104 protein-coding genes, 1 tRNA gene and 1 pseudogene (1 of these 106 cut by a window edge) are annotated in these 112541 nt (G+C 68.3%); 52 read left to right on the forward strand and 54 right to left on the reverse strand.

Translation table 11 applies throughout. The annotated features are described in order from the left end of the window. Positions 1-76: 76 nt before the first annotated feature. Complete coding sequence (locus tag ACIPQB_RS10480) at positions 77-280, reverse strand: hypothetical protein (protein ID WP_446485165.1); 204 nt, start codon at positions 278-280, stop codon at positions 77-79. Between the two features lie 162 nt (positions 281-442). On the opposite strand from ACIPQB_RS10480, the gene agaR reads away from it, so the two are divergent. Beyond that, entirely contained in the window at positions 443-1297 is an 855-nt protein-coding gene (gene agaR, locus ACIPQB_RS10485) for a transcriptional repressor AgaR (protein ID WP_446485166.1), read from the forward strand. Positions 1298-1449: 152 nt separating this feature from the next. On the opposite strand, the gene ACIPQB_RS10490 is transcribed toward agaR, so the two are convergent. The 7 genes from ACIPQB_RS10490 to ACIPQB_RS10520 all read right to left on the reverse strand — a co-directional run bounded on the left by ACIPQB_RS10490 (position 1450) and on the right by ACIPQB_RS10520 (position 12029). Then, positions 1450-1968 (reverse strand): arsenate reductase/protein-tyrosine-phosphatase family protein, encoded by a 519-nt coding sequence (locus ACIPQB_RS10490; RefSeq protein WP_446485167.1) that lies wholly within the window; start codon positions 1966-1968, stop codon positions 1450-1452. Between the two features lie 423 nt (positions 1969-2391). Then, positions 2392-5163 (reverse strand): TonB-dependent receptor, encoded by a 2772-nt coding sequence (locus tag ACIPQB_RS10495; protein WP_446485168.1) that lies wholly within the window; start codon positions 5161-5163, stop codon positions 2392-2394. A 290-nt stretch (positions 5164-5453) separates the two neighbouring features. Continuing rightward, positions 5454-6455, reverse strand: coding sequence for an N-acetylglucosamine kinase (locus ACIPQB_RS10500; RefSeq protein ID WP_446485169.1), 1002 nt, complete (start codon positions 6453-6455; stop codon positions 5454-5456). A gap of 2 nt (positions 6456-6457) precedes the next feature. Beyond that, entirely contained in the window at positions 6458-7621 is a 1164-nt protein-coding gene (locus tag ACIPQB_RS10505; RefSeq protein ID WP_446485170.1) for an SIS domain-containing protein, read from the reverse strand. Continuing rightward, the gene (locus tag ACIPQB_RS10510) at positions 7614-8912 is read right to left on the reverse strand and encodes a D-tagatose-bisphosphate aldolase, class II, non-catalytic subunit (protein ID WP_446485171.1); all 1299 of its coding nucleotides are present in this window, start codon (positions 8910-8912) and stop codon (positions 7614-7616) included. Before ACIPQB_RS10510 ends, ACIPQB_RS10505 begins: the two co-directional genes overlap by 8 nt. A 166-nt stretch (positions 8913-9078) precedes the next feature. After that, positions 9079-9984, reverse strand: coding sequence for an EamA family transporter (locus ACIPQB_RS10515; protein WP_446485172.1), 906 nt, complete (start codon positions 9982-9984; stop codon positions 9079-9081). Further along, complete coding sequence (locus ACIPQB_RS10520; RefSeq protein ID WP_446485173.1) at positions 9981-12029, reverse strand: glycoside hydrolase family 36 protein; 2049 nt, start codon at positions 12027-12029, stop codon at positions 9981-9983. The genes ACIPQB_RS10515 and ACIPQB_RS10520 overlap by 4 nt, the downstream gene beginning before the upstream one ends. Positions 12030-12195: 166 nt before the next feature. On the opposite strand from ACIPQB_RS10520, the gene ACIPQB_RS10525 reads away from it, so the two are divergent. From ACIPQB_RS10525 to ACIPQB_RS10550, 6 genes are all read left to right on the forward strand, one after another. Beyond that, on the forward strand, positions 12196-13305 hold the full coding sequence (locus ACIPQB_RS10525) for an amidohydrolase family protein (RefSeq protein ID WP_446485174.1): 1110 nt from the start codon (positions 12196-12198) through the stop codon (positions 13303-13305). A gap of 273 nt (positions 13306-13578) precedes the next feature. Then, the gene (locus ACIPQB_RS10530; protein ID WP_446485175.1) at positions 13579-14205 is read left to right on the forward strand and encodes a glutathione S-transferase family protein; all 627 of its coding nucleotides are present in this window, start codon (positions 13579-13581) and stop codon (positions 14203-14205) included. A gap of 353 nt (positions 14206-14558) precedes the next feature. After that, positions 14559-16508, forward strand: coding sequence for an ATP-binding protein (locus tag ACIPQB_RS10535; RefSeq protein WP_446485176.1), 1950 nt, complete (start codon positions 14559-14561; stop codon positions 16506-16508). A 1312-nt stretch (positions 16509-17820) separates the two neighbouring features. Continuing rightward, positions 17821-18111 (forward strand): hypothetical protein, encoded by a 291-nt coding sequence (locus ACIPQB_RS10540; protein ID WP_446485177.1) that lies wholly within the window; start codon positions 17821-17823, stop codon positions 18109-18111. A 209-nt stretch (positions 18112-18320) separates the two neighbouring features. Beyond that, on the forward strand, positions 18321-20756 hold the full coding sequence (locus tag ACIPQB_RS10545) for a TOTE conflict system archaeo-eukaryotic primase domain-containing protein (RefSeq protein ID WP_446485178.1): 2436 nt from the start codon (positions 18321-18323) through the stop codon (positions 20754-20756). 182 nt (positions 20757-20938) lie between these two features. Further along, entirely contained in the window at positions 20939-22444 is a 1506-nt protein-coding gene (locus ACIPQB_RS10550; protein WP_446485179.1) for a DUF6538 domain-containing protein, read from the forward strand. Here the strand turns inward: ACIPQB_RS10550 and ACIPQB_RS10555 are convergent. After that, positions 22441-23580 (reverse strand): hypothetical protein, encoded by a 1140-nt coding sequence (locus tag ACIPQB_RS10555; protein ID WP_446485180.1) that lies wholly within the window; start codon positions 23578-23580, stop codon positions 22441-22443. The two genes, ACIPQB_RS10550 and ACIPQB_RS10555, sit on opposite strands and share 4 nt — an antisense overlap. Before the next feature lie 123 nt (positions 23581-23703). Here ACIPQB_RS10555 and ACIPQB_RS10560 point away from each other — a divergent pair, with 123 nt between their 5' ends. Then, a complete protein-coding gene (locus ACIPQB_RS10560; RefSeq protein ID WP_446485181.1) occupies positions 23704-23910 on the forward strand; it encodes a hypothetical protein in 207 nt (68 codons plus the stop codon). A gap of 253 nt (positions 23911-24163) precedes the next feature. Here the strand turns inward: ACIPQB_RS10560 and ACIPQB_RS10565 are convergent. Beyond that, positions 24164-24240 (reverse strand) — tRNA-Arg (locus tag ACIPQB_RS10565). 379 nt (positions 24241-24619) lie between these two features. Between ACIPQB_RS10565 and ACIPQB_RS10570 the strand changes: the two genes are divergently transcribed. Together ACIPQB_RS10570 and ACIPQB_RS10575 are read left to right on the forward strand one after the other, a co-directional pair. Beyond that, on the forward strand, positions 24620-25771 hold the full coding sequence (locus tag ACIPQB_RS10570) for a sensor histidine kinase (RefSeq protein WP_446485182.1): 1152 nt from the start codon (positions 24620-24622) through the stop codon (positions 25769-25771). Further along, complete coding sequence (locus tag ACIPQB_RS10575) at positions 25771-26130, forward strand: response regulator (protein WP_446485183.1); 360 nt, start codon at positions 25771-25773, stop codon at positions 26128-26130. The genes ACIPQB_RS10570 and ACIPQB_RS10575 overlap by 1 nt, the downstream gene beginning before the upstream one ends. A 91-nt stretch (positions 26131-26221) precedes the next feature. Here the strand turns inward: ACIPQB_RS10575 and ACIPQB_RS10580 are convergent, their stop codons facing one another. Then, positions 26222-26728: a CarD family transcriptional regulator gene (locus ACIPQB_RS10580; RefSeq protein ID WP_446485184.1), complete on the reverse strand. Its 507-nt coding sequence runs from the start codon at positions 26726-26728 to the stop codon at positions 26222-26224. 301 nt (positions 26729-27029) lie between these two features. Next, positions 27030-27371, reverse strand: a complete 342-nt coding sequence (gene fdxA / locus ACIPQB_RS10585) for a ferredoxin FdxA (RefSeq protein ID WP_446485185.1) — start codon at positions 27369-27371, stop codon at positions 27030-27032. A gap of 256 nt (positions 27372-27627) precedes the next feature. Between fdxA and ACIPQB_RS10590 the strand changes: the two genes are divergently transcribed. After that, positions 27628-29706, forward strand: coding sequence for a putative bifunctional diguanylate cyclase/phosphodiesterase (locus ACIPQB_RS10590; RefSeq protein WP_446485186.1), 2079 nt, complete (start codon positions 27628-27630; stop codon positions 29704-29706). A gap of 192 nt (positions 29707-29898) precedes the next feature. On the opposite strand, the gene ACIPQB_RS10595 is transcribed toward ACIPQB_RS10590, so the two are convergent. From ACIPQB_RS10595 to ACIPQB_RS10645, 11 genes are all read right to left on the reverse strand, one after another. Continuing rightward, complete coding sequence (locus tag ACIPQB_RS10595; protein WP_446485187.1) at positions 29899-31950, reverse strand: sensor histidine kinase; 2052 nt, start codon at positions 31948-31950, stop codon at positions 29899-29901. Beyond that, a complete protein-coding gene (locus tag ACIPQB_RS10600) occupies positions 31947-32843 on the reverse strand; it encodes a response regulator (protein ID WP_446485188.1) in 897 nt (298 codons plus the stop codon). The genes ACIPQB_RS10595 and ACIPQB_RS10600 overlap by 4 nt, the downstream gene beginning before the upstream one ends. 72 nt (positions 32844-32915) lie before the next feature. Beyond that, positions 32916-33644, reverse strand: a complete 729-nt coding sequence (locus tag ACIPQB_RS10605) for a response regulator (RefSeq protein WP_446485189.1) — start codon at positions 33642-33644, stop codon at positions 32916-32918. A 244-nt stretch (positions 33645-33888) separates the two neighbouring features. Continuing rightward, complete coding sequence (gene galA / locus ACIPQB_RS10610) at positions 33889-36399, reverse strand: beta-galactosidase GalA (RefSeq protein WP_446485190.1); 2511 nt, start codon at positions 36397-36399, stop codon at positions 33889-33891. A gap of 97 nt (positions 36400-36496) precedes the next feature. Further along, positions 36497-39472, reverse strand: coding sequence for a TonB-dependent receptor (locus ACIPQB_RS10615; RefSeq protein WP_446485191.1), 2976 nt, complete (start codon positions 39470-39472; stop codon positions 36497-36499). 119 nt (positions 39473-39591) lie between these two features. Then, positions 39592-40599, reverse strand: a complete 1008-nt coding sequence (locus tag ACIPQB_RS10620) for a FecR family protein (RefSeq protein WP_446485192.1) — start codon at positions 40597-40599, stop codon at positions 39592-39594. 9 nt (positions 40600-40608) lie between these two features. After that, a complete protein-coding gene (locus ACIPQB_RS10625; protein ID WP_446485193.1) occupies positions 40609-41166 on the reverse strand; it encodes an RNA polymerase sigma factor in 558 nt (185 codons plus the stop codon). 124 nt (positions 41167-41290) lie between these two features. Next, entirely contained in the window at positions 41291-42661 is a 1371-nt protein-coding gene (locus ACIPQB_RS10630; RefSeq protein WP_446485194.1) for a glycoside hydrolase family 53 protein, read from the reverse strand. A 102-nt stretch (positions 42662-42763) separates the two neighbouring features. Next, on the reverse strand, positions 42764-44527 hold the full coding sequence (locus ACIPQB_RS10635; RefSeq protein ID WP_446485195.1) for a chloride channel protein: 1764 nt from the start codon (positions 44525-44527) through the stop codon (positions 42764-42766). Positions 44528-44605: 78 nt separating this feature from the next. Beyond that, positions 44606-45115, reverse strand: coding sequence for a methylated-DNA--[protein]-cysteine S-methyltransferase (locus ACIPQB_RS10640; protein ID WP_446485196.1), 510 nt, complete (start codon positions 45113-45115; stop codon positions 44606-44608). Further along, entirely contained in the window at positions 45105-46613 is a 1509-nt protein-coding gene (locus ACIPQB_RS10645; protein WP_446485197.1) for an AlkA N-terminal domain-containing protein, read from the reverse strand. Before ACIPQB_RS10645 ends, ACIPQB_RS10640 begins: the two co-directional genes overlap by 11 nt. Before the next feature lie 310 nt (positions 46614-46923). On the opposite strand from ACIPQB_RS10645, the gene ACIPQB_RS10650 reads away from it, so the two are divergent. Next, positions 46924-47952: a hypothetical protein gene (locus ACIPQB_RS10650; protein WP_446485198.1), complete on the forward strand. Its 1029-nt coding sequence runs from the start codon at positions 46924-46926 to the stop codon at positions 47950-47952. 71 nt (positions 47953-48023) lie between these two features. On the opposite strand, the gene ACIPQB_RS10655 is transcribed toward ACIPQB_RS10650, so the two are convergent. Further along, a complete protein-coding gene (locus ACIPQB_RS10655) occupies positions 48024-48584 on the reverse strand; it encodes a TetR/AcrR family transcriptional regulator (protein WP_446485199.1) in 561 nt (186 codons plus the stop codon). A gap of 112 nt (positions 48585-48696) precedes the next feature. On the opposite strand from ACIPQB_RS10655, the gene ACIPQB_RS10660 reads away from it, so the two are divergent. Beyond that, a complete protein-coding gene (locus ACIPQB_RS10660; protein WP_446485200.1) occupies positions 48697-49344 on the forward strand; it encodes a glutathione S-transferase family protein in 648 nt (215 codons plus the stop codon). A 122-nt stretch (positions 49345-49466) separates the two neighbouring features. On the opposite strand, the gene ACIPQB_RS10665 is transcribed toward ACIPQB_RS10660, so the two are convergent. Together ACIPQB_RS10665 and ACIPQB_RS10670 are read right to left on the reverse strand one after the other, a co-directional pair. Next, positions 49467-49832, reverse strand: a complete 366-nt coding sequence (locus tag ACIPQB_RS10665) for a hypothetical protein (protein WP_446485201.1) — start codon at positions 49830-49832, stop codon at positions 49467-49469. 117 nt (positions 49833-49949) lie between these two features. After that, entirely contained in the window at positions 49950-51257 is a 1308-nt protein-coding gene (locus ACIPQB_RS10670; protein ID WP_446485202.1) for an acyl-CoA dehydrogenase family protein, read from the reverse strand. A gap of 198 nt (positions 51258-51455) precedes the next feature. Between ACIPQB_RS10670 and ACIPQB_RS10675 the strand changes: the two genes are divergently transcribed. From ACIPQB_RS10675 to ACIPQB_RS10685, 3 genes are all read left to right on the forward strand, one after another. Continuing rightward, positions 51456-52046, forward strand: a complete 591-nt coding sequence (locus tag ACIPQB_RS10675; protein WP_446485203.1) for a GNAT family N-acetyltransferase — start codon at positions 51456-51458, stop codon at positions 52044-52046. Positions 52047-52179: 133 nt separating this feature from the next. Continuing rightward, positions 52180-53457: a hypothetical protein gene (locus ACIPQB_RS10680; RefSeq protein ID WP_446485204.1), complete on the forward strand. Its 1278-nt coding sequence runs from the start codon at positions 52180-52182 to the stop codon at positions 53455-53457. A 96-nt stretch (positions 53458-53553) separates the two neighbouring features. Then, positions 53554-54792, forward strand: a complete 1239-nt coding sequence (locus ACIPQB_RS10685) for a hypothetical protein (protein WP_446485205.1) — start codon at positions 53554-53556, stop codon at positions 54790-54792. 3 nt (positions 54793-54795) lie between these two features. On the opposite strand, the gene mutL is transcribed toward ACIPQB_RS10685, so the two are convergent. After that, positions 54796-56703 carry a DNA mismatch repair endonuclease MutL gene (mutL, locus tag ACIPQB_RS10690; RefSeq protein WP_446485206.1) on the reverse strand — a complete coding sequence of 636 codons (1908 nt, stop codon included), beginning with the start codon at positions 56701-56703 and terminating at the stop codon, positions 54796-54798. 144 nt (positions 56704-56847) lie between these two features. On the opposite strand from mutL, the gene ACIPQB_RS10695 reads away from it, so the two are divergent. Next, a complete protein-coding gene (locus tag ACIPQB_RS10695; RefSeq protein ID WP_446485207.1) occupies positions 56848-57837 on the forward strand; it encodes a TraB/GumN family protein in 990 nt (329 codons plus the stop codon). Positions 57838-57865: 28 nt separating this feature from the next. Further along, a complete protein-coding gene (locus ACIPQB_RS10700) occupies positions 57866-58804 on the forward strand; it encodes a TraB/GumN family protein (protein WP_446485208.1) in 939 nt (312 codons plus the stop codon). Between the two features lie 71 nt (positions 58805-58875). Here the strand turns inward: ACIPQB_RS10700 and ACIPQB_RS10705 are convergent, their stop codons facing one another. The 11 genes and pseudogenes from ACIPQB_RS10705 to ACIPQB_RS10755 all read right to left on the reverse strand — a co-directional run bounded on the left by ACIPQB_RS10705 (position 58876) and on the right by ACIPQB_RS10755 (position 68743). Beyond that, positions 58876-59442, reverse strand: coding sequence for a DUF3035 domain-containing protein (locus tag ACIPQB_RS10705; RefSeq protein WP_446485209.1), 567 nt, complete (start codon positions 59440-59442; stop codon positions 58876-58878). 199 nt (positions 59443-59641) lie between these two features. Continuing rightward, the gene (gene lspA, locus ACIPQB_RS10710) at positions 59642-60148 is read right to left on the reverse strand and encodes a signal peptidase II (RefSeq protein WP_446485364.1); all 507 of its coding nucleotides are present in this window, start codon (positions 60146-60148) and stop codon (positions 59642-59644) included. A 15-nt stretch (positions 60149-60163) separates the two neighbouring features. Next, positions 60164-60274: pseudogene (locus ACIPQB_RS10715) on the reverse strand (hypothetical protein); the annotation flags it as partial. Positions 60275-60293: 19 nt separating this feature from the next. Beyond that, the gene (gene ileS / locus ACIPQB_RS10720; RefSeq protein WP_446485210.1) at positions 60294-63206 is read right to left on the reverse strand and encodes an isoleucine--tRNA ligase; all 2913 of its coding nucleotides are present in this window, start codon (positions 63204-63206) and stop codon (positions 60294-60296) included. A 575-nt stretch (positions 63207-63781) separates the two neighbouring features. Then, on the reverse strand, positions 63782-63988 hold the full coding sequence (locus ACIPQB_RS10725) for a hypothetical protein (protein WP_446485211.1): 207 nt from the start codon (positions 63986-63988) through the stop codon (positions 63782-63784). A 190-nt stretch (positions 63989-64178) separates the two neighbouring features. Beyond that, on the reverse strand, positions 64179-65132 hold the full coding sequence (locus ACIPQB_RS10730; RefSeq protein WP_446485212.1) for a bifunctional riboflavin kinase/FAD synthetase: 954 nt from the start codon (positions 65130-65132) through the stop codon (positions 64179-64181). An 11-nt stretch (positions 65133-65143) separates the two neighbouring features. Next, the gene (locus ACIPQB_RS10735) at positions 65144-65566 is read right to left on the reverse strand and encodes a MaoC family dehydratase (RefSeq protein ID WP_446485213.1); all 423 of its coding nucleotides are present in this window, start codon (positions 65564-65566) and stop codon (positions 65144-65146) included. Between the two features lie 55 nt (positions 65567-65621). Then, positions 65622-66482, reverse strand: a complete 861-nt coding sequence (locus ACIPQB_RS10740) for a TIGR01459 family HAD-type hydrolase (RefSeq protein ID WP_446485214.1) — start codon at positions 66480-66482, stop codon at positions 65622-65624. Between the two features lie 129 nt (positions 66483-66611). Beyond that, positions 66612-67298 carry a 2OG-Fe(II) oxygenase gene (locus tag ACIPQB_RS10745; protein WP_446485215.1) on the reverse strand — a complete coding sequence of 229 codons (687 nt, stop codon included), beginning with the start codon at positions 67296-67298 and terminating at the stop codon, positions 66612-66614. Next, complete coding sequence (locus ACIPQB_RS10750) at positions 67295-68038, reverse strand: methylated-DNA--[protein]-cysteine S-methyltransferase (RefSeq protein ID WP_446485216.1); 744 nt, start codon at positions 68036-68038, stop codon at positions 67295-67297. The genes ACIPQB_RS10745 and ACIPQB_RS10750 overlap by 4 nt, the downstream gene beginning before the upstream one ends. Before the next feature lie 51 nt (positions 68039-68089). Beyond that, positions 68090-68743, reverse strand: coding sequence for a TetR/AcrR family transcriptional regulator (locus tag ACIPQB_RS10755; RefSeq protein WP_446485217.1), 654 nt, complete (start codon positions 68741-68743; stop codon positions 68090-68092). A 67-nt stretch (positions 68744-68810) separates the two neighbouring features. Between ACIPQB_RS10755 and ACIPQB_RS10760 the strand changes: the two genes are divergently transcribed. Both ACIPQB_RS10760 and ACIPQB_RS10765 read left to right on the forward strand, forming a co-directional pair. After that, complete coding sequence (locus ACIPQB_RS10760; protein ID WP_446485218.1) at positions 68811-69434, forward strand: glutathione S-transferase C-terminal domain-containing protein; 624 nt, start codon at positions 68811-68813, stop codon at positions 69432-69434. A 50-nt stretch (positions 69435-69484) separates the two neighbouring features. Further along, positions 69485-69829, forward strand: a complete 345-nt coding sequence (locus ACIPQB_RS10765) for a CC_3452 family protein (RefSeq protein WP_446485219.1) — start codon at positions 69485-69487, stop codon at positions 69827-69829. 19 nt (positions 69830-69848) lie between these two features. Here ACIPQB_RS10765 and ACIPQB_RS10770 read toward each other — a convergent pair whose 3' ends face one another. Next, entirely contained in the window at positions 69849-70316 is a 468-nt protein-coding gene (locus ACIPQB_RS10770) for a GNAT family N-acetyltransferase (protein WP_446485220.1), read from the reverse strand. Positions 70317-70649: 333 nt separating this feature from the next. Between ACIPQB_RS10770 and ACIPQB_RS10775 the strand changes: the two genes are divergently transcribed. Next, the gene (locus ACIPQB_RS10775; protein WP_446485221.1) at positions 70650-72185 is read left to right on the forward strand and encodes a TonB family protein; all 1536 of its coding nucleotides are present in this window, start codon (positions 70650-70652) and stop codon (positions 72183-72185) included. A gap of 42 nt (positions 72186-72227) precedes the next feature. Here ACIPQB_RS10775 and tipF read toward each other — a convergent pair whose 3' ends face one another. Continuing rightward, complete coding sequence (tipF, locus tag ACIPQB_RS10780; RefSeq protein ID WP_446485222.1) at positions 72228-73487, reverse strand: flagella assembly cyclic-di-GMP phosphodiesterase TipF; 1260 nt, start codon at positions 73485-73487, stop codon at positions 72228-72230. A gap of 172 nt (positions 73488-73659) precedes the next feature. Beyond that, a complete protein-coding gene (locus tag ACIPQB_RS10785; RefSeq protein WP_446485223.1) occupies positions 73660-74631 on the reverse strand; it encodes a hypothetical protein in 972 nt (323 codons plus the stop codon). Here ACIPQB_RS10785 and ACIPQB_RS10790 point away from each other — a divergent pair. Genes ACIPQB_RS10790 through ACIPQB_RS10805 form a run of 4 tightly spaced genes read left to right on the forward strand, consistent with a single transcriptional unit; the run spans position 74630 to position 77552 of the window. Then, entirely contained in the window at positions 74630-74956 is a 327-nt protein-coding gene (locus ACIPQB_RS10790) for a FeoA family protein (RefSeq protein WP_446485224.1), read from the forward strand. The two genes, ACIPQB_RS10785 and ACIPQB_RS10790, sit on opposite strands and share 2 nt — an antisense overlap. 4 nt (positions 74957-74960) lie before the next feature. After that, positions 74961-76841, forward strand: a complete 1881-nt coding sequence (feoB, locus tag ACIPQB_RS10795; RefSeq protein ID WP_446485225.1) for a ferrous iron transport protein B — start codon at positions 74961-74963, stop codon at positions 76839-76841. 37 nt (positions 76842-76878) lie between these two features. Then, positions 76879-77163 carry a hypothetical protein gene (locus ACIPQB_RS10800; protein WP_446485226.1) on the forward strand — a complete coding sequence of 95 codons (285 nt, stop codon included), beginning with the start codon at positions 76879-76881 and terminating at the stop codon, positions 77161-77163. Beyond that, the gene (locus tag ACIPQB_RS10805; RefSeq protein WP_446485227.1) at positions 77160-77552 is read left to right on the forward strand and encodes a type II toxin-antitoxin system VapC family toxin; all 393 of its coding nucleotides are present in this window, start codon (positions 77160-77162) and stop codon (positions 77550-77552) included. Before ACIPQB_RS10800 ends, ACIPQB_RS10805 begins: the two co-directional genes overlap by 4 nt. A gap of 13 nt (positions 77553-77565) precedes the next feature. On the opposite strand, the gene ACIPQB_RS10810 is transcribed toward ACIPQB_RS10805, so the two are convergent. Continuing rightward, positions 77566-78444, reverse strand: a complete 879-nt coding sequence (locus tag ACIPQB_RS10810; RefSeq protein WP_446485228.1) for a 3-hydroxybutyryl-CoA dehydrogenase — start codon at positions 78442-78444, stop codon at positions 77566-77568. Between the two features lie 928 nt (positions 78445-79372). Further along, positions 79373-80905, reverse strand: coding sequence for an FAD-dependent oxidoreductase (locus tag ACIPQB_RS10815; protein ID WP_446485229.1), 1533 nt, complete (start codon positions 80903-80905; stop codon positions 79373-79375). Between the two features lie 64 nt (positions 80906-80969). Between ACIPQB_RS10815 and ACIPQB_RS10820 the strand changes: the two genes are divergently transcribed. Continuing rightward, on the forward strand, positions 80970-81440 hold the full coding sequence (locus ACIPQB_RS10820) for a MarR family winged helix-turn-helix transcriptional regulator (protein ID WP_446485230.1): 471 nt from the start codon (positions 80970-80972) through the stop codon (positions 81438-81440). Here the strand turns inward: ACIPQB_RS10820 and ACIPQB_RS10825 are convergent. Further along, complete coding sequence (locus tag ACIPQB_RS10825; RefSeq protein ID WP_446485231.1) at positions 81437-82315, reverse strand: LysR substrate-binding domain-containing protein; 879 nt, start codon at positions 82313-82315, stop codon at positions 81437-81439. The two genes, ACIPQB_RS10820 and ACIPQB_RS10825, sit on opposite strands and share 4 nt — an antisense overlap. Before the next feature lie 118 nt (positions 82316-82433). Here ACIPQB_RS10825 and ACIPQB_RS10830 point away from each other — a divergent pair, with 118 nt between their 5' ends. Beyond that, positions 82434-82565: a hypothetical protein gene (locus tag ACIPQB_RS10830; protein ID WP_446485232.1), complete on the forward strand. Its 132-nt coding sequence runs from the start codon at positions 82434-82436 to the stop codon at positions 82563-82565. Between the two features lie 92 nt (positions 82566-82657). On the opposite strand, the gene ACIPQB_RS10835 is transcribed toward ACIPQB_RS10830, so the two are convergent. Together ACIPQB_RS10835 and ACIPQB_RS10840 are read right to left on the reverse strand one after the other, a co-directional pair. Then, positions 82658-83599 (reverse strand): electron transfer flavoprotein subunit alpha/FixB family protein, encoded by a 942-nt coding sequence (locus ACIPQB_RS10835; protein WP_446485233.1) that lies wholly within the window; start codon positions 83597-83599, stop codon positions 82658-82660. Beyond that, a complete protein-coding gene (locus tag ACIPQB_RS10840) occupies positions 83600-84346 on the reverse strand; it encodes an electron transfer flavoprotein subunit beta/FixA family protein (RefSeq protein ID WP_446485234.1) in 747 nt (248 codons plus the stop codon). Between the two features lie 240 nt (positions 84347-84586). Between ACIPQB_RS10840 and ACIPQB_RS10845 the strand changes: the two genes are divergently transcribed. Together ACIPQB_RS10845 and ACIPQB_RS10850 are read left to right on the forward strand one after the other, a co-directional pair. Further along, positions 84587-85096 (forward strand): DUF1993 family protein, encoded by a 510-nt coding sequence (locus tag ACIPQB_RS10845; protein WP_446485235.1) that lies wholly within the window; start codon positions 84587-84589, stop codon positions 85094-85096. A gap of 69 nt (positions 85097-85165) precedes the next feature. After that, complete coding sequence (locus tag ACIPQB_RS10850) at positions 85166-85417, forward strand: hypothetical protein (RefSeq protein WP_446485236.1); 252 nt, start codon at positions 85166-85168, stop codon at positions 85415-85417. Positions 85418-85441: 24 nt separating this feature from the next. Here the strand turns inward: ACIPQB_RS10850 and ACIPQB_RS10855 are convergent, their stop codons facing one another. Together ACIPQB_RS10855 and ACIPQB_RS10860 are read right to left on the reverse strand one after the other, a co-directional pair. Further along, positions 85442-86020, reverse strand: a complete 579-nt coding sequence (locus ACIPQB_RS10855) for a cob(I)yrinic acid a,c-diamide adenosyltransferase (protein WP_446485237.1) — start codon at positions 86018-86020, stop codon at positions 85442-85444. Between the two features lie 327 nt (positions 86021-86347). Continuing rightward, positions 86348-86545 carry a twin transmembrane helix small protein gene (locus ACIPQB_RS10860; RefSeq protein WP_446485238.1) on the reverse strand — a complete coding sequence of 66 codons (198 nt, stop codon included), beginning with the start codon at positions 86543-86545 and terminating at the stop codon, positions 86348-86350. Positions 86546-86879: 334 nt separating this feature from the next. On the opposite strand from ACIPQB_RS10860, the gene ACIPQB_RS10865 reads away from it, so the two are divergent. The 3 genes from ACIPQB_RS10865 to ACIPQB_RS10875 all read left to right on the forward strand — a co-directional run bounded on the left by ACIPQB_RS10865 (position 86880) and on the right by ACIPQB_RS10875 (position 88439). After that, positions 86880-87104, forward strand: a complete 225-nt coding sequence (locus ACIPQB_RS10865; protein ID WP_446485365.1) for a hypothetical protein — start codon at positions 86880-86882, stop codon at positions 87102-87104. After that, on the forward strand, positions 87101-87748 hold the full coding sequence (locus ACIPQB_RS10870; RefSeq protein WP_446485239.1) for a TetR/AcrR family transcriptional regulator: 648 nt from the start codon (positions 87101-87103) through the stop codon (positions 87746-87748). The genes ACIPQB_RS10865 and ACIPQB_RS10870 overlap by 4 nt, the downstream gene beginning before the upstream one ends. Positions 87749-87833: 85 nt before the next feature. Beyond that, positions 87834-88439 (forward strand): TetR/AcrR family transcriptional regulator, encoded by a 606-nt coding sequence (locus ACIPQB_RS10875; protein ID WP_446485240.1) that lies wholly within the window; start codon positions 87834-87836, stop codon positions 88437-88439. Positions 88440-88458: 19 nt separating this feature from the next. Here ACIPQB_RS10875 and ACIPQB_RS10880 read toward each other — a convergent pair whose 3' ends face one another. Beyond that, positions 88459-90066: a serine hydrolase gene (locus ACIPQB_RS10880; RefSeq protein ID WP_446485241.1), complete on the reverse strand. Its 1608-nt coding sequence runs from the start codon at positions 90064-90066 to the stop codon at positions 88459-88461. 260 nt (positions 90067-90326) lie between these two features. Here ACIPQB_RS10880 and ACIPQB_RS10885 point away from each other — a divergent pair, with 260 nt between their 5' ends. Then, positions 90327-90710 (forward strand): hypothetical protein, encoded by a 384-nt coding sequence (locus ACIPQB_RS10885; protein WP_446485242.1) that lies wholly within the window; start codon positions 90327-90329, stop codon positions 90708-90710. A 992-nt stretch (positions 90711-91702) separates the two neighbouring features. On the opposite strand, the gene ACIPQB_RS10890 is transcribed toward ACIPQB_RS10885, so the two are convergent. Beyond that, entirely contained in the window at positions 91703-93397 is a 1695-nt protein-coding gene (locus ACIPQB_RS10890) for an acyl-CoA dehydrogenase family protein (protein ID WP_446485243.1), read from the reverse strand. 247 nt (positions 93398-93644) lie between these two features. Here ACIPQB_RS10890 and ACIPQB_RS10895 point away from each other — a divergent pair, with 247 nt between their 5' ends. Further along, positions 93645-94220, forward strand: coding sequence for an SH3 domain-containing protein (locus ACIPQB_RS10895; RefSeq protein ID WP_446485244.1), 576 nt, complete (start codon positions 93645-93647; stop codon positions 94218-94220). Positions 94221-94311: 91 nt separating this feature from the next. Here ACIPQB_RS10895 and ACIPQB_RS10900 read toward each other — a convergent pair whose 3' ends face one another. Beyond that, on the reverse strand, positions 94312-94812 hold the full coding sequence (locus ACIPQB_RS10900) for a CPBP family glutamic-type intramembrane protease (RefSeq protein WP_446485245.1): 501 nt from the start codon (positions 94810-94812) through the stop codon (positions 94312-94314). Between the two features lie 40 nt (positions 94813-94852). Further along, the gene (locus ACIPQB_RS10905; protein ID WP_446485246.1) at positions 94853-96142 is read right to left on the reverse strand and encodes a lytic murein transglycosylase; all 1290 of its coding nucleotides are present in this window, start codon (positions 96140-96142) and stop codon (positions 94853-94855) included. 230 nt (positions 96143-96372) lie between these two features. Between ACIPQB_RS10905 and ykgO the strand changes: the two genes are divergently transcribed. The 6 genes from ykgO to ACIPQB_RS10935 all read left to right on the forward strand — a co-directional run bounded on the left by ykgO (position 96373) and on the right by ACIPQB_RS10935 (position 99644). Next, complete coding sequence (gene ykgO / locus ACIPQB_RS10910; RefSeq protein ID WP_018061125.1) at positions 96373-96498, forward strand: type B 50S ribosomal protein L36; 126 nt, start codon at positions 96373-96375, stop codon at positions 96496-96498. Then, positions 96498-97115 carry an HAD family hydrolase gene (locus tag ACIPQB_RS10915; protein WP_446485247.1) on the forward strand — a complete coding sequence of 206 codons (618 nt, stop codon included), beginning with the start codon at positions 96498-96500 and terminating at the stop codon, positions 97113-97115. Before ykgO ends, ACIPQB_RS10915 begins: the two co-directional genes overlap by 1 nt. A gap of 71 nt (positions 97116-97186) precedes the next feature. Then, entirely contained in the window at positions 97187-98062 is an 876-nt protein-coding gene (locus ACIPQB_RS10920) for an NAD(P)-dependent oxidoreductase (protein WP_446485248.1), read from the forward strand. A gap of 92 nt (positions 98063-98154) precedes the next feature. Further along, positions 98155-98424 (forward strand): DUF2312 domain-containing protein, encoded by a 270-nt coding sequence (locus tag ACIPQB_RS10925; RefSeq protein ID WP_018112952.1) that lies wholly within the window; start codon positions 98155-98157, stop codon positions 98422-98424. Positions 98425-98531: 107 nt separating this feature from the next. Beyond that, positions 98532-98879 carry a hypothetical protein gene (locus ACIPQB_RS10930; RefSeq protein ID WP_446485249.1) on the forward strand — a complete coding sequence of 116 codons (348 nt, stop codon included), beginning with the start codon at positions 98532-98534 and terminating at the stop codon, positions 98877-98879. Positions 98880-99179: 300 nt separating this feature from the next. Continuing rightward, positions 99180-99644, forward strand: coding sequence for a hypothetical protein (locus ACIPQB_RS10935; protein WP_446485250.1), 465 nt, complete (start codon positions 99180-99182; stop codon positions 99642-99644). Between the two features lie 93 nt (positions 99645-99737). Here ACIPQB_RS10935 and ACIPQB_RS10940 read toward each other — a convergent pair whose 3' ends face one another. Both ACIPQB_RS10940 and ACIPQB_RS10945 read right to left on the reverse strand, forming a co-directional pair. Then, positions 99738-101210, reverse strand: a complete 1473-nt coding sequence (locus ACIPQB_RS10940) for a sigma-54-dependent transcriptional regulator (protein WP_446485251.1) — start codon at positions 101208-101210, stop codon at positions 99738-99740. A gap of 154 nt (positions 101211-101364) precedes the next feature. Next, positions 101365-101748 (reverse strand): hypothetical protein, encoded by a 384-nt coding sequence (locus tag ACIPQB_RS10945; RefSeq protein ID WP_446485252.1) that lies wholly within the window; start codon positions 101746-101748, stop codon positions 101365-101367. Between the two features lie 227 nt (positions 101749-101975). On the opposite strand from ACIPQB_RS10945, the gene ACIPQB_RS10950 reads away from it, so the two are divergent. The 12 genes from ACIPQB_RS10950 to ACIPQB_RS11005 form a co-directional block, all read left to right on the forward strand. Continuing rightward, the gene (locus ACIPQB_RS10950; RefSeq protein WP_446485253.1) at positions 101976-102311 is read left to right on the forward strand and encodes a hypothetical protein; all 336 of its coding nucleotides are present in this window, start codon (positions 101976-101978) and stop codon (positions 102309-102311) included. Between the two features lie 2 nt (positions 102312-102313). Further along, the gene (locus ACIPQB_RS10955; RefSeq protein ID WP_446485254.1) at positions 102314-104104 is read left to right on the forward strand and encodes a M3 family oligoendopeptidase; all 1791 of its coding nucleotides are present in this window, start codon (positions 102314-102316) and stop codon (positions 104102-104104) included. Positions 104105-104119: 15 nt separating this feature from the next. Then, positions 104120-104482, forward strand: coding sequence for a nuclear transport factor 2 family protein (locus ACIPQB_RS10960; protein ID WP_446485255.1), 363 nt, complete (start codon positions 104120-104122; stop codon positions 104480-104482). Positions 104483-104485: 3 nt separating this feature from the next. Then, the gene (locus ACIPQB_RS10965) at positions 104486-105856 is read left to right on the forward strand and encodes an ABC1 kinase family protein (protein ID WP_446485256.1); all 1371 of its coding nucleotides are present in this window, start codon (positions 104486-104488) and stop codon (positions 105854-105856) included. 142 nt (positions 105857-105998) lie between these two features. Continuing rightward, the gene (locus ACIPQB_RS10970; protein WP_446485257.1) at positions 105999-106853 is read left to right on the forward strand and encodes a pirin family protein; all 855 of its coding nucleotides are present in this window, start codon (positions 105999-106001) and stop codon (positions 106851-106853) included. A gap of 55 nt (positions 106854-106908) precedes the next feature. Continuing rightward, a complete protein-coding gene (locus ACIPQB_RS10975; protein ID WP_446485258.1) occupies positions 106909-107379 on the forward strand; it encodes a PaaI family thioesterase in 471 nt (156 codons plus the stop codon). Positions 107380-107586: 207 nt separating this feature from the next. Continuing rightward, positions 107587-108600: a glycosyltransferase family 9 protein gene (locus tag ACIPQB_RS10980; RefSeq protein ID WP_446485259.1), complete on the forward strand. Its 1014-nt coding sequence runs from the start codon at positions 107587-107589 to the stop codon at positions 108598-108600. A 60-nt stretch (positions 108601-108660) separates the two neighbouring features. After that, positions 108661-108891 (forward strand): aa3-type cytochrome c oxidase subunit IV, encoded by a 231-nt coding sequence (locus ACIPQB_RS10985; RefSeq protein ID WP_446485260.1) that lies wholly within the window; start codon positions 108661-108663, stop codon positions 108889-108891. A 120-nt stretch (positions 108892-109011) separates the two neighbouring features. Further along, positions 109012-110151 carry a Re/Si-specific NAD(P)(+) transhydrogenase subunit alpha gene (locus tag ACIPQB_RS10990; protein WP_446485261.1) on the forward strand — a complete coding sequence of 380 codons (1140 nt, stop codon included), beginning with the start codon at positions 109012-109014 and terminating at the stop codon, positions 110149-110151. Between the two features lie 14 nt (positions 110152-110165). Then, on the forward strand, positions 110166-110933 hold the full coding sequence (locus ACIPQB_RS10995) for a hypothetical protein (RefSeq protein ID WP_446485262.1): 768 nt from the start codon (positions 110166-110168) through the stop codon (positions 110931-110933). Between the two features lie 2 nt (positions 110934-110935). Further along, positions 110936-111271, forward strand: a complete 336-nt coding sequence (locus ACIPQB_RS11000; RefSeq protein WP_446485263.1) for a proton-translocating transhydrogenase family protein — start codon at positions 110936-110938, stop codon at positions 111269-111271. 31 nt (positions 111272-111302) lie between these two features. Further along, positions 111303-112541 carry the 5' portion of an NAD(P)(+) transhydrogenase (Re/Si-specific) subunit beta gene (locus ACIPQB_RS11005; protein WP_446485264.1) on the forward strand. Its footprint extends 180 nt past the window's final position, so 1239 of the gene's 1419 nt are visible here — the first part of the coding sequence; it begins with the start codon at positions 111303-111305; its stop codon lies beyond the right edge, outside the window.

The raw sequence follows: 112541 nt of genomic DNA on the forward strand, positions 1-112541 counted from the left end.
CGGCGCCAGGTTTCGACGATCGGGGAAGTCGAGGAAGAACCCGGGAAACAGCGGGCAATAGGTCTGCGGCGCCGGCTTAAGCTCGCCGCGCGCCAGGTAGGGCCTCCCGGCCGAAGGTCAACCCGCCGTCGGCGCAGGCCGTGCGCACCATCACCCTCATGTTGTTGGTGGTCACGGCGGGCTCGACCGCCAGCTCGAATTCTCGCCCCTCGCTCTCGAACTCCCAGCGATAGGGCGCCACGTCGGGCGCCGGGCGCCAGCCGATGCAGCAATGGGCCATCAGGTCCCGCGGATGCCTGGGATCGGAAGCTCGCAGACGCAGCAGATCGATCGGCGTTCGTTTCAGCGAAGACCGAAACACTGAAGCTCAGCGGTTAACTTGTGGAGAGGCTGAAACGGTAGCTTTGTGTTACCGTTGACGATGTAGAACGTCGAGGGCACCTTGGGTCGCGCCATATCGAAAGTCGCGCCGTCGCCGCGACCGATCAAGGAAATGCTGTTTATGCCGGATGGCTCAGTCAAAATTATGCGCGATACGTCTGAACGCCGCCGTGAAATCACGGCCATGCTCCGGTCCCGTGGCAGCGTGCAGGTCACGCCGCTGTCCGAACAGTTCGGCGTGTCGATGCAGACCATCCGCAAGGACCTGCACTATCTCGAAGAACACGGCGTGGCCACGCGCGCCTATGGCGGCGCCATTTCCTCCGAAGTGGTCAATGCCGGCGCCGAGCCGGCGATCGAGACCAAGCGCGTCAGCCACACCGAGGAAAAGGAACGGATCGGCAGGCTGGCCGCCGGCATGGTCAAGGCCGGAGACTCCATCATGCTCGATTCCGGCACGACAACCTTGCAGATCGCGCGGTTCCTGCCGGACGAGGAAGACATTACCGTCGTCACCAACGATTTCGATGTGCTGGGCGTCCTCAACCAGAAGCGAAAGATCAAGATCGTCATGCTGGGCGGCGAGCTGCGCCGCCGGAACATGGCCTTCTACGGCGCGCAGACCGTGGCGGCGCTGGACGACCTGCTGCTGGACAAGCTGTTCCTGGGCGTGGACGGCTTCGACGTCGAGCGCGGCATCACCACGCACCACGAACCGGAGGCGCAACTGAACCGCAAGATGGTCGAGACGGCGCGCGAGGTCATCGCGGTCACCGACGCCTCCAAGTTCGGCAAGGTCTGCCTGCACCGGATCATCGACGTCGGCGACCTCGACGGCCTGATCACCGACGCCGCCGCGCCGGACTATATCGACCAGGCGGCGGAGCGTCTGGGGATCAGCCTCTACAAGGCGTGACGCCGTCACGCAGCTGCGGCGTCCCCGTGGCCTCGAAGATCGGGGTCTGGCGCGGTTCCAGCGTGAAGCGGGTCTCACCGGTGAACGGCGGCGGGTGGTCTTGTCCCACAGGTTCTCTAGCTGGACCGGCCAACTCTGGGATGGGCGGCGGTCTAGGAACAGGGTTGCTTGGCTAACTCCGCCAGAAGGGCATCGAGCCGTCGGTCCAGATCGGCCTTGGCGTTGTCGTAGTCGCTGTTCCAGGACGGTGTCGTCCAAGAGCGCGCCCGCGCCAGCGTCGGCGCCTGGGAGGCCTCGTCAAATGCCACGACGATATCGGCCCAGGCGACGTCCGGCGCTTCAAGTGTCCGCGCGATTTCGGCGCGCGGATCCAGGCCGTCGGCGGCCAGCCGAGCGGCCAGAGCCGCGGAGACGTGATCCTCGACCGCCAGGCCGCGCGAACGGACCAAGATGGCGGCCCCGACTGAGGCGGCGCGCTGCTTGAGCGCCTCTCGCGCGATGGCGCTTTTCACCGTGCCGGCCGGGCAGACGAAGAGGACCTTAGAGGGCGGGCAGCTCGCGAAGGCCAAGCCTGGCGGAAGAAGAAGAAAAGCCAACAAGGTTGAACGTCGGCTGGCGAGAAGCGGCTTTCTATTCTGGTTGGAAGAACCTTGGATTCGACGCACAGCCACTCCCTCTCCACGAACGGAGATAAAGAGCAGGTCTTGGACGGCGAGCCGTCTTGCGCCGGGCGCCCGCTTTGGCCCGATAACGGATGATTAGCCCAAACGCCAAGCAGAACAAGGGTTCAGCGCCGCGGCGGCGCCTGTCCGCGCCTACTATTCAATCGGTCATCTCATCCGATCCGCGGCAGGGCGGCGCCATTACCGGACCTTGGGTCAGCTCCAGAAACACGACATTCAGATACTCAAGCCTGTCCTCTGGAGTCCATTGGCGCGGGCGATATTGGATTCCGCGTCAGATCGAGCCGTGGCCACCGGAGCCGAACTAACTGTTCAGCTGATGTCGGGATCTGCGTAGACGGCGAACAGCGCTCACAGCAGGGCGTCCATCTCCGGAACCGCCGCGAGCGCCGCTTAGCTGGCGGCGGCCAATTAGAAGCGGTAGCTCAGGCCCAGCTTGTAGCTGGCGCCATAGCGATAGTAGCCCTGCGGCAGCAACGGGTTGCCGTTGATGCTGTAGGTGTTGGCCTTGTCGAGAAGGTTCTGGCCTTCCAGCGAAATGTCCATCTTGTCGTTGATCTTGTACGACGCATGGGCGGTGACCCAGGTGATCGGATCGGCCTTTTCGTTATAGCCGGCGCCGAGCACGTTGACGGCCGTCGTGAAGCCCGCGGTGCGGTCGCCCGAAAGGCTCAGCGACACCGGACCGTGGTCGTAGAAGACCCCCAGCGAATAGACCGACGGCGCGATTCCCTCGAGCGGACGCTCCTCGTCGCCGACATAGCTCTTGGCCCAGTTGCGCGTGTATTGGGCGCGCACGCCCAGGCCGTTGTCCAGGAAATGCTGCAGCCCGACCTCGACGCCCTTGACCGTGGCGTGGTCGCCGTTGATCGGACGGCTGATGTTGAACAGGTGGCCCGGGACGCCGATGTCCTGGCCCGGCTCCCAGCTGCTGGTGATCTGGTCCTTGATGCGCTTGCCGAAGACGGCGACGTTGAACACCGAATTGGGCCGGAAGTAGTACTCCAGCGATAGGTCGACCTGTTTGGCCTGGTAGGGCTTCAGCTCGGCGTTACCGCTGTAGACCTGGGTGAAATCGCCCCACGAGACGCTTTCGGTCGTGCTGGTCGGGGCCAGGGTCGCGACCGACGGGCGGGCCATGGTCTTGGCCGCCCCCAGGCGCAAGCGCAGTTCGTCGGTGAAGCGGTAGTTGAGGTTGAGCGACGGCAGCGCGTAGGTGTAGGTGTTGCTCTGCTCGATGGCGGTCGGCGGGGCATAGACGGCCGTATAGTTGAACGCGCCGTTTTCGATCACTTGCAGGATCTTGGCGTCCCAGGCCTGGGCGTTGGTCTTGGTGCGCACGACGCGAAGCCCGACATTGCCGGTCCAGCGCCGCCCCTCGAGATTGGCCTGGACGAAGCCGGCCCAGGTCTCTTCACCCACGCGGTAGCTTTGCAGCGGGTTCCACGCCGGCGCGGCCTTGGAATAGTCGTACGTACCGCCGCCCGGGCGCGGCTTGCCGTCATAGGCCGCCAGCGCGGCCTGGTAGCTGGGAACGTCGAAGGCCAGGAAGGTGCGCGGGAACTTGGAGTCCACCTTGCTCATGAAGTTGGGCAGGGAGAAGCTGTCGGAAATGACGTCGCCGCCCAACGCCCCCACATTGATCGCATAGTTGCCGGAATAGTAGTCGGCCCCGCCGGTGAGGGCATTGTTGACCAGATCGCGCGACTTCTTGCGGTCGGTGTAGTTGACGCCGAACTGCACGTTGTCCAGCCAGCCGAACTTGGTGTCCCAGGCGCCCTTGAACGACGCGCCGGTGATCTTGTCGTCGATATTGTCGCCGGCGAGCGAGAAGTAGTGGGTGTTGAAGTCGGCGTCGCTGAATTGGCCCTTGGCTAGGCCGCTGCTCAGCTCGCGGCCGTCGTCGAAGTTGACGGTGACGTTGGGCACGCGTTCGCCGGTCAGTTCGATATGGGCGCTGTTGGGCTGGTTCATGCGCAGGACGACGTAGCTGTCCTGGCCGCCCGAGTGACGTTTCGAGGTCGAGCGATAGACGTCGCCCGTGAGGGTCAGCCGGTCCGAGACCTTCCATTCGGCGTTGGCGCCGTAGAGCTGCGTCTCGACCACGCGGTAGGATGTCTGGTTCAGCAGCTCCGGATTGAGGCGCATTTCCGGATCGGGATTGGTCATGTCGAAGCTGGTGACGATGCCGTTCTTGATCACCATGTTGGACCAACGGCCCGGCGCGTAGAGCGGATAGAACGACTGCTGGTAGCCGACCTGCGGCGAGTCCAGCTTGGTGGTCAGTCCATCGACGACCAGCTTGAAGCTGTCGGACGGCCGCCATTCGAGCTTGCCGGTGAAGGCGTGGCGCTTCTTCTTCTCCAGGATGGAGCCGACGCGGAACTGGCCCGGACCGATCAGGCCGTATTCCTCGGGGTCCAGCACGCCGTTGTTGTTCGGGTCGATCGCGCCGCCCCAGGCGTTGCCGGACGTCCAGCTTTCGTCGTTGGGATCGGCGTTGCGCGTCCAGCCGCCGTCGTTGCCGGCCACGTCCGTGCGGTCGTCGCGCTTTTCCAGCACCACGCCCAGCAGCAGGCCCAGCGTGTCGTCGGCGAAGGTGTTGCTGTAGACCGCCGACAGCTTGCGGCCGTCCAGTTCGGACATCTGGTTGCGGTCGCCTTCGAGCCGCACGATGCCCTGCTGGCCGCGCCGATCGAAGGGGCTGGCCGAGCGCAGGTTGATCAGGCCGCCGATCGCGCCTTCGGTGTTGGCCGCCTCGGCGCCCTTGATCACGTCGGCGCCGCTGATGACGTCGGAAGGCAGCACGTCATAGGCGAAGTCGCGCCCCGCGCCGTCGGTGGCCAGGATGCGTCCGTTGAACGTGGACAGGGTATATTCCGGGCCAAGGCCGCGGACGCTGACCTTCTGGCCCTCGCCGCCGGCCGTGCGCGAGATCGACACCCCGGTGATGTGGCTAAGGGAGTCGGCGACGTTGTCGTCCGGGAACATGCCCAGTTCCAGGGCGCTGATCGAGTCCTGGACCGTGGTGGCGTCGCGCTTGAGCTTGACGGCTTTGGCCACGCTGGCGCGCACGCCGACGACGACGACCTCCTCGACCGTCCCGTCATCCGGGGCTTGGGCGGGAACCTGCGCGATGGCCGCGCCCGCGGTGAGCAGGGCGGCGATGCCTGCGCCGGCCATGACGGCTCCCCGGCGTGATGGACGACATGACATGGCCAGCCCCTTTTCCTCGCTTGATTGGGTGCAAATCCGAAGTTTCGGTTCGCACCCTATTTATAATGCAAAAGGTAACAAGCCTTTCGGTAGCCTGTCAAATCGCTACTTAACGAAAGATCATATCAAGGGCATGTTCGTTGTCGGAATGTCGAAATTTCCACCACGGAGCCGACTAACTCGTTGGCTAAAAGCCCGTATTCAGCGCTACATCCATCATTTCCGTTCGCCCTTTCGGTTGGATGATGGCGCGAGCATCAGTTGCGATCGGAGGCGCCGTCCGCCGAAATCGGAACCGCCAATGCCGACGCTCGCCCGCTGAGGCGCGCTGCATACAAGGCCGCGCCGATCGCCGGACTGAAGCGCGGGCTGATGAGGCGGTAGTCGGGCGAATAGAGCGACAGCTGCTGGCGGAAGGGCTGGAGGATGAGCTCGCCGCCTTGAAACACCCCGCCCGAATAGGACAGGTTCACCGGCTCGCCGGGCGGGTACCGAAGCCGCTGGCGGATCGCTTCCACGATCGCCGCCAGTTCGCGGCCGGCCTCCGTGAAGATGCGCCGCGCGGCCTCGTCGCCTTGCGCCGCCGCGCGGGCGACCAGACGCGAGAGGGCGGCGATGCGATCGCGCAGGGGCGCCGACCGGGCGTAGACATAGGCGCAGACGTCCAGGTCGTCCTTCAGCTCCAGCTCGCGCGTCAGCAGCTCGTGCAGCGGCCCGCGCGGCAGGCGACCATCGGCCATGCGCGAGAAGGCGTTCAGCCCTTGCACGGCGATCCAGTAGGCCGAGCCTTCGTCCGAGAAGATCTCGCCCCATCCGCCGCCGCGCGCCGAAAGGCCCTGGCGCTCGCCGTAGCCGATGGAGCCGGTGCCGGCGACAATGTTGATGCCGTCTTCGCCGCCGAGCGAGCCGGCCCAGCCGCAGATCATGTCGTTGCCGCAGGCGTAGCGGCGATGGCCGAGCACCGCCTCGGGGATCACGTCGAGAAAGGGCTGGACCTGGGAGTCCTCCCCGTGGGCGGGCAGCCCGAAAAAGGCGAACAGGACCTCGTCGGGCGCGGCGCCGGCCTTGTCGAGCACGGCGTGGACGCCCTCGTGCAGCAAGGCGTGCAGGGCCTCGAAACCGACCTGGATATGATAGCTGGACCCGCCTTCGTGGCGGGCCAGCTCGCGGCCGGCGGCGTCGGTCAGGACAAAGGCTGTCTTGGTGCCGCCGCCGTCCACGCCGAGAAAATAGCCTGCGGGCAGGTTCGCCTGGTCCATCGTCAGCTCAGCTCGTGGATGCGCACGCCCTGGACGACGCGATTGACCGTGCCCGAGGTGTTGGGCTTGTCCGGCGCCAGCCCCAGGCGCAGGGACTGGAAGAAGGCGAAGATCTGCGGCGCCACGATATAGGGAAACAGCAGTTCGGCGTCGTCGGCCGTCTCCAGTCCCTGCACGCTCAGTTCGTCGCTCCTGGCCAGGCCCACGCCGTCCTGCGCCGTGATGGCGATGACGCGCGCGGCGTCGCCGTCGCGTCGCAACTCGCCGAGAAGGTCCAGGTCGTAGCTGCGGGTGTAGGCGTTGTTCGAGAAGAAGACGACGATCAGGGTGCGGCTGTTGACGATGGTTTTCGGGCCATGCCGGAAGCCGAGCGGCGAATCGAACATCGTCACCAGGGCGCCGTTCGTCAGCTCCAGAAGCTTCAGCCCCGCCTCCCGCGCCAGCCCCTGGAAGATGTGGCTGCCGAGATAGACGACCCGCTCGTAGCCTTCGGCGGCCGCAGCTTGCATGACGCCGGCATAGTCGCCGATCATCTTCTCGGTGGCGCGCGCGATGGCGTCGACGCGGGCGTCCATGACCGTGACGCCGCTGAAGACCGCCAGGGCCGCGTAGGTCATGCACGAGAAGCTCGACGTCATTGCGAAGCTGCGGTCGTGCGTGGCTTCGGGCAGCTGGAGGGTCAGGCCGCGGGACCGCTGCGCATAGCCGGCCAGCGCGCCTTCGGCGTTGCAGGTGACGACGAGATGATGCACCTCCTTGACCAGGCGGTCGGCCAGCTCGACGGCCGCCTGGCTTTCGGGGCTGTTGCCCGAACGGCCGAACGAGACCAGCACGGTCGGCGTGTCGGCTTCGAAATAGAGCTGCGGGGCGCAGACCAGGTCCGTCGTCGGGATCGCCTCGACCCGGCGGCCCAGTCGCGCCGCCAGGACCGGCGCCAGGCATTGGCCGATGAAGGCCGAGGTCCCCGCGCCGGTCAGGATGACGCGCAGCGTCGGCAAGGCCAGGAGCGGCTGGAGAAAGGCCTCGATCTCGGCCCGGCGCGCCATCAGCAGCGCCTGGGTCTCGCGCAGCATGGCCGGCTGCTGGGTGATCTCGCGCGCGGTCCACAGGCCGCCTGCCTGGCTTAGGGCGGACTCCGTGAGGCCCAGATAGGTGACGTCAGGCATAGGCGGGCTCCGGCTCGGCGGTGCAGGCGGCGCGATAGGCGTCCAGCGTCGCGCCGATATGGGCGATCACCAGATTGGCCGGGCTGGGCGTCAGGCCGGCGTTGCGGATGGCCGCGTAGGCATCCGGCAGATATTGGCTGATCAGCGCCAGGGGCGGGCGGTTGTCGGTCAGGTTGGCGAACATCACCTCCTGGGCCGCGATGATCCGCGGATCGGGCCAGTAGTAGCGTATCCGGTCGGACAGACTGTACTGCAGGTCGAACTGCAGGTCCGCGCCGGTAGCGTGATAATATTTCGCCCAGTTGCGCGGGTCGGCCTTCATGCGCTCGACGGCGACCTGGCGGAAGCGCGAGGCCCGGTCCTCGCCGATCCATTCGCGCTCGATGGCGTCCAGCGCCCAGAAGGCCTCGCGCAGTGCGAAGGTGACGCCCGGCCCGACCTTGAGGATGGCGAAATGGTCCTCGACCAGGGCCTTGAGCGCCTTGGGCGTCTGGTAGTCGGTCGAATGGGCCTCGAAGACGATATGTGGCTGGCCCTCGATCGCGCGGCTCAGGGCGGCGGCCTTGGCGCGGTCATAATCGATGACCTTGTGGTGATCGAACTCGACACCCGGCTGCACCACCGCGGCGATGACGCGCGGCCAGGCGTGCGAGAGCCCTTCGGCCGCGAAGATGGCGCAGTGGGCGTCGATCGTCCCGAGCGCCGCCTGCGGCGTCGTCACCGCCAGTTCGGGCAGGTCCTCGGCCGCGCCCCCGGGGACGGGCACCTCGGTGCCGATGACATAGACGCATGGCTCGCCGCCGACGCGTCGTTGCGTGGCCTCGGCGACGCCGATCAGGCGCGCGGCGCGGCGGGCGACGGTGTCTTCCGGCAGAGGGGTCGGGTCGTCGGTGCACGACATCGAACAGTCGGCGTGAATCTTGCGGAAACCGGCGGCGACATATTGCTCGATCAGCACCTCCGCCTTGTCCATGGCCTCGTCGGCGCTAAGGCCGGTCCATGGGTTTGGCCCCAGATGGTCGCCGCCGAGCAGGATCCGTTCGCGCGGCAGGCCGACCTTGTCGGCGATGGCGTGGACGAAGTCGCGGAACAGGTCCGGCGTCATGCCGGTATAGCCGCCGTCCTGGTTGACCTGGTTGCAGGTGGCCTCGATCAGCACCACGCCGACGTCGGCCTCCAGCGCATGGACGAAAGTCGCCTCGATGACCAGCGGGTGGGCCGAGCAGACCGAATAGATGCCGCACGCCTGACCGGACTTATGCCGGGCGACCAGATCAAGCATCGCCTTCATGAAAAATCCTTTCGATGAACCCGCCCAACCTAGCGCAACCCAAAACGCAACGCAATGAAAGCAATGAAAACGAAACATTGATATTTCGCTTTAGTCCGCCTCGCGCGCGAAAAAAGGAGCGGCCGCTGCAGGCAGCGACCGCTTGGAGGGGGAGGTGAGGCGCGCCCTAGGAGAGGGCCAGCAGCGCCGAGGCCATGACGGCCAGAGCCAGGCCGATCATCTTGAGCTCGCCGGGCACGACCCCGGCGACGAGCAGCGAAATCACCGCGGTCACCAGAGGGCCGCCGGCGTTGGTGAGGGGGGCGACGACGATCGCCTTGCCATACCGGAAGGCGTAGACCAGGGCCAAGGCGCCGATGGCGTTGAGCACCTGGATGCCCGCCGCCAGCCACGGTCCGTCCCAGCCCCAGTTGATCGGCCTGGAAAAGTCGGTCATGGCCAGGGCCGCCGGCGCCATCAGCAGGCCGCTGAGCATCATGTAGAAGAAGATGCTCTCGGCGCTCATGCGCGTATTGGCCAGCTTCATGAAATAGGCCTGCACGCCCCAGCAGAGCATGATGACCAGGGCCAGCGGGAACCAGGTCGAGCCGTGCGCGAACGAAAAGCCCTGCGGCGAGAAGTCGAACAAGGGCAGGGCGGCCAGCGCCAGCACTACCCCGAGCGCCCCCAGCTTGGTCGTGCGCTCCTTCAACAGGACGAAGGACATCAGGATGGTGACCAGCGGCGACAACGAGATGATCGGGAAGATCAGATAGGCCGGCCCCGTGGAGACGGCGTAGAACAGGATCATCTGGCCGCCGGCCCCGGTCAGGCCGATCAGAAGGCCGTAGAAGATCGACCTCGGATCGCGGTCGAGCTTCCATCCTTCCCGCTGCATGACGATCCCGGCCGGCACGATCATGGTGATGGCCCAGACGCAATAGACCAGGGTTTCTGGAAAGCCGCGCTGGGCCGAAACGCCGGCGAACGCGCCCCACACGCCCCACAGGACGACGGTCAGGAACGCGAAGGACAGCCAGCGCCGGGGCGCGACGGCGGGCTCGGCGGCCACAGCGACGGGAGCGTCGGTCATGCGCGGCCGCCTTTCGCGGGAACGGCCTCGACCAGCAGGAATTTTTCGAACTTCGCTGGGATACGCGCCGTCTTGGCGGTCACGGTCCCCAGGTCCCGACCGTTGTAGTAGTCGGTCAGGCGGTAGGCGCCCTCGCCCAGGCCGCGCAGCTCGACCGGTCCGTCCCACTGCGGGTCGTAGAAGGCGTAATAGAGCCGGCCGTCCTTCTCGATCGCATGGGCCTCGGGCTTGTCGAAGCCGATGTCGTAGAGCTCGCCCCGGTACTGGCCCTTGGGCAGCATCTTGGCGCTGTAGAGGTCGGCCCACCTGCGCCACGCCGCCTCGCGTTCGGGCGTCAGGCGGAAATTGGCGTCCTTGCCTCGGCCCTCGTTGGGCCAGGTGAACTTGGTCGAGATCACCGCGCCGATGCCGACGCTGGAGGCGAAGTCGTCGCCGCCGTCGCTCAGCTCGACATGGTCGCCGGCATAGGCCGCGTCGCGACCCATCAGGGCCTTCAGCGACTTGCCCTTCAGGCGCACCTGCCAGGACGACAGAGGATCCGAAGCCGGAACCTGGTTGACATAGGGCAGGTTGTGGAACGCGTAGGACGTGCCGCAGGGGCAGAACTCGACGACGGCCTCGGGATTGGCCTCGCGCGCGGTGTCGTAGACCAGCTTCCAGAACTCCTGGAGCTTTTCGACCGACTCCTCGGGGCGCGCATGGTTGTGGGCCGGGTTGTGGCACGGGGCCACGCCGTTCATGTGCTGGCCATCCAGCTTGAGGCCTTCATAGCCCCATTCGCCGACGATCTTCCGCACCAGCTTGCGGGTATAGTCCCGGGTCGGCGGGTAGGCCGGGCAGAGATAGAAGGCGTTCCACCAGGTCACGTTCTGCACCGCGCCGTCAGCGTCCAGCAGCAGCATGTCGGTGTGGTCGTGCAGCAGGTCCGAGCCGGGATCGACGGCCAGGGGCGCCAGCCACAGCTTGGGCTTGAGGCCGGCGGCGCGGATCATCCTGACGAAGGCGACCATGTCCGCCTCGGTTCGGAACTTGCGCGGATCCAGCGCCCAATCGCCCTCGTTGGTCTGCCAGCCGTCGTCGAGGACGGCCCACTTGAACCCCATTTCCTTGACCTTGCCGAAGGTCCCTTCGACCTCGGCGACGGTGAAGTCGCGCTCATAGCCCCAGGCGCACCAGATCGGCTCGTAGGCGCCTTCCGGAGCCTTGGGCGCGGCCAGGCCGCGGTCGGCCATCACCCGGCGGTAGGTGTCGAGCGTGGCGTAGTAGTCGCGCTGATGTACGGCGACGAAGGCGTCCAGAGAGACCAGGGCGTCGCCGAGCTTCAGGGTCACAGCCCGCTCCTCCTCCAGCGCCACCGACGCCCCGGCCGGCGACGCGACGATCGGCAGCGAGACCAGCTTCGGCGTCCGCTCGACATGACCGACAGCGAGGCCGGCGTCCGGCCGCCAGACATCGGCGACCGGCGTGCCTGATCCGTAGTCGGAGGCGTTCATGCCCATGAAGTTGGCCTGCTCGAACCCGTCCTTCACCGGCTGCACCCAGTCGCGGCGGTCGGCGTGGGTGGAGCCCGACCAGGACCAGAAGCCCGCGCCCGACGACTTCAGGGTGTGTGCGCCGATCCGGTAGCGCTCGATGACGAGCGGTTCGCCGCCGGTGTGCCGCCAGCTGACCGTCATCAGCGGAAAGCCGGGATAGCGCTTGTAAAAGGTCAGGCTGACGGTCTTCTCCAGCCCCTCGGCCGAAACGCCGCGCACGAGGTGGCGCACGCCGGGGCCGTGGATGTCGCTGACGGGGACCTGGCGGTGTTCGGCGAACAGGAAGCGGTCGATCACCCGGCCGCCCTTGAGCGTCACCGTTTCGGAGGGCGCGAAATCGGTCAGGGGCGCGGCCTGGCCGGCCAGGCTCGAGACCAACCGGCTGTTCAGGGCGGCGTCGAACTCCAGCGTCAGGACCGAGTCGCCTGCCCGCGCCACCGCGGCCGCGGCCCAGGCCCGACGCGCGCCCAGCGCCCCCGTGGCCAGCACCGTCCCGCCGAAAAGGGCCAACAGGCCGCGCCTGTTCACAAGCGGTTTGGTGATCACGCGCAGCCTCTCCGTGCCTACAAAAACGATCTTGCATAGGCCGTTTTTAAAAGGCAAACAAAAAGGAGCATAACCGAAAGATTAAGTTTCGATTTCGTTGCTTGTGCCGCGCTTCAAGAGGGGAATGGCCATGAGACTCCACAGGCGCTTGCTGCTCACCCTGGCCGCGACCTTGGCGCTGCTAGCATGCGCGCCGCTTTCGGCCGAGGCCGCCCCGAACGCCGGGCCCTACAGCGTCGCGGATTTCGCCCGGGTGCGGAAGTTCGACGCCCACGTCCACGTCAACGTCAAGGATCCGGCCTTCCTCGACCAGGCGGCGGCCGACAATTTCGAGGTCCTGTCGATCAATGTCGACTATCCGGCCTTCCCGTCTATCGCCCTCCAGGCCGACGCGGCCCGCTATTTCTCCAAGGTCGATCCGAGGCGCTTCCACTATGCCGCCACCTTCTCGATGAAGGGCTTTGGGAGCGACGGCTGGGCGGACAGGACCAACGCCTATCTCGACTCCGAATTCGAACGAGGGGCCCTGGCGGTCAAGGTCTGGAAGAACGTCGGCATGGTCGAGCGCGACGCGGCCGGCCAGCTCATCTTCATCGACGACAAGGGCTTCGACCCAGTCTTCGATCACCTGGCGGCGAAGGGCGTTCCGCTGATCGCGCACCAGGGCGAGCCGCGCAACTGCTGGCTGCCGATCGAACAGATGACCACCAAGAACGACAGGACCTATTTCAGCGAGCACCCGGAATATCACATGTATCTCCATCCGGAGATGCCGCGCTACGAAACCCTGATGGCCCGGCGCGACGCCATGGTGGCCCGCCATCCGAAGCTTGCCTTCGTCGGCGCGCACATGGCCAGCCTGGAATGGAGCACCGATGAAGCGGCCAATTTCCTGGACGCTCATCCGAACGCGGTGATCGAGCTGGCTGCCCGCATGGCTCAGGTCCAGTACCAGTCGGTGCGCGACTACGCGAAAGTGCGCGCCTTTTTCATCCGGTATCAGAACCGCATCCTCTATGGCACCGACCTGACGCTGAACCCCGGCGACGACGCCCAAGGATTCAAGAAGGTCGCCCACGATTACTGGATGTCGGACTGGACCTATCTGGCGACCGGGGAAACCCAGCGTATCGACGACATCGACGCCGATGCGCGGGGCCTGGCCCTGCCAAGGTCGGTGATCGACAAGATCTACTTCACCAACGCCAGGCGCGAATTCCTCGCCAAGCGCGAACGCTGATCGAGAGGGGCTCCATGACCCTCCGTTTCCCTGCTGGCCTCCGCCCTCGCCGGCCTCGTGGCCCTCTCCACGCCGGCTCTGGCCCAGGTCGCCCCAGGAGCCGACCCGCTGGCGGCGACGGGCCGATGGTCCATCCCCGAGCGCGCGCAGGCCCGCACCCCGCCCATGGGCCGACGTCCGGTCGTGGGGCAAGGACCTCGGTCGCCTGTGGCGCCAGGGTCGTGTAAGGTCCGCTACGGTCATTCCTCAGTCACACCAGGAAAGCGCCGGTTCATGATCACCGTTTGGGGCGGACAGACCTCGCGATCGATCCGGGTCGTCTGGGTGCTGGAGGAGATGGGCCTTCCCTACCGCGTGCGGCAGGTGGACATGCTGGCCGCCGAGCAGGACCCCGAGTTCCTGGCGGTCAACCCCGCCGACTACATCCCGGCGATCCAGGACGGCGACGTCGTCATGGTCGAGTCGATCGCGATCATGGAGTACCTGATGGCCCGCTACGGGCCGACGCCGCTGGCGCCCGCGCCGCACGATCCGACCTTCCCCGCCTACCAGCAGTTTCTGCACCTTGGCGAAGCCGGCCTCGCGACCCTGATGATGCCCGTCGTCGTCAGCCGCTTCATCGCGCCCGAGGCCGAGCGGGAGAACTGGGGCGCGACCTGGTGTCTGCGGTCGTTCCAGAAGCGGCTGAAGCTGGTCGGCCAACGGCTTGCCAGCTCGCCCTATCTCGCGGGCGAGGTTTTCACGGCCGCCGACATCTCTGTGACCTACGCCCTGAACCTGGGCCAACGGAACTGCGGCGTCACCCTCGGCGACGCCGAACAGGCCTATCTCGCCCGCACCACGGGCCGCGACGCCTACAAGCGCGCCATGGAGCGTTCGCACGAAGGCGTGAACGCCTAAACCCGGTCGATGACTGAACATCCAGAATCTGGAGCAGCGAAAGAGCTGTTCACGCGGGGCGAGGAGCGACGAAAGCGTAGTAGTATGGGCGAGGGGAGTGGCCAATTCGCACGAGGCGAACATGGCTCGCCGCTTCAACAGCGCGCGATAGTGGTTGCGCCTAACCCGCGAACGTCGCGTTTCTGGAGTTGGGCCAACGACGGCGTCTGGCGCAGCTCTGAGCGTCATCTGAGGGGCGTGCCGGGCAAGGATCGAGCTTCAAGGGTAAGTCAGGCTGCGACAATCTACCTCACGACCGAACAAGGGTCGGTAAAGCCAGGCAGGGAACACTGCGCGCCCAGAGAGGACAAACCTTGGATCAGGATCAAGCCATCAAAGAGGGCCAGCGGATCGCGATTCTGCAGTCCCTCGGGCTCATCGCCTCCGAGTGCGAACCGGCGTTCGACCTGATCGCCGAAGCGGCGCGCAGCGCGGCCGCGTCCGATGGCGGCTTCGTTATCTTCGCGGACGCCGCGCAGATCTGGTTCAAGGCGGCCGCCGGCCTGGGGCCGCGCCGGACCGCCCGCGCCGGATCCTTCTGCGACCGGATCGTGAGGACGGGGCGCCGACTCGTCGTCGAGGATGTCGCCCAGGATCCCGCCTTCGCCCATATCGGCTCTGTCGGCGCCTATGCCGGCGCCCCGGTGATCGTACAGGACCACGTCGTCGGCGCCGTCTGCGTCACCAGCCGTGATCCCCGCACCTTCACCGAGGCGCAGCTCGCCCAGCTTGAGATCCTGGCGCGGATCATCGGCGAGCGCCTGGAAACGCGGCGTGAGAAGCTCTTCCTTTCGCAACTCTTCGCCGGAACCTCCGACGCGGTGCTGATCGTCGACGAGCAGCAGATCATCATGCACTGGAACGCCGCCGCCGAGGCGATGTTCGGCTACGGCCCTCGCGAGGCTCTAGGCCAGCCGCTGCGCATGATCATCCCACCGCACCTGCGCGCCGGCCATGATCGCGGCTTCGCCAGGCTGTGCAACGGCGGACGGCCGACGATGGCCGGCGCGGTCGAGGTTCCCGCCCTGCGCCGGGACGGATCGGAGTTCCCGGCCAGCCTGTCGTTGTCCACATGGCGCGACAACGAACGGACCATCATCGGGGCGATCATTCGCGACATCACCGATCGGGAAGCCTTGAGCCAGGTTCGCGTGGCCAGCGAGGCCAAGACGCGGTTCCTGGCCAATATGAGCCATGAGATCCGGACGCCGCTCAACGGCATATTGGGTCTCGGCGATGTGCTGTCGCGCACCGCGCTGGCGCCCGACCAGGCCGAACTGCTCAAAGCCATGACCGGAGCGGCGCGAACGCTGGAGGCCTTGCTCAGCGACGTCCTGGACCTGGCGCGCTTGGAGGAGGGCGCGCTGCACATCGCCCAGGAACCCTTCGAGTTGCTGGGCCTGGCGCGTGAAGTCGGCGAACTGCATCGGCCTGTAGCCGAGGCCAAGGGCTTGAGCTACGGGGTCGGCGCACCTGTGGGCGAACACTGGGTCGTCGGCGATCCTGTCCGGCTGCGGCAAGTGCTTGGCAATCTGCTCAGCAACGCGGTGAAGTTCACGCACGCTGGCGCCGTGCAGTTCGATCTGGAATCTTCCGAGCAGGGCTGGAGCTTTTCGATTTCCGACACCGGCATCGGCTTTGACGAGGTCGCCAAGGTGCGCATCTTCGATCGGTTCGCCCAGGCCGACGACTCGATCACGCGCCGCTACGGCGGGTCGGGCCTGGGGTTGTCGATCTGCGTCGACCTGGTCAGGGCCATGGGCGGCGACTTGACCGCCGCGTCCACGCCAGGCGAAGGATCCACGTTCGGCTTTCAACTGCCCCTCGCGGCCGCCTATTCCACCGCCGAAACGTCCGAGCCGCCGGCGCGGCACGACCGCGTCCTGCGGGTGCTGTTGGCGGAGGATCACCCGGTCAACCGCAAGGTCGTCGAACTGATCCTCGGCGAGGTCGGCGCCGAGGTCGTGTCGGTCTGCGACGGCCGACAGGCGGTCGACGCCTTCGCAGCCGAGCGGTTCGATCTTGTCTTGATGGACATGCAGATGCCCGTCATGGACGGCCTGAGCGCCACGCGGGAGATCCGAGCCCGTCAGGGACGCCTGGCCCAGCGCCCCTGTCCGATCATCATGCTCACCGCCAATGTGCTGCCCGAACACCTGCGGGCCAGCTTCGAAGCCGGCGCCGACCGTCACCTCGGAAAGCCCATCGAAGCGGATCGCTTGCTGATGGCGGTCGACGAGGTGCTCGGCGCGGCGGTGGGGTAGCCGCGCTTAATGGCGCCTGTTGGCTCGCCTCGATCCCGCGAAGAAGGAATGAAAGTCGTCATTCCAGAGCGGCCCGAGAGTCCGCTATTGCCGCATTTCGTTCATAAATGATGGTTTTCGAGCCTTCGAATGGAATGAGCGCCACCGGATGATAGGCGCGGCGAAGCTCTGCATGGACCACGGCGACCACACATAATGTCGGTGCGCCATGGGGCTGACCCACTAAGCTAGAATCTTGAGCGTCGCCGTCCGGGAGGCACAGCGACCAACCGCCGCTTCTCCAGCCCGGTGAGCTGCGCAGTACACCCATCTGCGACCGCGTCGCATTATTGACGGTCTTAAGTTGCAATTGGGTACGTCTTAAGTTGCAACGACACAAAATATGGGGCCAACTTAACGCTGGCCGGCTAAGGCGTTGAAATCCCTCAGTTGGGCATTTTTGCCAACTTGGCGGTCCCAACTTAAGACTGACCCTGGAGCGCGCAATCCAACTTAAGGCCGTCCGCGGATCTTGGCGCGGTGACCTCAATGCAGCGAAAATATCAGTGATTACAGGTACTTGTTGCTTACATACGTCTACGTAACGCCGACGTCGTGTAATCGTCTACGCGCCGTCGGCGTTACGTAGACGCCACGTCGTCAAAACGGCGACGCTACATCCGGCCATGGCGGCGAACGGTGCCATCAATGCATCATCAGCGCGACACCGCCGCGTGAGTGGACCGTCGGCGCCCCGGTCCTGGCGATGACAGATGATGCGGCCAAGTGCGGCCGGAAACCCCCGAGCCAAGTTTCGATCAACCCGGCTCTAAATCAGTCTGGCCGACAGCCGCACGAGCCCGCACCAGCATTTGCTCTAGGAACGATCGAGCCGCATCGTCCGCGAGGCCAAGGCCCGCATCACAGTCGCGATCGGCCTGGTCCAGAATAGCAGCGATTTCTCGATCCTCGGCCGAAACCGCACGCTCGTGCGCCCGACCAGACGATTCTAGCTTCATCAGATGAGCGTGGCGTTTGGGCACTAACGATCCTCACACTCAAAGGATAACGCGTTCGGGCACGGTTCAAAACGGGAGAACGGAGGGAGGCCTTGTTGGGCGGCGGCGCCGTCCGCCCTGATCACCCGTCCCCGGCGCTGGTCTATGGCGTTGACTGCGCGCACCAGGGCCGGCCGCAGGCTCATGATGCTGGAGACTGGCACGAGATCATGCCATCTGCGCATCATCAGCGTGACACCGACGCCGCGTGGTGAAAACGTCGGCAGCCCGGTCCTGGCGATAACCGACAACGCAGCGGAGGAGGGCCGGAAGGATTGACCACCATGCGCGTCATCTCAAACCCGTCGTCGCATAAGCTGCTTTCGGAAGAACTGGCGCTGAAGCCCGGGGAGAAGCTGTCGGGGAGCGCGCTCACCAGCACCTTGAGCCACATTGCGGCTCGGTCGGCCGACATTCTTGGATCACAGGAGCATGCGTTGGCCTGGCTCCAGCACCATCCAGTGCCCCTCCTGGGCGGGCAGACGTCCGCGAAGCTACTGGCTGACGGGTGGGGCGCGGCCGTCTTGGGTTATATCGATGAAATGCGGTACGGCAGTCGGGGGTGATCCACACCATGATGCGCCGCCACGGTCAGTCGCTCAGGTCGCCGAGCTCACCACGGCGGTGCGCCAAGGCCTTCGGCGAGATGGCCTCGGGCGCGAACCCGTGAAGGCCGAGCCCGCGCCAAGGCCCCGAGGCGTCCATCACCTGGCGCGCATCCTCGGAGTCAGCAAGGCCACGATCGGGCGAATTCCAGCCTCGGGGACCTGATCGGGTGTCGAGCAGAGAGCAAGAAATTCGGCGCCTTCGGGAACGCCTCTGTCAGCTGGAGCGGGAACGCGCGGCGATCGAAGACGAACTTGCCGAGATTATCGCGGCCGGCCCACCCGCGACATTGGATGTGGGACCAACGCCGCCGCCGACGGCCAAGGAGCAACCCTTCGACAACCGGGCCAAGGTCGAGCTATTTCGCAACCTGTTTCGAGGACGAAGCGATGTATTCCCGCTGCGCTGGGAAAACCTCAAGACCGGAAAGAGCGGCTACGCGCCGGCCTGCGCCAATGAATGGAAGCGGGGCCTGTGCGAGAAACCGCGGATCAAGTGCTCCGCATGTCCCAACCAGGCTTTCATCGCAGCGACCGATCAAGTGGTCGCCCACCATCTGAGGGGGCAAGGCCCCAGCGGCGCCACGTTCGTCGCCGGCGTCTACCCGGTTCTACCGGACGACACCTGTTGGTTCTTGGCGGCCGACTTCGATGAGGCGGAATGGCGACGGGACGTGAAAGCCTTCGCCGAAACCTGCCGCGCCTGGGACGTGCCTGTCGCCATTGAACGATCACGCTCCGGCAACGGCGCCCATGCGTGGATCTTCTTCGGCGAACCGGTTTCGGCCTCGCTGGCCCGACGCTTGGGATCGGCCTTGATCACCGAGACCTTGGACCGGGCGCCCGACATTGGGTTCGCGTCCTATGATCGCTTGTTTCCTAGCCAGGATACCGTCCCGAGCGGCGGCTTCGGTAACCTCATTGCCCTGCCGTTGCAGGGCTTGGCGCGCCAAGCCGGCAACAGCGTGTTCCTGGACGATGACCTTGAGCCCTACGACGACCAATGGACGTACCTGGCTGGTGTCCGGCGTCTCAAACGCGACACCCTGGAGGCCCTGGTTGACGCCGCCAGCGCAACCGGTCGGATTCTTGGGGTCAGGATCCCTGTCGATGACGATGATGAGGAGCCGTGGCTGGCCCCGCCCTCGCGCCGGCGAGCGCCGCCGGCGATTGCCGGGACCCTGCCGAGCAATCTCACGATGGTCGTCGCGGACCAGCTCTATATTCCGCGCGGGGATCTGCCGTCAGGTCTGGTCGCGCGCCTGATACGGCTTGCGGCGTTTCAAAATCCTGAGTTCTACGCCGCCCAGGCGATGCGGCTTGCGACCCATGACAAGCCGCGGATCGTATCTTGCGCCGAGTTGACGGCGAACCACATCGGCCTGCCGCGGGGCTGCTTCGACGTGGCAATGGACCTGTTTGCGTCGCTGGGCGTCACCGTCGAAATCGAGGATCGGCGCCATCGCGGCACGGCGATCGACATTTCATTCAAGGGCGTGTTGCGGCCGGACCAGGAGGTGGCGGTCGATGCGCTGCTGCCGCACGACATCGGCGTGCTCGCCGCGACGACGGCGTTCGGGAAGACCGTGGTGGCGGCACGGATGATCGCGGAGCGCGGGGTCAACGTGCTCGTTCTGGTCCATCGCCGCCAACTGATGGACCAGTGGGTGGAGCGCCTCGGCGCCTTCTTAAACGCAGCGCCGGGCATGATTGGGAAAATCGGCGGCGGCAAACGCAAACCGTCCGGCTTGATCGACATCGCCCTTATCCAGAGCCTGACCAGGAAAGGCGAGGTGGACGATATCGTGGGCGATTATGGGCATCTCATCGTCGATGAATGTCACCATCTTTCGGCCGTGAGCTTCGAGCTGGTCGCCAGACGGACAAAGGCCCGCTACGTCCTTGGCCTATCGGCGACGGTGACCCGGAAAGACGGCCACCACCCGATCATCTTCATGCAATGCGGGCCGGTTCGAAAACGTGTCGATGCGCGCACGGAGGCGGCGCGGAGGCCGTTCGATCACCGTGTCCGCATTCGGCAGACGGCGTTTTGTCTGCCAGACAGCGCGGCGACGGTTCCGATCCAGGACATCTATCGGGAGCTCGCCGGCGATGAAGCGCGTAACGACCTGATCTTCAACGACGTGCTGGCCGCGCTCGAGGCTAGGCGCTCGCCGGTCGTCATCACCGAGCGGACGGATCACCTGGAAGCCTTGGCCAATCGGCTTTCGCGCTTCGCCAAGAATGTCGTTGTCCTGCGTGGGGGCCAGAGCGAGCGAAAACGGCGAGAGGCGATGGAGCGCCTCGCGGCAATTCCAGAGCAGGATGAGCGGGTGATCGTGGCGACCGGTCGCTACCTTGGAGAGGGCTTTGACGACCAGCGCCTGGACACGCTGTTCCTCACCATGCCGATCGCCTGGCGGGGAACGCTGGCGCAGTATGCCGGTCGTCTTCACCGGCTTCATGACCCCAAGCGGGAAGTGGTCATCTATGACTACGTTGATCGCGACGTCCCGGTGCTCGCCCGCATGGCGGCCAAACGGGCGGCAGGCTATTCGGCGATCGGCTATACGGTCGCCCAGGGGGCGGGTTTGTTCGACGGATGAACGCCGAACATCACTGGTATTCATGACAATCGGCCTCAAACCCTTTCTGGGCTTGGGTTTGAGCACTCTGGCCGCGACTTTCGCGGGCGCTTGTCGCCTCCGGCTGTAGCCCCAACGCCAGCCGTCGCGCCGCAAAAACGCCGGCCTGCAAGGCCTTGTCGCGGTTTTGCCGGAGCCCCGCGATGTCGCCCCAGCCTGTCACCGCGATCGCCAAGCAGCCCGCCCGTCGTCGTCCGCCGGGGCTGGTGCTGCGCGGCAACCTCTACAGCCTGCGCCTGAAGGTCCCCAAGGCGCTGCAGGCCCAGGTCGGGCGCACCCATGTCTGCCGGGCCCTGGGCACCGGCCGGCTCAACGAGGCGGTACGGCGAGCCCGCGTGGTGGCCGGGGAGATCGAGGCGTCCTGGTCGGCGGCGGACGCGCCGCTGCCACAACATCTCCCGCAGGTCGCGCCTGTCGCGCCCGCAATACATGTATTAACCGCCGCACCCGCAAGACCTGCGGCGCCCAGCCTCGCGGGCCCCACCCTTCAGCTGGCGCTGGAGGGCTACCTGGCCGATCCGGGGCGACGCCGCCACGCCAAGGCGACCAGCGTCTATCGCCACATCGTCGGCGTGGTTGGATCCTTGCTCACCCCCGACACGCCGGACGCCACGCCGCTGGCCAACCTGACCCGCGCCGATGGGCGGCGGCTGATCGAGAGCTTGCGCGCCCTGCCGGCCAACTATCAGCGCCGGTTCCCGGGGATGAGCCAGAGCGCGGTCCTGACCCTGGCCGCCTCCCGGCCCAACCTGCGGCGGATCTCCGACGTCACCATCAACGGCTACCTGGTGCGGCTGACCGCGGTGCTCAGCTGGGCGGCCCGTGAGGGGTGGCTGGTCAAGAACCCCTGGGACGGCCTGAAGATCGCCCTGGCCACCGCCGGCGCACGGCAACGCGAGCCATTCTCCATCGACCAGCTCAACACCCTGCTGGCCGCGCCGCTCTACACCGGCTGCATCAACGACGGGCAAGGGGTCAGCAAGCCAGGCCCGGCCTATCCGCGACGGGCGCGGTTCTGGGTGGCGCTGATCGGGCTCTATTCCGGCCTGCGGCTCAACGAGATCGGCCAGCTCGACCTGGCCGACGTTGCCCAAGTCGACGGCGTCGAGTGCTTCCACGTTCGCCGGCGCTCGCAACTGGGCCCCGACAAGCGGGTCAAGAGCCCCAGCAGCCAGCGGCTCGTGCCCGTGCATCCGATGCTGATCAAGCTGGGCTTTGACTTCTATCTGGCGGAGCGCCGCGCTTCGGGCGAGGCGGGTAAGCTCTTTCCCGAGCTGCGGCCTTGCGTGGTATCGGGCTATTTCTCAGACCCGATTTCGCGCTGGTTCACGCACCTGCTGGACACCTGCGGGGCCGGCGACGGCCCCGCGCGCGGCTTCCACTCGCTAAGGCACAATTTCCGCGACGCCTTGCGGGCGGGCGGCGTCGACCTGCCGGTCGCCCTGGCGCTGGGCGGCTGGCGGGTCGAGGCCCGGCGGCTGGGCGGGGCCGTCGCCGAGGCCTATGGCTCTGGGTTCAGCGTCGCGACGCTGGCGGCCGCAATCGGCAAGGTGCGCTACCCGGGACTAATCCTCGTGCATCTGCAGCCCAGTCTTGGCCATGACCGACGCACGGGCGGCCAGCGTCCGCCTGACCAGGTCAGGCGCTAGCCCGCATCGGCGCAGTCCGGACTGTCGATAGCCCACCGCAGGACAAGAGCCGCCGATCCTGGCGGTGGCAGATCCAAGGCGGCCTCAATACGGTCTCGCGGCCAAAAGCCGCCCGATCGATAGGGCCGCGCCACGCCCGCCTGCGCGGCCAACCCGGCCACCTGGATCGACTCGACGCCCGCGCGGACGCCGACTTCCTTGGTGCTGACGAACAGACGACTGCAGCGGCGAACGCTTTGGGCGGTCACGCCCACGCCGCCGCGTTGCAACTGCCCATGGGCAATCAGGCAACTGGTGTCCTTGGGCAGCATGTTTAGATATTCCTCTGCGTCGATGAGGGAGATCGACTCCGCCTCGATTTCTCGCCGACACGCCCAGGCATTCTTGCCGCGCACGACCCGCCGCGCCCAGTCTAGGCTGACGTTCAAGGTCGCCTTACTCATCTCGCGCGTTTCGGGGGCGCCCAATTGCCCGGCGTCGGCGGATTCGAGGATAGCTCGGACCCAGGGCTTGGCGCCGACTCCCAGGGCTGGAAAGAGATCGCGCAATCGTATGCGCCCCGGATCTGCCGGGTCGTGGCGCTGCACCTTGCGCTTGAGGGCCCCAAGTTCGTCGATCGCCGAGAGGTGAAACTGCATTTCCTTGTAGAGAAGCCGAGTTGGTTCGTTGTCGACTGTCCGCAAGTGGCCCGCGCGTCCCAGGCCAACGAGGAGCTTCACAGCCACGTTTGTCCTCACGCCCAGGTTCGTAAGCGATATCCGATCCGACAGTTGTGCTTGCAACCGGGCCACTACATCGCTGGCAAGACGGTCGTGTTGACGCTCGCCGCCGCCCAGCGCGTAGCAACTGGGCAAGATGCCAAGATCGACCAGCTGGCGCGCCTGAGCGGTCCCGATGCGAAGCCGGCGGGCTGCAAGGCCGAGGTGGAGCACCTCACCCTCGACGGTCGGCGTAAAGCCGGGCTGCAGCATCGCCAAAAGGGCGCTAGCCGCTTTGCCTGACTCGCCACGCCGGTTGGCCTGAGGCTTCAGCTGCGCGCGCAAATCTGATCGCCTGGCGCGGGCCGCGCTGGAGGGCTCAGCGAGTGCGGCAATCCGTTCATCCAGGTTCAAGAGGACGTCGAGTCCAACCCACATGACGATCGGGTATTGTAGTCGGCGACACGCGCAATATACGAGTCGATCGCGCGAAGCTGGGGGTCGGTTCCGAGGAAGGGCCGCTTGGGCGTGCGCAGCATCTCCTCGTAGAAGAGGTTAAGCATGATTGCCATCCGCCACATCGTGATGCACAACGGCCGAGAGTGCGGAAAAATCATCTACGACTCGAAGAACCACAACGCTTGGCGCAATGAGTTCGTCACTAAGTTGAAGGCGGATCAAGAACTCAAAGGCGATGCCGATATCCTTAAAAAGATCGAAGAGGCAGAAGCGCTTTTACGATCTTTGCGTGGCGCACTATCGAGTTGATCGTCAGGCCGGCCTCAGCCTGCCGAGCATCGCGCCGGGTAAAGGGCACGTCGAGCCGGACCTGGAGACAACCGCATCCGCGCGCCAGGGCGGACTTTTCCAACTTCGGCGCTGAATCAGATTTGACGGAAGCGAGCCAAGGAGGCGACCGCGCTGCTACGACGTCCCATCCTCAGCATTTCTGAGAATCGCTCGCATTTTCGCGCGCCTTAAGTTGGAACGCGGCACGTTCTAAGTTGGCCCGACACAAAAATGGCGGCCCGGAAGGGACTCGAACCCCTGACCTTCGCTTTAGGAAAGCGCTGCTCTATCCTGCTGAGCTACCGGGCCGCTTGGCGCGTGCGTTGGGTCAATAGCGCAAGTTCCAGGGTATGCGAACCCCGGCGGTGAAAAGCGTCGCAAGGCGAGCGCCGTCATGCTTGCCGGCCGTGTTCCGGACCGGATCGAACACCGCCGTTGCTTCGTCCAGACGCCTCGACCGGCGATGGCGCGCCGCGAGCGGGATCCAGGTCCGCGGCGGATCGTCACGGGCGAGGGCGCGCTGTCCCATCCCGCTGTGCGTTGAAGTTGTTAGGATTCTTGCCGGGGATCTGACCATTCCTCGCCAAGACAACCGAGAGTCTGCCTTGGCGCCTGCCGACTCCACCTTGCCGCGACACGAGGTGCTGCTAGGGTTTTGGCCCAAGAGCGCTCACTAGGAACGCCTATCGTGTTGAACGTCGCGAACCTCGACCCTTCGGTCCGTGCGGATCACGCCGCCCTGATCACCCTGGTCGAGACGATCGAGGCGCTGTCGGCCACCCGCACCATCGAGGACGTCGCCGCCGTGGTCCGCACCGCCGCCCGCCGGATCTCCGGCGCCGACGGTGTCTGTTTCGTGCTGCGTGACGGCGAGCAGTGCTGGTATCTCGACGAGGACGCCATCGGTCCGCTGTGGAAGGGCAGGCGCTTTCCGCTGACCGCCTGCATCTCCGGCTGGGCCATGCTCAACGGCCAGACGGCGGTCATTCCCGACATCTATGCCGACCCGCGCATTCCGCACGACGCCTACCGCCCGACCTTCGTCAAGAGCCTGGTGATGACTCCGGTGCGGCCGCGTGACCCGATCGCCGCCATCGGCGCCTATTGGGCGGCGAGGCGGAAACCGACGCCGGACGTGATCATCCGGCTGGAGGTGATCGCCCGGGCCACCGCCGCGGCGATCGAGAACGCCCATCTCTACACCTCGCTCAACGAGGTGCTGGAACGCCGCGACTTCCTGCTGCGCGAGCTGGACCATCGGGTCAAGAACACCCTGGCCTCGGTGCAGTCGATCGCCCGCCAGACCCTGCGCAACGCCGCCTCGCCGGCCGACTTCGCCGAATCGTTCGAATCCCGGCTGATGAGCCTGTCGCGGGCCCACGAGCTGCTGACCCGCCGGGGCTGGGCCCGCACCAGCCTGCGCGAGGTGCTGGAGGCGGCTCTGCAGCCGTTCGGCGGCCTGGCCGATCCGCGCTTCGCCGTCCGCGGGCCGGTGATCACGCTCAGCGCCGAGACCGCCCTGGCCCTGCACATGACCCTGCACGAACTGATGGTCAACGCCGCCAAGCACGGGGCCCTGACCGCCGCCAGCGGCCAGGTCACCGTCGCCTGGCGGATCGAGCCGGTCGACGGCCAGCCGTCCCTGGTGCTGGAATGGGTCGAGCGAGGCGGGCCGCCGGTGTTCGCGCCCACGCGCGAAGGGTTCGGAACGCGGCTGCTGCGGCGCGGCCTGGCCCGCGACCTGGGCGGCGACGCGGCCATGGTCTTCCAGCCCGCCGGCCTCAGCTACACCCTGCGCGCGCCGCTCTCCGAGCGAGTCGACCGGGCGGAGGTGGCGTGATGGCCGGTCCGCGAATCATGATCGTCGAGGACGAGGCCCTGGTGGCGATGATGGTCGAGGACCTGCTCACCGATTTCGGCTGCCGGATCTCCGGATCGTTCGGGGCGGTCGACGACGCCCTGACCTGGCTGACCGAGCTGTCGGCCCCGCTGGACGGGGCGATTCTCGACGTCAATGTCGGCGGCACCATGGTGTTCCCGGTCGCCGAGCGCCTGCGGGCCGCAGGCGTGCCCTTCGTCTTCGCCACCGGCTACGGGGCGCTGCCTCGCGCGGGCTTCGAGGAGGTCACCGTGCTCAGCAAGCCGATCAATCCAGGGCACCTGCGCGATGCGGTGGACGGGTTCGGCAACGCGGCCTGAGGTCCGGCGAGGCGGCCAAGGCGGCGGAAAAATGAAAACGCCCCCGGACGCAGGTCCGAGGGCGCTTCGTCTCAGGATCGGATCAGAAGCCTCAGGCGGCGTTCTTGACCAGCGACTTGGTCAGGATGCCGATGGCGGCTTCGCGGTCGATGCGCTCGATGGCGGCCACTTCACGGGCCATGCGGTCCAGGGCCGATTCGTACAGCTGGCGCTCCGAATAGGACTGTTCCGGCTGGTTCTCGGCGCGGTGCAGGTCGCGGACCACTTCGGCGATCGAGATCAGGTCGCCCGAATTGATCTTGGCTTCGTATTCCTGGGCGCGGCGCGACCACATGGTGCGCTTGACGCGGGCGCGGCCCTTCAGGGTGGTCAGGGCCTGGCTCACCACATTGCCTTCGGCCAGCGGACGCAGGCCCGCGGTCTTGGCCTTCTTGGTCGGGACGCGCAGGGTCATCTTTTCGTGGTCGAAGGTGATGATGTAGACCTCGAGCGACATCCCGGCGACTTCCTGGGTCTCGACGCCCTGGATGTTGCCCACGCCGTGCGCGGGATAAACAACGTGATCGCCGACCGAGAATTCCAGACCGCTCTTGCTCATTCGTTCGTCCTCATTAAGTTCGGGCCAAAGGCCCAAAACACCTTCCACTCAGGGCTTCCAAGGGTGTCCAACGGCGACAGGGACCCGACCGCGAAATATCTGCGGGGCCAAGACCGGCTGGGATTTGGAAATCGTTTAAGTCACCCTTCGCCTTCGATCGGGCGCGCCGGTTTCCCGGCTGACATCGTCCACATGACGGGCAGGCGCGAGTGATCGCGACCGTTACGTCGGAAGCGACAATATCATAAAATTCAGCTTGATGAAAGGGTTGCGACCTGTTTAGCCGTCAGGAACCGCCCGGTCAGGAACCTTTGCCGGGCTTTTCGCTGAAATATTTCTCGAATTTGCCGGTTTCACGCTCGAACGCCTCGCGGTCCGCGGGGGGCTCGCCCTTAACCGTGATGTTCGGCCAGATCTTGGCGTATTCGGAATTGATCCGCAGCCACTTGCCGTCCGGCTCGTCCTCGGTGTCGGGCTTGATGGCGTCGATCGGGCACTCCGGCTCGCAGACGCCGCAGTCGATGCATTCGTCCGGATTGATGGCCAGGAAGTTCTCGCCTTCATAGAAGCAGTCGACCGGGCACACCTCGACGCAGTCCATGAACTTACATTTGATGCAGGCGTCGGTAACGATGTAGGTCATCGAGAGCTCGAAGTTTCAGTCAGAGACGCGGGTGTGGGCGCGCGGAGGCCGCGTTTTCGAAGCCGAAGGCCCGCTTGTCAATGCGGCTTGACCGCCGAAGGGGTCAGGAATTCTCACATCGACCCCAGCCCGCCGCCCAGCCTGCGCCGTGCGGTTGCAGCGGATTCTCGGATATCGGCGTTACGTTACCAATTCTTATCGAAGCTGGGTCACAACCAAGCCGAGGAAAACAAACGAGAAGTCGGGGTCCCGGCAGATGACGAGAACGGCCGTGCGCACCGAGGTTGAGATCCGCGACGAGGCCGTGTCCCGGCTGGAGGCGTTCGAGACCTTCGTCCGCCACGCGCCGTTCGCCGCCGCCCTGGTCGATGCGACCTTCCGGCTCAGCGCGGCCAGCCCGGACTGGATCGCCAACGGCCTGGCGCCGGACATCGAGCTCGGCGACGACTTTCGCCGGGCCCTGCCCAACGCCGAGGACCTGGCCGGCCTGCAGCGCTGCATGGAGGAGGGCGAGGCTTTCTCCCGCTACCGCTCGATCGCCCGTAACGGCCTTCCGCCGCGGATCTGGCGCACAGAATTCGCCGCCGCCCGCATTGCGGGGGAGGGCGGCGAAGGCCGGACCCTGGCGGTGATCGTCACCGCTCGCGACGTCAGCGGCTTCGCCGAGACGGCCCTGAAGGCCGAGCGCGACCAGCAGCGCCTGAAGATGGCGCTGGAACTCGACGACCTGATGGTCCGCGAATACGACCTGCGGACCGGCGAAATGTACTGCTCGGGCACCTCGCCGGAGCTGGAGAAATGGTGCCTGTTCGAGAACGATCCGCTGGAGATCGTCCATCCCGACGATCGCGACAGGATGGCCGAGCTGGTGCGCAACCGTAAGGACGGCGAGGCCCAGGTCTTCGAGTTCCGGCTCAATCGAAGCGACGGGATCGAGACCTGGGTGCGTTCGGTGGGCAAGAAGTTTCTCGGGGCCGACGGCAGGCCCGACCGGCTGGTCAACCTGTTCAAGGACGTCACCGATCGCCGCCGCCAGACCGAGGCGGTCGAGAACCTGGCCTTCCTCGACGCGCTCACCGGCCTGCCCAACCGCGCCTATTTCCAGCGCAAGTTCCAGGAGGCGGTCGACGCCTCCGAGATCATGGGCGAGCTGTTCGGTCTGATCATGATCGACGTCGACCATTTCAAGGACATCAACGACACCCTGGGCCATGACGCTGGCGACGCCCTGCTCAAGCGCCTGGCCGAGATGCTGCAGACGGCCTTCCGGGCCGGCGACACCGTGGCCCGGCTGGGCGGCGACGAGTTTGCGGTGATCCTGCGCGGCCTGCATTCCGAGGCCGACATGATGCGGCCGGTCAACGCCCTGCAGGAGCTGCTGCGCCAGCCCATCGAGCATGGCGGCCGCAGCTTCTCGGTCAGCGCCAGCATCGGGGCGGCCCTGCATGGCGACCCCGACGCCGATCCCAGCCACATGATCAAGAACGCCGACATCGCGCTCTATCGGGCCAAGGACGAGGGCCGCAATCGCAGCGTGGTGTTCGACCCGTCGATGCGCTCGGCCCTGGAGCAGAGGATCGAGCTGCTGCGCGACGTGCGCGCGGCGATCACCGCCAAGGAGTTCGTGCTCTACTACCAGCCGGTGGTCGACCTCGCCACCAACAGCGTCAGCGGCTTCGAGGCGCTGATGCGCTGGGACCATCCCGAGCAGGGCGTGCTGACCCCCGATCGCTTCATGGCCGCCTTCGAGGACCAGGACCTGTCGCTGAAGCTCGGCGACCTGGCCCTCGAGAGCGCGCTCAAGCAGATGCGCGACTGGCTGGACCAGGGCGTCGAGTTCGGCCGGGTGGCGGTCAACATCTCGGCCGCCCAGTTCCGCAGCGGACGTTTGGCTGAAGAGGTCCAGGATCGGCTCAACCGCTGGAACGTGCCGTGCGATCGCCTGACCATCGAGGTCACCGAGAACGTCTATATGGGCTGGGGCTCCGAGATGGTCAGCGAGACGGTCCGCCGCCTGCACCGGGCCGGGGTGATGATCGCCCTGGACGACTTCGGCACCGGTTACGCGTCCCTGGCCAACCTGCGGCAGTTTCCGATCGACCGGCTGAAGATCGACAAGTCCTTCGTCCAGAACGTCGAGGATGCGGCGATCGTCAAGGCGGTGATCACCCTGGGCTCCAGCATGGGCATGAAGGTGGTCGCCGAGGGCGTCGAGGACCGCGCCCAACTCGACGCCCTGGCCGGCTACGGCTGCGACCAGATCCAGGGCTACCACTTCAGCCGCCCGATGCCGGCGGCCGCGGTGCCGACCTATCTGGCGGGATTCGACGCTTAGGGCGTGATGACCCTGGGCTGAAACGCCCATCCCCAGTCCGTCTCCCCGGCGAAGGCCGGGGTCCAGGTTCAGCCGTCGCATTGGACGATTATCGAAGCACGCTCTGCTCTATGATCTGGGCCCCGGCCTTCGCCGGGGAGACGGACGAAAATGATGATTCAGTCCGAGATCATGTCGCTCTAGCCGGCTCGTCTATTCCGCCGCTTGCAGGGCCGGCTGCGACCGGCCGGCCGGCGTGACGCGCGCGAGCGGCAACCGCACCTGGACCAGCAGACCTTCGCCCGGCAGCTGCAGCCGGATGTCGCCGCCATGAGCCCGGACGATGGACCGCGAGGTGGCCAGGCCGAGGCCGACCCCTTGCTTGCTGGAGGTCCGCGCCGCCGGGCCGCGATAGAACGGGGTGAACACCCGCTCCAGGTCGTCGGGCTCCAGACCCGGACCGTGGTCATGCACCTCGACGATTGTCTCGTCGCCCTCGACCCGCAGCCGCACCTGGGCGCTGTCGCCATATTTGACGGCGTTGTCGATCAGGTTGGCGAACACCCGCTGCAGGCCCAGCACGTCGACCTCGACCTCGGCGGCCTCGCCCGGTTCCAGCCGCACGTCGGCGCCGGTGACCTCGGCGTCGTCGACCACGCATTCGAGGATCGAACGCAGGTCGGCCCGATGCCGCGGGCCGGCCTCGGCGTTGTCGCGCATGAAGGCCAGGACCGAACTGATCATCGCCTCCATCTGGTCGATGTCCTGGCCGATCTCGCGCCGCAGGGCGGGCGAGGCGCGTTCCAGGCGAAAGCGCATGCGGGCCAGGGGCGTGCGCAGGTCATGCGAGATGGCGCCGATCATCGCCGTGCGGTCGTTGATGTAGCGGGTGAGGCGGGCCTGCATGGCGTTGAACGCCCGGGCCGCCCGTCCGACCTCGGCCGGACCGTCGCCGACCATTACCGGCGAGGACGGGTCGCGGCCCAGGCGCTCGGCGGCGGCGGCGAAGCCGGCCAGCGGCGCGGCCAGGCGGCGGGCGAACAGACAGCCGAGCGGCGCGACCACGGCCAGGGACAGGGCGAACCACATCAGCACCCGGCGCTGCCAGCTGTTGGGAAAACCCTCCGGCTTGGGCCGCAGGGTCACCCAGCGGTCCGGACCCACCCGCAGGGCCGCCACGAAGTCGCCTTCGATAAACGGGGCCGGCGACAGGCCGAACAGGTTGCGGGCGACGGGCGCGGCCAGGGAGCGGCCACCGGCGTCGGGGTCAATACGGGCGACCGTGCTGCGGGGGCGCGCGACGGCGGGGAGGAGAGCGCTCAGCGGTTCGGTGACGGGCGCCGAGCGGGTCATCGGCGCGGGCGTGGCGACAGCGTCGGTGGTCAGTTCCCGCGGCGCGTCATTGGACGGCGGGGCCGGCGGCGCGGCGGGCTCCGGGCGCTCGATCCGTTCGGACGTCACCACCACGGTCGACCGGAACGGCGCCGTGAACAGCGGGTCGTTCAGGCGCGGCCCTGGCTGTCCGGCGAAAGCCAGGTGCGGAACAGACCGCGCACCGCCGGGAAACGGACCTGGCCGCCCGAAGCCTTGTGGCGGGGATGGCCGACGCTGGTGAACGCCTTCAGGCATTGGGCCGCCGGGCCGCGCACCGCCGGGGAAACCGCCGGCCGGAAAGTTCGGCGCGCCCGGCCTCGGGCCCGGACCGCCGCCGGTCCAGGTTCCGCCGGACGGCATCGGACCGCCCGGCGTCCCCATGCCGCCCCGGCCATCCATGCCGCCCATGGGCGCGCCGACAGGGCCGCCGAAGCCGCCGGGCGGCGGGGTCTGGGCATAGGCGTTGGAGGTGAGCAGCAGCGCCAGGGGCGACGGCCGAGACGGCGTCCGCCGACTTTCGGTGCCGGCGAACGGCGGCGGCGCATAGAACAGCAGGCGGACATCGCGCGGGTCGACGTTCAGCAGTCGCGCCAGGTCGGCGCTGGACCGTTCCGACGCCACCCAGCCGGGGCTCTGGAAACTGGGCGGCTGGGTGTCCATGGTGCGGACCAGGGGGCGGGCCTCGTCGCTGTCGATCTCGGCGCCGCGCAGGCCCGCGGCGATGTCGGCCAGGCTGTGCTGGGCGGCTGGAGCCGGGGGCAGCAGCACGGTGAGCACCAGGGTCGCGGTCTGGGCCGCGACCAGGCCGGCCAGCAGCAGGGCGACGATCTGGACGGCGATCGGCGGGCTCGGCCAGCGCCAAGTAAAGCGGGGCCGGCGGAGGGCGCTCATTCGACCGACACCTTGGCGTCCAGCAGATAGCCCATGCCGCGATAGGTCTTGATCAGCTCCTGGTCGGACTGGGCCTCGATCTTGCGACGCAGGCGGCTGATGTGCAGGTCGACGCCGCGTCCGACGGTCTCGGCCGTCTCGCCGCGCATCAGGGTCAACAGGTCCTCGCGCGACACCACCGAGCGGGCGTTGTCGACCAGGGCCGAGAGCACGGTCAGCTCGCCGGGGGTGAGCAGCAGCAGCATGCCGTTGGGGGCGGTCAGCCGGCGGGCGGCGAGGTCGAGCCGGAAGCCGGCGAACACCTGGACGACGCCCTTGCCGCCGTTGCGGCCGCCCGCGCCGCGCCGCCGCAGCAGGGCCTTGATCCGCGCCAGAAGTTCGCGCGGCAGGATCGGCTTGACCACATAGTCGTCGGCGCCCAGCTCCAGGCCGAGAATCCGGTCGATCGGCTCGCCCATGGCGCTCAGCATCAGGATCGCCGGTCCGTCCGGCCTGGAAAGCTGGCGGCACAGCGACAGGCCGTCCTCGCCCGGCAGGTTGACGTCGAGCACCACCACGTCGGCCGGCTTGGCGCCCAGGGCCTGACGCGCGTCACTGGCGCTGGCGGCCTGGCGTACGGCATAGCCCTGGGCGGACAGATAGCCGGCCATTTCGCTGCGCAGGACATCGTCGTCCTCCACCAGCAGGACGGCGGCGGTTTCGAGGGGCGCGTCGAGGGTCATGGCGCGCGGACTATGGCATAGCCCGAAGCTTCGCGTCAGAGCCCCGCCTGTCGCCGCAGACGAGCTCAGTTCGTTCTGCCGCGACAGGCGGGTTGCGCTGACCTCGCCGAGCGTCGGCCGGGGCGCCAACGGCCGCGGATAAACGCCGTCGAGGTGGATCGGCTCGGCCATGTCAGTGTCCTGAAAAGTCGATGTCGTGGCGGCCTGGCCGCGCCCTGTCGTCTCTGAGTCCGAGCAATCCCTCTAATCGTCGTGAACCCGGTCGACCGGCATGGCGAAGATGTAGCCGACGTGGCGGACGGTGCGGATCATCTGCCCGCCGCCCTCCACCCGGTTGAGCTTGCTGCGCAGGCGGCTGACCGCCACGTTCACCTGCTGCGGCGCCGGCCGGGAATGGACGTCCGGCGGTCCCTGGCGCAGCTCGTCGCGGGTCAGCACCTCGTGCGGTCGGGCCACCAGCGCCCACAGCACCAGGAACTCGGCCGTCGACAGCGGCACGGCCACGCCGCGCGGATCGAACAACTCCTGGGTGACGACATTGAAACGCCAGCCGCCGAAGCGGTAGACCGTCGCGGTAGTCGAGGTCCGGTCGCCGCCGCGAGCGTCGTCGCTCCGCCGCAGCACGGCCTTCACCCGCGCCAGCAGCTCGCGCGGCCGGAACGGCTTGATCACATAGTCGTCGGCGCCGATCTCCAGGCCGACCACCACGTCGCACTCGTCGCCGGACTGGGAGATGACCATGATCGCCGGCGGTGCGGGCAGGTTCAGCAGCCGGGCGCAGACCGACAGGCCCGAGGCGTCGGGCAGCAGCAGGTCGAGCATTATCAGGTTCACCGGCGCCTGGCGCAGCACCTGATCCATTTCGCGGGCGCTGCCGGCTCCGATGACGTTCAAACCATAGCCGGAGAGCAGGCCGGTGATCTCGCTGCGGACGGCCGCGTCACCGTCGACGATGAGGATGCGCTTTTCCACGGCTAGGCCAGCCCTCCGTCGACCCGCGACCACGGGGACGTCAGGACGGTCGTGGCGGTGAGCAGCTTGCGGGACATGAACGGCCTGTAACATTCGCCATCCCCAAGTAGAGCTGAGGAGTGGCCGGCCCATGACCTCGAGGTATCAAGGTCGATACGCAGCGGCGGGCCGGCCGGCATACTGTTTCAGCGTTGCAGCATACGATCTGGCGCGTGGGACTCGATCCGCGTCTCCGGGCCGAGGTCTAGCCGACCTTCACCGTCACCGCGGCGGGCTTCAGGCCGGGAGCCGAGGCGGTGATCCGCAGGTCCCCGGGCTCGCCGCGTCGGGTGCGGACGATGGCCTGACAAAGGCCGTTGAACGCCTTGCGCTGGCTGGCGACGTCGGGCTCGTGGCTGGTCGGGTTTCCGTTGCCGACGCCGATCACCTGGCCCGGACCGCCGAGCGTGAACGACACCAGGTCGTCGGCGCGGGGAACCGGGCGGCCCTTGGCGTCGAGCACCTCGACCTTGAGGATCGCCACGTCCTGGCCGTCCGCCGCCAGGCGCGGGCGATCGGCGGTCAGGCGCAGGGCGGCGGCGGGACCGGCGGTCTCCCGGCGCTCGCGCAGGATGACCTTGCCGCCCTTGTAGCCATGGGCCTCGATGACGCCCGGCGCGTAGGGGACCGACCACTCGACGTGGTGGTTGGGAACGACGTCGCGGACGCCCTGGCTCTTGCCGTTCAGGAACAGCTCGACCCGGTCGCAGTTGCTGTGCGCCCATACGGCGATCGGCTGGCCCTCGCGGCCGTCCCAGTTCCAGTGCGGCAGCAGGTGCAGCAGCGGCTCGGGCCGCCACCAGGCGCGGTAATAGTAATAGTTGTCCTTGGGGAAGCCGCAGGTGTCGAGCGCCCCGAAGTGCGAGCTGATGCTGGGCCAGCGGTTGAAGGGCGTCGGCTCGCCGCGATAGTCGAAGCCGGTCCAGATGAAGCCGCCGGCCATCCACGGGCGGTCGGCCGCGTGGCTCCACCACTTCTCGGCCGTGGTCGCCCACCAGGGGTGCTCGGTGTCGTAGGCCGGCACGTACAGCTTGGCGTCGTCGCGGACGTATTCGCCCCGCGTGGCCACGGTGCTGGCGCTCTCGGTGCCGATGATCGGCACGTGCGGGAACTTGGCGTGGAAGTCGTCCATCTTCTCGTGGCGATAGTTGAAGCCCTGGACGTCGATGACGCCGCTGACGCCCTCGCCGAAGCCGTTGTCCATGGCCGCGGTGACCAGGCGGGTGGGGTCCAGGCGATTGACCAGGCGCTTCATCGTGGTCGCCACCTTGGCCCCGCGGGCCGTGCCCTGCTGCGGTTCCTCGTTGCCGATCGACCACAGGATCACCGACGGGTGGTTGCGGTCGCGGCGGACCAGGCGCCCCAGCTCGGCCATCGAGGTGGGGTCGCTGGACATCCGCCGGGTCTCGTCGATCACGACCATGCCCAGGCGGTCGCAGGCGTCGAGCAGTTCCGGCGTCGGCGGATTGTGTGCGGCGCGATAGGCGTTGCAGCCCATGCTCTTCAGCTGTTCCAGCCGCCAGACCTGCAGGGCGTCGGGAATGGCCGCGCCGACGCCGGCGTGGTCCTGGTGGTTGCAGGTGCCCTTCAGCTTCACGGGCTGACCGTTCAGCAGGAAGCCCCTGTCGGCGTCGAAGGCGATCGCGCGGACGCCGAAGGGCGTGACGTAGCGGTCGACCACGGCGCCGCCGACCTTCACCTCGGTGACCAGGCTGTAGAGGTGCGGGGTCTCCAGCGACCACAGGACGGGATCAGGCAGGGTCACGGTCAGCGACAGCGACTGGCGCTCCCAGGCCGGCAGCAGGCCGGTCACGGGCGCGGGCGCCAACACCGGCTTGCCGGCCGCATCGAGCACCGTGTGGGCGACCTCGTAGGTGGCGCGGGCGTCGCCCTCGTTGACCAGGTCGGTGTCGATCGACAGCGTCCCGTCGAGCTTGGCCCGCACGAACACGCCCCATTGCGGCACGTGGACCGGGGCGGTCTTGACCAGCCACACGTGGCGGTAGAGGCCCGCGCCCTCGTAGAACCAGCCCTCGCCCAGGCTGGCGTCGACCCGTACGACCAGGGTGTTCTCGGCGCCAAGGTTGGCGATGTCGGTAATATCGACACGGAAGGGGCTGTAGCCGCTGTCCTCGCGCTCGAGGATGTAGCCGTTGACGATGACGGTGGCGTCGCGGAACGCGCCGTCGAACTCGATCGACAGCCGCTTGCCGGCGTCGGCGGCGGGCAGGGCGAAGGTCTTGCGGTACCAGCCGACGCTGGTGTCGGGGAATTCGCGGCCCAGGGGCTTGTAGCCATGGGCGGCGCGCAGGTCCTCGTCGTCGGGCTTGCCGGACGGGACGAAGGCGGGGTTGTCGACGAACGGCAGTTCGACGGCCCAGTCGTGGGGCAGGGTGACGGGGGCCCAGGCGCTGGCGTCGAAATCCGGGGCGGAGAGCTGGCTGACCGCCCAGTTGGGGGCCGTGGCGCCGGCCTTGGCGAAGGTGCGCTGGTTGGCCCCGAAGCCGAAGTCGCGGGCCGGGTCCTGGGCGTGGCCCAGCTTGAACCACCAGTCGAAGTCCAGCGACAGGCGCTGGCGGGGGGCGAGATCGATGGCGGACGGGGCAAGGACGGGCGGGACGGTCTTGGGAGCGGCGGCGCTCGCGGACGACGCCGCGGCCAGGGCGGCAGCCCCGGCGGTGGCGGCGAGGGCTTGGCGGCGGCTGAAATCGACCATGGGAGTCCTCACGCGGAAAACAAAAAATGGGGAGGAAGCCGGTGTGCTTCCTCCCCAGTCGCAGGATCATTGGGGAGGATGATGGTTCCCCGGAGGTTTAGAACTTCAGCGTCACGTCCACCAGGTAACGACGGCCATAGCTGTCGTAGCGGCCGATCCGGTTGGGATCGTTGTCGCGGTACATGCGCAGCGCCTCGTTGGTCAGGTTGTTGACCTGGAAGCGGACGGCGAGGTGGTCGTTGAAGCTGTAGGACGAGCTGAAGTCGAGAGTCTTCTCGCTCTCCAGGGTCTGCAGGTCTGCGCCGTTCCAGCCGTAGATCACCGTCATCGGGCTGTGGTACTTCCAGCCCAGGCGCGCCTCGATCGGACCGTTGGCGTACCACAGGTCGACCGTGGCGGTGTGCTTGGCCAGGCCGGTCATGTCGAGCGGGTTGTTGACCGGCGAGAATTCCTTCAGGTCGGAGTCGACATAGGCGTAGTTCGAATAGACGCCGAACTTGCTCAGCGGACCCGGCAGGAAGAAGAACGGCGTCTGGAAGGTCAGCTCCAGGCCCTGGATGTAGCCGCTGCCGCCATTGGTCGGGCTGGCGACCGCATAGGTCTGGCTGCCGAAGGTGACCGGGTTCTGCTTCCAGCCGATATAGGAGCTGACGTCCTTGTAGTAATAGGACGCGGCGATCAGGGCCTCGGGGCGGAAGTAGTACTCGGCCGAGGCGTCGAACTGCCAGGCCTTGAACGGATCCAGCTTCGGATTGCCGGCGCTGCCGGTCCACGGCGCCCAATTGGCCAGGGTGCGGCTGGCTCGCAGTTCGTCCAGCGGCGGACGGGCGATGACCTTGGCCACGCCCAGGCGCAGCACCTTGCCGTCGCCGAAGTCGAACTTGGCGTTCGCCGAGGGCAGGAGGTCGGTGTAGTCGTTGTCCACCGTCACCGCATTATAGGCGTTGGAGGTGTCCTGCTGCAGGCCGTCGCTGCTGGTCTCGGTGTGCACCACGCGCGCGCCGACATTGCCGGTGAGCCAGGCGCCGCCGAGGCTGTCGGCCGCGAAGTTCAGCTTGGCGTAGCCTTCATAGACCTTCTCGTTGACGCTCCAGCGCTCGCCCAGCTTCTCGGTCGCCTTCGCCACGTCAAAGGCGTTGGCCCCATAGGCGACGGCCGCGATGGCGTCGATGTCGCCGGTCAGCAGGGCCGGGACGTTGGCCCCGTCGCTGAGCTTGTAGGCGGTCAGCAGGCTGGCGGGCACGGTCGCGCCGGTCGCAGTCGGCGCGAAGCTGAAGCTGGTATGGTCCTTGGTGCGGTCCGAGGCGCGAATCCCGAACTGGAAGCTCTTGAACGGCGAGCCTTGCAGGTCGCGGGTGAAGTCCAGGGCGGCGGCCTTGAGTTCGTCGTTCAGCCGCTCGGGCCCATCGTGCGAGCCGGCGAGATCGGCGGTCTGGCTGAGGCTCAGGCTGTCCTGGCTGGTGGTGATGGTCGGGGTCTTGCCGGCCCGGGTGTCGAAGCTGGTCCAGGCCGGCCAGGCTTCGAAGCGCACGGCTTTCCAGGTGTTGGTGCGCTTGGCCTTCGAATAGGAGACGTCGCCGGCGACGGTCCACTGATCGCTGGTCCACTTGCCGTTCAGGCCGCCAGCGAACAGGTCCTTGTCCTCGCTGTACTTGGCCAGCACGGTCTGGACCGAGCTGAAGGGCGTGGTGGCGGCCACCACGGTGTTGTTGATCAGGGTGTAGGACGAACCCGCGCCATTATAGGCCGAGTCATTCCAGCCGACGTTCGAACCGTCGCCCTTGTTCCAGTTGCCCCAGTTGTTGGCGCCCCAGACGGTCTGGTCCTGGACCTCGGTGATCTTGATTTTCGAATAGAGGGCGTCGGCCTTCAGTTCGAAGTGGTCGGTCGGCTTCCATTGCAGGCCGCCCGAAACGCCGGTGCGCTTCTGGTCGATGCGGCTGGCCGACATCTGCGCGCCCCACGGCGTGGCGTCGAGCTTGCCGTCGCCGTTCAGGTCGCTGGTGTAGTCGCTGGCGCCGGCCGGCGGGCGGGCGGCGGAGTCGTTGTAGCCCCAGCCGGTGAACGAGCCGTAGCCGTTCTTCTGCCGCTGGCTGGTCACGCCCAGCACGACGGCCAGGTCGTCGTTGATCTTGTGGATCCAAGAGCCCGAGCCGCGATAGCCGGTGGTCTTGTAGTTCGGGATGTCCTTGCCGCCGTCGTAGAAGACCGGGCCGGCGCGGACCACGAATTCGGGGCCCTTGTAGTCCAGCGGGGCGATCGTATCGATGTTGATGGTCGCGGCCACGCCGCCGGCGATCAGGTCGGCCGACTGCGACTTGTAGACCTGGACGCCGGAGACGACTTCCGACGGATAGATCTCCCAGCGGACGTTGCGATCGGGCTCGGAGGAGGCGACTTCGCGGTTGTTGATCGTGCCCAGCACCAGGCGGGCGCCGAGGCCGCGGACGACGGCCTGGCTGTCGTTGCCGCGGTCGCGGGTGGCGTTGACGCCGGGCAGGCGGGCGATGGATTCGGCGATGGTGACGTCGGGCAGCACGCCGATGTCCTTGGCCGAGATCGCCTCGACCACCTTGTCCGAACCCTGCTTGACCGCCAGGGCGTCGCGCAGGCTCTTGCGCACGCCGGTGACGACCACTTCATCGAGGGCGACGCTCTCCTGCGCCGGGGTCGACGGCTGCGCCTCGGCGGCCGACCCGGCCGTGGACGACGCCGGCGGCGCGCCTTTGCGGATCAGGATCACGTTCGAGGCGGTGCGCTGGTAGTTGAGGTCCGAGCCCTTGAGCAGCAGGTTCAGGGCCTCGGCGCTGGTGTAGCGGCCGCGCAGGGCCGAGCTCTTGCGCCCCTGGACCACGGCCTTGGTGAACAGCACCTGGGTGTTGGACCGGTCGCCGAACGCCTTCAGCGCCTGATCGAGATCCTTGGCCGGAATATTGAACTCGTAGGTCGACGCGACGGCGGCCTGGCCCTGGGCCAGGGCCGGCGCGGCGGTCGCGAGGCCGGCCAGCAGAATGGCGCTGGCGGCTCCGGCGCAAAGGCCGTGACGGCGCCCACGTGGACGATGGCTTGTCATCTTTTTCCCTCCCTGTCCGCGGTTCGCTCTGGCGGCCGTCTTGGCTCTTGAACCAGCGGGTATGGGTTACGACGCGGCTCGTCGCGAAGGCCTCAAAGAAAACTTCACGGTGAGACGGATCAGCTTCGCGAGCGGATCTGGACGGTGGAGTCGTCGGTCGAGACGTCGACGGGAAAATAGCTCTGCACCGCCTCGACGAAGGCCGGGGTGTCGCCGGCGTTGAAGATGCCGCTGACCTTCAGGGCCCGGGCCGGCGCGTCCTCGACGACGATCTTGACCCGCGAATAGTTGTTCACCCGGGCGACGGCGTCGGCCAGGGTTTCGTCGTCGAACACCAGCTTGCCCTCGCGCCAGGCCATGGCCCGCTCGACATCGACGGCCTCGTGCATGCGGGGCGCAGCGTCCGCGGCGAACACCAGCTGCTGCTGCGGCGCCAGTTCCTTCGGCGGCGGCGCGACCCCGCGGGGCGAGGCGGTCTCGGTCACCGCCACCCGGCCCTCGACCAGGGTGACGACGACGCGCTCGCCCTCGTGCTCGACCGTGAAGGCCGTGCCCAGGGCGGTCACGGTGCGCCGGCCGGCCCGCACCTTCATCGGGCGGGCCCTGTCCTTGGCCACCTCGAAATGGGCCCGGCCCTCGACCACCTCGGCCAACCGCAGGGCGGGCGAATAGGCGACCTTGACCAGGGTGTTGGCGTCCAGCGAGACCCGGCTGCCGTCCGAAAGGGTGACCGTGCGCTGCTCGCCGATGGCCGTGCGCAGGGTCTGGTCGGCGTCCGGGCGCAGCCGTCGCCAGCCGTAGAACGTCAGCGGGGCCAGGACCAGGGCGGCCAGCCCCGCGGCGAGGCCGCGACGGCGGCTCAGGTCGAATCCGCGCCGCCGCCCGGTCCAGCCGGCCCGGTCCAGGGCGTTGCGGCGCAGGACCAGCAGTTCGGGCGCGGCCGCCTGCTCGCCGAACAGCGCCCAGCTGTCCTGCACGGCGTCGAACGCCTCCCGGTGCTCGGGCGCGGCGTCGCGCCAGTCTTCGAAGGCCTCGAAGGTCGCGACGTCGTTCGGCGCGGCCTGCAGGCGCATCAGCCAGCCCGCGGCCTGTTCGTGAACGATGCTGTCGGACGAGGATCGGGCCACGGACCTGCTCTAGAACGCGCGAGCGCGCCTTGCCAGATGCGCCAGCGCCTTGATCATGTACTTCTCGATCGAGCTCGACGAGACGCCGTACAGGCTGGCGATCTCGGCGTGCTTCAACCCTTCCAGGCGATGCAGGATGAACACGTCGCGCGTGCGAGCGTCCAGTTCCTCCAGGGCCGCCAGCGCGGATCGCAGCGACTGCCTGCCCTGTAAGACGCGCTCGGGCGAAAGCACCTCAACACTTTCGTCGCGATGGACCGCCTCGGCCAGGTGGTCGGCGAAGGTCTTGGCCCGGCGGGCCCGGTCGCGCAACAGGTTCACCGCGGTCCGGAACAGGAAGGCCTCGGGATTGTCGATCCGCTCGCCGACCTCGCCGTCGGGGGAGCGTTGCAGGCTGCGGACCATGCGCAGGAACACTTCCTGGGTCAGGTCCTCGGCCTCGTCGCGACGGCGGACGCGGCGCAGGAAATAGCTGGTCAGCGGCCCGCGATAACGCGCGCTGAGCTGATCCAGCAGAGCGTCGCCCTGCGGCTCCACCTGTCTTTGCGCCGGGTTTTCCCGCGGCATCGCGCCCTCCTCGACCGGCGCGACCGCGCCCGACGTTCCCCTCTTGCCCATAGCCATACCGCCGTTTTGGGCGAAGCTCCATTCATATTATTAAACAGACAATCCCGGCGCGACCGCGAACAGGTCAGGGTTGCGCCGACAGCGGAACCTTGGTCGGGCCCGCGCCGATGATCGCCGCCATCGCCGGAGCGTCTCCCGTCGCTGCGGGCGTCGTCGCCGTGGCGACGGTCACCGACGCGCCGGGCGTCAGCCGGGTGCGATAGACGAAGGCGTCGGCCTCGCGGGTCATCGGCCGGGGCCCGACGCCGCCGAGGAAGTCGCCGTCGATATAGGCCGCGGCCTGGCCGGCGGCTGCCGGGGTCGTGAAGACGACCTCGACCGGATGGACATAGGCCTGGCCCAGCCAGTCGACGCCCTCCAGGGCCTGGCCCTTGAAGTCGAACAGCGCCGCGTTCTCCCAGTTGGAGCCCTTGCCCCAGCGGGTGCCGCAGGTTTTGGTCGAGACCCAGTCCGGCTCCCAATAGACGACGCCGACGCCGCCATTGGCCAGGACCAGCTGGGTCAGGTCGATCAGGTAGTTCTTCTGGCCGGCCGGGGTGGCCGGATAGCCGGCGATCAGCGAGTCCGCGCCCAGCAGGTTGGGCGAGCTGTCGCCGTTGTCGGTGGTGAACGGATAGGCGGTCTCGACCACCAGCACGTCGGCCGCATAGAGGTGGCGCAGGCGGTTGATGGTCGCGCCCAGCTGGGCCATCGAGCGCTTGGACCACTTGCTGTAGTAGCTGATGCCGATCAGGTCGAAGTCGGTGACGCCGGCCTTGGCGGCGGCCGCGAACCAGGGCTCGACGTTCTCCGGCTGGGCGATGTGCAGCATCACCCGCGGCCTGGTCTTGCCCGCGGCGCCCGCGTCGCGCACGGCCTTGATCCCGGCGTTGAACAGCAGGGCGTTGCGGCTCCAGTCGATGGGCTCCTTGGCCTTGGCCAGGCTGGAGACGATCTCGCCATTGGTCTCGTTGCCGACCTGGACGAGGTCGGGCATCAGGCCCTCGCGGTCGAGCGCCGCCAGGGTGTCCCGGGTGAAGGCGTACAGCGCCTTGGCCTGGTCCGGCGTCGACAGCCTGGCCCAGGCCTTGGGCGCGATCTGCTTTTCGCCGTCGGCCCAATCGTCGGAATAGTGGAAGTCGAGCAGCACCTGCAGGCCGGCGGCCTTGGCGCGGCGGATGCTCCTCTTGACGTCGGCGAGGTTGGAATAGCGGGTCCAGTCCGGGTCGTTCCAGATGCGAATCCGCGCCACATTGGCCCCGGCCGCCTTGAAGAACGGGTACGGGTCCACCGTCTTGCCGCCGTCCCGGTAGACCGCGCCGCAGTCGGCCATCTCGTTGGCGTAGGAGATGTCGACGCCGAGATAGGTCGGCGGCTCGGCCGCCTGGGCGAGGCCGAGGCTCAGCAGGCTCGCGGCCATGCTGACCGCGGCGAAAAAGCGGCGTTTGCCCCGCATGACGTTTGCTCCCCGGCGTTGTGTCCCAGCGGGACGGCGGGAAAGTCACGGCATTGGTAATATAAATCAAGCGAGGATTTGAGGCGACGCCGGCGGCTCGGCTCAGCTCGTCTCACCTGTCAGCTCCCGTCGCGCCTTGTCCAGCTCCTCGGCGTAGCGGCGGGTGGCGTAGGCTTCCGACAGGATGCCTATGACCTCGCGGTTGCCGTCGATCACCGCCAGTTCGTCGGCCTGGGTGTTGTCGAAGGCGCGCATGACCTCCTTGATCGACTCGTCGGGCGTCAGGGCGGTGTCGGCATGGTCGGCCAGGGAGCCCACGGCCTGCTCGCTGTCGTCGGGATGGGCGTAGGCCAGGGCGGTGCGGACGATGCCGGCGTAGCGGCCCGTGGCGTCCAGGGCCACCACCCGCTTGGTCGAGCCCAAGGGGTAGCGGCGGCGAAACTCCGCCAGGGTCGCCTCGGCGGGGATGGTCTTGACGTCCTTGCGCATCATCCGTCCGGCGCTCAACGGCCGCATCCAGCTGACATCGTGGGCGCTGCGGATGGTCTCGCCGCGCAGGTGCAGCCGCCAGGTCGAGAACGAATAGCCGAAGGTCTCGCGGACCATGGCGCTGGCGATCAGCGAGGCGACCAGGGCGGCGGCGGCGACGGTGAAGTCGCCGGTCGCCTCCAGCACCAGGAACGACAGGGTGAACGGGCCGCCGACCACGGCCACGCCCAGGGCGGCCATGCCGACCAAGGCCGCCACGGTCGGATCGAGCGAGGGCAGCCAGGGGATGAACACCGTCAGGGCCGCGAAGATCTGGCCGATCAGCGTGCCCAGGAACAGCGAGGCGAAGAACAGCCCGCCGCGGAAGCCGAAGCTCAGCGACACCACCGAGGCCAGGGCCTTCATCGCCAGCAGCATCACCAGCACGGTCAAGGGCAGGGCCGCGGTCAGGTTCAGGTGCAGCGCGCCATGACCGGCCGACAGGGTCTGGGGCGTGACCAGGGCCATGGCGGCCAGGGCCAGGCCGGCTACGGCCGGGCGGAAGGTCCTGGGGATCGGCGAGCGGGCGACCAGCCCCTCGGCCCAGGCCACCAGCCGCATCAGGGCGATGCCGGCGCTGGCCCCGATCAGGCCCAGCAGGGCGTAGAGGCCGTAGTCGAACCACGACTGCACCGCCGGGGTCGCGGTCTTCAGCAGATAGGGCAGGCCGCCCATCCGCTCGGCCACCAGCACCGCGGCCAGGGCGGCGGCGACCACCGGGGCCAGGTTGGCGACGGTATAGGCCCCGATGACGATCTCGAAGGCGTAGAAGGCCCCGGTCAGGGGCGCGCCGAACGCCGCGGCGATGGCGGCCCCGGCCCCGGCCCCGACCAGGGTGCGCATGTCGGCCCGGCGCAGGTTCAACCTCTGGCCGACGAACGAGGCCGCCGCCGCCCCCGCCTGGGCGTAGGCCGCCTCCAGTCCGACCGAGGCGCCGACCCCGTTGGACAGCACCGTCTGGCCGCAGATGAAGGCGCTGTCGGTGATCGACAGCCGGCCGCCGTGCAGGGCGTTGGCCTCGACCGGGTCGACCGCGGGGCGGGGGCGGTATTTCAGCCAGGCCCAGGTGGCCAGGCCCAGGACCAGACCGCCGAGCGGGATGGCCAGGGTCCGCCACGGGGTGATGGCGGCCTGGGCGCTGAGGCGCTGGTCGAGGCCGATATTGAACAGCACCGCCTGCAGGCCGTGGGCGACCCGGGCCTGGATCACCGCCAGGGCGCCGGCCGCGGCGCCGACCAAGGTCGCCACGGCGATCAGCCAAAGTTCGCTGGACCGGATCCGCCGCCGCAGCCAGCTCAACCAGCGCACGGAGGACAAGGTCGGCGGCGAAAGCGGCATGACGCGCGGGGATCCTGTCGCCGAGGCGGGAGCGCGACCATCTTACGGGTCCTGCCGGGCGACACAACGGAGAGCCGCTCAGAGCGCCCCTTCATGCGCCAGCAGCCATCGCTTGCGTTCGATCCCGCCGCCATAGCCGGTCAGCGAACCGTCGGCGCCGATCACCCGGTGGCAGGGCACGACGATCCCGACCGGATTGGCGCCGTTGGCCGCGCCGAGGGCCCGCACGGCGGTCGGCCGGCCGATGCGGGCGGCGAGGCCGGCATAGTTCACCGTCTGGCCGATCGGGATGTCGACCAGGGCGGTCCAGACCTGGCGCTGGAAGGCCGTGCCCGCCGTCGCCCATCGAATGGCGCCCAGCGCCGTCGGCGCGCCGGCGAAATAGGCGTCCAGCGCCGCGCGGATCGCCGCCGGCGCGGGGCCGGTCTCCAACGGCTGGCCGCCATAGTGCAGGCGCAGCAGCCGCAGCATCCGCGGTTCATAGTCGTGGAAGTCCAGGGCCCGCAGGCGACCGGCCTCGTCGGTGACCAGCAGCACCTCGCCGATCGGCGAGGCCAGGCGGTCGAGCCGCAGATGTTCAGGCCGCACGCTTCACCTTCGCGGCCCTGGGGGCGGGGGCGTCGCCCAGCGAGGCCCACAGGTGCAGGGCGGCGTAGGCGCGCCAGGGCCGCCAGGCCTCGGCCCGGGCCAGGAGCTGCTCGGCGGTGGGGCGCAGGCCGTCGGCGTCGGCCAGGGCCCGCATCAGGGCGACGTCGGCGGCGGGAAAGGCGTCGGGCTCGCGCAGCTGGCGCATGGCGATGTACTGGGCCGTCCACTCGCCGATGCCCGGCAGGACCCGCAACCGCCGCACGGTCTCGTCGAGGCCGGCGGTGGGGGCCAGCAGGCCCGGATCATCGGCCAGGGCCTGGGCCATGGCCGACAGGCAGCGGATGCGGGCGCCGGGCATCTTCATGTCGGAAAGATCGGCCGCCGCCAGTCGCTCGGCCGAGGGGAAGGCGTGGGTCAGGCCGGCTTCGACCCAGGCCGGGGCCAGGGGCTCGCCATGGCTTGCAACGAGGTCGCCGGCCAGCTTGCGGGCCGCCACCACGGTGATCTGCTGGCCCAGGATCGCCCGCACCGCCAGCTCCAGCCCGTCCCAGGCCCCCGGCACCCGCAGGCCGGGGCGGGCGGCGACCATCGGCGCCAGGTCGGGATCGCGCGACAGCACCTGCCCGATCTGCACCGGGTCGGCCGACAAGTCGAACACCCCGCGCACCCGGGCCAAGATGCGGGGCAGGGCCGAGGGTCGCGGAAAGCGCACCGCCACCTCCAGCCGATCGTCGCCGATCGGCCGCACCGCCAGGGTCCCGACCGCGCCGTCCAGGGCGATGGTCCGGCGATAGACGCCGTCGCGCACCACCTCGACTCCGGGGATAGCCCGCATCGCCAGGAAGGCCAGCATGCCGTCCCAGTCATAGGGCGGCCGATAGCGCAGGGTCAGGGCGATGGCGTCGGCCGGCGGCGTCTCGCCTGGCGAAGCGGCGATCGCCTTGCGGCGGCGCAGCGCGGCGGGCGGGCGGTCATAGAGCTGCTGGAAGGTCTCGTTGAAGCGCCGCACGCTGCCGAAGCCGGCGGCCAGGGCCACCTGGGCCATCGGCAGGTCGGTCTCGTGGATCAGTTGCTTGGCCAGCAGCACGCGGCGGGTCTGGGCGACGCCCAGCGGCGAGGCCCCCAGGTGCTGCACGAACAGTCGCCGCAGCTGCCGGCCGCCGACCCCGACCCGTTCGGCCAGGGCCTCGACGTCGCCGTCATCCAGGGCGCCGGCCTCGATCAGGCGGAGGGCGCGCGAGACGGTGTTGGACGCGCCGTTCCAGGCCCCCAGCTGCGGAGAGGTCTCGGGCCGGCAGCGCAGGCAGGCGCGATAGCCGGCCGCCTCGGCCGAGGCGGCGTTGGCGTGGAAGGTGACGTTCTCGCGCTTGGGCGTGCGGGCCGGGCAGACCGGCCGGCAGTAGATCCCCGTGGTCCGCACCGCCACGAACAGCCGGCCGTCGAAGCGGGCGTCGCGGGTCTGGATGGCGCGGTAGCAGGCGTCGGGATCGAGGTCCATGCCGCGATCATAGCGCTCGACGGGGCGGCGTCTCGCGGTTTTCGGACGTCGTCATGGCGCTGGCGGGCGGCCGGGATGCTCCAGTAACGGCCAAGTCGGCGCTGACAAAATGTCGCAGATCATTCATCGATACATGAATTTGTGAGCGCTAACGTCGGATGGTATCGATCTTCAAAGTCCGTATGCGACAAAATGCTCGCGCAAAATGAGCCAATACATGGGCGTTAACGGCTGATTCGGCATGAATATTACGGGCCGATCAACCGAGCTGGTCGCGAAATGAGCTCCAAGTTCATTTGGGGCCAAGTCGATGAAATATCCGATGCTCTGGGCGGCCAGCGCCCTGGTCGCCGTCACCGCCCTCGGCGGTTTCGCCGTCGCCCGCCAGGAGCGACAGTCGCCGGGGGTCAGCCTGGCCCGCGACGTGGTCGCCGCCGCCAGCGCCTTCGAGACCTATACCCGCAACGCCGCCGCCGTTTCGGCCGGCTTCGATGACGGTTCGAGCGTCGCCGACGCCCTGGCCAAGGGGGCGGCCTATCAGCCCCAGCAGCTCGACGCCGGCATGATCGCCTATGGGGCCATCGCCGCCCTGCAGGAGCCGGCCTTCCTGGACGGGGTGAAGGCCGCGGCCCTGGAAACCTCGCCGGCGGCGCTGATCGCCCGGCTGACGGAAAATCCCGACAGCGTCCTTGAGATCGACGGCGTCGGGGCCGCGGCCGGCCGGGCCCAGGCGGCCCTGCTCAAGCGCGGCGCGCCGCTGGGCGTGACCGGGCGGGCGGTCAAGCAGGCGGCCTACGACGTCCAGCACCAGGACTGGTCCAAGCGCCCGATCGCCGACGGCGCCGGCCGGTTGGCGCGGGTCAAGGCGGAATCGGCGGCCCTGTTCACCCCGGCCGACGCCGACGCCGGCCGGCTGATCCAGGCGGCGACCGCGCCGCGCGACGCCGATGGCGCCGGGGCCGAGGGCGGGGCGGTGTTCACCCCGGTGACGGTGCGGGCCGCGGCCCTGGCCGCCCTGGCGGTGCTGGGCGCAGCCGGCGACGACGACGCCGCCCGGCTGGACGCCGTCATGCACGAGCCCAAGAGCGGCTTCTGCATGAAGATGGCCAAGCTCAATCTCTACCAGTGCCTGGCCGTGGCCGGTCCGCACTACGAAGACGTCTTCTGCCTGGGCCAGCACGCCCTGATCGACACCGCCCAGTGCGTCACCGACGCGGCCGGCGGGGCAGCGGTTTCGGCGGCTACGCCGGCCCCCGCGCCGCGTCCTGTCCCGGGCTTCATGATCCCGGTGGCGGGCACGAGCGTGGCGGCGATGTCGCCGGTCCCGACGGGGAACTGAACCCGCGGTCAGGCCCGACCGTCGCCCGCGGCTTGGTGCTCTGCGGTCGAGGGTGACGACCCTGGGCGGGGCTAGGGAAACAGCCCCGCCGCCCGGTAGGCCGCGATCGTGCGGTCATAGATCGCCACGTCGCCGCCGCCGCGCGCCAGCAACTGGGCGCCGTTGACGGCCGACAGCACCGCCAGGGCCTTCTGGGCGGCCTCGGGACCGGTCAGGCCCAGCACCTGGGTCAACCAGGCGACGTTGACGGCGATGAACCTTTCGACCTCGACCATCACCTCGGCCGGCATGTCGGTCTTTTCGGCGGCCATGATCCCGACCAGGCACATGCGGTTGTCGTTGACCAGAGCGGCGCGGAACACGCCGGTATAGAGGCTCATCCACCCCGCCGCGTCGGGCGCGACGGTCAGGAAATGCTCGAAGGCCTTGGCGGCCCCGTCGGTATAGCGCTTGGCCAGGGCCGCCCCCAGGTCGCCCTTGGTCGGGAAGTGGTAGTGGATGCTGGCGCTCTTGATCCCGACCGTCTTGGCCAGCTCGCGAAAGCTGAGGGCGTTGTAGCCGCGGGCCTGCACCACGGCCTGGCCGGCGTCCAGGATCGCCTGCCGCGTATCGAGCTTCGTCGTATCAGTCACTGCCGAGTCCTTGTCTACCTACCGATAGATAATGGTTGACGGCGAGGGGCGAAAGGCCTTTACGAGTTTTGTCTATCTATCGATAGGTAGAATCACAACGGAGGCAGCCGCCATGAAAATCCACGACTTCGCCATCGGGCCCAATCCGGCCCGCGTCCGCATCGCCCTGGCCGAGAAGGGGCTGGGGTCCGCCGTCACCTTCGTGCCGGTCGACCTGCCCGGGGCCGAGCACAAGCAACCGGCCTTCCTGGAGAAGAACCCGACCGGCACCGTGCCGGTGCTGGAACTGGACGACGGCCTGTTCATCTCCGAATGCACGGCGATCACCGAGTACCTGGACAACCTCGACGGAAACCCGGTGCTGACCGGCCGCACGCCGCGCGAGAAGGCGGTGATCCACATGATGCAGAAGCGGGCGGAGTCCGAGCTGATCGACGCGGTGGGGATCTATTTCCACCACGCCACCCCGGGTCTCGGCGCGAAGATGCTGCCCTATAAGAGCCCCGACTGGGACGGCCGCCAGGCCTGGGGCGAGCGCTCGCGCGACAAGGCCGTGGCCGGCATGCGCTATTTCGACAAGGTGCTGCGCGACCAGCCCTACGTGGCCGGCGAGGCGTTCTCGATGGCCGACATCACGGTGTGGGGCGGCCTGGCCTTCGCCGACTTCGCCCGGATCGCGATCCCGGAGGACTGCACGGCGCTGACGGCGTGGCGGGCGAAGGTGGCCGAACGGCCGAGCGTGCGATCGCCGGCGGGGTAGGGGGCGTCCGGCCGCGCCAACAAAAAAGCCTCCCGGATCGTTCCGGGAGGCCGTCGACATTTCGGCGATCATGAAACTCAAGAGGATCGGTTTCGCCTGGAGCGCTGCGAGTGCAATGATCGCTAGTCTAGTCGCCAGTCGAGCTTCCCACCCAAGGTGGGCATGAGCAGGAAGCTCGCGGTATTCACGCCATAGGGGCGAAACGGTCCGTGCCGGCGCTCGGCGACGCGCGCGGTGAAAGTGCAGGTCGCGACCGCCCGTATCCGTTGGTCTGGCGTCACTTCGTAGCGACAATCGAAGTCGCGCAGCCGGATCCAGTGGGGCTTGGGCAGGGTGCATACCCCTTGCTCGTCGGTCTCCAGGCAGCTGACCTTGTAGGATAGCTGGCGTGCAGCCTCGGCTTGTCGAAGACGCGGATACGCCTTGGCGAGCGGGGCGGTGGCGCATCCGGAAAGCGCCATCAGCGTGAGCAGGGCGAAGTTTCTCATCCTTGAATTGTAAAGACGAAGCTTGGCCCTGTCATCCGGTGTGGGGCCGTACTCAAAGAAAAAGGCCTCTCGGTTCACACCGGGAGGCCCTTGTCATCACCGCAAGCGACTAAGACCCTACCGGGTCCCCGCCACTTCCCGCGCCCGCTCGCGCTCGGCCTTCTGCTGGTAGGCCAGGTCGCCGTACTTGCCGTATTCCATCCGCGCGATGGTGCGCTGGTGGACCTCGTCGGGGCCGTCGGCCAGGCGCAGGGTGCGGATGCCGGCGTACATCCTGGCCAGGCCGAAGTCGCTGGTGACGCCGCCGCCGCCGTGGGCCTGGATGGCGTCGTCGATGATCTTCAGGGCGAGCTTGGGAGCCGCGACCTTGATCATGGCGATCTCCAGCCGGGCCGATTTGTTGCCGGCCTTGTCCATCATGTCGGCGGCCTTCAGGCACAGCAGGCGGCACATCTCGATATTGATCCGGGCCTCGGCGACGCGCTCCTCCCACACCGAGTGGTCGGAGATGTACTTGCCGAACGCCCGCCGGCTCATCAGCCGCCTGACCATCTGCTCCAGCGCCACCTCGGCCGCGCCGATGGTGCGCATGCAGTGGTGGATGCGGCCGGGGCCAAGCCGGCCCTGGGCGATCTCGAAGCCGCGGCCCTCACCCAGCAGCAGGGCGTCGTCGATCGGCACGCGGACGTCCTTGAGGATCACCTCGGCATGGCCGTGCGGGGCGTCGTCATAGCCGAACACCGGCAGCATGCGGACCACCTCGACGCCGGGCGCGTCGAGCGGCACCAGCACCTGGCTCTGCTGGGCGTGGCGGCTGGCGTTGTCCGGATCGGTCTTGCCCATGACGATGGCGACCTTGCAGCGCGGATCGCCGACGCCAGAGCTCCACCACTTGCGGCCGTTGATCACATAGTGGTCGCCGTCGCGCTCGATGCGGGTCTCGATATTGGTGGCGTCGGAGCTGGCCACCGCCGGCTCGGTCATCAGGAAGGCGCTGCGGATTTCGCCGTTCATCAGCGGGCGCAGCCAGCGCTCCTTCTGGGCCAGCGTGCCGTAGCGCATCAGCACTTCCATGTTGCCGGTGTCGGGGGCCGAGCAGTTGAACACCTCCGAGGCGAAGCCGATCCTGCCCAGCTGCTCGGCGATCAGGCTGTATTCGAGGTTGGTCAGCTGCACGCCCTCGAACTGGAAGCTGTCGTCGACATGGGCCTGGCCGCTGTGCGGCGGCATGAAGAAGTTCCACAGGCCGGCGGCCTTGGCCTTGGCCTTCAGCTCTTCGAGCACCTGGACCACCTTCCAGCGCTCGGCCCCCAGCACGTTCATCTCGGCCTCGTAGGCCGGCACGGCGGGCACGACGTGCTGCTCCATGAAGGCGACGACCCGATCGAGGACCTGCCGCTGGGTGGGCGAGATGTCGAAATCCATGGCGCTTCCCGATCCCGTTCTTGTGACGTCAAACGATTGTTTGAAATTGTTCTAGCACCGAAGTGACGCGGACGGCAAGCGAGGCGTCGAAACCCGCACCTTGCGGCGCGGCGTGTCAGTTTCTGTCAGCTGATGTCGGTAGGCGCCGCGTCCGACCCGCCTTGCGCGGCAGCGGTCGGGCAGGGCATTCTGCCGGCCATGAACATCCAGATTCGCCCCCTCGAAGGCCGCCACGTGCGGCTGGAACCGATCACCCCTGCGCTGCGCGACGAGCTGAAGGGGGCGATCGACTGCGATCCCGAGAGCTGGGAGATCATGTCGACCAACGGCTGCGGCGAGGGCTTTTCCGACTGGTGGGGCGCGCTGCAGGGCGAGACCCAGCGCGGCGAGCGCATCGGCTTCGCGATCCGCCGGCTGCGCGACAATCGGGTGGTGGGCACCTCGAGCTATCTGAACATCCGCACCCTGCACCGGGGCCTGGAGATCGGCTCGACCTTCCTGCATCCGGACGTCCGCTCCGGCCCGGTCAATCCCGAGTCCAAGCGGCTGCTGCTGGGCCACGCCTTCGATTCGGGGGCGATCCGGGTGGAGTTCATGATCGACGTGCGCAATGCCCGCAGCCAGGCCGCGGTCGAGAAGCTGGGCGCCGACAAGGACGGCGTTCTGCGCAACCACAAGATCACCTGGACCGGCCATGTCCGCGACACCGCGGTGTTTTCGATCACCGACGCCGACTGGCCGGGCGTCAAGCAGCGGCTGGAATTCCGCCTGATGGAAAGCTTCGTCTAGACGGCGAAACAACCCAGGCGCTGTTTTTGGCCGGTGCGTAATTTCTGAGCATCGGCGATTTTCAAGGTAAAGATCGCGTTCTCCATCTTCTTGTAAAGACTTCGCCAAGCCTTCGTCCGTAGGGTTCGGCGCCATGACCGCTATCGCTTGCTTGAGAATTCTGGTGGCCGGGAACGCGCCCGAGCCGGGCCGGAGCGTGCCGGCCGCCCAGGTGGAGGCCGCCGCCGACCTGTATCTCAAGCACAAATGGCGCGCGCCGCGCCGCTACGGAGCCGTCGCGCCCCTGGCCTTCGTGCTGGCCGACACCCGCGCCGAGCGGCTGGACCCGGTCGAGATGCAGGCCCTGGCGATCGAACTTGAGGCGGGCCTGTTCCCCGGTCGCGCCGTCGGCCAGGTGTGCCTGATGACCTTCGAGGGCGACGAGAGCGCCGTCCTGCAATTCGCCAGCCTGTCCCAGGCGCAGCTGCTGGGGCTGATCGCCGGCCGCGGCTATGACGGACCGCCCGGTCACGTCCAGGTGATCACCGCCGAAGAAATCCGCGCCGTGCCCAGCGCCCAGGCCGCGCCCAAGACCGCGGCTGAACCCGCATCCGCGCCGGCCAGGGGTGCGACCTCGCCGGCGCCGGCCTCCATCGCCGCGGCGCCGCCCACCGCAGCCAGGCCCGCCCCGCCGCCGGCCCGTCCCGTCGTCAAGGCGCCGCCGCCGCCCGCCACTGGCTGGTGGGGCCTCTATCACCCGCCGTCCGAAGCCTTCGTCGGGGCGGGGATCGGCATCCGCGCCGACCTGGAAACCCCCCGTCCCGAGGACGACGCGGCCCTGCTGACCCGCGACCTGACCTGCCTGAACGACGCCCAGCTGGCCTTCGCGCAGCCTTCCTTCCAGAAGGGGGGCGACGGTGCGGGCATGCTGTTCGTGCCGTTCAGCTTCTGGAACCTGACCAACCCCGCCTCGCAGGAGGCATACAAGCGCCGGCTGTCGCGTTATCCGCTCGACATGCAGGCGCGGCTGGGAGCGAGCGTCTACGACACGCCGCGCGAACCGTCGCTTGGCCTGCTCGGCCAGATCCGCGCCTTCCTGCAGCCGACCTTCGCCTTCATCGACCTGAACATCACCGAGCCGAACTTCCCGGTCGCCACCCTGCCGGGCGACCTGGCCACCAGCATCAGCCTGACCCTGCAGGGCGACGACACCCGCCAGCGGATCGAGGCCATCGCCCGCTTCGCCGCGGTCCAGGGCGCCTGTCGCGCCAAGGGCGTGCGCCAGGCGGTGGTCAATGTCCGCGACGCCAAGGAGCTGGAAGCCTGCCGGGCGGCGGGCCTGCGCTTCGTGGCCGGTCCGGCGATTTCCGGCATGATGGCCGGTCCGATCGGCGCGACGCCGGCGCTCGAGCTTCCGTTAAGAGTGGCGTGAAGCTCAACTTTAAAGTAGAGATGCGTCAGTCGGTCGCGCCAGGATCGATCTTTTTCTAGGCGATTTCGCTAACGTTTTCCGCGCAATATCGAGCCCATGACAGCGATCGCGTGCCTCAAGGTTTTTGTGGGCGACGAACTGAGGTTCGCCGACAACGACACCATGGCCGGTTTGGTCGCCAAGGTGGCCGGCGCCTATCTTGAGACGACCTGGCTGTGGCCGCGCCGCTACGGCCTGGTGGCGCCGTTCTCCTTCGTGCTAGCCGACCCGCGCGCGACCCAGCTCGACGCCCGCGAACTGCAGGCCCTGTCCCGCGACCTGCAGTTCAAGCTGTTCGGCGACAAGGGCGAGGGCGACATCGCCTTGCTGATGTTCGAAGGCGACCAGACCGACGTCATGCGCTTCGCCGGCATTCACGGCGAACAGCTCAAGGCTCTGCTGGACGGACATGACGACGGTTCGCTGGTCGGCAGGGTCTGCCGCATCACCCCCACCGAGATCAGCTCGATCGTGCCCGAGAACGGTCCGGTCCACGGTACGCCGCCGATGGAGGAACTGCTCGACCTGGACGATCCGCCGCCCGCCCCGCCGCGCACAGGCTATCGCGGCGTGTTCCACACCCAGCGCGACATGTTCCTGGGCAGCCTGGCCACCTGGCGGGCCTCGGGCGCGCCGTCGATCTACGGCTTCGATGCGCCGCGCTTCGAATATGACGATCCGGCCCACGACGCCCTCAACCTCACCTGCGTTCGGCGCGCCCTGGCCAAGATGGATGCCGGGGTGCTGTTCCTGCCGATCAGCTTCTCCAACATCGTCAAGCCGAGCGCCCGGGCCGAGCTGCTGCCGCAACTGGAGACCCTGCCGCGCGCCGCCCGCGGGCGCCTGGCGGCGGCGGTCTACGACACGCCGCGCGCGCCGTCCTTCTCGGCCCTGTCGCAGGTCAAGCGCTTCCTGGACCCGTTCTTCGGGCGGCTGGACCTGCGGGTCACAGACCCCGCCTTCCAGATCGACGACCTGCCGCTGGACCTGGCCAGCAGCGTGACCCTGACCCTGCCCGCCGTCTCCGACAAGGCCCGGCTGGCGGCCATCAACCGCTTCATGCGCGACGCCGCCGCCTATCGCCGCAAGCGCGTCTGGCAGGGGATCATCGACGTGCGCACCCGGCGCGAGCTGAACCACTGCCTGGACCAGGGCGTGCCGTTCGTCACCGGGGCCGCCGTCACCGAACTGCTGGAAGAGCCGGTCGGCGTCACCCACCTGCCGTCGCTGAATCTGCCGCTGCACGACTGGTCGACGCAGACGGGCGAGGTCGCCATGGCTTTCGACGTCGCTTAAGGTCTATCGCCGGCCGAACAGTTTCTCGATGTCGGCCAGCTTCAGCTCCACATAGGTCGGCCGGCCGTGGTTGCACTGGCCTGAATGGGGCGTGGCCTCCATCTCGCGCAGCAGGGCGTTCATCTCCGCGCCGTTCAGGCGGCGGCCGGCCCGGACGCTGCCGTGGCAGGCCATGGTTGAGCAGACCTCCTCCAGCCGCTCCTTCAGGGCCAGGGCCGCGCCGTTCTCGGCCAGGTCGTCGGCGATGTCGCGGACCAGGCCTGCGGCGTCGGCCTTGCCCAGCAGGGCCGGGGTTTCGCGCACCAGCACCGCCCCGGGGCCGAAGCTCTCGACGACCAGGCCCAGGGCCGCCAGTTCCTCGGACCGGGCGATGACGCGCTCGGCCTCGGCCGGGTCCAGCTCGACCACCTCGGGCAGCAGCAGGGCCTGGCGGGCGACGCCGCCGGCCGCCATCTCGCCCTTCATCCGCTCGTAGACCAGGCGCTCGTGGGCGGCGTGCTGGTCGACGATGACCACGCCGTCGCGGGTCTGGGCGACGATATAGGTCTCATGCACCTGGGCCCGGGCCGCGCCGAGCGGGAAGTCGACGGGGTCGAACGGCGCGGCGGCCTGGCCGGGTTCGAAGGCGGGCGGCGCATAGTCGAACGCCGCCTCGCGCACCACTTCGGCGACGCCGCCGCCGTAGCTCGGCTCCAGGCCAGGCTCGACCCGGGCCGAGACGTCCGACAGCCCCGGCAGCACCTGCGGCGAGGGCCGCGTCCAGCCGCCGGCCTGCCAGGCCGAGAAGCCGGCGGCCGAAGGACCGGGCGAATAGCCGGAATAGGAGGGCGGGATCATGCTCTGGGCGCGGAAGCCCTCCAGCGCCGAGGCGGCCGTGGTGGTCGAGGCCCGGTGGCCGGCCCCGGCCAGGGCGTGGCGCAGGGCCCCGACGATCAGGCCGCGCACCAGGGCCGGGTCACGGAACCGCACCTCGGCCTTGGCCGGGTGGACGTTGACGTCGACCTCGGCGGTGTCCAGCGAGACGTACAGCGCCGCGGTTGGGTGGCGGTCGCGAGCCAGGAAGTCGGCATAGGCGGCGCGCAGGGCGCCCTGCAGCAGCCGGTCGCGTACCGGGCGGCCGTTGACGAACAGGTACTGGTGGGCGGCGTTGCCGCGGTTGTAGGTCGGCAGGCCGGCGAAGCCGGTCAGGCGGACGCCGTCGCGGGTCTGGTCGATCTCGATGGCGTTGTCCTGGAAGTCGCGGCCCAGCACCGCCGACAGCCGCGCCAGCCGCCCCTGCGGTCCCGGATGCTCGGGCGCCAGGCGGATCACCCGGCGGCCGTCGATGTCCAGGGAAAAGCCGACGCCCTCGTTGGCCATGGCCTGGCGCTTGATCTCCTCGGTGATGGCCAGGGCCTCGGCGCGTTCGGACTTCATGAACTTCAGCCGGGCGGGGGTGGCGTAGAACAGGTCGCGCACCTCGATCCGCGCGCCGTGGTCGCCGGCGAAGGCGGCGGGGGCCACCTCGCCGACGCTGCCGCCCTCGACCAGGATCGACCAGGCGTCGCTCTGGCCCTTGGCCCGCGAGCTGATCGACAGCCGCGCCACCGAGCCTATCGACGGCAGGGCCTCGCCGCGGAAACCCATGGTGTGGATGCGCAGCAGGTCCCACAGGCCGTCGGCGTCCGGCGCCAGCTTGGAGGTGGCGTGGCGCTCGATCGCCACCGGCAGCTCCTCGGCGCTGAGGCCGCAGCCGTCGTCGGCCACCAGGATGCGGGTCAGGCCGCCGCCGTGGGCCTCGACCTCGATCCGCGTGGCCCCGGCGTCGATGGCGTTGTCGACCAGTTCCTTGATGGCGCTGGCCGGCCGCTCGACCACCTCGCCGGCGGCGATGCGGTTGACGGTCTCGGGCGGCAGGCGGCGGATCGGCATCGGCAACTCTCGGGACGCGGGTGAACGCCCGCATTGCGCCTTCGTAATTTGACCGGCCAAGCGCGGCCGTTCCAAGTGCGAGGGACCGATCATTCTAGATCGATTCCGGCCAATTGTTTTTGGCGCCTTTGAGGACCGTACATAGTGACGACCGGACGCTTCGCCGCCCTTTGCGCGGCCCTGACCCTGACAGCCGCCCCCGCCCTGGCCCAGCAGGCGGTCGACGCTTCCGGGCCGATCGACCTGCATCGCACCGATCCCGAGGCCGACCTCGTCGAGGAACTGGTGGTCAACGCCCGGCTGCCGGGACCGGCCTGGTGGAAGGTCAGCGACGCTGACACGACGGTCTATGTGCTGGGCGTGCCGGCCCTGGTCCCGACCAACCTGACGGCCGACGACTCGGTGCTCAGGCGGCGGCTGGACGGGGCCAATGTGCTGATCATGGGCCAGGAAGCCGATGTCAGCGTCATGCGGCTGGTCGGCTTGGCCCTGGGCGGAAAGCGCTATTTCCTGACCACCCAGCCGATGCGCCAGACCCTGCCGCCGGAACTGCGCCAACGGCTGGAAACCCGCTTGGCGGCGATGAAGAAGCCGGCCGGAGACATGGACGACATCAAGCCCGCCTTCGCCGGCTTCATCCTGGCCAATTCCAAGGATGGTAATCTCCAGATCACCCTGGGCGGGGTGACCGATCGGATCCGCGAGATCGCCAAGAGCAAGGATCTGGAAAAGCGCCCCCGGATCCAGAACCTGCCGGGCTACAGCCTGGTCGACGCGGTCAAGACGCTGGGGACCGCGCCGCAGCCCTTGCAGGAGCTGTGCCTGGACGCCGGCCTGCGCCAGGCCGAGAGCGGTGAGGGCGGCATCCGGGAACTGTCCGAGCGATGGGCGCGAGGCGAGGTGCGCGCGGTGGTTTCGGCCGACCGCGGCTTCTCGCGTTGCCTGGCCTCGACCCCGTCCATCGCCCGCGAACTGCGCGACGGCCAGATCGATGCGGTGAAGGCGATCTCCGGGGCCCTTCAGAAGCCAGGCAAGGCCGTGGCGGTGATCGAGCTGCGGTCGCTGCTGGCCGAGGGCGGCGTGCTGGAGCAGCTGAAGGCCAAGGGTTTCACGGTGACGACGCCCGGGGAGTGATAGAGCTGTAGCGCTTGGAGAACAGATCATGCGGCGACTGGCGCTGTTGAGTTTCGCGATGGCCGCCCTGATCGCTGGCCCGGCCTTCGCCCAGGCGATCGACGACCCCGAGGCCAATGTCGTCGAGGAGCTGGTCGTCAGCGCCAAGCTGCCGGGGCCGGCCTGGTGGCGGATTTCCGATGGCGACACCACGATCTATCTGCTCGGCGTGCTGCAGGCCCTGCCCCAGGGCCAGGGCTGGGACACCAGCGTGCTGGAACGGCGGCTGGACGGGGCCTTCGCGGTGATCCTGCCGCCGGAGGGCAAGGCCGGGCTCGGCGACATTCCCGCCGCCCTGGCCCTGCGCGGCCGGCTGAAGTCCGAGGTTCCGCTCGACACCGCCGCCGCCAGCCTGGCGCCCAAGCTGGCCCGGGCTCGCGCCGCCCTGGGCAAGGCGCCCGACGCCTATCGCCAGTGGAGCCCGCTCGGGGCCGGCGTGGCGATGGCCGGCGACTACCGCAAGGCGGTTCGGCTGGAGAGCGCCGAGCCGGAGCGGACGATCGCGCGGCTGGCCCGCCGGCATCGGGTCAAGGTGCGCCCGGCCGCGACCTACAAGGTGATGCCGGTGATCAGGACCGCCGTGCGCGGGCACTCGCCGGAGGCCGGGCTGGTCTGCCTGGAGGGCGTGCTCGACGAGGTCAACGCCGGGGCCGGCGCGGCGCGGGCCGCCGCCCGGGCCTGGGCCATGGGCGACGTGCGCGGCGCGATCAGCGGCCCGCGCAACTTCCAGCGCTGCCTGCTCGGCCTGCCCGGCATGGCCGAGCTGGAGCGGCGCGGGACTGAGGACGAGGTCGAGGCGCTGAGCGCAGCGATGAAGACCCCGGGCCATGCAGTGGCGGTCTACGGCGTCCGCAGCCTGGTGGCCCGGGACGGGGTGCTGGACCAGATGCGGGCGCGTGGGTTTCAGGTGTCGACGCCGGGCGAGTGAGCCGCCGTGACATGAAATCGGCCCGGAAGCTTTCGCCGCCGGGCCGATGAAGACGCGATATGGGTCGGGTCCTACAGCCCCGGAAGCTTGATCTTGCCCTGCTTCTCCCGGGTGATGACGATCGTGCCGTTGCCGGTCAGGGCCTTGAGGCGGGCTTCCTCGGTGGCCGCGTCGACCGGGGCGGCGTCGGTGGCGCCGGTTTCCGAGGCGGTGGGGGCGGCGGTCTTGTCGCCCTTCTTCCAGAACATCACCTTGCTGGCGAAGCTCTCGTCCTTGTGGGCCAGGTCGCCGTTCTCGTCGTCGACGACGAAGCGGATCAGCGGGTCGGCCTTGTCGACGCCGGCCTTGGCCACCAGCAGCTTCTCGCCGTCCGAGCGGTTGGCGGCGTTGCTCTGGCCGATCAGGGCCTGGCGCGCGGCGCTCTCGGGCTGCAGTTCCTGCGGACGCGGCTCGCCGGGGGCCGGCGGGCGCAGGCTGTAGTCAGGCGGCACCACCAGCGGGGCCTTGGTGACGACGCGGAATTCATCCGGCACGACCTTGTTCATGCCCAGGGCCTTGGAAGCCGACTGACAGCCGGCCAGGCCGGTGGCGGCCGCGGCGACCAAGACGCTCAAGGTCGCGACCCGATTGAAACTCATGAAACCCATGCTCCACTGGCCGCCCCGGGCCAAATTTTGGACGCCCTCGATACGACATCCGAGGGCGGGCGCCAATCTTCCTTGAGATCGTGGCTACGTTAGGGCGGCGCGATCGTGCCCGAAGGCGATCACGATCGCGATTCCTTGTTTCGACGCGCTTTCTTCACGCGAACCGGAGACCACTTCGCTCGAAAGCGCTTCAGAGCCCCTTACCGTTCGGATGCGACAGCTTGTTCTCCTCCGACAGGAAGCTGTCGAGCAGCAGCAGCGCCACTCCGACGCTGATCGCCGAGTCGGCGACGTTGAACACCCAGGGGAAGTGCAGGCGCGAGACGTCGATGAAGTCGATGACGTGGCCAAAGCGGATGCGGTCGATCAGGTTGTTGCCGAACGCCCCGCCGATGATCAGGCCCAGGCCCGCCGCCATCAGCCCGCGCGTCGCCTTGCGCGCCCAGACGGTCAGCCCGACCACCACGGCGGCCGAGAACAGGGTCAGCATCCAGCGGCTGAACTCCGAGCCGCGGAACAGGCCGAAACTCATGCCCTGGTTATGGACCAGGGTCAGCTGCAGCGGCCCCAGCAGCGGCATGTTGGCGCCCGGCAGCTCGCCCAGATAGGACAGGATCCAGGCCTTGCTGATCTGGTCCAGCACGATGGTGACGATCGCGATGGCGTAGGAGGTCCAGCCCAGGCGGGTGATTTTCATTCTAGTCCCCGATCTTCCTTCTCCCCTTGCGGGAGAAGGTGGCCTGCGTAGCAGGTCGGATGAGGGGTTTCACCGGCGGCGCCGCGCGACCCCTCATCCGTCGCTGCGCGACACCTTCTCCCGCAAGGGGAGAAGGAAGGAAAGCTCAAGCCTGCCGGCTGTCCCACCACGCCACCGCCTCGGCGTCGCGCAGGCTGAGGTCCGGATAGCGCGGATCGGTCCCGACCTCGGGCAGGATGCGCCACGAGCGGGCGCATTTGCGGCCTTGGGCCTTCGATACGACCACGATCGTGATCGGCGTGCCTGCAGCAGCTTCAAAACCTTCAGGATAGGTGCCGAGATCAAGATGGGCTTGGCTGGTGCGGAACACTTCAGCGGCGTCGAGACCATCGAAGGCGGCCAATAGTTCTGAATCGAGCATGACTCTTACGGAAGCATCGAGCGCAGAGCCTATCACCTTGTCGCGACGCTTTTCTTCCAAGGCTTGGGTGACGTGCCCGGTCACGGTCTCGACCTTGGCCCACCGCGCGGCCTCGTCATCATTGCGCCAGGCCTCCGGCGTCGGCGGCATCACCCGCAGGGTGATCGACCCCGCGTCCGGGAAGCGCGTCGTCCAGGCCTCTTCCATGGTGAAGCTGGTCAGCGGGGCCAGCCAGAGGGTCAGGCGCTCGAACACGTAGTCCAGCACGGTGCGATAGGCCCGGCGGCGCAGGGCCGTGGGCACGTCGCAATAGAGGCAGTCCTTGCGGATGTCGAAGAACAGGGCCGACAGGTCGCCCTGGCAGAAGTCGATCAGCGGCCGGATCACGTCGCTGAACCGGTAGGTCCCGTAGGCGGCGCGGACCTGGGCGTCGAGCTCCCACAGCCGGTGCAGGATGTACTTCTCCAGCGGCGGGAAGTCGGCGTAGTCGGTGACCCGCTCGGCCTCGTCGAAGCCGGCCAGGGCCCCCAGCAGGTAGCGGGTGGTGTTGCGCAGCTTGCGGTAGGCGTCGGTGGTGGTGGCCAGGATGGTCTTGCCGATCCGCTGGTCCTCGGAATAGTCGACCATCGCCGCCCACAGCCGCAGGATCTCGGCGCCGCTTTCCTTGGTTACAGTCTGGGGCTCGACGGTGTTGCCCTTGGACTTGCTCATCTTCTCGCCGTTCTCGTCCTGGGTGAACCCATGGGTGAGAACCGCCTTGTAGGGCGCGCGGCCGCGGGTGCCGCAGCTTTCGAGCAGGGACGACTGGAACCAGCCGCGATGCTGGTCGGAGCCCTCGAGGTAGAGATCGGCGGGCGATGCGCTGTCGTCCCGGCCTTCCAGGGTGAAGGCATGGGTGCTGCCGCTGTCGAACCAGACGTCGAGGATGTCGACGACCTTCTCGAAGCGCGAGGCGTCGTGGTCGCCCAGGAAGTCGGCGTCGGGGCGCTCGAACCAGGCGTCGCTGCCGCCCTGGCGGATGATGTCGAGGATGCGGGCGTTGACCTCCGGGTCGACCAGCGGCTGGCCGGTTTCCTTGTCGACGAACATCGCCAGCGGCGTGCCCCAGGCGCGCTGACGGCTGATCAGCCAGTCGGGCCGGGTCTCGACCATGGCCCCGATGCGGTTGCGGCCGGCCTCGGGGTGGAAGGCGGTGGCGGCCAGGGCCTGGACCGCCGTCTCGCGCAGGGTCTTGCCGTCCAGCGCCTCGACCGCGTGATCCATGCGGATGAACCACTGCGGGGTGTTGCGGAAGATCACCGGGGCCTTGGAGCGCCAGCTGTGCGGATAGCTGTGCTCGACCCGGCCGCGCGCCAGCAGGTTTCCGGCCTCGATCAGCTTGTCCATCACCGCGCTGTTGGCGGGACCGAACTTGCCGACCTTCTTGCCCTCGGTCTCGATGACCTTCAGGCCGCCGAACAGCGGCACGTGGGCGTAGTAGGCGCCGTCAGGGTCGACGGTGTCGGGGATCTCGCGATGGCCGTGGGCCAGCCACACCTGGTAATCGTCGGCCCCGTGGCCGGGAGCGGTGTGGACGAAGCCGGTGCCGGCCTCGTCGGTGACGTGGTCGCCGGCCAGCATCGGCACGGCGAAGCCGTAGTGGGTGTCCAGATCGGCCAGCGGATGGGCCAGGACCATGCCCTCGCAGTCGACCCGCTCGACCTTGCGCCAGGCGGCGACCTTGGCGGCCTTCATGACCTCGTCGACCAGCTTTTCGGCCACGATCAGCCGATCGCCGGGCGCCGACCAGGGCGCGAACTCCAGCCCCTCCTCCAGGGCCGTGACCTCGTAGGCGGCATAGGCGATGTCGGGGTTGTAGGACACCGCGCGGTTGGCCGGGATGGTCCAGGGCGTGGTCGTCCAGATCACCACCTTGGCGCCCAGGGCGGCGTCTGAGCCCTCGACGACCGGGAACTTCACCCACACCGTCGGGCTGACATGGTCGTGGTACTCGATCTCCGCGTCGGCCAGGGCCGTGCGCTCGACCGGGCTCCACATCACCGGCTTGGAGCCGCGATAGAGCTGGCCGCTGGTGGCGAACTTGTGGAACTCGGCGACGATGGTCGCTTCGGACGCATAGTCCATGGTGGCGTAGCGGTTCCACCAGTCGCCCAGCACGCCCAGGCGCTGGAACTCGACTTTCTGGGCCTCGATCCAGCCCGCGGCGTATTCGCGGCAGCGCTTGCGAAACTCGGCGGCCGGCACCTCGTCCTTGCGGCGGCCCTTGCTGCGGAACTCCTCCTCGATCTTCCATTCGATTGGCAGGCCGTGGCAGTCCCAGCCGGGCACGTAGTCGACGTCGTAGCCGAGGGCGAAGCGCGAGCGGACCACGAAGTCCTTCAGCGTCTTGTTGAGGGCGTGGCCGATGTGGATCGCGCCGTTGGCGTAGGGCGGGCCGTCGTGCAGCACGAACAGCTCCGCGCCCGCGGCCTGGCGGGCGGCGCGCACGGCGCCGTACAGGCCCTTGTCCGACAGGGCCGCCCAGCCCTCCAGGATCTCCGGCTCCTTCTTGGGCAGGCCGCCGCGCATCGGGAACGGGGTGTCGGGGAGGAAGACGGTCTCGCGATAGTCGCGAACGGGCGTGGCGTCGTCGGCCATGGGGCTATCCAGCTTAGGCTGTTCGGAAGGGAGTGCGGGGGTGGTCGTCCCGGCGCGCGCTGGAATCGGGTCCGGCGGCGTCACGCCGGGCGGTTAATTCGCGAAGTTTTCCGAACCAAAGGCATGGGCGGGGGATAGCAGAGCCGGGCGAGGGGGGCAAACGCCCAAAGCGCGCCGCCCTGTCGGGAGCGACGCCATGCGTGATGAGGGGATTCGAGTGGCGCGGCCGGCGGGCGCGCAGAGCGCCTAGGAGCCGTGGGCAGTTAAGCGTCTAGCGTGGAGGCGCCGCCCTCGTCCTTCGACAGGCTCAGGATGAGGGCTACGGGTAAGGCGGTTCAGTAGAATTCCTCATCCTGAGCCTGTCGAAGGACTAGGAATTCGGCCCAGATCGTCAACTGTCCACAGCCCTAGCGCACGTTTGCTTCAAGTTGAATCGCGCGTCCCAAATTCCCCGTCTCCCCGGCGAAGGCCGGGGCCCAGGTGAAACCCACGAGCCGCTCAGGATGAATCTGGGTCCCGGCCTTCGCCGGGAAAACGGAAGAAGGGGGAGCACGTCGACCTAAAATCAATACGCCCTAGCGCGGCTTGCCGGCCAGGCCGTTCATCAGCCATAGGACGGTGTAGGTGCCGAAGGTCACCGCGGCGAACGACAGCAGGAACATCTGCAGGCCTTGACCATAGGCGACGCCCAGGGTCGCCAAGGCGGCCGCGGTCCAGACGAGCGCCAGGATGCGGCCTTCCCACGAACGCGGATAGACGCGCATCGACGGAATGCGTTTCACGCCGCGCCAGGCGCGCCGCCACACTGTTCGCCCCCTGAATTGGCTTCGCACGGCACGTCCCCCGACACTGACGTAAAAAGTGTAGGCGCGACAAACAGTCGCGTCCATGCCGAAAAATCGTCGTTATGCGCCTTTTTGCGAGCGTGGCCGAATGGTCACGGTCGTCGCCTGGCGGAGGCGGCCGGCGGACCTAGAACGCCGGGGCGACGATCGCCCGGGCCTGGGCGGCGTCGCGCATCACCTGCTCGATCAGCGCCTCGATGCTGTCGAACTTCAGCTCCGGCCGCAGGAAGGCGATCAGCTCGGTCTCCAGGACCTGGCCATAGAGGTCTTCGTCGAAGTCGAACAGCCAGGTTTCCAGCCGGGTCTCGACCATGCCGGTGGTGGGATTGTTACCGAGATTGGCCACGCCGGGCACCACGCGGCCGTCGGGCAGGCGGGTGCGGGTGGCGTAGACGCCCAACCGCGGCACCACATAGTCCTCGACCTCGACATTGGCGGTGGGGAAGCCCAGCTGGCGGCCCAGCTGCTGGCCGCGGCGGACCACGCCCTCGATGGCGAACGGCCGGCCCAGGATGCGGGCGGCCTGTTCGGGATGGCCGTCGCGCAGGGCGTCGCGCACGCCGGTCGACGAGAACTTCTCGCCGTCGCGATTGGCCACCGGCTCGGCCACCGACACCGAGAAGCCGAATTCCTGGCCATAGGCCTTCATCAGTTCGGCGCTGCCGGTGCGGCCGCGCCCGAACGAGATGTCGAAGCCGACGCCGACATGCCTGACGGCCAGGCCCTCGCGGTCGTTGCCGACCAGCACCCGCTCGACGAACTCGCGGTCGCCGAAGCTGGCCATCTCGAAATCGAACGGCAGCAGGTAGAGGATGTCGACGCCCAGGGCCTCCAGGGCCCGGGCCTGCTGGTCGTGGGTCATCAGCTTGAAGGCCGGCTCGCTGGGCCGAAACAGCCGCCGCGGGTGCGGGTCGAAGGTGACCACGCCCAGCGGCCGCTTCAGGGCCAGGGCCGCCTTGGCCGCCTGGGCGATCACCTGCTGATGGCCGCGGTGCACGCCGTCGAAATTGCCCAGGGCCACGGCCGCGCCCCGCTCGCTCTCGGGCAGGCCCTTCCAGCCATGGACGATCTTCAGACGCATGCGGTTTCCTCTCAGGCGGCCTGGCGCGGGACCAGGACCACGGCCTCGCCGTCCAGGACCGTCTTGTTCCTGACCAGGCAGACGGTGGCCAGGGTGACCTCGGCCTTGGCTTGATCGATGCCGGTGACCGTGGCGCGGGCGGTGACCTCGTCGCCGATCCGGACCGGGCGCTTGAATTTCAGGGTCTGCGACAGGTAGACCGCGCCAGGGCCAGGCAGGGTGGTGCCCAGCACCGCCGAGATGTAGCCGGCCGACAGCATGCCGTGGGCGATGCGCTGGCCAAAGCTGGTGGTCGCGGCGTAGTCGGCGTCGAGATGGACGGGATTGGTGTCGCCGGTCACCGCGGCGAAGGCGACGATATCGGTCTCGCCGACCGTGCGGAGCAGCTGCGCCGATTGGCCGACGCTGAGTTCTTCAAGAAACAGTCCCCGCATCCCGCGTCTTTCTTGTTGTTGTGCGTGGCGCCCAATCTAGCGATCGGGCCCGGGTTCACCAAACCAGATCGCCCATGGCGTGGGTCGCGCCCAGGCTCTCGGCGGCCAGCAGGCGCTCGACGGCGACGGGATCCAGCGTCCCGTCCGGGCTGATGGCCGCCTCGCCGTGGATGCCCTTGGCGATGAACAGGCAGGCCAGGCCCTGGTCGTGGGCGCCCTTGACGTCGGTGATCACCCCGTCGCCGATGCACAGCACGCGCGAGCGATCGACCGGCCCGCCCTTCAGGGCGGAGGCCTCGGCCAGGGCCAGGTCGTAGATCGGGGCGTAGGGCTTGCCGGCCATCAGCACGGTCCCGCCCAGGCCCTCATAGAGGTCGGCCAGGGCGCCGCCGCAATAGATCAGCCGGTCGCCGCGCTGCACCACCCGGTCGGGATTGGCGCAGACCAGGGTCAGGCCCCGCTCGGCCGCCAGCCCCAGGCGGGCCCGATAGTCCTCGGGATCTTCGGCCTCGTCGTCCTGCAGGCCCGAGACCGAGATGAAGGCCGCGTCCTGCGGACCGGAAAAGGCCAAGCCCAGGTCGGCGTAGAGCACCGCGTCCCGCTCGGGACCGACGGTCCAGACCGGGCCCGGCGCGCGCTCGCGCAGCAGGGCGCGGGTGGCGTCGCCGGAGGTGACGAAGGCGCTCCAGGCCTCGCGCGGCACGCCCAGGCCGTCCAGCTGCGCCACCACGTCGGCCGAGGGGCGCGGGGCGTTGGAGATCAGGATCACCGGCCCATGATGGGCCCGCCATTCGACCAGGGCCGCGCAGGCGGCGGGGAAGCTCTCGACCCCGTTGTGGATCACCCCCCAGACGTCGCACAGCAGCACGTCATAGCGGTCAGCGAGGGCGGAAAGGCCGGAGGGCAGGTCGGTCATGGAGAGGGGCGGTACCGGGCGGCGACGGGCGCGTCAACGGTAGCGGATGTAGGGACGGCCGGCCCCGGCGGCCAGAAGACCCTTGCTGCACGACCGATCAGGGTTTCTCGCAGGCTGGCGCGGCCGCCGTCACGTCGCGTCGTGGAAGATCACCCCCAGCACCCGCCGCCGTCCGGACCGCACGGTGCTGACCCCGTGCCGCAGCACCCGGCGATGGACGCCGCGGGTTCCCTCGGCCGGGCGTTCGCGGACGGCGAAGATCACCCCTTCGCCCTGCTTGAGCGGCACGACCTGCGGCCGCGACTGCTGGCGAGGGCGCTGTTCGACCAGCACGAACTCGCCGCCCTCGAAGTCGCGGCCGGGTTCGTCCAGCAGGAAGGCGGCCTGCAGCGGAAAGACGTGCTCGCCATAGAGGTCCTGGTGCAGGCAGTTGTAGTCGCCCGGGCCGTAGGTCAGCAGCAGCGGCGTCGGCCGGGTCTGGCCGGCCGCGTGGCAGCGGGCCAGCATCTGGTCGAGGCTGTCTGGAAAGCGCCGATCCTCGCCCAGCCGCTCGGCCCAGCGATTGGCGACCGCGGCCAGGGGCCCATACAGCCCCTGGCGCAGCCGCTGCACCGGGTCGGGCAGGGGATAGCTGAAGTAGCGGTACTCGCCCTGGCCGAAGCCGTGGCGGGCCATCACCACCCGACTGCGAAAGCCGGCCTCCTGGTCGTAGAGGCCGGCGATCGCCGCGCAGGTCTGCGGCTTCAGCAGCGGGCCGGTCAGGGCCCAGCCCTGGGCGTCGAGCTCGGCGGCGATCCGTGTCCAGTCCAGGCTCACGCGGCCTCGCGGGGCCGGGCGGCTTCGCGGGCCAGCAGCGCGCGCTTGCGCTCGACGCCCCAGCGATAGCCGGACAGGCCGCCGTCGGCCCGCACCACCCGATGGCAGGGGGTGATCACCGCCAGCGGATTGGCCCCGCAGGCCTGGGCCACGGCGCGGGCGGCGGTCGGTCGACCTATGGCCCGCGCCACCTCGGCGTAGCAAAGGGTGGTTCCGGCCGGGATGGTCCGCAACGTCGCCCAGACCTTGCGTTGCAAGGGCGTGCCTTGGTCGTCCAGCGGCAGGTCCAGGGCCGCGCCGCGGCCGTCGACCTCGGTCGCCACCGCCTTCAGGTCGGCGGCCAGGCCCGCCGGGTCGGGCGTCAGCCGGGCCGAGCGGAAGCGGCGTTCCAGGTCCTTGGCCAGGGCCTGGGCGTCGTCGCCCAGGGTCACCAGCCGCAGGCCGGCCTCGGAGCGGGCGACCAGGGCCAGGCCCAGGCTGGTCGGAACCGTGGCCCAGCGCAGGGTCTCGCGCGGCTGGTCGGGCTTGCAGCGCAGGCACGGGCGGAAGCCGGCGGCCCTGGCGCTTTCCTGCGTATCGTGGAACTCCACATTCTTGCGCAGAGGCCGCCCGGCGCAGCTGGCCAGGCAATAGACGCCGGTGGTGCGCACGGCGATGAAGAAGGCGCCTTCAGCGTCGCGGTCGCGGCGGCGCAGGGCCTCCCAGCGTGCGTCGTCGTCGAGATAGGTCGAAGCGGTCATCGGAGGGTCTCCTTTCGTTGGAAGGGAGAATGCGCTCCGGCCGCCGGCCCGTCATTCCGATGCTTGCGGTCCGCAGATCAGGTCCAGGGCCGCCTTGATGGTGGCGTCCAGCTGCTCGCGGGTCTCGCCGGCCCGGGCCCGCACCGACAGGGCGTTGATCATCACGCCGGCCACCTTGGCCAACGCCGCATGGTCCGCATCCGTCGGCAGCTCGCCGGCCGCATGGGCGCGGGCGAACAGCCGCTCGAAGCCGCGGTCCATCTCATGCATGCCGTCGGCGACCATCTGGCGCACGGCCGGATCGACCACGGCCTGACCCAGGCCGGCGCTGACCAGGAAGCAGCCGCGTCCGCCCGTGTCGCCGGAGGTGTAGAAGCCCAGGGCCGCATGATAGACGCGGTCCAGCGCCTCGCGCAGCGTGCCGCCGCCGCGGAAGGCCGGGATCATCCTCGCCCGTGACTGGTCCAGATAGTTTTCCAGGGCGGCGCGGAACAGCGTCTGCTTGTCGCCGAAGGCCCCGTACAGGCTGGGCCGGTTCATGCCGGTGGCGGCGCTCAGGTCGTCCAGCGAGGCCCCGGCATAGCCCTGGTCCCAGAAGGTCTCCGTCGCCTGCCAAAGGGCGACCTCGGGGTCATAGGCGCGCGGCCGTCCGCGACGCTTGCTCTGATCAGCCGCAGCTCCGGCCGGATTCGATTTTTGTACCATTTCGAATAAAAACCTTGCGTCCGCTATTTTTATGCGAGATGGTATGAAAATGCAAACGGAGGGTCGGATGGATCTCTATTTCTCGCCGATGGCCTGCTCGATGGCGACGCGGATCGCCGCCTATGAGGCCGGCGCCCAGATCAACTTCCTGCGGGTCGACACCCGGGCCTCGCCCAAGCGGGTCGAGGACGGGACCGCGTTCCTGAGCCTCAATCCCATGGGCCAGGTGCCGGTGCTGCGCGCCGACGACGGCGAACTGATCTTCGAGAACCCGGTGATCCTGCAATATGTCGCCGACCGCTTCCCGGCCGCCGGCCTGATCCCCGCCGAGGGCGCCGAGCGCCGCCGGGTGCAAAAATGGCTCAGCTTCATCGGCTCGGAGCTGCACACCGGCGTGTTCATCGCCCTGCTGGACCCCAAGGCGCCGGAAGGGGCCAAGGCCTTCGCCCGCGCCGCCGCCGCCCCGCGCCTGGCCGTCCTCGACGCCCATCTGACCGGCCGCGAATTCCTGCAAGGCCGGTTCAGCGTCGCCGACGCCTATCTGTTCGTGATGCTGACCTGGGCCCGGCACGTGGCGCTGGACCTGACGCCCTATCCCGCCCTGGCCGCCTATCGCGACCGCCTGCAGGCCCGGCCCTCGGTGGCCCGGGCGCTAGGCGAGGAGTTCACCCTGTTCAAGGCCGCGGCCTGACACCGTTTCAGTAGGCGTACCCCCCGAAACCTCCTCCCCGGAGCCATACCATGCGCAATCTTATCTTCGCCGTCGCGGCCCTGGCCGCGACGGGCGGCTCGGCCATGGCCGAAATCAAGCCCGAGGGCGGTTGGCTGACCCTCAGCGCGCCCGCCGCCAAGGACCACATCGTCTTCGACGGCGCGATCTGGCGCTGCCAGGGCGAGGTCTGCCGCGCCACCCAGGTCAAGTCGCTGCCGCCCCTGCGCAGCTGCAAGCGCCTGGCCCGCGAACTGGGTCCGGTCACCAGCTTCGGCTATCGCGGCGTGGCGCTGTCGGCCGAACAGCTGGCGGCCTGCAACCCGGTGCAGATCGCCAAGACCCCGGCCCAATCCGAGGTGGCGACGGCGCGCTGAGCGAGCGACCTTCGCGGCTTCAGACCTCGACTCGCCAGCAGAACAGCGGCCCGTCCTCCTCGTCGGTCCGCGAGTCGAAGCGCTCGAAGCCGTTGACCTCCAGCACCCGCTGCGAGGCCAGGTTGTCGACGGCGGTCTCGGCGGTGACGGTCGAGACCCGGTCGTCGCCGCGGGCCCAGTCCAGCAGCGCCGCCACCCCCCGCCGGGCGACGCCGCGCTGGCGCCGCGACTCGGCGACGCCATAGCCGATCATCACCGTGTCGCCGACATAGGGCACCCGGACCAGCGAACACAGACCGACCACCTCGCCGTCCTCGACCATCATCCAGGCGTTGGGGGTGAAGGCCTCGCCGACCGTCGCCGACAGGTCGCGCAGCATCTCCAGCACCTCCGTCCCCTCGACCCCGCCCTCGGCGACGGTCAGCCCCTCGGGCGCGGCGCCGACGATCAGGGCGGCGAAATGGGCGTCGGTGGTCTCGATCAGCATGGTCGGGTTCTAGAGGCGGCCGCGGCCGATCGCAACGCCGGGTTGCTGTCGGCGCGGCTTCGGGTCAGGTTTGTCGCCAGCGCGGAAGGGCCCATGATCAGGGGCGACATCAAGCGCGCCTCCCGGCCGAGAACCTGGCGGCTCCATGGCCTACGACAAGCGTCCGCGGCCGAATCCTTGTCGAGGCTGAACCCGCCCTCTAGGTTGCACGTACACCGGATGGGGCGCGGGCGCGGGATGAAACATTTTAACGTCTTGGCGGCGGCTGTCGCCGCCTGTCTGGCTTCTTGCCTGGCGTGGACAACGGCAGCTCAGGAGGGGACAGGCGCCCCAGTGCTGCGGGTGCGTCCCGACGAGATCGAGACGTTCTATCCGGCGGCGGCCAAGGCCAAGGGGCTGGAGGGCCAAGCGACCGTTGGCTGTCTTGAGCATGACGACGCCGTCTGGGCTTGTCGGCTGACCTTGGAGGCCCCGGAGGGCGAAGGGTTCGGCGCTGCCGCTCTAGCCCTGGTCAAGCGCTACGAGGCCAGCGCCCCTACCGCCGATGATCGGCGTTTTGCCCGCTTTGAGTCCCTCCGGATCGTCTTCAAGCCGCGCGAGGTGAAGGCTGTCCGCGCGGCCGGGACGGACTATGTGCTCCCTGAGCGCATCGAGGAGCCGTCGGCGGACGCCCTATATGACGCCTGGCCGCGCGTGGCGCGGTTCAGCGGGGTCGAGGGCTCCGTCAATCTGTGGTGCACGGTGACCCTGGAGGGGCGTTTGACCTCCTGCACCGTCAGTAAAGAGAACGGCTTGGGTCATGGCTTCGGTGAAGCGGCATTGAAGGTGACGCCCCTGTTCCGGTTCGCGCCGGCCCGCAAGAACGGCGTCCCGGCAGCGATGTCGATCCCGATCCAGGTCTATTTCTTCTGCGACGTCCGTTGCCGCCGTTTCGAGGGCGGCCGCCGGCCCTCGAACGCTTGGGTTTCGGTCCCCACCCCTACTGAGGTCCAGGCGGCTTATCCGCCGGCGGCCAAAGCGCGGGGACGGGAAGGAGTGGCCCGGCTCGACTGCACCGCGACCAAGGCGGGCGAGCTGAAGGATTGCCGCATCGCCGCCGAGTCACCCGCCGGAGAGGGCTTCGGGGCGGCGGCTCTGGCGCTGGCGGACCGGTTCAGCTTGACTCATGCGGACCCAGAGCGGATTTCCTTTTCGGTCGCCTTCGATAATCGAATCGGTCTGGTCGATTGGGCGTGGGATGCGAATCCGTTCGCCGGTCTGATAGCGGTCGCGCCAAAGGGGAAGACCGTTGCAAAGGTCGAAGGGCCGCCGGTCGTCAAGGGTCGGTCCCGTCTGCGCTGCCAAGCGGGCCAGGGCGGTCAGCTGGAGCGCTGCGTAGTGCTCGACAGCGAACCGGCCGATCCCGAGGTGGCGCGTCAGGTGCTGGAGAACCTGAGCAAGGTCAGGGTTCGGAGCTGGACCGATGAGGGACGCTCAACAATCGGATCATGGGTCGAATTGATGCTGTCGACGGGTCCGCTCGCCGATCCCCGGCTGTTTCCCGCTGTCGCCGTCCCTCCGACGGTCGCTTCCGGGGTGCTCGACTACCGACCGCAGACCGTGCTGGCGTCGCCCCCCGATCCGTGGCGCTTCTTTCCCGCTCGGGCCCAGCGCATGGAGGTCAGCGGTCAGGTCGTCTTGACTTGTGCGGGCTTGATCGACGGCCGTCCTGATGGCTGCCAGGTGACGACGGAGGCACCGCTGGATTACGGCTTTGGCGACGCCGCTCAGCGGATGAGCAAGGACTTCCGCTACAGCCCCCAGAGTATTGACGGTGTGCCGACCGACGAGCCGATCTTGATTCCGTTCAACTTTGCGGTACCGCGCTGAGTTCCGCTCGTCTCGACATTCGCCTGACGAGCGCACAGAGCCCTATCGCCCCGCGCGCCGCCGCAGCGCTCCGCGCATGAAGTCCTGCGGCGGGTCGGCCTCGGCCAGCACCGAGTCGCGGATGGCGCGCGGCTCGCCGAACAGGTGGCCCTGGCCGTAACCGATGTCGAGTTCGAGCACGTCGACCACCTGGCGTTCGGCCTCGACCTTTTCGGCGATCACCTCGATGCCGTAGCGGCGGGTCAGGCCGGCGAAGTCGGCGGCGTTGAGGTCGGGCAGCGAGGCGATGACCAGCTTGCCGTCCTGCTCCTCCAGCTGGTCGAGCATCATCTGGGCGCCGATCTTGAGGAACTTGACGTCGGCCCGGGCCAGATCCTGGAAATCGAGGTCCAGGTCGGTGACCTTGTCGAGGCTGAAGCGGAAGCCCAGGCTGGACAGCCGGGCCATGTGGCGGGCCTCGACCGGGCCGCGGTCGTTGAAGGCGGCCTGGCCCAGTTCGAAGATCAGAGCCCCGGCCAGGTCCTTGTTGACCTGCAGGAACTCCAGGAACTGGGCGAAGAACGCCTCGTCGGCCAGGCTGGCCAGGGAGATGTTGCAGAAGATTCCGACCTTGCGGTCCTGCTTGGCCAGGCGGCGGACGATCTGCACGCAGCGGAACAGCAGCAGGTTGTCGATGGCGGCGGTCAGGCCCTCGGGCTCGGCCACGGCCAGGTATTCGGCCGGCATCATGATCCGGCCGGTCTCGTCGCGCAGGCGCGAGAAGCTCTCGTAGAACACGGTGCGGCGCTGGGGCAGGCTGACGACCGGCTGCAGGTAGAGGTCGACCCGGTTTTCGGCCAGGGCGTCCTGCACCACCTCGATCAGGGCGCTGGACTGGGGCGAGCGGCCGCGCGGCTCGGCGCGGGCCACCTCGACCTGGTAGCTCAGCTGGTGTTCGAGGCGGTCGCTCATCCGGACGACCAGGTCTTCCAGCTGGTGGACCTCGCTGGTCAGTTCGGCCGAGCGGCGCTGGGCGTCGTCGGCGACGCTCTCCAGCAGGCCGGTGATGCGGGCGTCGACCTTCTCGATCTGCTCGAGCAGGATGCCGTGGGCCTCGCGGATGGTCTCGATGTCGACGCGCAGGGCCGCGCCCTGCAGGACGCCGGCGATCACGCCATGCACGGCCAGGCACAGGCCCATGGCGCCGATGAAGGCTGCCAGGCCCACGGCCGGCGCGGCTCCCATCCGCCACAGGGCGAGGGAGACGACCAAGGCCAGACAGAGATAGGCGCCGGTCAGCAGCGCCAGCATCAGCCTTCGCATCGAGGGGTCCCTACGAATCGTCAAGATTGATTATGGGAGTCGCCCTGGCCGTGAGTCGAACAGATTAACGCGCGTGGGCCATTACGCCGCGCCTTAACCACAAATCAGGTTCTCGTGAACACGCGGGAACCGTCGGCGGGGCGGATTCCCCTTGATTGAGGCGAGCAAGGTCTCAGATCGGCGCGAAAAGGCGCTGGCCCTCTAAGCCGATGAACGGCCCCATCTTACTGCCCGGCCCGCAAGAGCGGCGCTCGCCCCAGTAAATGTGGTCGGCGTCCGGAAGGCGCCAAGTCAGGGACGCCCTGTTCATACGGCGGACGATCTCCCGACCGGTCGCCCGCTCGACCAAGGCCTCGCCGTAGATTTCAACCTTGAAATCACCGCCGAGCATCCGCTCCTCGACCACGCCGCGCACAAAATAGGGGGCCATGGGCGAGCCGGGACCGAGGTTCAGGGCGGTGTATGGGCCGACGCGCTCGGCGGCAAGGCATTGCCCCGCCGCAGTCTTCCAGGCTTTGCCCTGCCGGCTCCAGTCGCTGACCACCTGGTCCAGTTGGGCGTCGCAGTAGGCCGGATCTCCGCGCCGCCGCACGCGATAGACGCCGGGCTCGGTGATCAGCGGCGCCAGCCAGCCCCCGTCCGTCGCGTCGATGTGAAGGACGGCGTAGGTCGCGCCCGTTCGTTTCAGCGCAAGGGCGATCGTCGCCGGGCCGCCCGAGATGGCGAGGCCGTCCGGGGCAGGGGCTGGCTGGGCGCGTTCCAGCGTAAAGCCGCTCCTGCACAAGGCCTCCCACTCAAGGGGCGGCTTGGCGGCGCTGCGCGACTTGACCACGCCTTGCCCCACCGCCGACGACAAGGTCACCGGATCGATCCATTTGCCCGTGGCGTCGTCGATGCAGCCGCCCAAGACCGTCGTGGCGGCTGCCAGGATCAGGGCGCGGGCGAGATTGGGGACGGTCAAGTTCATGGCCTGATGCGAGCCAGCCGCCGCAACTGTCGTCAAGCGCAATTTCCGCGATAGCGGAGGATCGCAGCGCAGCGCGACCGACCCGTAAGGAGCCGCGCCCGCGGCCTCGCCCCATTCGTGACATGACAGCGCGGCTTTAGACTGATAATCGTTCGCAAGTTTTTCCGGTGCGACCATGTCCGACGTTCTCAACCTAGCTCCCGAAATCGCCGACCTCCCCGCCGCAGCTCGCGGCGCCGAAAGCCCGCTCAGCAAGGCCCGTAAGGGTCAGCGCGGGGTCATCGTGCGGGTCGGCGGCGAGACGGGGCAGGCGGAGTCTATCGATCCTGAGGAGCTGGAGCGTCGTCTGCTGGAGATGGGCTTCGTCGAGGGAGCCCTGTTCGAGGTGCTGCACGAGGGCCTGTTCGGGCGGGACCCGATCGCCGTGCGCATCGACGACATGCGCGTCGCCCTGCGCCGCCGCGAGGCCGCCGCCGTCACCGTCCAGTTCGAAGAGGCCTGACGTCTTGACCGACACCGCCGTCTCGCGGCCCGCGCGCCTGGCGCTGGTCGGCAATCCCAATTCCGGCAAGACCGCCCTGTTCAACGCCCTGACCGGCAGCCGCCAGAAGGTCGCCAACTACGCCGGGGTCACCGTCGAGCGCAAGGAAGGCGTGCTGACCCTGCCCGGCGGCCGCGGGGCCCATGTGCTCGACCTGCCCGGCACCTACTCCCTGCGGGCCCGCAGCCCCGACGAGGCGGTGACCCGCGACGCGGTGCTGGGCCGCCTGGCCGGCGAGACCGCCCCGGACGTGGTGATCTGCGTGGCCGACGCCACCAACCTGCGGCTGGTGCTGCGGCTGGTGCTGGAGCTCAAGCAGGTGGGGCGGCCGTTCGTCCTGGCCCTCAACATGTACGACATCGCCCAGCGCCAGGGCCTGCGGATCGACCTGGAGCGGCTGTCGGCCGAGATCGGCGCGCCGATCGTCACCACCGTGGCCACCCGCAAGCGCGGCCTGGAGGAACTGGTCGCCAAGGCCGACGCCCTGGCGATCGGCCAGCAGGGCGCGCATGAAAACGTCTGGCGCGAGCCGACCGCCGCCGAGATCCGCGCCGCCCACCGCGAGGCCCAGCGCATCGTCAAGGCCTGCGTCCGTCCGCCCGAGCGGCCCGACACCGTGACCGGCAAGGTCGACGCGGTGCTGCTCAACCCGGTCGGCGGCCTGCTGATCCTGCTGGCCCTGCTGTTCGTGATGTTCCAGGCGGTGTTCACCTGGGCCCAGCCGGCCATGGAGGGCATCGAGGCGGTGTTCACCGCCGTCGGCGGACTGGTCGGGAGCACCCTGCCGGAGGGACTGCTGCGCGGCTTCATCACCGACGGCCTGATCGCCGGGGTCGGCAGCGTGCTGGTGTTCCTGCCGCAGATCCTGATCCTGTTCTTCTTCATCCTGGTGCTGGAAGACAGCGGCTACATGACCCGCGCGGCCTTCCTGATGGACAAGATCATGGGCGGGGCGGGCCTGCACGGCCGGGCCTTCATCCCGCTGCTCAGCAGCTTCGCCTGCGCCATTCCCGGGATCATGTCGACGCGGGTGATCGACAACAAGCAGGACCGGCTGACCACCATCCTGGTCGCCCCGCTGATGACCTGCTCGGCGCGGATCCCGGTCTACACCCTGATCATCGGGGCCTTCATCCCCAACACCCGGGTCTGGGGCGCGCTCAGCCTGCCGGGGCTGGTGATGTTCGGCCTCTACGCCAGCGGCATCGTCAGCGCCCTTCTGGTGTCGTTCGTGATCCGCAAGCTGTTCTGGCGCGGCACGGTCGAGCCGTTCATGATGGAGCTGCCGACCTATCGCTGGCCCGAGCCGCGCAACGTGCTGATGAACCTGTGGACCCGGGCCCGCATCTTCCTCAACCGCGCCGGCCGGATCATCCTGCCGCTGATGGTGCTGGTCTGGGTGCTGTCGACCTTCCCCTATCCGCCCGAGGGGGCGAGCGGACCGGCCATCGACTACAGCTTGGCCGGCCGGATCGGCCACCTGATCGCGCCCGTCATGCAGCCCATCGGCTTCAACTGGCAGATGACCGTGGCCCTGATCCCCGGCTTCGCGGCGCGAGAGGTGGCGGTGGCCGCCCTGGGCACCGTCTATGCGGTCGGCGGCGATCCCGACGCCTCGGTCGCCACCCTGGGCTCGGTGCTGTCGCACCAGTGGTCTCTGGCCACCGCCCTGTCGTTCCTGGCCTGGTACGTCTTCGCCCCGCAATGCGCGGCGACCCTGGGCGTGGTCAAGCGCGAGACCAACGGCTGGACCTGGCCGACGGTGATGTTCCTGTACATGACCGGCCTGGCCTATCTGGCGTCGTTCGTGACCTACCACGTCGCGGTGGCGCTGGGGGCGGGGTAGGGCTTGTTCCGGTTGTGTTCCGTGTTATGCTTCGTGCATGACGGTCCGGGTCGACATAGCGGAACAGGCCACGGTGGCCGAACTCGTCGCGCACATCGACGCAGGCGAAGACGTGCTGCTGACGCGAGACGGGGAGACCGTCGCGATCGTTACGAAGGTTGCGGCTCCCGCCAAGCGTATCGAGCGGATTCCTGGTGTCTGGGCCCACCTGGGACCCATGGACGACCCGGACATCTTCTTTCGTCCAGACCCTGAGTTCGCCGAGCTCGCGGAAGCGCACGACGAGGACGATTTCTACCGGCCGCAGACGCCGGAGAAATGAACTTTCTCCTCGATACCCATGCTTTGATCTGGTGGATGGCGGCTCCTGAGCGCTTTTCTCGCCGTGCTTATGACTGCGTCAAGGATGCCGGCGCGCGCCTATTCGTCAGCGCCGCGAGTGTCTACGAGATCGAATACAAACGTGAGCGAGATCGACTTCTCTATCGGCTGCCCAGAAACATACCGCGAATTGTTCCGATGCTCGGGTTCGAATGGTTGAACATTGACCCCGCCGACGCCTTTGACGCCGCCCGGCTGGACAACCGACATCGAGATCCGTGGGACCGCATCATCGCGACGCAGGCGGAGCGCAGAGGCCTTCGCCTGATTACCGCCGATGAAGACCTGATCAGCGCCTGCGTCCATTGGCGGGTCCAGACCGTTTGGTGACTTGCTGCGCCCCCTACCGCGTCGGGACCGGAACCTCGCCGCGGTAGTCGTAGAAGCCGCGCCCGGCCTTCTTGCCCAGCCAGCCGGCCTCGACATATTTCACCAGCAGCGGACAGGGGCGGTACTTGCTGTCGGCTAGGCCTTCGTACAGCACGTTCATGATCGACAGCACGGTGTCCAGGCCGATGAAGTCGCCCAGCTCCAGCGGGCCCATCGGGTGGTTGGCGCCCAGCTTCATGGCGGTGTCGATGGCGTCGACCGTGCCGACGCCCTCGTACAGGGTGTAGATCGCCTCGTTGATCATCGGCACCAGCACGCGGTTGACGATGAAGGCGGGGAAGTCCTCGGCGTTGCTGGTGATCTTGCCCAGCGACTTGGCGAAGGCCACGGCCCGCTCATAGGTCGGCACGTCGGTGGCGATGCCGCGGATGATCTCGACCAGCTTCATCAGCGGCACGGGATTCATGAAGTGCAGGCCGATGAACCGCTCGGGGCGGTCGGTGGCCGAGGCCAGGCGGGTGATCGAGATCGACGAGGTGTTGGACGCCAGCAGGGTGGTGTCCTTCAGGTGCGGCTGCAGGCTGCGGAAGATCGCCTTCTTGGTCTCTTCGTTCTCGGTGGCGGCCTCGATCGCCAGGTCGGTCGCGCCGATGTCGGCCAGCGCCTCGGCGGCGGTGATCCGCGCTAGGCCGGCGGCCATGGCCGCCTCGTCGATGATTCCGCGATGCACCTGGCGGGCCATGTTCTTTTCGATCAGGGCCAGGCCGGCCTCGATGCGTTCGCGCGAAATGTCGTGCAGCCGCACGTCGTAACCGGCCAGCGCGCAGACATGCGCGATCCCCGACCCCATCTGACCGGCGCCGATCACGCCGACCGTCTTGATATCAGCCATTCAGACTAGCCTTCGCTCGAGGCGGACGGGACCTGACGCGTCACACCCGATTTCCTGGGTGGTTTCTAGCACGAGCAACCCCACAGTCGCCAAGGCTTTGCTGCGATGCAGCGGAAACCGCGGCCGCCGAAGTCGCCGAACCGGTGCGCCAGAAGGGATTCCGGGCCTGGCGGTTGTGTTACCGGTTATCCCGCCGCCGTCCTGGGTGAGGCGGCGCACCAGCGCGCTCCCTTCCCCCTCGATGAGGGAAGGGTCAGGGATGGGGTGGCTGCTGAGCCGGCGGCGAGAAGAACGCTTCGCGTTCACCCCCATCCGACCCCTTCGGGGCCACCTTCCCCCATCAAGGGGGAAGGAGAAAGAATTCTTATCCTCCCCTCCTCCGGCGTGTTTCCCCAGCAAAATCAATGCGCCAAAATCGTTTATCCTCACCCTTTCCCGGCGCCCTTATCCTGAACTCACCTCGTCGCAAGGAAAGGGCGCATGGCCAGCGACCGATGCGGCGGCGGGGGGCGATCGAGCGGGACTGGGCTGGAGGGGGTTACTCCAGCGTGTCCGGGGAGCCTGGCGTTGCAGGCCCCGCCCGCCGTCGGCGTCGACGAGGATAAAGCGCGTGTGTCGAAGATCCGCGCCCTCGTCGCCGGGGCCCGTCGGAAACGGCGGGGTTCCGGAGTCCGGCTAGGCCTTAACAGGGCCGCCTACCGGACGCGGACGGAAAACGAGCGCGCGGAGCGATCGGCTTCGTCGAAACGGTATTTATCAAAGAACTCCGGACGTCGTCCGGCGCTCCGCGTCCCTTTCCATTCCCTCAGCGAGAGATCGCGTGAGGCGGAAAAGCCGCGTCCCGGCCTGAAAGGAGTCTCTCCTGGCCCGTCCTGCGCCAAGCGTGTTCATCCGGTCGTCGAGCCTCGCCGCCCGCCGGGCGGAAACGTCAGGCCGCCCATGCGTCGCGCTTCGAGGGCGAAGCCAGGCCGACTCCGGAGAGATAGTCCTCCAGCCGCGCCACATCCCCGGCGGCGATCATGGCGCCGACATGGCCGTCGGGACGGACCAGCAGGAACGCGCCGTCGGCCAGGCCGTAGGTCGCGCCCAGGACGTCGTCGGGGTCCTGGAATTCGCCGTCCGCGCCGATCCGGCGGATGCGCAGCCCGGGGCGGGGCGCCGGCAGGCGGACCGGGTCGACGGCGCGGGCGATCAGGGTCCAGTGCGGTCCGGCGAACAGGTCGAACAGTCGCCTGGATTGCCCGCCCGCGCTGCGCAGGCGGCCGTCCGGCGCGCGGTCGCCGGGCTGGACGCCGTCGCCGGGACGCTCCCCGTCAATCGTCAGGGCCAAGGACGACGCGCGATAGCCGAGGTCCAGCTGGTGCACCTCGCGGCCCCGCTTGATCTCGCCCTGCCTGGCCTTGTCGAGCAGGCCGACCGACAGGCCCAGCATGCCGGCGGCGATTGGACGGCGCTCGGCCTCATAGGTGTCAAGCAGGGCGTCGGGCGCGCCGGCCAGCACGGCCGCGAGCTTCCAGCCGAGATTGTAGGCGTCCTGGACGCTGGTGTTCAGGCCCTGGCCGCCGGTCGGCGGATGGATGTGGGCGGCGTCGCCCATCAGCAGCACGCGGCTGACGCGGTAGCGATCGGCCAGGCGGGCGTTCATGGCGTAGGCCGAGGCCCAGGCGACGCTGCGCACCGTCAGGCCGCCGGTCGGCCAGCGATCGTCGATCAGGGCCTGGAGACCGGACGCGGAAAGATCGACCTCGCCGTCCAGCGGGATAGGGGCCTGGAGCTGGAACAGGTCCGTGCCGGCAAGCGGGCAAAAGCCGACCTGCCGGGCCATGTCGCCCTCGCCCGACCGATGCCAGGCGTCGCGCGACAGGCCCTCCAGCACGATGTCGGCGACGATGGCCCGCACGCCGAGCGTCTGGCCGGGGAAGCCGATCCCCAGCGTGCGGCGCACGAACGAGCGGCCGCCGTCGCCGCCGACCAGATAGCGGCAGCGGATCGTCTCGATCCCGTCCGGCCCGGCGACCGTCGCCGTCACGCCCTCGGCGTCCTGGTCGAAGGCGGCCAGTTCGCGGCCGTATTCCACCGCCTGGCCGAACTCGGCCAGCCGCTCGCGCAGCACCGCTTCGGTCCGGAACTGCGGGATCATCAGGGGCGTGCGGTAGGGCTCCTCGGCGGTCGGCGGCGCGACGGTGATGTCCTGGGCGTCGACCTGGATCCCGTCGGCGCGATGCAGCCGTTGCGGCGGGTAGGGGCCGCCGGCGGCCGCCATCCGGTCGATGACCCCCAGGTCCTCGAACACCTCCAGGGTGCGGGGCTGGACGCCCTTGCCGCGCGAGCCGGCGAACGGGGCCGGCAGCTTGTCGATCAGGCGCAGCGACACGCCCCGCCGGGCCAGGTCGATGGCCAGGGTCAGGCCGGCCGCGCCGGCGCCGCAGATCAGGACCGCGATGGGGACTTGCTGGGTCATGGTCGCCTCGATATGTGTATTTCGCACACATACCGAGGCGGTGAGGCGCGTGTCAACAAAAACCGTGCAAAGTACACATATCCTGCAATCCCTGCCCGAGCTGCACCGGTCGCTGGTCGACCTCGTCAGCGCACTGAACCGACCCGAGAACGACGCGGCCATGCTGGAAAAGGCCGGCCTGGCGCTGGAGCGGGCGCTGTTCCCGCTGCTGGTGCTGGTCGAGCGGCTGGGGCCGATCGGGGTGGTCGACCTGGCCGGGCGGGTCGGGCGCGACCACACCACGGTCAGCCGCCAGGTCGCCCGGCTGGAGGCGCTGGGCCTGGTCGAGCGGCGAGCCAGCCCGGCCGACGGCCGGGTTCGCGAGGCGGTGATCACGCCGCGCGGCAAGGCGGCGACCGACGCGGTCGACGCGGCGCGCGGGCGCATGGCCCTGGAGCTGTTCGCGACCTGGAGCCAGGAGGATTTCGACGACCTGGTGCGGCTGATGCGGCGGTTCGCCGACGGGCTGAACGCGGTGACGGAAGGGCCGAGCTAGGCTCGCCGGTCGGCCGTCTCGGCCAGGAACCAGTCGCGCAGCTTGAGAATCCGGGCCAGCTTGGGACTGTCGGCGCGCCAGACGAAATGGTTGCCGGTCTCGACGCCGACCTCGCCGGCGAACGGACGGACCAGCCGGCCTTCGCGCAGGTCGCGTTCGGCCAGGCCGCTGCGGGCCAGGGCCACGCCCACCCCGTGGGCGGCGGTGTCGAGCATCAGGGCGGTGTCCTCGAAGCCCAGGCCCTGCTGGCGCGGCGCCTCGTCAATGCCCATGGCCGTCAGCCAGATCGACCACGGCAGGCCGACATGGCGCAGCAGCGGCGCGTCCAGAAGGTCGCGCGGCTCGCGGATCGGGTGGCGGACCAGGAAGTCGGGGCTGCAGACCGGGAAGATCCGCTCGATCATCAGGGTGGCGACCTCGACGCCCGGCCACGACCCGCGGCCGAAGCGCAGGGCGATGTCGACGCCGTCGGTCGCCAGGTCGGCGACCCGGTCCTCGGCCCGGACGATCAGGTCGGGCTCGCCGGTCTCCTCGGCCAGGCGCGCCAGGCGGGGGACCAGCCAGCGGCTGGCGAAGGCGGCGCCGCTGCTGATCACCAGCGGCCCGCGGGCGGCCATCCGGGCCTCGTCGACGCCGACGTGCAGGGTCGCCAGGGCGGCGGTCACCTGGCCGGCCAGGCGCTGGCCGGTGGCGGTGGGGATCATGGCGTTACCCTGGCGGACGAACAGCCTGGTCCCCAGCTCGTCCTCCAGCTTGCGGATCTGCTGGCTGACCGCGCCGTGGGTGACGTGCAGCTCGCGGGCCGCGCGGCTGTAGCTCTGGTGGCGGGCGGCGGCTTCCAGGGCGGTGAGGGTCAGGAACGGCGGCAGGCGCATAGATGTTAGCTCAACTCACAAGTCAGCGCAGATACCATCGTTCGCAAAGCGTGTCACGCAGGGGCATCTTGTGTGTGCAAGGCCGCCGTGGCCGACATTCAAACTCACAGGTGCTCCGATGAAACTGCTGCTGATCGCCGGCGTCGCCGTCCTCTCGATGCTGATGGCCTCGGCCGACAACTCCAACTCGCCGGTCAAGGGCGACGCCTTCGCCTGGGCCGCGGGCATCCCGATCGACAGTCCGAAGTGAGGGGGAGATCGAGATTGCTCCGCGAAGGCTCGGGCCAAAGAAAAAGGCCCGGGATCGCTCCCGGGCCCTCTCCGTCCGTCCAATGGGAAGGGCTACTTCCCCGCCGCGGCCAGGGCGTCCATCAGTTCGGGGACGGCGGCCTTGTAATCGGCGACCAGGCCGTAGTCGGCGACCTGGAAGATCGGGGCGTCGGCGTCCTTGTTGATGGCGACGATGATCTTGCTGTCCTTCATGCCAGCCAGGTGCTGGATGGCCCCGGAAATGCCGATGGCGATGTAGAGGGCCGGGGCGACGACCTTGCCGGTCTGGCCGACCTGATAGTCGTTGGGGGCGTAGCCGGCGTCGACCGCGGCGCGGCTGGCCCCGACCGCGGCGCCCAGCTTGTCGGCCAAGGGCTCGATGATCTTGCTGAACTCCTCGGCCGAGCCCATGGCGCGACCGCCGGAGACGACGATCTTGGCGGCCGCCAGTTCGGGACGGTCGGACTTGACCATCTCCTCGCTGACGAAGCGGGTCTTGGCCGCCTCGGCGCCGCCGACCGCTTCGACCGGGGCCGAGCCGCCTTCCGCCGCCGCCGCGAAGGCGGTCGGGCGCACGGTGATCACCTTCTTGGCGTCCGAGCTCTGGACGGTCTCCAGGGCGTTGCCGGCGTAGATCGGCCGGGTGAAGGTGTCGGGGCCGACCACCTCGACGATGTCGCTGATCGGGGCCACGTCCAGCTTGGCCGCCACGCGCGGGGCGAAGTTCTTGCCGCCCGCGGTGGCCGGGACCAGGATGGCGTCATAGCCGCCGGCCAGGGCCAGCACCGCCGCGGCCTGGGCCTCGGCCAGGCCATGGCCCAGGGCCGGGCTGTCGGCCAGCAGCACCTTGCGCACGCCGGCGATCTTGCCGGCGGCCTCGGCCACGGCCTGGGCGCCCTGGCCCATGACCAGCACGTCCACGTCGGACGACAGCTTCAGGGCGGCGGTGACGGTCTTGTGGGTGCCGTCGCGCAGGTGCGCGTTGTCGTTGTCGGCGACGACCAGAACAGCCATTTACAGCACTCCCGCGGTCTTGAGCTTGGAAACCAGGTCGGCGGCGGACTCGAGCTTGACGCCGGCCGAGCGCTTGGCCGGTTCGGCCACCTTCAGCACCGTCAGGCGCGGGGCGATGTCGACCCCGTAGTCGGCGACCGTCTTGCTGGCGATCTCCTTCTTCTTGGCCTTCATGATGTTGGGCAGGGAGGCGTAGCGCGGCTCGTTCAGGCGCAGGTCGGCGGTGACCACCGCCGGCAGGTCGACCTCCAGGGTCTGCAGACCGCCGTCGACCTCGCGGGTGACCTTGGCGGTCGCACCGGCGATCTCCACGGCCGAGGCGTAGGTCGCCTGCGGCCAGTCCAGCAGGGCCGACAGCATCTGGCCCACGGCGTTGTTGTCGCCGTCGATCGCCTGCTTGCCCATCAGCACCAGGCCGGGCTTCTCCTCGGCCACGACCGCCGCCAGCAGCTTGGCCACCGCCAACGGTTCCGGATCGGCGTCGGTGACGATCAGGATCCCGCGGTCGCCGCCCATGGCCAGGGCCGTGCGGATGGTCTCCTGCGCCTGCTGCGGTCCGATCGAGACAATCACCACCTCGTCGGCGGCGCCCTTCTCCTTCAGCCGCACGGCCTCCTCGACCGCGATCTCGCAGAACGGATTCATCGACATCTTGACGTTCGCCAGGTCGACGCCGCTCTGGTCCGCCTTCACGCGAACCTTCACATTGTAGTCAATCACCCGCTTGACCGGGACCAGAACCTTCATCGGTCTACGCCGCCTCCTGGCTAGTATTTCCTGCCTGCTTGGACGCCATTACCGCGTCCGTCCAGGTTTGCAAGCTTCCCCTGACGTAAGCGTAATAGCCATATCGCCCTTGCGTTCAAACGACCGTAGGACAGTTCAGGCCGGGCGTCTGCCGCGTTGCGCGCGCAAATTGCACGAAGCCCCTGGCGGCCGGCGCGCGGCGGTGGGACAAGCGCTGCTCGACGAAACGGGGAGCGCATCGTGACTGTCAATCTCTATAGCTTCATTGATCTGTACGACCGGGCGCTGGCTACGGCCGCGCACCTGCTGGACAAGGGCGTGGCGCACGCGGCCGCCGAGGGCGTGAGCGAGACCGAGATGCTAGCCTGGCGGCTGATCGACGACATGCACCCGCTGAGCTTTCAGCTGATGGTGGCCATCAACTTCTCGCGCCAATGGCCCGCCAGGGTCGCCGGCCTGCTGGAAGCGCCGGCCGTCGGCGTCGACCTCAGCGTGGCGCAGTTCAAGCAGGCCATCGCCGACGCCCGGCACGACCTCGCCGCCCTGACGCCGGCGCAGTTCGAGGGCCGCGACCAGGTCCCGCTGGCGTTCAAGATCGGCGAGCACATGGAGCCGACCCTGCCGGCCGGCCAGTGGCTGGCGGTGTTCGCGACCACCAACATCCATTTCCACCTGTCCACGGCCTACGGGATCCTGCGCGCGCACGGGGTTCCGATCGGCAAGGCGGACCTGTTCGCCCGCGGGCTCTGACCGCGTTCGAACGCGACCGCGGCGCACATGGCTCTGGCCAGCCCGGCGACGGGCGATTATGAGGCGCTCATGAAGAGCAATATCACCCGCCTGCAGATCGCCTTCTTCGGCCTGTTCCTGGCCGGCAGCCTCAGCGTCGTGGCCTATCACTACTTCTGGGTCTGGCCCAAGGCGCGCTGCGAGGCGCGCGGCGGGGTCTGGGCGGGCCGGTGGATGAAGTGCGGCACGATCTATTCGATCGAGACCCTGACCCGCCGGCCGCTGAACGTGCCGCCGATCAACACCGATCCGAAGAAGATGACCGGCGCGGCGAAGAAGTAGCGCCCTTGCGCCGCAGCCGGCGAACTACCGCGTCGCCCCCGGCTTCCACAGCACGTCGGCCGCGCCGTCGGCATTGGCTCGCCGGGCCGCCACGAACAGCAGGTCCGACAGGCGGTTGAGATATTTCAGCGCCGGGCCGCCGACGATCTCGCCCTCGACGCCCGCCAGTTCCACCACCTTGCGCTCGGCGCGGCGGCAGACGGTGCGGGCCACGTGCAGGGCCGCGGCGGCCGGCGAGCCGGCGGGCAGGACGAACGAGGTCAGGGGCGAGAGCCGGGCGTTGATGGCGTCGATCTCGCGCTCCAGCCGCTCGACCTGGCTGTCGACCACCCGCAGCGGCTCCCAGTCGGGCTTTCCGTTCTGCTCAGGGGTGGCCAGGTCGGCGCCCAGGTCGAAGAGGTCGTTCTGGATGCGCTCGAGCAGGGCGTCGAGCTCAGGGTCGCCGCCGGTGTGCTGGCGGGCGACGCCGACGAAGGCGTTGGTCTCGTCGACCCCGCCATAGGCCTCGACCCGCAGCGAGGCCTTGCTGACCGGCTGACCGGTCGACAGTCGCGTCAGGCCCTGGTCGCCGGTGCGAGTATAGATCCGGTTCAGTGTCACCATCGATCGGTCCTCAGTCCACGGCGCCAGGGGCAATATGTCCTAGGGCAACTTGTCCTAGCGCTATTCGTGCGCGGTTCTGCTCAACTCGCCTTACGGAAGCGCCGCATCCCCCCGCGCCGGTTCCGCTGTTTCCTCAGTGGCTTTCAGTATCCAGTGGCTTGGAAGTGTTCGTAGCTTAGGCGCGATGGCCGCTCCCGTCGGAAGCGGAAAGCGGTCATCGCGTTTGCTAGAGCCGAACGTGCGATACGAGACTCACGCGACCGGCTCTAGCTTTTTGTTTGCGCATCGTTTTTGCGGAAAACCGGCGTCCACTTTTCCGCACGATGCTTAGTGACTACGCCACCAGAAGGCGGCCGCCAGCACCAGAATGGCCACGAACTGCAGCACCACCCTCAGGCGCATCAGCTTGTTGGAATAGGAGCGTCCGAAATCTCCGCCCTTGAACAGGGCGAAGACGCCGACGCAGAGGGTGATCAGCACCGCGCCCAACGCGATGGGGATCAGAAGATCGAACAGTCTGTCCATGGCGGCAAACTAGGCGCTCCGCCCAGGCTTGGCCAGAGTGCGTCCGCCCGTCCGTCGTTTGATCCGGCGTCCCAGTGCTGATTCGAACCGATACCGCGTTCGTCGACTGCGTTCGTTGAGCGCATTTGTCGCAGTGACTTCGGTGTACCGGTACCATACATCGATAAAACGCTACCATTTGGCGATTTATGGGCTGCTTTTCGGTTGCAACCCCTTGCGCTGACGCGTAAAGCCGCCGACCTCAATGCCTAGTGTGCGTTCGTTGAACATGATCATCTCCTCACCGCAGATCATTTCGACGCCATGTCCCAGCGGGGAGGCAGGAGAGACCAGAATGGCTCAAAGCGCTTGCGCCCTCGTCGACTTCTCCGCGTCCGAACGCGAAGAAGCCATGGCGGAAGTCCGCCAGCTGATCACCGACCTGCGCGACGCCGCACAGGATGGCCGCGCCCTGGCGCGGCGCTACGCCGACGTCCTTCAGAACGTCGTCGACGAATATTGCATTGAATTCGAGAAGCGCGCCGAGGCTGCGCTTGCTCGCCTGGAGGCCGTTGCATGAGCTTTGTATCCCTGAATATCGAATCCCCGACCGACGCCCCGGCCAAGCTGACCCGCCGGGCCCTGGCCAAGCAGCGCACCCGCGAGCGGGTGCTGTCGGCGGCTCGCCGCCTGTTCACCGAGCGGGGCTATGAGGGCGCGACCATCCGCGACATCGCCCAGGCCGCCGGCATGTCGACGGGCGCGGTGTTCGCCAGCTTCGCCGACAAGTCGGAGCTGTTCGACGAGATCCTGACCACCGACTACGAAATCATCTACGCCCAGATGCGGCAGGCCGGCCAGGACGCCCAGAGCGTCGACGAGGGCGTGATCGGCATGTTCGCCGTCGCCTACGGCTTCCACATCGAGCAACTGCCGCTGCTGCAGGCCAGCATCGCCGTGTCGTGGACCCGTTCGGAAACCGCCGAACGCCGCAACCGCAGCCATCTCAAGCACATCTTCGCCCTGCTGGACGGCGTTCTGGCCCGCGGCGTCGAACGGGGCGAGCTGAAGGCCGATATCGACGCGAAGTTGCTCGCCGAGATCATCTGGGACGTGTATGTCGCCAATTACCGCCGGGCGATCTTCGACGCCTGGTCGGTTGAAGCACTGCTGGCGCGGCTTTCGGAGCAACTGAAAGTCATTCTGGCGGGCGCACGCGCTTAAGTCACGACCGGGGGCCGCCGCTCCTTGTCGGCGCGGCGGCCCCCGGACAAAATATTGCGACGCAGGCGATCCGGGGGGAGAGTGCGTGGGCGTACGGGACGATCAGAAACAGGCGACGCGCGAGAAGGTTCTCGACGCGGCGCGCGACCTCTTCAACGAGACGGGCTACGACGAGACCACCATCCGGGCGATCGCCGAACGGGCGGGGGTTTCGGTCGGCAGCGTCTTCACCACCTTCGCTTCCAAGGCCGAGGTGCTCAGCCATGTGATGGAAAAGCGGTTGGGCGAGCTCTATGCCGAGTTCGACCGCGTCGTGCCCTATCTGCGCGGCTCCACCGCCGACCGGCTGTGCTCGATCTTCGCCATTCACTACGAGTTCGAGACCCGGCGGGTGAAGCTGTTCCTGGCCCACATCGCCGCCTCCTACAATCCCGCCAACGAACCCGGCGTCAAACCGTTCGGTCGCAACGAACGGCTCAGCCGGATGCTGCACGACGTGATCGAGGACGGCATACGGCGCGGCGACGTGCGCCCGGACGTCGATCCAGGGCTGGCGGTAGACGTGCTCAAGGCGACCTACGCCTGGAACTACCGCCTGGCCGCGGCCGGCGGCGCCGTCCAGGCCGTCGAGCTGTCGGCGGCCATGGACCGCCAGATCGCCTTCATCGCCGAGGCCTGGCGGCCGCGGTAGGGGATCGCCCTCGCGGTCGTCACACCCTCGTCAGCTTCAAATCCTGATAATCATAGGAAAAGTCCGCCAGCGGCGAGACCGCGCGCATCGTGGCGCCCGTCACGGCGCCGTCCTTGACCGAGAACGCCACGAAGGCGTCCTCCTGCGAGCGGTCGTCGAAGCGGGTGCGGAAGGTGTCGCCGTCGAAGGTCTCCAGCGCGCCCTTCAGGGCCGGGGTCTTGTCGAAGGCGATCTTCAGGCCCTTCTTCCCCGCCGTCGACACCGTGATCGTCCCGTACCAGGGATCGCGATAGACGCCGGCATAGGCGGCCAGCGGCAGGCTCGGCTTGACGCCGCCGCCCTTGGGGGTGACGGCCTCGGCGGCCTCCTTGACGGTCTTTTCGTCGGTCTGGGCCTGGACCCGCCGGCTGGAGGCGATCCAGTCGAAGTCGCTGCGCCCCTGCAACCGGTCGGGCCCGCCGTAGCGCAGGGACCGCAGGACGGGGTTCTCCTCGGCGTTGGTCATCACCATGATCCCCGACCGCCGGCCGGGCAGCAGGCCGGTATAGGAGATGAAGCCGGCCAGGCCGCCGGTGTGCGACAGCAGCCGCTCGCCGCGATGGTCTTGGATGAACCAGCCCAGGCCATAGGCCTGCAGGGTCGGGCGCACCGGGTTCTCGGCCGTCGGACCGTCGTACCAGGCGGTGAGGGTGTGGGGCTTCCACATCTCGCGGGCCGAGGCCTCGGTCCACAGCGGCTTGCCGCCCGGCGGCGTTCCCAGGCCCAGCTGCGCCCGCATCCACTTGCCGATGTCGCGCGGCGAGGTGTTGAGGCCGCCGGCCGCCCCGGCGGCGTCGAAGCTGCCGTCATAGGGCAGGACGGTCTGGGGGCCCAGGCCGCGCACCGGCGGTCCCATGCGGGCGTGGGGCTCGGCCCGCGAGCGCTGGCCGACCAGGGAAGGCAGGGGGACGCTGTCGGCCATGCCCAGCGGGTCGAGGATCCGCGCCTGGATGAACGCTTCCCAGGGCGCGCCGGTGACGGCGGCGATCACCTCGCCGGCCACCACATAGAGCACGTTGTCATAGGCGTAGCCGCTGCGGAAACCGGTCCCGATCGGCAGGTATTTCAGCCCCGCGACGATCTCGGCCCGGCTGTGGGTGGGATTGGGCCAGATCATCAGGTCGCCGGCCCCCAGGGTCAGGCCGGAGCGGTGGCACAGCAGGTCGCGCACGGTCATCAGCCGGGTGACGACCGGATCGCTCATCTCGAAGGTCGGCAGGTATCGGGTGACCGGCGCGTCCCATTCGACCCTGTTCGCCTCGACCAGCATGGCCAGGGCGGCGGCGGTGAAGGCCTTGGTGTTGGAGGCCACCCCGAACAGGGTGGAGTCGACGACCTTGTCGGTCCCGCCCAGGCGCTTGACGCCATAGCCCTTGGCCAGGGTGATCTCGCCGTCCTCGACGACGCAGATTCCCAGGCCGGGTTGGTCGGGGAAGGCGGCCATCACCTGCTGGGCGTAGAGGTCGACCGCCGCCGCGGCCTTGCCGGTTTCGGCCGCCCCCGCCGAGCGCGGCGTCGCGGCCAGGGCGCCGGTCCCCACGGTGGCGAAGGCCGACAGCAGGGCGGTGCGGCGGGTGGTGGCGATCATGGGGGCGTTCCGGTGAGGGCCTGAGAAGCTAGGCTGACCCGACGCGTTCCGACAAGCGCTTCGGCGGCTTTTCGACCCTTACCGGGCGCTCGCGCTTGGTGTCGGGCCAGCTGTTCAACTCATCGAGCGTATCGCTCCCCCGACAGAATGTTCGACATGGGCTTGCCTTGCCCGTGCCCTTGGTCTCCAAGCTTCCAGCCCGCCGGGCAACCGCCAACTCGCCTGTAGCGGCGGGATTGAACGACCCTTCCCAGGGATGATTGAAGCGGGATCAAGGCAAATCTGACAGTGAAATCACTCTTCCGATCGCCAGTAGTATTCACGCTCAGTCCGTACAAATCACCAAACGCTTCGCACTTGCCAAGGTACTCATTTTCCTTGAGCGTTGTGACTATGGTCTCCTTGCAAACCTGACCATTAATCTCGGCATTCGGGCGAGAAAACAGCTCAACCACGCTGCTATCGGCGAAAAAGAGGACCGAGCCGGCACGTCCGCCGGAGTCATCGACAACGTCTGCGCGCCAAAACGATGGGCCCAGCAACGCTTGCCTCGCCTTCATATCTTCCTGGTGCTGCTGATCGGGGGAACAGCTCAAAAGCATTGGCCAGCTTGTCAAAACAACTGCCAGGAACCGAAGCATTAGTCACCTTTGCGCAGGACTATGTGCATTTGGATTACATGCGTAGTTTTTTGAGTCAACTCGACCTTCGCGCTCGTCCGCAATCCACCCTTTGCCGCCCCCTAGAAGGTCCGGTTCCTTCGAAGTCCGCATCCGCCCGGGGCGGTTGGAAAGGGGGCGGCGGGGCAAGCTCCCTTCCCCCTTGATGGGGGAAGGGCCGGGGATGGGGGTGACTGCTGAGCTGGCGGCGCGAGGAACGCTGCGCGTTCACCCCCATCCGACCGCTTCGCGGCCACCTTCCCCCATCAAGGGAGAAGGAAAAGATAGAGGGGCTCCCGCTACAAGGGCGGGAATGGGGATCCAACGGCCTCCATCCCCGTCCCCCGCGCCCAGAACCCCAGCAACTTCAACGCCCTGAAAAATAACCAGCGTCACCCACCCGCCAGGGCTCAAACCTCCCGCACAATCAAACCTGTCTCCGTCGCGGAGGAGGGCGCTTGGTACCGACCCGAAGCGGCGATGGAGATGGAACCGAGCGGGGCCGCCTGGGCCTGGCGATCGGATCGCGGCGGGCGGCGGGGCTCAGAAGGCTCCAAGGTCTGCCGGGGACGGTCGCGGGACAGGCGGGTCGACGGGGCCGGGAGGTTCAAACCGGCCTGTTCCAGGATCTGTCGGAGTCGCTGACGGCCCCTTCCGGGCGACTTTGATCCTGCCCGTCCGAGGGGGAACGTCGATCGGGATGAAATAGGCCCTCAGTCGCCGTCCCTCGAGAAAAACGGTTTCGCGGAGCGGTCTGTCCACGCCGAAACGCACACACTAAACCCACGGTCTCCGGGCCTGGCCCGGCCGCTCCGCGCCTCCTCACCCCCTCGCCGCGAAAGCCCGAGGTCGAAAAGCCGTGTGTCCGCCTGATGCCCCATCTTAGACATTCCGGAGGTTCGCTTCGGGACCCGCCTTACCTCCCCCGACCTGTGCTCCGCCCAATCGTCGTTTCAGCGCTTCGGCGCAACCGGCCCCTAGTTCCCTTCCTCCAGCAGCCGTCGGGCGATGACCTGGGCCTGGATCTCGCCCGCGCCCTCGAAGATGTTGAGGATCCGGGCGTCGGCCAGCAGCCGGCTGGCGACATATTCCATGGCGAAGCCGTTGCCGCCGTGGATCTGCAGGGCGTTGTCGGCGGCGGCCCAGGCGACGCGGGCGGCGACCAGCTTGGCCATGCCGGCCTCGAGGTCGCAGCGCTTGCCGTCGTCCTTCTGGCGGGCGGCGTAATAGGTCAGCTGGCGCACGCCCATGATCTCGGCGGCCATCATCGCCAGCTTGTTGTGGACGCGGGGGAATTCGAAGATCGCCTGGCCGAACTGCTGGCGGTCCAGCGCGTAGCCGAGGCCGGTCTCCAGCGCCGCCTGGGCCACGCCGACGGCGCGGGCGGCGGTCTGGATACGGGCGCTCTCGAAGGTGGCCATCAACTGCTTGAAACCCTGGCCGGGCACGCCGCCGAGCAAGTTTTCGGCCGGCACGGCGAAACCGTCGAAGCCCAGCTCATATTCCTTCATGCCGCGATAGCCGATCACCCCGATCTCGCCGCCGCTCATGCCCTGGGCCGGGAAGTCGTCGCCGTCGACGCCGCGCGGCTTCTCGGCCAGCAGCATCGACAGGCCGCGATAGTCGGTCGTGGCCGGGTCGGTGCGGACCAGCAGGGTCATGACGTCGGCCCGGGCCGCGTGGGTGATCCAGGTCTTGGCGCCGGTCACCCGGTACTGGTCGCCCTGCAGCTCGGCCCGGGTGCGCAGGGCGCCCAGGTCCGAGCCGGTGTTGGGCTCGGTGAACACCGCCGTCGGCAGGATCTCGGCGCTGGCGATCCTCGGCAGCCAGTATTGCTTCTGCGCCTCCGTGCCGCCGGTCAGGATCAGCTCGCCGGCGATCTCCGAGCGGGTAGCCAGCGACCCGACGCCGATCCAGGCCCGCGACAGCTCCTCGGAGACCACGCACATGGCGGTCTTGCCCATGCCGCTGCCGCCGTATTCTTCGGGGATGGTCAGGCCGAACACCCCCAGCGCCCCCAGTTCCTCGACCAGTTCGATCGGGATCAGCTGGTCCTGCAGGTGCCACTGGTGGGCGAAGGGGGTGACCTTCTCCTCGGCGAAGGCGTGGAACTGGTCGCGGACCATCTCGAAGGTCTCGTCCAGCCCGGTGTGCTCCAGGGTCGGACGGCCGCGGGCCTGCGCCAGGCGGCGGGCGATGCGGGTCTTCACCGCCTGGGTCCCGCCCTCGATCATCAGCTTCATGATGGTGTTGGAGAACAGGCGGTTCATCACCGCGCGATCGGTGACCAGGTGGGCGGGGCGGACGATCTCGCCCTGGTTCATCGGCACGCCGCCGATCAGCTGGGCCAGATATTCGGAGAACAACAGCTGGGCCAGCAGGGCCTCGATCTCGCCGAATCGGCCCTCGGCCTCCAGCCGCTCGGCCCAGCCGGCGACCTGGTTCAGCAGCTCGGCATAGGCGGCGTACCAGCCGTAGCCATGGACCTGGTGCTGATGGTCGTCGGCCAGGCGGCGGTCGATCCGGCCGTCGGGCCCGGCGATCGCCGCCTTCACGGCCGGCCTGGCCTCGGTCACGAACAGCTGGGCGGCGCCGGCGGCCTCGCGCAGCAGGCCGGTCAGGCCCGGCAGGACCAGGGTCTCGGCGGCTTTCCGAACGGCCGTGTCGGTCATGGCTTGCTCCCGTGCGCCAAACAGTTGTTTTCTTTTACTCTGGAGCCTTTCGCACCTGCGAGCAATGCCGCAGCGCAACATAATCGCCGGCCGGGGGCGGCCCGAACCCCTTCTCCCCCAAGAAAAATCGTAGATGAACGAATTCTGTCAGCGTCGCTGTCACAGTCGTTCAGCTTCGCCTTGTCATGTTGCATACCACGGGGCCGGACAGCCTCGGCAGTATTCCAATGGGACGAAGGACTTCGACATGACCATCACCACCACCACCAAGAAGATCGCCCTGGGCCTGGCCATGACCGCCACCGCCCTGACCATGGCGACCGCCCCGGCCGCCCAGGCCCGCGTCGAGCAACGGCTGGGCGGCGTCGTCGGCTGCGACGCGGCGGGCGGCAAGCAGGAAGTCGGCGCCGTGATCGGCGGCGTCCTGGGCGGCGTCATCGGCAACAAGCTGGCCAAGCACAACCGCGGCACGGGCACCGCCGTCGGCGCGGTCGCCGGCGCCGGCGCCGGCTCCTATGTCGGCTGCTCGATGCAGAAGAAGCGTGCGGCCGAGAACGCCGGCGGCGCCTACACCAGCAACGGCATCCGCCTGGCCAACTCGGTCGAAGCCGCCCCGATGACCGAGATCAAGGGCAAGTACGTCGCCCGCTCGACCCTGAACCTGCGCGCCTCGGCCTCGACCCGCGGCGAGCGGCTTGGCTCGGTCCAAGCCGGCGAGACCTTCCAGGCCCTGGGCCGCACCGGCGACGGCAAGTGGATCCTGGTCGGCCAGGACGGCGTCGGCATCGGCTACGTCTCCAGCGCCTACGTCTACCGGGCGTAACGCCTACTAGAGCTTGGCGGACCGCCCCCAACCCCGGTCCGTCCCAGCGGCAAGCCCGCCTGTCCCCACGACAGGCGGGCTTGTTGTCGTTTCAGGCCAGGGCGCTGACGCCGCCGAGCCAAGTCTGCCAGACCACCACGAAGCCGCCGTGCAGCAGCACCGCCGGCCACAGCGATCCCGTCCGCCAGCGCATCAGCGCGCAGCCCAGGCCCAGGAGGGCGGTGCAGGCCAGAAAGTCCGGCCGCAGGAACATCGTCGCCCGCGGCAGGAAGGTCAGGGCCTCCAGCGGATGCCAGGCGACATAGAGCGCCGTCGAGATCGTGATCGCCGGCCAGGGCCGCCGGACCTCCGGCCCCGGGACCAGCCCGCCGCGGAACGGGATCTCCTCGCCGAGGGCCGGGACGAACAGCACGGTCAGCAGCCGCAGCGGCAGGCCGGGCGCGGCCGGGGTCAGGGCGTAAAGGCCGGTGGTGAAGCCGATGGCCGCCATCGCCGCGCCGGTCGCCAGGCCGACCAGGCCGCACAGCGCCCAGCCGCGCGGGGTCGGCAAGGTGGTCAGGGCGCGAATGACGCGGTCCAAGGGCCAGGGCATGGACTCAGAGTCCGACTCACAATGTTTCTGGGTCGGCTCCTTAGCTGATCCCCGCCTCGGCCTTCAGTCGGGTGACCATGTCCATCGACAGATAGCCGTCGGCGGGCAGCCGGCGGTTCTGCTGCCAGGCGCGCAGGGCCTTGCGGGTGCCGGCCCCGACCACGCCGTCGGCCGGGCCGGGGTCGAAGCCCAGGCGCCCCAGGGCGATCTGGGCGGCCATGCGATCGGCCAGGCTCAATGGCGTCTCGACCGGCCAGGCGGCGACCAGCGGCCCGCCGCCGGCGAAGCGGTCGGCCAGCAGACCGATCCCCAGGGCGTAGGAGGTCGAGTTGTTGTAGCTGCGGATCGCAAAGTGGTTGGGCAGGACCAGGAAGGCTGGTCCCGCCCAGCCCGCGGGCAGGATCAGGCCGGCGGGCGAGGCGGCGTCGGCGGGGGTCCAGGGCAGGCCGTCGGCCCGCCGCACGCCCTTGGCCTCCCACCAGGCCGGGATCTCGCGCGGGCCCTCGGCCAGACTGTAGTCGAAGCCGGCCGGCAGGATCACCTCCTTGGCCCAGCCGACGCCCGGCTTCCAGCCGCCCTTGGCGAGCAGGTTGGCGGCCGAGGCCAGGCTGTCGGCGTCGCTGCCCCAGATGTCGCGCCGCCCGTCGCCGTCCCAGTCGACCGCGGTGGCCAGGTAGTTGGACGGCAGGAACTGGGTCTGGCCCATGGCCCCGGCCCACGACCCCTTGAGCTGGGCGCGGGTGGCCTCGCCCGAGGCGATGATCTTCAGGGCGGCGATCAACTCGCCCTCGGCCCAGGCGCGCCGGCGGCCGTCGGCGGCCAGGCTGGCCATCGAGCGCACGACGTCGAAATTGCCCTGGATCTTGCCGAACGCCGATTCCATCGCCCAGACCGCCAGCAGGATGTCGCGCGGCACGCCGTAGCGGGCCTCGATGGCGGGCAGGAAGGTCAGCTCCCGGCGCTCGCCCTGGCCGACGGCCACGCGGTCCTCGCCGATCACGCCCTTGATATAGTCGCCGACCGGCTTGGAGAACTCCGGCTGCCGGCCGTCCAGGGCGATGACCTTGGGGTCCGGGGTGACGCCGTCCAACTCGCGGTCCAGCAACTGCTGGGTCAGGCCGGCGGCCAGGGCCTTCTGCTTGAAGACCGCCAGCCAGGCGTCGAAGCCGACGGCCTGGCCCGAGGCGCCGGGATCCGCGCCCGGCAGGGCCGGCGCCGGCGGCGGCGCGGCGGGCGGCTTGGGCGGGGTCACCGACGGCGCCAAGGGCGCATTGGCCGAGGTGTCGGCGCAACCGGCCAGCAGCAGAACGAGGAAAACGCGTCTATCCATGGGGGCAGGCTACCGGCGTTCGTGATGAGGCTGCAATCACAAGGGCGGCAGGACGGCGAAGGTTCCGTTTGGCTGAGAACCGGAGCCTCGCTGCTTTCGCCGTCGCGAACGCCAAGCCCCGCATTGACTCAACGCCCTGTCCTGCTTATACGCACGCCCTCCGAAACATCCCGGATGTTCCTTTCGCCACAGGGCGGCCGCGAACCTCTCCGCTGAGTATAGAGACGGTCATGAAGGTTCGTAGCTCGCTGAAGTCGCTGAAGTCGCGTCACCGCGACTGCAAGATGGTCCGCCGCAAGGGCGTGATCTATATCATCAACAAGACCGATCCGCGCTTCAAGGCCAAGCAGGGCTGATGACGCCGGTTCGGCCGCCCAGGGCTCTGCTCTGGGACGTCGGCAACGTCATCGTGCGCTGGAATCCGCGCACGCTCTACGCGAAGATCTTCAGGGAACCGGCCGACATCGACCGGTTCCTTTCGCATGTCTGCACTTCGGACTGGCATGCGGCCACCGATCGCGGCGTCAGCTTCGCCGACAACATCGCCGCCCTGAGCGCCGAGCACCCCCACCACGCCGAGCACATCGCCGCCTGGTGGGATCGCTGGCCCGAGATGTTCTCCGGCGCGATCGCCGAGACGGAATCGGTGATCGAGGACCTGGCGGCGCGCGGCGTGCCGCAGTTCGCCCTGACCAACATGTCCAGCCAGACCTGGCCGGACGTGAAGGCCATGAGCCCGGTGTTCCGCCACTTCCGCGCCGCGGTGGTCTCGGCCGAGGAGCGGGTGATCAAGCCCCAGCCGCGGATCTACGAGATCGTCCTGGAGCGCACCGGCCTAGCGCCCGCCGACCTGCTGTTCGTCGACGACAGCGCCGCCAACATCGCCGCGGCCCAGGCGATGGGCTTCCATACCCATCATTTCACCGATCCGGCGGCGCTGCGGCCGGCGATCGAGGGGGCCGGGCTGCTGTAAATCCGCGCGGCTCCTCTTGCGGGAGGCGGCGTCGAGCGCCAGTTCGACGGATCACAGCCTCGGAGATCGCCATGGACATCGGTTTTATCGGCCTGGGGGCCATGGGCCAGGCGATGGCCGCCAACCTGCTGGACAAGGGCCATGCGGTGACGGTGTGGAACCGCTCGCCCGCGGCGGTCGCCGCCCTGGTCGCCGAGGGAGCCAAGGCCGCCGCGGCGATCGACGAGACGCTGCAGGGCGACGTCGTCCTGTCGATCCTGGCCCACGATCAGGCGATCCGGGACGCTCTCCTGGAAGGCGGCGCCCTGTCGCGCGCCAAGCCGGGCCTGGTGCACGTCAATCTGGCCACCATCTCGACCGCCTTCGCGCGCGAACTGGCCGACCGACACGCCGCGCTTGGCCTGGGCTATGTCGCCGCGCCGGTGTTCGGCCGACCGCCGGTGGCGCGGGCCGGAGGGTTGAACGTCCTGGCGGCCGGCGCGCCCGAGGCGGTGGATCGCGCCATGCCGGTGCTGGAGGCCCTGGCCGCCAAGGTCTGGCCGATGGGCGAGGATCCCGTCCGCGCCAACGCCGTCAAGATCGCCGGCAACCTGATGATCGTCGCGGCCGTGGAAGCCATGGGCGAGGCGACGGCTTTGGGCGCCGCGCATGGCGTGCCGGCCGCCGACCTGCTGGACGTGCTGACCAGCACCATCTTCGCCGCGCCGATCTACAAGATCTACGGCGCCATGATCGCCGAGGGCCGCTATCATCCGCCCGGCTTCGCCGCCGACCTGGCGCTCAAGGACGTCCGCCTGGCCCAGGCGGCGGGCGACGAGAAGGGGCTGGCCCTGCCGCTCGCCGACCTGGTCGAGAGCGGGCTCGAGGCGCTGCTGGCGGGCGAGGGCGAAACCCCGGATCTCGCCGCCCTGGCCGAGGTGTCGCGCGGACGTGTGGAAGGGCGTTAAAGCAAAAGAGCGGGGAATCGGCCTTCCACTTCGCGCCCGTTGCCACTAGGTTCCGCGCCTCCCGTTTCCGACCCTTTCGCGAGATACCCGCCATGGCCGATGACGCCGCTCCGCACGCCGACGTGCTCAACTCCACCGCCCAAGGCCAGCTGAAGAGCATCATCGACCGGGTCGAGCGCCTGGAAGTCGAGAAGACCGAGATCGCCGAGCAGATCAAGGAAGTCTATGCCGAGGCCAAGGGCAACGGCTTCGACGTCAAGATCCTGCGCAAGGTGGTCCGCCTGCGCAAGACCGATCGCGCCAAGCGCCAGGAAGAGGACGCGATCCTGGACCTGTACCTGTCGGCCATCGGCGAGATCTAGTTTTTTGTCGATCGGGACGCCCCATGCGGGCGTCCCTGGGTCGCAAGAGGGTTCAACCGCCGTTTTTCCGCGTGCGTCCCGCCGCCGACGCCGACTAATCTGCGCCCATGCGCGCCAAGAAGCCGCCCGATCCCAGAGCCCAGGCCCGAAAGGCCGCCCTGAACGCGCTCAAGCGCGCGCGCCGCACCGCCGACAAGGCCGGGGTTGAGCTGTCGGAATGGGAGGGCGAGTTCCTGGGCTCGGTCGCCCAGCGCATCGAGACCTATGGCCGGGCGTTCGGCGATCCCGAAAAGGGCGGCGCCGGCCAGGCGATGTCGGTCAACCAGACCCTCAAGCTCAAGGAAATCGCCGCCAAGGCCCAGGGCAAGGGCAAAGGGGGCGAGCGCAAGCCGATGCGGCGCGGCACGGGCTTTGGTCGCCCGAGGGCGTCCCGAGCTGAGCCGGAAGAGACCTGATGGGACTTGCGGCCAATGATCGGCCGCCATTATTTTGACGAAGACGTTAAATTCGCCGTTCAAATCTAGCTTGGCTGTAAACGAGGTGCTCGAATGCTTGTATTGCTGCAAGCATCTTTGAATTTATCCAAACTTTCCGCAGTCTGTTAACTTTCCAGTAACCGTTCGCCCGGACACTCGCGACATTCTCTAAAGCGTTGGTTTTGATCATTTTTATGGTGCGGTTCCCGTTCCTGCGGAAGCCGTGCGGCGCGATGGCGTGGCCGCGTGAGAAGAGCCATGCAGAGACGGACGGAGCGAATGTCGACCATCTATCAGTATTTGCTCGAGCGGAAGACCCAGCTGGAGCTTCGCATGACCGAAGCCCAGCTTCGGGCCCAGGCGCCGTTCGAGGATGAGCTGAACGCCCTGAGCCTGGCGCTCGACGCGCTCGAACGCGGCGGACTCAACCCGCCGCGGCGGGTTCGTGCGGAGGAGCCCAGCTTCGCCGCCGTCGCGCCGGTTCGGCGCGGGCGCAAGGCGCGGTCGACGCGGGAGATGATCCTGCTGGTGCTAGGCAAGGACCGAGTCGCGCTGTCGGCGTCGGACATCGCCCTGCAACTGGCCCGGCGCTGGGCGCGGCAGGTGCCGCTGGCCGCCATGCTGGTCGAGCTTCAGGCCCTGGAACAGGAAGGCTTGGCGCGTTGGGAAGGCCGCGGCTGGACCAGCGCGGCCGAGCCGCGGACGGAGTCCGCCGGCGACGAGGCCGCCGCGATCAGCGCGTGACGGGCCGAGGCTTGGCGACGACGCGGACCGGCTGGATCAGGGCCTTGATCCGCTGTTCGCGCGGGATCTGACGAAAGCCGCCCGCCCCGAGGCTCACGAGGCTTCCTTCAGGTCGACCTCGATGCCCTGTTCGCGCACCTTGCGATAGAGGGTCGAGCGGCCGATGCCCAGGCGGCGGGCGACCTCGCTCATGTGGCCGGCATAGACCTCGATGGCGTGCTGGATCAGGTCGCGCTCGATCTCCTCCAGGGTTCGCAGATGACCACGGTCGTCGAGGATGCGCACCGGCGCATCGGCCGGCGTCCGGGCCATGGCGGCGTGGGCGGCGTGCAGCACGGCCGGCAGGTCGGGCTGGGCGGCGACCGGGGCCGGAGTCTCCGCTGGCGGCGTCGCCAGGCCCGAGATGGCCGGGAAGTCGTAGGGCTGGAGATAGGGCGCGTCGGCCAGAATGATGGCGCGGTAGACGGCGTTTTCCAGCTGCCGGACGTTGCCAGGCCAGTCGAAGGCGGTTAGCAGGCGCAGGGTCTCCGGCGCGGCCCCGACCACCCGCTTGCCTTCTTCGACATTGAACCGGCGGATGAAGGCCTCGGTCAGGGCCGGGATGTCCTCGCGCCGCTCGCGCAGGGACGGGGCCTCGATCGGGAAGACGTTGAGGCGGTAATAGAGGTCTTCGCGGAACCGGCCCTGCTCGACGGCGTGGGCCACGTCGCGGTTGGTGGCCGAGACGATGCGCACGTCGACCTTCTGCGAGCGCTTGGAGCCGACCGGATCGATCTCGCCCTCCTGCAGGGCGCGCAGCAACTTGACCTGCATGTCCAGCGGCAGTTCGCCGACCTCGTCGAGGAACAGGGTGCCGCCGTCGGCCTCCTTGAACTTGCCCAGGTGCTTGTCGGTGGCGCCGGTGAAGGAGCCCTTCTCGTGGCCGAACAGGATCGACTCGACCAGGTTCTCCGGAATGGCGCCGCAGTTGACGGCGACGAACGGTTTGCCGGCCCGCTCGGAGCCGCCATGCACGGCGCGGGCGATCAGCTCCTTGCCGACCCCGCTCTCGCCGGTGATCAGGATGGGGATCGAACTCTTGGCCGCCCGCTCGCCCATGCGCTTGACCAGGGTCATGGCCGGCGAGGTTCCGATCAGGTCGGCGAAGGTGGTGCGGTTGCCGGCCCGCTTGGTCAGGCGCTCGACCTCGCCCTTCAGCGAGGTCATCGACAGGGCGTTGCGGATCGAGACGGTGATCCGCTCGGGACTGGCCGGCTTGATGAAGAAGTCGTTGGCCCCGGCCTGCATCGCCTTGACCACTGTGTCGACGCCGCCTGACGCGGTAAGAACGATCACGGGTTGGACAAACCCGCGGGCCCGCATCTCCTTCAGGGTGTCCTGGCCCGACAGGCCGGGCATCACCAGGTCCAGCAGCACCACGTCGACGGGCGCGCCGCTGGCCAGATGGGCCATGGCCGCGTCGCCGCTCTCGGCGTGCGAGACCGCGAAGCCGTCGCGCTCGAGCACGGCCTGGATCAGCCGACGTTGAGTCGGATCGTCGTCGACGACGAGAACCGTCTTGGTCATTTGCAGACACCCACTGAACCGGCCGCATCCGACATGGGACAGGGCTCTTGTTGGTTCAGAGTGATACAGGCGCCGGGTAAAGACCGGGTTTCGGAGACGTGAGTCGGGGGTTAACAGTCGCCCTTAACGAGGTGTGACGATCGGGCGCGTCGACCTATCCCGCGCCGCCCGTCCGGCGGACCACGCCGTCGCCGTCCTGACCGACCAGCCGCGCATCGATCCGGGTCTCGCCCTCGCGGCCGACGTGGCAGACCCCGACGAAGTGCTTTTTGCGCAGCGACTTCTTCTCGGTGGTGACCGCCTCGAACTTGACGTCCATGGCGCCGTCGGGCTTGGCGCCATTGGCGTCCATGTGGGTGACGCTCAGGTCGTTCAGCGGGCCGATGTTGAACTTCTCCTTCAGCCGGTCGGTGCAACTGCTGAAGAGGATGACGCTGCGGATCGCCGTGGCCAGCGGGCCCATCGGCTTTTCGGTCGCCAAGGCTGACGGCGCGGCGACCAGCGTCAGAACGACGGCGATGGCGGCGGCCCTGGTCATCGATGTCCCCTGTGTCGACGCGGGGAATCTAAGCCAAGCGAGGCGAAGGCGCAGTTTAATTCGCGGTAATGGTGCGTCGCGCCTGGGGGGAGCCTGACACTGTGAAGAGAAACCCAGGTGGCGGCGATTGCGTCCGACCCCGCATGGGCCATATCCCTAGGGCTGTGAGCGCGGCACGACGGTAGTCCCGCCATTCCGATCCAGCTCTTGGCTCAAGGTGCAATGAAATGAACGTCGATGATTTCGTGAAGGAGAGCATTCTCCAGATCATGAAGGGCGTTCAGGATGCTCAAGACGCTTGGCGGTCTGGAGAGAACAAAGGGCACATCAACCCCGTTTGGGGAGGACATGATGGTGCTTCGAGGAATATGCGCGATATCTCGTTCGACATTGCTGTGACGGCGACCGAAACCAGCACTAGCTGTATCAAAGGAGGCTTGAAGGTGGTCGCGGTCGGCGAGTTTGGCGGCAGCGGCGATCAAGCTACGAAAAACGAGAGTGTCAGTCGTCTCACCTTCAGCGTGCCTATATTGCCCCCCGTGACCTTCATCTCCGAGACTTGAATTTGAACGCCCCCTTCAAGCCCGACGCTCTGCCCGAGTGGAACCTCGCCGACCTCTATGCCGGTCGCGACGATCCGAAGATCGAAACCGACCTGGCCGCCGCCAAGGCCGCCAATGACGAACTGGCCAGCCTGGAGGGCCTGTTCCTGCAAGCCCGCGGCGAGCCCGAGCGGCTGGGCGTGCTGCTCGACCGGGGCATACGGCTCTACGAGCAGGCTACCAACGGCCTGTGGGGCGTGGGGGCCTATGCGGGCCTGGCCGCCTCGGTCGCTCGCGACGATCCGGCCTGGGCCAAGTTCGAGGGCGACCTGCGGGCTCGCTCGTCACGGATCGCCGCCGAGAGCCTGTTCTTCTCGCTGGAGCTGAACCAGCTGGAGGACGACGAACTGGAGGCGGCGCTGAACGCCCATCCGGCCGCCCAGCGCTGGCGGCCCTGGCTGCGGCGCCTGCGGCTGTCGCGGCCGCACGAGCTGTCGGCCGAGCTGGAGCGCTACATCGTCGATCGCGGCCCGGCGGTGTCCAATTGGGTGCGGCTCTATGACGAGACCCTGGCCAAGCTGAAGGCCAAGGTCGGCGACGAGACCCTGACCCTGCCCGAGGCGCTGAACCGGCTGTCGGACCCCGACGGCCAGCGCCGCCGGGCCGCCGCCGACGCCCTGGCGCAGGCGCTGGACGATCGCGCCCCGACCCAGGGGCTGGTGATGAACACCCTGGCCTTCGAAAAGCAGGTCGAGGACCGCTGGCGGCGCTACGACAGCCCGGCCCAGTCGCGCCACTTGGCCAACGAGGTCGACGCCGACGCGGTCGACGCCCTGGAGGCGGCTGTGGTCGAGGCCTATCCGCGCCTGTCGCACCGCTACTACGCCCTGAAGGCCAAGGTCATGGGCCGCGAGACTTTGGACTATTGGGACCGCAACGCGCCCCTGACCGCCGCCGCGCCCCGCGCCTATGGCTGGGAGGAGGCCAAGGCCATGGTGCTGGACAGCTTCCAGGCCCTGGCCCCGAAGTTCGCCGACACCGCCCGGACCTTCTTTGCCCAGCCGTGGATCGACGCCCGGCCGCGGGCCGGCAAGCAGTCGGGGGCCTATTCCCACCCGGTCACCGCCGACCGCCATCCCTATGTGTTCATGAACTATATGGGCGAGCGGCGCGACGTGCTGACCCTGGCCCACGAACTGGGCCATGCGGTGCACCAGACCCTGTGTTCGCCGCTGGGCACCCTGCTGGCCGACACCCCCCTGACCCTGGCCGAGACCGCCTCGATCTTCGGCGAAGGGCTGGTGTTCGAGCAGTTGCTGGCCGAGGCGACGCCGGAGGACCGCAAGGGCCTGTTGGCCGGCAAGATCGAGGACGGGCTCAACACCGTGGTGCGGCAGATCGCCTTCCACCGCTTCGAGCGGCGTTTTCACGACGCCCGCCAGAACGGCGAGCTGAGTCCCGACCAGATCGGCCAGCTGTGGCTGGAGGTGATGGGCGAGAGCCTGGGCCCGGCCGTGACGCTGAACGCCGGCTACGAGCACTACTGGGCCTATGTCAGCCACTTCGTGCACGCGCCGTTCTATGTCTATGCCTATGCGTTCGGCGATCTGCTGGTGCGCGGCCTGATGGAGAAGCGTCGCGAGGACCCTGACGGCTTTGCGCCGCTCTACGAGGACCTGCTGGCGGCAGGCGGGACGCGGACCTATGTCGAGGCCCTGGCCCCGTTCGGCCTCAACCCGCGCGACAAGGCGTTTTGGGCGGCGGGCTGCGCCCAGCTGGAACGGCTGGTCGACGAGTTCGAAGCCCTGGTCTGACGAACGGAGACAGCGATGCCCACCAAGGAACGGCTGGCGGAGTTCATCGCCACCGTCGAGCGCAACGAGCATGTCGAGGCGATCGAACGCTTTTACGCACCGGACGCCTCGATGCAGGAGAACAACGCCCCGCCGCGCGTCGGTCGCGACGTTCTTGTCGCGCACGAGGCGGCGGCCCTGGCGCGCCTGTCGAAGATGGACACCCAGCCCGCCGTCATGGTGCTGCACGACGGCGACAATGTCGTCATCCAGTGGGTGTTCCTGATGACTGACAAGAACGGCGAGACCCTGCGGTTCGAGGAGCTGAGCCATCAGGTCTGGGAGGGCGACAGGATCGTCCGTGAGCGGTTCTTCTACGACTCCCGGCAGTTGCGCTAGGCGATGGCCAGTGATCCCCGCGACCCCGAGCGCGATCGCCTGGCGGGCCGGCTGAGCCGCTTCGCCAAGGTCGGGGCGGGACTGTCGGGGGCCGCGGTCAGCTACGGCGCCAACAGCCTGTTCGGCGGCGACAGCGCCGACGCTCGCAACGCCAAGGCGCTGAAGGCGGCCCTGGGCGGCTTAAAGGGACCGCTGATGAAGGCGGCCCAGATGTTCGCCACGGTTCCCGATCTGCTGCCGCCGGAATTCGCCGCCGAGCTGGGTGAACTGCAGACCAACGCCCCGGCCATGGGCTGGCCGTTCGTCCGCCGACGGATGGCCGCCGAGCTGGGGCCGGACTGGCAGGGGCGCTTTCAGAGCTTCGAGCACGAAGCCGCCGCCGCCGCGTCCCTGGGCCAGGTGCACCGCGCCGTCGGGCCTGACGGCCGCGCCCTGGCGGTGAAGCTGCAATATCCCGACATGCAGAGCGCCGTCGAAAGCGACCTGGGCCAGCTGCGCGCCCTAATCGGCCTGTTCAAGCGCATGGACGGCTCGATCGACCCCAGCGAGATGATCGTCGAGATCGGCGACCGCCTGCGCGAGGAGCTCGACTACGAGCGCGAGGCGCGGCTGATGGCGTTGTATGGCGGGTTCTTCTCGGGCCGCGCCGACATCCGGGTTCCCCAGCCGGTTCCGTCGCTGTCGACCCGGCGGCTGCTGAGCATGACCTGGCTGGAGGGCCGGGGACTGTTGGCCTTTAAGGACGCCCCGCAGGAGACCCGCGACCGCATCGCCGCCCTGCTGTTCGAGGCTTGGTGGAGCCCGATGACCCGGCTGGGGATCATCCACGGCGATCCGCACCTGGGCAACTACACCTTCGGCGGGCCGGAGGGCGGAGACAGTGCGGCGCACCTGAACCTGCTCGACTTCGGCTGCATCCGCATCTTTCCGCCGCGCTTCGTGGCCGGGGTGGTGCGGCTCTATCGCGCCCTCTCGAACGACGACCGGGCCGAGCAGGTCGAGGCCTATCGCAGCTGGGGTTTCGCCAACCTCACCGACGAGCTGGTCGAGGTGCTCAATGTCTGGGCCCGGTTCATCTACGGCCCGCTGCTGGACGACCGGGTGCGCACCGTGGCCGATGACGTGCCCCCCGGCGAGTACGGCCGCCGCGAGGCTTTCAAGGTCCGCCAGGCCCTGAAGGCCAAGGGGCCGATCACCATCCCCCGCGAGTTCGTGTTCATGGACCGCGCCGCCATCGGCTTGGGAGCGGCCTTTCTGCACCTGGGCGCGCGGCACAACTGGAAAGCTCTGTTCGAGGCTTCGCTGGAGGGCTTCTCGGAAGAGGGGCTGGCCCAGCAGCAGGCGGCGGTGTTGAGCGCGGCGGGAGTTTCCTGATCTCCTCCCCCGTAAAACGGGGGAGGTGGCCGCGAAGCGGACGGAGGGGGCGTCCGGCCGCCGCACGAGGCCCCCTCCGTCACGATGCGTATTCGCATCGCGCCACCTCCCCCGCTATGCGGGGGAGAAGAAGGAGCTGCATATGACCCCTCGCACCCTCAAGCGCCTCCACCCCGCCCAGCGCGACGACATCGGCGACCTGACCACGCGACGGCCATTGCCCGGTCCGGGGCTGCCGCAGCTGGACCCGTTCCTGTTCCTCAATCATCACGGTCCGCAGACCTATCCGCCGCACAATCGCGGCCTGCCGTTCGGGCCGCATCCGCATCGTGGCTTCGAGACCGTGACCTTCATTCTCGAAGGCGAGCTGTCGCACCTCGACAGCGGCGGCCATGAAAGCATCATCGGCCCGGGCGGCGTGCAGTGGATGACGGCCGGCAGCGGCCTAGTCCACGCCGAGCTGTCGCCGGCCAGCTTCAAGGCCGCAGGCGGACCGCTGGAGATCCTGCAGCTGTGGGTCAATTTGCCGAGCCGGCTGAAGATGACCACACCGAATTATCTGGGCATGCAGGGCGGGGATATCCCAAAGGTCGAGGCGGATGGCGCGACGGTTGAGGTCGTCTCCGGCCAGGTCGCCGGCGTCGCAGGGCCGTTCCCGTCGCTGACCGGCGTCGAGATGAGCGTCGTGCGGCTGGTCCCCGGCGGGACCCTGAGCGTGCCGGTCGCTCCGGGCCGCACGGTGTTCCTCTACGTCGTCTCGGGCGAGATCGCCGTGGATGACCGGCGCGCGCCGGCCTGGAATCTTATCGAGCTGAACGACGACGGCGACGCGGTGGCCTTCGACGCCCCGTCCGGCGCCGTGGCGCTGCTGGGTCATGCCGAACCGATCGGCGAGCCGGTCTTCGCCCATGGCCCGTTCGTGATGAACACCCGCGAGGAGATCGTCCAGGCGATCGACGACTACAACGCCGGCAAGTTTGGAACCGTGCCTGGCTAAGGACCCACCCCCGCGTCGCCCTTGTCACGGGTCAAACGCTCGTTAGACTTTACCGATGTCCGACGATTTTACCCAAGCCTCCGCCGCCATTCCGGAGGGCTACAGCCTGCTCGACTGGCCGCGTGGCTTTGGCCGACGGATCGGGCCGCTATACGACCGGCGCCGGGGACCGGGTGAGGCCTGGCTGGGGTTCCGCGTCGAGGAGCACCACGTCAACAGCCTGGGCAATTGCCACGGCGGCATGCTGATGAGCTTCGCCGACATGGCCTGGGGCCGGATCATCTCGCTGCGGATGTCCTACAGCTGGGCGACCGTGCGGCTGAACTGCGATTTCCTGTCCGCCGCCCAGCTGGGCGACTTCGTCGAGGGCGACGGCGAACTGCTGGCCGAACAGGACCGGGTGTTCACCGTGCGCGGCCGTGTCTGGGTCGGCGAGCGGACCCTGATGACCGGCACGGGGATCTTCAAGGCCCTGTCGCCCCGCCCGCCCCGGCCAGGCGAGCTGGCCTATGCGGCGGAGGGCTGAGCCGTGGCCGACGACCACAGACCCGCCGCCCTGCTGGCGCGCTTCCATCGCGACCGGCCGCCGGCTCTCGGACGGGGATAGGATTTGCCACCCGATCTCCGACGTTCTATCCGTCGTTCTGGCCGAACGCGGAGCCGAATGCAGCGAAACGGCCCGTGAGCGTGACGTTGGCGGGCCTTTGCCGAGAAGGCGGAATATTAGGTCGGAATGAACGCCGAGAAGCCGCCCCAGGGCCCCGTCCTCGTTTACGCGCCCGACCGCGGCATCGGCGATCTGATGTGGCACCTGCCGACGTTCCGGGCCATCGCCGCCCGGGCGACGGAGGGGCAGGTGGTGCTGGCCGCCCGCCCGTCCAGCCGTGCGGCCGAGGTGCTGGCGGTCGAGCCGTCGATCAGCCGGGTGATCTATGCCAAGCACTTTTCCGGGCCGCTGAAAGGCCCCAAGGAGGTCGTCGACTTCTGGCGGATCTGCCGCGAGGTGAAGCCCCGCGCGGTGTGGATCCTGGAGAAGATCGGCCGTCCGGCCCAGGCCGCCTGGCTGGCCGGCGTGCCGGAGCGGCGAGGTTTCGGCCTCGGCCATGCAAGCCAGGAGCGGTGGCTGCAAGGCCCGTTTTTGCCCAAGGTCATGCGGCCGGCCCATCGACTGGAGAAGCTGGCGGCCTTCGAGACCCTGCACGGCCTGAAGGTCGATAGCCGCGAACCGGGCCTGCTGCTCGATCCCAAGGCGGTGGCGGCCGTACAGGCGCGGTTCGGCGGCCGGCCGGGCCCCTGGCTGGTGCTCGGGGTCGGGGCCAGCGAGCCGGCCCGCACCTGGCCCGCCGAACGTTTCGCCGCCGTCTCGCAAGCCCTCGCCGACCTGTTCCCGACCGTGTTCTGGCTGGGCGGCCCCAATGATGCGTCCCGGGCGGCGGCGGCGATGCCCACAACCGGCCGCGACGTCCTGGCCTGCGACCTGCCGCTGGACCAGGCCGCGGCCCTGATCGCGCTGTCGGCCGGATTCCTGGGCAATGATTCCGGGCCGTTGAACGTCGCCGCCGCGGTGGGGCGCCCCGCTATCGGCCTGATGGGCACCAGCCCCGTCCCGGCCTATTCGCGCTGGCTCACTCGGCTGGACGGCGGGGAGGGCAGGATCGCCGATATTTCGGTCGAACAGGCCCTCGAAACTGTTCGAACGCGGTTCACTCAGGAGCAATGGTCCAATCGCGACATCCCGGCCGCTTGAGCCAGCGCGCCGCACGTTGTAAGTCGCCCGGCGTAATCTCCTCCCACTCAGGACAGACACATGGCCGGCGACTATCACCGCGGTGAAATGGATATCCACGAACAGGCCGCGACCTTCGAGGGTTTTGGCAAGTTCACCAAGTGGGGCTCGCTGGCGATCGCCGTCCTGCTGCTGACCATCACCCTGTGGTTCTGCACCCCGGCCGGCTTCATCGGCGGCGTGGCCCCAGGAATCGTACTGGCGATCCTTGGCGTGCTGTTCCTGCGCGAAAAGCCCGCCGCGGCCCACTGACACCGGTGGACATCGGTATTTCTTTGCCTCTTCCCCGAGCGCAAGGCTCGACATCGGGCAAGAATATCCCCTAGAGAGACGCGCAAGCTTGTCTAAGCAAACAGCGCTCTTGGGAGGGGTATGCCGATGGCCGTCATCGCCGTCACGAAAGAGACCCGCGGGGGTGAGACCCGGGTCGCCGCCACGCCCGAGACCGTCAAGAAACTGGCCGCGGCCGGTTTCTCGGTCGTGGTCGAGGCCGGGGCGGGGATCGCGGCCTCTTACCCCGACGCCGACTACGAGGCGGCCGGCGCGACCCTGGCCAAGACGGCCAAGGCGGCCCTGAAGGACGCCGACGTCCTGTTCAAGGTCCGCGCCCCCGAGGCCGCCGAGATCGCCGCCCTGAAGAAGGGCGCGATCGTCGCCGCCGCGCTCAATCCGCACCAGGACAAGGATACGCTGGAGGCCCTGGCCAAGGCCGGCGCCAGCGCCTTGGCCATGGAGTTCATCCCGCGCATCACCCGGGCCCAGGTGATGGACATGCTGTCCTCGCAGGCCAATCTCGCCGGCTATCGGGCCGTGATCGAGGCGGCCGAGGCCTATGGCAAGGCCCTGCCGATGATGATGACCGCCGCCGGCACCATCGCCGCGGCCAAGGTGTTCGTCATGGGGGTGGGCGTCGCCGGCCTGCAGGCCATCGCCACCGCCCGCCGGCTGGGCGCGGTGGTCACCGCCACCGACGTGCGTCCCGCCACCAAGGAGCAGGTTGAATCCCTGGGCGCCAAGTTCCTCGCCGTCGAGGACGAGGAGTTCAAGAACGCCCAGACCGCCGGCGGCTACGCCAAGGAAATGTCCAAGGAATACCAGGCGAAGCAGGCCGAGCTGATCTCCGCGCACATCGCCAAGCAGGACATCGTCATCACCACGGCCCTGATCCCCGGTCGTCCGGCCCCCAAGCTGGTCAGCGCCGAGCAGGTGGCCTCGATGAAGCCGGGCTCGATCATCGTCGACCTGGCCATCGAGCAGGGCGGCAACGTGGTCGGCGCCAAGCTCGGCGAGACGGCGGTCACGGCCAACGGCGTCAAGATCCTGGGCATCCCCAACCTGCCCGGCCGCATCGCCACCGACGCCTCGGCCCTCTACGCCCGCAATCTCGTCGCCCTGTCGACCCTGTTCCTGAACAAGGAAGGCGTCTTCGCCCCCGACTTCGAGGACGAGATCCTCAAGGCGGCCCTGGTCACCCAGGGGGGAGCGGTGGTTCATCCGAGCCTGCAGGGATGAGACGACTTCTCGTCTTGAGCGCTGTGCTTGGGCTGGCGGGCGCTGGCGCGGCGTCGGCCGAGCCCAACCCGCTTGTCCAGGCCTACGGCGCCGGCTTGGTGATCGACCAGGTCGATATCGCGGTCGTGGACGGTGTGATCACCACCAATAGCGACGTCGAGGCCTATGAATACGTGACCAAGCTGGCTCCGGCCGAGCAGAAGGCGCGCTTCGAGCGCTTTGTCGCCGATCGGCCGATGTCGAAGGACTTGGCCGCCGAGCGCTTGGCCGAGTTCCTGATCAGCGAGAACGTCCGGTCGCGCCTGGGCGGGACCAATGCGCCCGCCGGCGCCCGCCATCTGACGCTGTCCCTGAAGGTCGACGAAGCCAGTTTCCCCGCCTCGCCGAAGATGCCGTTGGTCCCGGCCTTGCCAATCCTGGAGCCGAAGCTGGCGGCCGATTTTATTCTCCGCGACGCTGCCTCGGGCGCGATGCTGGCTCAGGGGCGGATCCTGGACAGCACCGGCTCGCCCCAGGACATGGTGGACGCTAAGGCGCGCAACGGCCTCGTCTACAAGAAGATGGGCATGAACCTGCATTTCCAGGTTCTGGCGGGCGCTGGCAACGCTTTGGGGCGTAACCTCGAAACCCTGATGCGCACCGATCCCTTGCCTACGGGGTTCGTTGAAACCAATCGCTTCTCCGTCGGCACAGCCATTCCGGTCACCGTCAAGGAGGGCTACCGGCACGCCCGGTTCCAGATCCAGCTCGCCATGCCGATCGCCACTTCACAGGAGCCCTGACCATGGAAGCCGTCGACCCCACCGTGTTCCGCCTGGCGATCTTCGTGCTCGCCATCTTCGTGGGCTACTACGTCGTCTGGAGCGTGACGCCCGCCCTGCACACGCCGCTGATGGCGGTGACCAACGCCATCTCGTCGGTGATCATCGTCGGGGCCCTGCTGGCGGCGGCCGCCCACGGGGCGCACGCCGACCTGGCCGGCGGCGCGGTCAGCGGCTCGACCTGGATCTCCAAGGGGGCCGGCGCGATCGCCGCCGCCTTCGCCGCGGTCAACATCTTCGGCGGCTTCCTGGTCACCCAGCGGATGCTGGCGATGTACAAGAAGAAAGAAAAGAAGTGAGCCGCGGTCAGGTCCTGGGGGAAATCACATCATGAACGCCAATCTCGCCGCCATCCTCTACATCGTCTCCGGGGTGCTGTTCATCCTGGCCCTGCGCGGGCTGTCGAGCCCCGTGACCAGCCAGGCGGGCAACCGCAACGGCATGATCGGCATGGCCATCGCCATCCTGACCACCCTGGCCACCCTGTGGAAACAGGGGGCGCTCGACCCGGTGACCATCGGCCTGATCCTCGGCGGCGTCGCCATCGGCGGCACGGTCGGAGCGGTGATCGCCCGCAAGGTGGCCATGACCTCGATGCCGCAGCTGGTGGCGGCTTTCCACAGCTTGGTCGGCATGGCCGCCTGCCTGGTGGCGGTGGCGGCGATCTACACCCCCGCCGCCTACGGCATCGTCAACGCCCAGGGCCACATCCACCTCAACAGCCTGATCGAGCTGTCCCTGGGCCTGGCGATCGGCGCGATCACCTTCACCGGCTCCGTCATCGCCTTCGCCAAGCTGAACGGCAACATGGGCGGCGCGCCGATCCTGCTGCCGGCCCGCCACCTGCTCAACATCGTCATCGCCGCGGCCATCGTCGCCCTGGTGGTGGTGCTGGTGGTCAGCGGCGGCCACGCGATCTGGGCCTTCTGGGGGATCTTCGCCCTGAGCCTGCTGATCGGCGTCACCCTGATCATCCCGATCGGCGGGGCCGACATGCCGGTCGTGGTCTCGATGCTGAACAGCTATTCGGGCTGGGCGGCGGCGGCCCTGGGCTTCACGCTGGAGAACACCACGCTGATCATCACCGGGGCCCTGGTCGGCAGCTCGGGCGCGATCCTGTCCTACATCATGTGCAAGGGCATGAACCGGTCGTTCGTCTCGGTGATCCTCGGCGGCTTCGGGGCCGACGCCGCGGCGGCCGGTCCCGGCGGCAAGGTCGAGACCCGTCCCGTCAAGCAGGGCTCGGCCGACGACGCGGCCTTCATCATGAAGAACGCCAGCAAGGTGATCATCGTCCCGGGCTACGGCATGGCGGTGTCCCAGGCCCAGCACGCCCTGCGCGAGATGGCCGACCACCTGAAGGCCGAGGGCGTCGAGGTCAAGTACGCCATCCACCCGGTCGCAGGCCGCATGCCCGGCCACATGAACGTGCTGCTGGCCGAGGCCAACGTGCCCTATGACGAGGTGTTCGAGCTGGAGGACATCAACAGCGAGTTCTCGAGCGCCGACGTGGCCTTCGTGATCGGCGCCAACGACGTCACCAACCCGGCCGCCAAGACCGACCCGACC

The sequence above is a fragment of the Caulobacter sp. LARHSG274 genome (assembly GCF_052871235.1).

Bases quoted from the DNA above. Each gene is read 5' to 3' on its own strand.
- ACIPQB_RS10630 (WP_446485194.1), bottom strand. From the start codon at position 42,661: ATGCGGGGCAAACGCCGCTTTTTCGCCGCGGTCAGCATGGCCGCGAGC.
- mutL (WP_446485206.1), bottom strand. From the start codon at position 56,703: ATGCCGATCCGCCGCCTGCCGCCCGAGACCGTCAACCGCATCGCCGCC.
- ACIPQB_RS10915 (WP_446485247.1), top strand. From the start codon at position 96,498: ATGACGCCGGTTCGGCCGCCCAGGGCTCTGCTCTGGGACGTCGGCAAC.
- ACIPQB_RS10500 (WP_446485169.1), bottom strand. From the start codon at position 6,455: ATGGACCAGGCGAACCTGCCCGCAGGCTATTTTCTCGGCGTGGACGGC.
- ACIPQB_RS10680 (WP_446485204.1), top strand. From the start codon at position 52,180: ATGACCGCTATCGCTTGCTTGAGAATTCTGGTGGCCGGGAACGCGCCC.
- ACIPQB_RS10830 (WP_446485232.1), top strand. From the start codon at position 82,434: ATGAAACTGCTGCTGATCGCCGGCGTCGCCGTCCTCTCGATGCTGATG.
- tipF (WP_446485222.1), bottom strand. From the start codon at position 73,487: ATGCGAAGGCTGATGCTGGCGCTGCTGACCGGCGCCTATCTCTGTCTG.
- ACIPQB_RS10980 (WP_446485259.1), top strand. From the start codon at position 107,587: ATGAACGCCGAGAAGCCGCCCCAGGGCCCCGTCCTCGTTTACGCGCCC.
- ACIPQB_RS10940 (WP_446485251.1), bottom strand. From the start codon at position 101,210: ATGACCAAGACGGTTCTCGTCGTCGACGACGATCCGACTCAACGTCGG.
- ACIPQB_RS10805 (WP_446485227.1), top strand. From the start codon at position 77,160: ATGAACTTTCTCCTCGATACCCATGCTTTGATCTGGTGGATGGCGGCT.
- ACIPQB_RS10515 (WP_446485172.1), bottom strand. From the start codon at position 9,984: ATGACCGACGCTCCCGTCGCTGTGGCCGCCGAGCCCGCCGTCGCGCCC.
- ACIPQB_RS10850 (WP_446485236.1), top strand. From the start codon at position 85,166: ATGAAGAGCAATATCACCCGCCTGCAGATCGCCTTCTTCGGCCTGTTC.
- ACIPQB_RS10495 (WP_446485168.1), bottom strand. From the start codon at position 5,163: ATGGCCGGCGCAGGCATCGCCGCCCTGCTCACCGCGGGCGCGGCCATC.
- ACIPQB_RS10895 (WP_446485244.1), top strand. From the start codon at position 93,645: ATGACCATCACCACCACCACCAAGAAGATCGCCCTGGGCCTGGCCATG.
- ACIPQB_RS10945 (WP_446485252.1), bottom strand. From the start codon at position 101,748: ATGACCAGGGCCGCCGCCATCGCCGTCGTTCTGACGCTGGTCGCCGCG.
- ACIPQB_RS10730 (WP_446485212.1), bottom strand. From the start codon at position 65,132: ATGCGTCTGAAGATCGTCCATGGCTGGAAGGGCCTGCCCGAGAGCGAG.
- ACIPQB_RS10510 (WP_446485171.1), bottom strand. From the start codon at position 8,912: ATGAAGGCGATGCTTGATCTGGTCGCCCGGCATAAGTCCGGTCAGGCG.
- ACIPQB_RS10975 (WP_446485258.1), top strand. From the start codon at position 106,909: ATGTCCGACGATTTTACCCAAGCCTCCGCCGCCATTCCGGAGGGCTAC.
- ACIPQB_RS10685 (WP_446485205.1), top strand. From the start codon at position 53,554: ATGACAGCGATCGCGTGCCTCAAGGTTTTTGTGGGCGACGAACTGAGG.
- ACIPQB_RS11000 (WP_446485263.1), top strand. From the start codon at position 110,936: ATGGAAGCCGTCGACCCCACCGTGTTCCGCCTGGCGATCTTCGTGCTC.
- ACIPQB_RS10750 (WP_446485216.1), bottom strand. From the start codon at position 68,038: ATGACCGCTTCGACCTATCTCGACGACGACGCACGCTGGGAGGCCCTG.
- ACIPQB_RS10790 (WP_446485224.1), top strand. From the start codon at position 74,630: ATGTCCGACGTTCTCAACCTAGCTCCCGAAATCGCCGACCTCCCCGCC.
- ACIPQB_RS10760 (WP_446485218.1), top strand. From the start codon at position 68,811: ATGGATCTCTATTTCTCGCCGATGGCCTGCTCGATGGCGACGCGGATC.
- ACIPQB_RS10785 (WP_446485223.1), bottom strand. From the start codon at position 74,631: ATGGTCGCACCGGAAAAACTTGCGAACGATTATCAGTCTAAAGCCGCG.
- ACIPQB_RS10765 (WP_446485219.1), top strand. From the start codon at position 69,485: ATGCGCAATCTTATCTTCGCCGTCGCGGCCCTGGCCGCGACGGGCGGC.
- ACIPQB_RS10970 (WP_446485257.1), top strand. From the start codon at position 105,999: ATGACCCCTCGCACCCTCAAGCGCCTCCACCCCGCCCAGCGCGACGAC.
- ACIPQB_RS10615 (WP_446485191.1), bottom strand. From the start codon at position 39,472: ATGACAAGCCATCGTCCACGTGGGCGCCGTCACGGCCTTTGCGCCGGA.
- ACIPQB_RS10935 (WP_446485250.1), top strand. From the start codon at position 99,180: ATGTCGACCATCTATCAGTATTTGCTCGAGCGGAAGACCCAGCTGGAG.
- ACIPQB_RS10660 (WP_446485200.1), top strand. From the start codon at position 48,697: ATGAAAATCCACGACTTCGCCATCGGGCCCAATCCGGCCCGCGTCCGC.
- ACIPQB_RS10825 (WP_446485231.1), bottom strand. From the start codon at position 82,315: ATGCGCCTGCCGCCGTTCCTGACCCTCACCGCCCTGGAAGCCGCCGCC.
- ACIPQB_RS10905 (WP_446485246.1), bottom strand. From the start codon at position 96,142: ATGGATAGACGCGTTTTCCTCGTTCTGCTGCTGGCCGGTTGCGCCGAC.
- ACIPQB_RS10595 (WP_446485187.1), bottom strand. From the start codon at position 31,950: ATGAGCGCCCTCCGCCGGCCCCGCTTTACTTGGCGCTGGCCGAGCCCG.
- ACIPQB_RS10810 (WP_446485228.1), bottom strand. From the start codon at position 78,444: ATGGCTGATATCAAGACGGTCGGCGTGATCGGCGCCGGTCAGATGGGG.
- ACIPQB_RS10665 (WP_446485201.1), bottom strand. From the start codon at position 49,832: ATGAGAAACTTCGCCCTGCTCACGCTGATGGCGCTTTCCGGATGCGCC.
- ACIPQB_RS10755 (WP_446485217.1), bottom strand. From the start codon at position 68,743: ATGGTACAAAAATCGAATCCGGCCGGAGCTGCGGCTGATCAGAGCAAG.
- galA (WP_446485190.1), bottom strand. From the start codon at position 36,399: ATGGTCGATTTCAGCCGCCGCCAAGCCCTCGCCGCCACCGCCGGGGCT.
- ACIPQB_RS10835 (WP_446485233.1), bottom strand. From the start codon at position 83,599: ATGGCTGTTCTGGTCGTCGCCGACAACGACAACGCGCACCTGCGCGAC.
- ACIPQB_RS10900 (WP_446485245.1), bottom strand. From the start codon at position 94,812: ATGCCCTGGCCCTTGGACCGCGTCATTCGCGCCCTGACCACCTTGCCG.
- ACIPQB_RS10580 (WP_446485184.1), bottom strand. From the start codon at position 26,728: ATGAGCAAGAGCGGTCTGGAATTCTCGGTCGGCGATCACGTTGTTTAT.
- ACIPQB_RS10925 (WP_018112952.1), top strand. From the start codon at position 98,155: ATGGCCGATGACGCCGCTCCGCACGCCGACGTGCTCAACTCCACCGCC.
- ACIPQB_RS10670 (WP_446485202.1), bottom strand. From the start codon at position 51,257: ATGGATTTCGACATCTCGCCCACCCAGCGGCAGGTCCTCGATCGGGTC.
- ACIPQB_RS10550 (WP_446485179.1), top strand. From the start codon at position 20,939: ATGTCGCCCCAGCCTGTCACCGCGATCGCCAAGCAGCCCGCCCGTCGT.
- ACIPQB_RS10650 (WP_446485198.1), top strand. From the start codon at position 46,924: ATGAAATATCCGATGCTCTGGGCGGCCAGCGCCCTGGTCGCCGTCACC.
- ACIPQB_RS10525 (WP_446485174.1), top strand. From the start codon at position 12,196: ATGAGACTCCACAGGCGCTTGCTGCTCACCCTGGCCGCGACCTTGGCG.
- ACIPQB_RS10635 (WP_446485195.1), bottom strand. From the start codon at position 44,527: ATGCCGCTTTCGCCGCCGACCTTGTCCTCCGTGCGCTGGTTGAGCTGG.
- ACIPQB_RS10950 (WP_446485253.1), top strand. From the start codon at position 101,976: ATGAACGTCGATGATTTCGTGAAGGAGAGCATTCTCCAGATCATGAAG.
- ACIPQB_RS10740 (WP_446485214.1), bottom strand. From the start codon at position 66,482: ATGACCGACCTGCCCTCCGGCCTTTCCGCCCTCGCTGACCGCTATGAC.
- fdxA (WP_446485185.1), bottom strand. From the start codon at position 27,371: ATGACCTACATCGTTACCGACGCCTGCATCAAATGTAAGTTCATGGAC.
- ACIPQB_RS10645 (WP_446485197.1), bottom strand. From the start codon at position 46,613: ATGGACCTCGATCCCGACGCCTGCTACCGCGCCATCCAGACCCGCGAC.
- ACIPQB_RS10625 (WP_446485193.1), bottom strand. From the start codon at position 41,166: ATGCCGCGGGAAAACCCGGCGCAAAGACAGGTGGAGCCGCAGGGCGAC.
- ACIPQB_RS10575 (WP_446485183.1), top strand. From the start codon at position 25,771: ATGGCCGGTCCGCGAATCATGATCGTCGAGGACGAGGCCCTGGTGGCG.
- ACIPQB_RS10815 (WP_446485229.1), bottom strand. From the start codon at position 80,905: ATGACCCAGCAAGTCCCCATCGCGGTCCTGATCTGCGGCGCCGGCGCG.
- ACIPQB_RS10930 (WP_446485249.1), top strand. From the start codon at position 98,532: ATGCGCGCCAAGAAGCCGCCCGATCCCAGAGCCCAGGCCCGAAAGGCC.
- ACIPQB_RS10735 (WP_446485213.1), bottom strand. From the start codon at position 65,566: ATGCGGGGACTGTTTCTTGAAGAACTCAGCGTCGGCCAATCGGCGCAG.
- ACIPQB_RS10480 (WP_446485165.1), bottom strand. From the start codon at position 280: ATGGCCCATTGCTGCATCGGCTGGCGCCCGGCGCCCGACGTGGCGCCC.
- ACIPQB_RS10600 (WP_446485188.1), bottom strand. From the start codon at position 32,843: ATGGCCGAGCCGATCCACCTCGACGGCGTTTATCCGCGGCCGTTGGCG.
- ACIPQB_RS10860 (WP_446485238.1), bottom strand. From the start codon at position 86,545: ATGGACAGACTGTTCGATCTTCTGATCCCCATCGCGTTGGGCGCGGTG.
- ACIPQB_RS10870 (WP_446485239.1), top strand. From the start codon at position 87,101: ATGAGCTTTGTATCCCTGAATATCGAATCCCCGACCGACGCCCCGGCC.
- lspA (WP_446485364.1), bottom strand. From the start codon at position 60,148: ATGAAAATCACCCGCCTGGGCTGGACCTCCTACGCCATCGCGATCGTC.
- ileS (WP_446485210.1), bottom strand. From the start codon at position 63,206: ATGGCCGACGACGCCACGCCCGTTCGCGACTATCGCGAGACCGTCTTC.
- ACIPQB_RS10865 (WP_446485365.1), top strand. From the start codon at position 86,880: ATGGCTCAAAGCGCTTGCGCCCTCGTCGACTTCTCCGCGTCCGAACGC.
- ACIPQB_RS10530 (WP_446485175.1), top strand. From the start codon at position 13,579: ATGATCACCGTTTGGGGCGGACAGACCTCGCGATCGATCCGGGTCGTC.
- ACIPQB_RS10705 (WP_446485209.1), bottom strand. From the start codon at position 59,442: ATGAGTTTCAATCGGGTCGCGACCTTGAGCGTCTTGGTCGCCGCGGCC.
- ACIPQB_RS10960 (WP_446485255.1), top strand. From the start codon at position 104,120: ATGCCCACCAAGGAACGGCTGGCGGAGTTCATCGCCACCGTCGAGCGC.
- ACIPQB_RS10770 (WP_446485220.1), bottom strand. From the start codon at position 70,316: ATGCTGATCGAGACCACCGACGCCCATTTCGCCGCCCTGATCGTCGGC.
- ACIPQB_RS10840 (WP_446485234.1), bottom strand. From the start codon at position 84,346: ATGAAGGTTCTGGTCCCGGTCAAGCGGGTGATTGACTACAATGTGAAG.
- ACIPQB_RS10800 (WP_446485226.1), top strand. From the start codon at position 76,879: ATGACGGTCCGGGTCGACATAGCGGAACAGGCCACGGTGGCCGAACTC.
- ykgO (WP_018061125.1), top strand. From the start codon at position 96,373: ATGAAGGTTCGTAGCTCGCTGAAGTCGCTGAAGTCGCGTCACCGCGAC.
- ACIPQB_RS10965 (WP_446485256.1), top strand. From the start codon at position 104,486: ATGGCCAGTGATCCCCGCGACCCCGAGCGCGATCGCCTGGCGGGCCGG.
- ACIPQB_RS10890 (WP_446485243.1), bottom strand. From the start codon at position 93,397: ATGACCGACACGGCCGTTCGGAAAGCCGCCGAGACCCTGGTCCTGCCG.
- ACIPQB_RS10675 (WP_446485203.1), top strand. From the start codon at position 51,456: ATGAACATCCAGATTCGCCCCCTCGAAGGCCGCCACGTGCGGCTGGAA.
- ACIPQB_RS10700 (WP_446485208.1), top strand. From the start codon at position 57,866: ATGCGGCGACTGGCGCTGTTGAGTTTCGCGATGGCCGCCCTGATCGCT.
- ACIPQB_RS10985 (WP_446485260.1), top strand. From the start codon at position 108,661: ATGGCCGGCGACTATCACCGCGGTGAAATGGATATCCACGAACAGGCC.
- ACIPQB_RS10505 (WP_446485170.1), bottom strand. From the start codon at position 7,621: ATGCCTGACGTCACCTATCTGGGCCTCACGGAGTCCGCCCTAAGCCAG.
- ACIPQB_RS10855 (WP_446485237.1), bottom strand. From the start codon at position 86,020: ATGGTGACACTGAACCGGATCTATACTCGCACCGGCGACCAGGGCCTG.
- ACIPQB_RS10555 (WP_446485180.1), bottom strand. From the start codon at position 23,580: ATGTGGGTTGGACTCGACGTCCTCTTGAACCTGGATGAACGGATTGCC.
- ACIPQB_RS10560 (WP_446485181.1), top strand. From the start codon at position 23,704: ATGATTGCCATCCGCCACATCGTGATGCACAACGGCCGAGAGTGCGGA.
- ACIPQB_RS10880 (WP_446485241.1), bottom strand. From the start codon at position 90,066: ATGATCGCCACCACCCGCCGCACCGCCCTGCTGTCGGCCTTCGCCACC.
- ACIPQB_RS10990 (WP_446485261.1), top strand. From the start codon at position 109,012: ATGCCGATGGCCGTCATCGCCGTCACGAAAGAGACCCGCGGGGGTGAG.
- ACIPQB_RS10920 (WP_446485248.1), top strand. From the start codon at position 97,187: ATGGACATCGGTTTTATCGGCCTGGGGGCCATGGGCCAGGCGATGGCC.
- ACIPQB_RS10590 (WP_446485186.1), top strand. From the start codon at position 27,628: ATGACGAGAACGGCCGTGCGCACCGAGGTTGAGATCCGCGACGAGGCC.